We start from the raw sequence: 115,343 nt of genomic DNA on the forward strand, positions 1-115,343 counted from the left end.
TATAGCGTGCGTTACCTGCGCCTGCCGCGGCTGTTCGAGATGCTGCGCATCGCCCACGGTGATGGCAGCTATCCACGGCTCATGAACCAGTTGCTCAAGACCGACCTGCTAATCCTGGATGACTGGGGCATCCAGAAGGTGAGTGCCGCCCAGCGCAACGACCTGATGGAGGTGATAGAAGACCGCCACGGGCGCCGATCCACGCTGATTGCCAGCCAGCTGCCGACGGAGTACTGGCACGAGTACATCGGCGAGGCGACGCTGGCGGACGCCATCCTGGATCGGCTACTGCACGGTGCTCACCGGCTGAATCTCACCGGCGAATCCCTGCGGAAAACCAGCAGCAAATTGACCGAGCGTGACCGGTCAGTGTAAAACTACGGTCGCCAGCGAGCACTGGTGTGCAAGTCGGTCACGATGCCCGGAACGGGCGGTCACGTTCGCCGGAATACGCAACCGTCACTAAATAGCTGCACATACACTGAGAACCACCAGCAAGTCGGCGTGAGGTGGCCGCTAGCCTGGCATACACACAGCAAAAGAAATTGCTGTTTTCATCGCACCAGATTTGCTTGTTCCGATCCAAACCTTCCCAGACTGGCTGGTCATCTACACGAAGGCGCTCAAGTGCAAGCTCGAAAGTCTGCCATCGCCCTTCCTCGCATCGATGACAGGTTCTGAAGCTCGGTAGCGGCTATTTTTCATGCAGACCTGACATTGCGATGAGCAACTTAGACAGCTGAGACGGCCACAACTTTACTCCCGTCGGCAGCCCTGTGCTCGTGCCGTGTTGAAGTGTCTCGCTCACCTCGCCTCTCGGATTGCGGAGCGCCCTACTCGCTCATGATTGGCATCGATCATTGCTTCCTGCTCCGGCCTGATGCTCCACCTCCTGAGAGTTGCCATAGCGCTAGAGTGCGAGTCTCGGGATACCATTGTGGCTAGCGTCTCGTAGCGACCCGTCTGTGAACATGTGCTTTACGCCGCGCCGGCACAATTAATGTCCCGAGCCTCTCCCCCGGCCTCGAAAGTGTGGCCCCACCGCACCATAGATGATGGCAGCTGTCGGCCAGACGCGGACTAGGAGCAGCGGTTCCAGACCCTATCTTTCGCACACCGACCAGGTAACAGTCTGTGCTCATCGTTCTACCAGACGATGTATACTTTAGTCCCGTATCAGCGATGTGATGGCTCGGCCAAAAACATGTTCAAACGAGTCGGTCTTCTATTAGCGGCAGTCGCTGCGTTCTTACCCCGGTTGGCGTTTTCGCAACATGATCCGGTCCAGATAATCGTGTCTGTGACAGAAGTGTCCATCATTCCACAGCCTGCTGGCATGCCTGGGATGGAGACAATCAATGCCGAAGGGGCAGTCGTAAACCTCCCGTTCACCGAAGAGCACAGTCTCCCGATTCGCGCGGAGTTCTCAGTAGTACCTGGTGTTCTTCACAAACTGCGCATTATCGCAGGTGGAGCTGACTTATATATTGAGTTGACCCTGGCACCGCCTGTGGACAATTCGACGAAGGCGATAGCAAAGTTCTTCTTCCACAAGCAAAAGGAAGCCGTCGAATCGCAGGACATGCCAGGTCTTCGACAGATTACCGATCCGTTTACGAATGAGACGGCGCTCGTGATCCCTCTCACCGGCAGTTCCGTCGAGCTTGGGAAGCGTATGGAGCGCTTTGGGGAGAAACCGAAACAAACAGTTGTATCGACACATGTGACTTTATCGGTGCTTCCGCCACAGACAGGCACGTAACTTTAAATTACGGGGAGACGGCTGTTTCGAGTCGAGAGCTGATGGTCGCCGTCCGTTTCGCAGATGGCCGTTTTCGGCCAGAAGCGGGCATCTAGGGATAAATTTCTCTGAGCCCCGAGTAGAAAAAGCCTCCCTGGTTAACGGGCTCATGCAATCAAGTGCTGACGGCTGTTGTCCTTCGCAGCTCCGCGGACAGCAGTTCTTCCAACGTTGAGAAGCTGGCTTGATGTTCTTGAAATAGCGCAAGTTGTTGCGCGAATACCGCTTCATGAATCTTTAAGGCAACGATCAGGTCCTCTCTCGAGCCGGCTCCGGAAAGAGCTTTTTCGAGTGCTTGATCAGAAAGAAGCATGGTCAGCCGGACCAGGGGCACCACGTACGGCCGCGACCACTCCCGGACCTGCTGATCCAATACGTGCATTCTTCGTGTTAACAACGCGTGCTCTACAAGCAAGCCACGTAAATCTTTCGACGAGATCAGGTTCATATCACCACTGCTTACTAACTGTTCATACGTGGCGGACTGCGCGGCCATGGGCGGCAGGTTGAAACCTGTTTCCTTAAATTCACGCTGCATTTCTGCATCAAGCTCTGGCGGCTCGGAAGTGACCGCGGAGGCAAACTCACTGAACTTCACCTTGGACACTTGAAGCAACGCGCTCTTCTCTGCAACCTCATTGCTCAAAGCTAGAAAGTCTCTATGCAGATCCTGAATAAGTTGTGCCTCACGGGCCGTAGCCGAGCGCCCCTCATTCCAGTTGGAGACCTGTATACCGATGAAGACGCCCACCACTACAATCGCAAAGTCGAGGACAACCGCTGTCCAGTTCTGATGTCGAACATGTTCGCTGATTCTGCGGAAAAGCATCGGGAGCTCCGAGCGACAAGATTCAGAAGAAAATACCATGGCAAGTGGACGCAAAATGCCGCTTCGGGTCGATAACGGTCATTCGCCAGGCAGCCAATGACTTCCCGCTTTCGGCGAGGAGCAGACAGATGCGATTCACCTTGCCAACCGCCGCCAGCCGACAGCTAGACCGTCCGTGGTTTCCATGCCGACACCAGTGGCTTGCCTTTCCCCATCCACAAACCAATCCACGTGGTAGATAGTACCCACCTGTTCAATATTCAGTTCGTACTCGTCTGAGAAAGTGCCGTCCTCATAGAAGTAGCGCACATGGTAGTCGCCTTCAAAGCCCTCGACCGGGCCCCCGGTCGCAATGCCCGAACCCCGGTATTGCGTCGAATACATCCAGCGAGCGTTCAGAGTGCCGGGCGCATGACTTTTCGTATAGAGAACGAATCCAATGTTTGTGATAGCGGATTCTGGCGCAGCTTCCGCAGCCATCGCGCAACGGCAGGTGATCAAAAGTACGCTGAGAAAAAGGATTCCACCGGATGCAGTCTTGTTCATTGATCGGTTCCCCAGATCGCGTTGTGGAGTGGTCCGTGAACAATTCTAATCGCTATGTATGATGATAGGGTAGCCGAATTAGATTAACGGACGGGCAAGTTAGGCGCTTTGCAAGTCAGCTTCCGGCCAAGTGAGGTCGGTCGGAGTTCGTGGAGTCCATCGGATCGTTTATCTTTACGATTCGGAGAACAACGATGGAAAGAATACCCAAGGCAACATACACGCCGGAGTTCCGGGCTGAGGCAGTGAAGCTGGTTGAGTTGACTGGCATGTCAGTGGCGAAAGCCGCAGAGCGCTTATCGATTCCCAAAAGTAGTCTCAGTAACTGGGTACGTGCTGCCCGTGCAGGAAAGCTGCAACAGGTTGGTGAGCAGCAGCGTGCGCCCACGGAGCTTGAGATGGAGCTGGCCCTTGCCCGCCGCGAGCTCGCCGAGGTCAAACAGGAGCGCAATCTGTTAAAAACAGTTTGCGGCGTACTTCGCGAAGGAATCCCGGTGAAGTACGCGCAGATTCACCGGCTCAGGCACGAGCACTCTGTCGCGGCCATATGCCGCCTGCTGGATGTCTCCGAGAGCGGTTACTACGCTTGGCGAAAGCGTCCACCGTCGCCACGGGCGAGGGTGGACGCGCGACTGGAGCTGGAGATCAAGGCGGCTCACGAGCGCACGCGTCGAACTACGGTCCCGAGCGACTACAGTCCGAGCTTGCAGACAACGGTATTCGTGTCGGGGTTCATCGCATCAAGCGAATTCGCCGTGAGCAGGGCTTGCGCTGCAAACCGAAGCGGCGTTTCCGCGTCACGACGGACTCGAAGCACGCTCTGCCTGTGGCGCCGAACAGGCTTGCCAGGCAGTTCTCGACGGATGCGCCTGACAAGGTGTGGGTGACACATCTCACGTACATCGACACGGCCGAGGGCTGGCTGTACCTGGCGGGCGTCAAGGACTCATTCAACGGTGAGTTTGTTGGATACGCGATGTCGGAGCGGATGACGGTTGATCTGACGGAGCGACGGCGCCCCTGGTGAGCGCATCGCACCACGCCCGGTCAATTCCTGCATCCACCCTGCGGACCTTCCCATAAACACCTCCAATATCAAAGGTGTTGCGACGACCAGTTAAATCCACCCAATACTGTGCCGGCGCCTACCAAAAGCTCCTGCGGCAGCACCAGATGCTGTCGTCCTTGAGCCGCAAAGGGAGCTGCTGGGACAACGCGCCGATGGAGAGCGCCTGGGGCGTCTTGAAATTAGAGCTCGTGCATCATGATCGGTTTAAGACGCGGGAGGAGGCACTAGCTGCTATTCAGGAGTACATTGAGATCTTTTGCAACCGAACCCGAAAGCAGGCTCGCCTTGGTTACCTGTCGCCTGTACAGTTCATCAAGCAATACCGCCACATGCAGGCGGCAAATTGAGCCGGCGGACTCTACGGAAACCGACTCACCTCAATGGCGGTAACTGCCGTAAAGGAAAACTTTGTCGCTCGTCGCGTAGCCGCGCCATACGCCGCGATGCCGACGGGTTCCCGAGTAGCGCGAGGAACATCAAAGGCTCCTGTAGCGCAGGCCCATGCACGTATACTGTGCGCCCGTTACCGCCAGGAAGCTTGAAGCCACATGTCCACATTTTCCGCAGGCAGGGCCGGCAATGCACTGAACCGGATTGAGCAGAGTCCCCTGTTCCAGGGCTCGGTCATCTTCATTATCGTGCTGTCGGCGATCACCATCGGCGCGAAGACCTATGAGCTCCCGCCGCTCGCCGACAGACTGCTTCCGTATCTGGACAATGCGATCACGGTTTTCTTTCTCACGGAAATCGTCCTGCGATTCCTGGCCTGTGACAACAGGCGACGCTTCTTCACCGATGGGTGGAATGTGTTTGACACGCTGGTTGTGGTGGGCAGCCTGATTCCGCTGGACAACGCGGACGCCGTGCTGATCGGCCGTCTGCTGAGGGTATTCCGGGTTCTGCGTCTGGTCTCTGTGGTGCCTGAGCTACGTTCGCTGATCAACGCCCTGCTTAAGTCGATTCCGCGCATGGGCCATATTGCACTGCTGATGTTCATCATCTTCTATATTTACGGTGCCGTGGGCTCTATGTTTTTCGCAGGCATCAACGAGGCCCTGTGGGGCGATGTTGCCATTTCCATGCTTACACTGTTCAGAATTGCAACCTTTGAGGACTGGACGGACGTCATGTACGAGACCATGGCGACGTTCCCGCTAAGCTGGATCTACTACCTCACGTTTATCTTCCTTACGGCGTTTGTCTTCCTGAACATGATGGTCGGCACGATTCTGGACGTCATGACTCGGGAGTTTCACCGGGACAGCGACGATCAGGCGCAACGGGAGCGCGATGAGATCGTGAACCGCCTCGAAGTGATGGAGCGGCAGATCGGCGAGATCAGGGAGCACCTCATCGGGAGTGATGGCGGCGGTCGGAATTGACCCCGGTAGCGCAATTTCGGTTATCCTCAACGCTGGCTAACCGCAAGCATACCGGGAAGAGCGCGATGACCATTGACCTCGAGATGACCCAGGAAATGTCACTGTTGCTGAAGTTCGATCCCGACAGCATGCAGCACGGATTGAAGATACACAGCGATGCCGACCCAGCCATCGTTGCCGCAGGAGAACGACTGCATGCCAAGGGGCTGATTGACCAGCCGGACGGTGGCTTCCTGACCTCGCTGGGGCATCAGGCCACGGAACATGTGCGCGCCCTGCACCAGATACTCGGAGCCGCACCCGACACCAGGATAGAAGGATAAGTCCATGCGAAACCCCTGCCTCAGCCTCTTTATCATCGGTCTACTGAGCGCCTGCGGTGGCGAAGCCCCCTCTCCCGGCACCAATTCTCTCGCTGACGGGGACGGCACGCGGCCCGGGGGCGCCAGTGAATCGACACGCAATGCAAACGCCGCCGTGGCCGACCTGCTTCCGCTTACCGACCCGCAGGACGTCGAGGACGCACAGCGCGGGTTCCTCGGCACAATTGATGGCGGGCGCATCACCGCGAGCGACGGGCAACTCGTCTGGTCATTCGAGGATTACGCGTGGCAGGAGGCGGCGGAGGAGACACCGGCAACCGTCAACCCCAGCCTGTGGCGTCAGGCTCGCCTCAACAACATCCACGGCCTGTTCGAAGTCCAGGAAGGCATTTATCAGGTCAGGGGATTCGATCTTGCCAACATGACAGTCATTGAGGGCGAGTCTGGCTGGATTGTGATCGATCCGCTCACCGTCGAGGAAACCAGCCGCGCTGCCCTCGCCCTGGTCAATGACACACTCGGTAAGCGACCGGTTAGCGCGGTGTTGTTCACTCACAGCCACATCGATCATTTCGGCGGCATCCGCGGCGTGCTGTCAGCCGAAGAGCAGGAGCAGCGCGATGTCCCCGTCATCGCGCCAGTGGATTTCCTGCGCGAATCCGTCTCGGAAAATGTTGTGGCGGGCAGCGTCATGATGCGCCGGGCGGTCTACATGTACGGCATGAACCTGCCTCGCGACGCCACTGGCCACGTTGATACCGGCCTTGGCAAGCAGCCTGCCGACGGCACCGCATCCATCACACGACCCACCGTGACAATTGATGACAATACGGGGGAGCTGGAGATTGATGGCGTGGCGTTTGAATTCATGCACACGCCAGGCGCCGAGGCCCCGGCAGAATTCATGTTCTATCTCCCACAGCATGAAGCCCTGTGCGGCGCAGAAATCCTGTCACGCAACTTCCACAATCTTTATACCCTGCGCGGCGCAAAAGTACGCGATGCCCTCAAATGGTCGGGCTACATCGACCAGGCGCTGGTTCGCTTCGGGGACCGGGCCGGCACGATTTTCAATTCCCACCACTGGCCGGTATTCGGTAACCCTGCGGTGGATGATTACCTGAAAAAACAGCGCGACATTTATAAATACACTCACGACCAGACCATGCGTCTGGCCTCACGCGGTCTGACACCGAACGAAATCGCCGACACCATAGCCCTGCCCGCAGCACTGAAAGACAATTTCGCAACGCGCGATTATTACGGCACGCTGAAACACAATGCCAAGGCGGTGTACCAGTTTTACTTCGGCTGGTACGACGGCAACCCGGTAAACCTCGATCCCCTGCCCCCGGAATCGCAAAGCCGTCGCTATGTTGAGGCCATGGGCGGCGTCGACGCCGTACTGGATAAAGCGCGAACCGCGTATCGCGAGGGGGCGTTCCAGTGGTCCGCCCGGCTCGCACATCACGTAGTCTTTTCCGATCCAGGCAATACGCAGGGACGAATCATGCTGGCCCGCGCCTATGACCAGCTCGGGTATCTTGCCGAGAGTGGCCCCTGGCGTGACGTCTACCTGAGTGGCGCACACGAATTACGTAACGGCATCACACCGATGTCGGGGCTCGTCGGAAATGGCGGCCTGATCAGCGCCATCCCGATCGATCTTTTCCTCACGGCCATGGCGACAAACCTGAATCCGGATGAGGCCGGGGACAAGGTCATTACGGTGAATCTCCGGGTGCCTGACAAGGATGCGGAATTCACCCTATTGCTGGAAAACGCGGTCATGAACTTTCGCGAGGGTCTTTCCGATAACGCGGATGTCACGCTGAACATCAGTCACGCCATGCTGCTCAAAGTGCTTGGCGGTGGCGCGAAAGTTACCGATCTGGTGGGTAACGAGGGTGTTTCCGTGGAGGGCAGCCGCATTCGACTGGGGCAGTTCTTTGCCAGCTTTGATCGCGTGGAGGATCCCGCTTTCCCGCTCACGACGCCCTGAAGGAGCAGAAAGGCACTCCGGGCAGCGGGTCAGCTGCAACCGTCAGTCTGCTGTATGTCCCGGCGCCGTCAATACGCCGGGCGACAGGCTTTCATGAGCTGGCTGCTGCAGGTCCGGCCGTGCTGCCGGCACGCTGCCCACGGCGCCCTGGCAATTCGCGCCCAGACTCAGGGTCACTACCAGGCCAACAGACACCAGCGCCCTGATCACTTCATCGGGATCCATGCACACCTCCGGACATCATATTGTGTGGCGTTTTCGAAACAGGCGGGGCCATACAGCGTCCGATAGGGTGACGCGACCCCGCAACTGACACTCATAGCGAAGCTGCCCATGTGTCTAAGACGTCCCAGCATGCACGATTATTCCGTCCGGCTGTGTGCGGTGGCACGCACAGTGTGGCACGCACAGTGTGGCACGCATGGTGTGGCACGCGCGCCGAGGCGCACATAGCGATCAGCGAAATTTCAATTCATCGACTTGTCTAGGTTTTGTGCATCGGGTAACCTGCGCACTTGCTTGACGGGTGAGCCTGCATCCTCGGGGATGTCAGGTTAAACGGGAAGACGGTGCGCTGCCGAGCAGCAATTCCGTCACTGCCCCCGCAACGGTAAATGAGGACGCCGATCAAAATGCCACTGCGCCAACAGCGTGGGAAGGCGATCGGCACGGCATGCACATGCCTCTCATGAGTCCGGATACCGGCCCGCCATTCATTCACTGTTCAGTTGCGGCGGGCGACTGGTGGGAGTTCCTGTGACCTCTTGCTGTATTCCACCGCTGAACCACTATGCAGAAGCGGGGGATTCTGCGGGAGATATTCATGAAGATCCGTATTTCGGCAGCGTTTGCCGCCTCTGTCCTTGCAACACCCTCCTTCGCCCAGACTTCGCTACCCGCTGACGGGGCCATCGAGCAGGTCCTTGTGACGGCGTCCCGTGTACCCGTCGATCTCAAGCATATCGGCAGTGCCACATCCGTGTTCACCCGCGCGGACATCGAGCGACGCCAGACACGCTATGTCACTGACCTGCTGCGCACGGTACCCGGCTTCGCCGTGTCGCGCAGCGGCGGGCCGGGATCGCAGACTCAGGTCCGCGTCCGCGGCGCCGAGGCCAATCATGTCCTGGTCCTGATCGACGGCGTACGTGCCAATGATCCGGCCACCAGCGACGAATTCCCCTGGGAGCACCTCGCAACCGGTGCGGTTGAACGTATCGAGATTGTGCGCGGTGCCCAGAGCGCGCTGTGGGGCAGTGAGGCCATTGCCGCCGTCGTCAACATCACAACCCGCGGCGGGAGCGGGGCCGCCAGCAACGCGAGCACATACCTCGAGGGTGGCAGTAACAGCACCCGCAATATCGGTGCCAATGGCGTGTTGTCCCACGGCGCATGGACCGTTGACGCCAGCGCTGAACGCCTTGACACCGATGGCGAGAACATCTCCCGCGTCGGCACAGGACGCGACGGCGCGGAGCTGACATCCGGGCATATTGGCCTGCGCTACGCGGATAACAGCGCCCTGGGCTTCCAGGCAAGCCTGAGAGGAACGGATTCAGCCTCCGCCTTTGATCCTGCGGATTTCACCACGGGGCTACCAGGGGACGCGGATCGCATCACCGAAAGCGGAAATATCATCGCGCAGCTGGTGGGTACGCTTGAAACCCACGACGGTAACGTCAACTGGCAGGCGCGCACGGCATTTTTTGACTCCGAGCACCGCAACTTTGCCGATGGGGCTGAGAACTCATCCACATCGTCATCACGGTACACCGCCACGCTGCAATCCGATATCACCCTCGCCGATGACCGGGCGCTGACGCTGGCGCTGGAGCGAGAGGAGACGGATTTCAGCCAGCGCGGTATCGCCACCTTCGGCGACCCCAACCAGGACCAGTCACTGACCATGCAGAGCGCCATGGCAGAATACCGGCACACCGCGAACAGCGGCCTGTCGTGGATGCTGAGCGGCCGTTACGATAACTACAGTGATTTCGGCAACGCACTCACCGGCCGGCTGTCGCTCGCTTACGCGCTGACCGACAGCACCCGTCTGCGCGGCAATATCGGCACCGGACAGAAGACACCGACCTTCATCGAGCGTTTCGGTTTCTTTGCCGATCAGTTTGTCGGCAATCCCGACCTCGATCCCGAGCAGTCGGTGTCTTTTGACATCGGCATTGACCAGACCCTTGCCGACGGCGCACTGCGGCTTGAGGCAACGCTGTACCTGCAGGAACTGGAAGACGAGATCAACGGCTTTGTGTTTCTCCCCGGCACGTCCCTGGCAACGGCGCAGAATCTCGACAATAGCAGCGAGCGAAAGGGCATTGAGCTGGCGGCCGACTGGCGAATCAGCCAGCAAATCAGCGCCGCCGCCTCATACACCTATACGGATGCCACCGAAGAGGACAGCAATGGACTCAGCGTGGTGGAGCTGCGCCGGCCAGAACACGTCGGAAGTCTGTCATTGAACATGGCATCGCGGAACGACCGACTCCGCGCCACGCTGGTTGCAGACTATGGCGGCACCCGATTCGACCGCTTTTTCCCGCCCTTTCCACTGCCGGCTGAGACCCTGAAGCTGGACAACTACTGGCTGGTAGAGCTGACCGCGCACTATCAGGTAACGCCGAGCGTGACGCTGTACGCACGCGGCACTAACCTGCTCGACGCCGACTACGAGAACGTGGTTGGCTACGGAACCTGGGGACGCGCCGGCTTTGTCGGCATCAAGACAGACTTTGGCTGGTGAGGAGCGCAGTATGAACCGATTCGTTATTCTTCTGGCCTGGATCATTCACTGGCTGCCACACCCCTTCGGCGTATCCAGTATCGGTGCGACTGCCCTGTACGCTGGTGCCTACGGTAAGCGCGGGAGCGCCTGGCTGGTGCCGCTGGCGCCCCTGGCACTGGTGGCGCTGTTTACTGCCACCTACCCCACTGCCGTCATGCTGTGTGTCTTTGCCGGATTCGCACTGGCGACGGCAATCGGTCGACGGTGCCTTGCGCGCCGCCGCTCGCCGGCGCGCTTCGCGGTTGCGTTGGTTGCGGCAGCAGTGGCCTTCTATCTCGTATCCAACCTGGGCGTCTGGCTGGCCGGGTATTATCCCGCTACGTCGGCAGGCCTTCTTGCCTGCTACATTGCCGGGCTTCCCTTCCTTGGACTGTCGCTGATCGCGGACACCGTGTACTCGGCAGTGCTGTTCGGCCTGCATGCGCTGGCAGCAAATCGGGGTACGAGGTCCGTCGCAGCATGAGAATCGTCTCACTGCTTCCCAGCGCAACGGAAATCGTCTGCGCGCTGGGACTGCAGCAACACCTGGTGGGGGTATCGCACGGCTGCAATCATCCACCCGGTGTCGACACGCTGCCGCGCATGACGAGTACCCGGGTGCCCTACAATGCCGACAGCGACGAGATTGATGCCTATGTGCGCAACCACCTGGGCGACAACAGCGCCCTTTATGACCTTGATATGGCAGCGCTGGAAGCCGCGCGACCCGACGTAGTCGTGTCCCAGGCGCTGTGCGATGTCTGCGCGGTGGCAACCGGCGACGTGCGTGACGCCATCCGCTCGCTGCCCGGCGCGCCACAGCTGATCGACCTCACGCCCAACTCGTTGGCAGATGTCTTTGACGACATTTTTCGGGTGGGCGATGCCACCGGCTCGCAGGCCCGCGCCCGAAGCCTTGTAGCTAGCCTGCGCGCCCGACGCGATCAGGTGGCAGAGCGTTCGGAACGCATCGTGAGAGCCGACCGCCCCAGAGTGATGTTCTTCGAGTGGCTGCTGCCGCCCTTCAGCGGCGGCCACTGGAACCCGGAGCTGGTTACTCTCGCCGGTGGTGAGGATCTGCTGGGAAGCCCCGGTGCGCCTTCACGAACGCTGGACTGGCAGACAGTGAGCGACGCTTCACCCGACCTCGCCTTCGTCGCGTGCTGTGGTTTCACGATCGACAGGGCGCTGGCCGATATCGCTGCGCTTGGCGACAACCCGGCGTGGCTGTCGCTGCCAGCGGTGCAGTCACAGCGGCTGTACGTCGCCGACGGCAATGCCTACTTTTCCAGCCCGGGGCCCCGGCTCCTCGACGGACTCGAGCTGATGGCACACGCCCTGCATCCCGCTGTTCACCCGCGCCCGGAGAAAGGCAGCGTCTGGCGGCCCGGCGATCAGTTAGGCCAGTAGACCCAGGTATCTCCTGCCAGAAACCGCTCGGCCAGGGTTTTATCAACGGCAGCAGGCCCCTGCAGCGTGCTGGGGTAGAGCGGCGGACGACGATCGGCGAGGTGCGCATCAAGCAGTGCATGCAGCTGTGCCTCAACCTCCGGGTAGGAGGCACTGACGTCACGCCTCTCCGTGGCATCATCAGCAAGATTGAACAGGCGCGAGAAGGCCGGCCTCTCGCTGCGCTGCAGCTTCCAGTCACCGGCTCTCACCGCCTGATAATAATCACTGTGCCAGAAAATGGCTTCATGCGGCGACGCATCGCTTTCACCGCGTGCCAGAGGGATCAGGTTGCGGCCATCAATCACCCGGTCGGCCGGCAGCTCGGCACCGGCGGCGGCGACCAGACTCGGCATGACATCGATATGTGCGGCCGGCTGTGCGACCTGCTGGCCCGGCGGGATGGTCCCCGGCCAGCGCATGAACAATGGCACCCGCAGCCCGCCCTCGTACAGGGTCAGCTTCCAGCCACGGTAGGGCGCGTTCAGGTCCGAAAGACCGATATAGCCCGGCGCGCCGTTATCACTGGTCAGAACCACCAGCGTCTTCTCATCCAGGCCCTGGGCCTCAAGACTGTCGAGAATGCGCCCGACGCTGCGGTCCAGCGCGCGCACCATGGCCGCATAGACGCGCAGGCGATGCGGCTGGATATCCCCCACCGCCTCGTAATCGGCGCGGGTTGCCTGCAGCGGCGAGTGCGTTCCCCAGTGCGCCAGGTACAGGAAAAAAGGCCGGTCGCGATTGCGCTCTATCAGGCGGACCGCCTCGTCGGTCCAGTAGTCCGTGAGATAGCCGGCGGGCGAGAACCATTCACTGCCGTTGAAACTGTTGGCGTGGCGCATCCGCGCCCACAGAAAACGATCAACGGGGTCAAAATCGAGCCTTGCGTTGACCGCATCCGGATGCGATTCGGGCAGGTAAAGTCCGCTGGCCATCAGCAGGCTGTCGTCAAAGCCCTGGTCATTCGGGTGCGATCCGGGCCCACGACCTAGATGCCATTTGCCGATGTGTGCGGTGTAATAGCCGGCGTCCTGCAGCATTTCTGCGACAGTAATCTCATCCTCTGGCAGTCCCATGTCCTCGAACGCGGGTAGGTCTTCCGCAGCCTCTGCGTTGTACAGGACCGGCGGCAGGCCATTGTTCCCCGTGCCGGTAATAACGCTCAACGCCCTTCCCATGCCAGGCGGCATCGGCGTGAATTCAAAACCCGTCCGGGTCGGATAACGCCCCGTCATGAGCATTGCGCGCGACGGCGCGCAGGTCGCACTGCCGGCATAGGCCTGGGAGAAAGATGCGCCCTCGTGGGCCAGACGGTCAATACTCGGGGTACCTACCCTGCCGTCAGCCACGCCACCGCCAAAAGCCGACAGGTCATTGATCCCGAAATCATCCAGCACGATGAATATAATGTTTGGCGGCGGAACGCCGCCCGGAACCTGCGCGGGTGCCGGGCCGTCCTGCCACTCGATCGCACGATTGGCGGCGACCTGTTCGCCGGCGCTGCGGTAAGCGAGCACGGCCAGAAGCGCTTCCGCCCGGAAAAGCCAGAGTAACGAGGCCGCAAGGAGGAGGAGAAGCGCACCGGCAACCAGCCACTTGTTCATTGCCTGTCACCTCTAAGGGTGGAATCGCTGCCCGGCGTCGGGACATCCGCCGCGGCCACAGGCTCTGCAGCGGCTTTCTCCCGCTCCAGCGCCTGGTCTTCACCGTCTTTTTCGAGTCCTTCCTGATCAACACCCCGCTGCGGCTGGAAGCACAGCTCCACCAGCAGGGGGAAGTGATCGGATCCGAATTCCGGCAGGCGGCGCAGTTCACTGACCGTGAAGTGCTCACTGTGGAAAAGGTGGTCCAGCGGCCAGCGCAGCAGCGTGTAGCCGGCGTGAAACGTATTGAACATGCCGCGCCCTACCCTCGGATCGAGCAGTCCGCTGATCTTGCGGAAAAGACGCGTTGTTGTCGACCAGGCGACATCATTCAGGTCCCCGGTCACCACGACGGGGCCGGTTTCCCCGGCCACCGACTGGGCGACAACCACAAGCTCTGCATCGCGCTGGGTGGACTCCTCGTTCTCGGTCGGGCTCGGCGGCGCGGGGTGCAGAACATGCAGCCGAAGCGTCAGTGAGTCCGGCAGGTGCACAAAGGTATGAATGGAAGGCACGTCATCCTCCACGAGCCAGGCGACCTCGGTGTCGCTCAGCGGCAATCGTGAGTAAAGATGCATGCCGTACAGATTGTCCAGCGGAACCTTGACGCTGTGTGGATAGTCGTCTTCCAGCGTGTCCAGATGCTGCTGCCACCACGCATCCGACTCCAGGGTAATGAGAATATCGGGGTTGTGCTCGCGCACCATGCTGACAAAACGGGGGGCCCCGCGATTCGTCGTCAGGACATTGGCTGTCATGAGACGCAGGCAGGGTTTTGCGCCGTTGGCGTCAAGGACTTCTACCGGCCAGAATCGCGTGTAGGGGATAATCCACCAGGCCTGGAAGGCGACACAGCCCAGACAGACCAGAAGACCGAGAAATATGACAGGTGTCATGCCCTGGAAACCGGCGATCAGAAGACCGGTCGCAAGCAGCGCAAGCGCCAGCCCGGACAACTGCAGGCGGGGAAAGTCCAGCCCGCGGACCCACCAGGCCGTGAGCCGCGAAAGCGGCAGTAGCGTCATCAGCAGAAGAACGACCGTGGCGCCAGACCAGATCCACTGAACCGTCAATGCAAGGACTCCTTCGCTGTGCCGGGGCCACACAGCATACACGATCAGGGTGATGGGGAACGAGCAATCCCATCGCTGGGCAACAGGCGAAAAACACAGGTTTCGGGTGTTGCCCGAGTGGCTACCGAACTACAGTAAGCCTGACAGTATTTGGCACCCCGGATATCGACTATGCCAGCGAGCACACATTATCAACGCGTTGCCTGGGCAATCCGCTACCTGCAGCAGCATCACCAGGAACAGCCCTCGCTCAGCGAACTCGCTGCGGCTGTACACTTGAGCCCCGCGCACTTCCAGCGCATTTTCACCGCCTGGGCAGGTGTCAGCCCGAAAAAGTTTCTGCAGTACCTGACGCTTGAGCACGCACGCTCACTGCTCGCCGAAAATGCAACCGTCGAGGAAGCCGCCAGCGCCTCGGGGCTGTCCGGTACGGGACGATTGCACGATCTGTTCATCACGCTTGACGGCATGACGCCGGGAGAGTTCCGCCGCGGCGGCGCGACACTGCAAATCAGAACGGCAATACATGAGACCCACTTTGGCCGCGTACGCATCGCCTCAACCGCACGCGGTATCTGTTCGCTGAGCTTTGTTGACTACGACAATGAATCAGCGTCGCTGGAGCGTCTCGAGCGCCGATTCCCGAACGCCGCGTTGACCCGCGGCACAGACGCGCATCAGCAGGCCGCACTGCGCTGTTTCGGCGGAACCGGACGAGGGCTTGGCCCGGTGCAGCTTCATCTGCAGGGCAGTCCCTTTCAGCTGAAGGTCTGGGAAAGTCTGCTGCGCATTCCATCCGGCCGTCTCGCCACCTACGCGCAGATTGCCGGGGAACTCGGCAGACCTGGCGCGGCCCGCGCTGTCGGCACCGCCATCGGCAGCAATCCGGTGGCCGTGCTGATCCCCTGCCACCGCGTGATTCGCAGCAGCGGCGCCCTTGGGGGCTACCGCTGGGGGCTGCCACGCAAGGCAGCGCTTATCGGCTGGGAGTCGGCGCAGCGGGCATCACCGGAAGCGTGATGTGGCTGGGATGCTCCTCACTGTAGTGCAGCGTGTTATGTGCCTCGACCCATTCGGTCTCGTCAACGTTGTTGCCCCCGGTATTCAGATTGCGCATGTACTGCGGGAACTTGCTGGACGCGACCTCCACGCGAATCCGGTGGCCGGCCTTGAAGACGTGGCTGGTGGACATGGCCGTGGGCTGCAGCCGGTACACTTCCCCGGACTGCATGAACACCTCGCGATCAAAGCCCTCGCGATAGCGCGCGCGCAGGATCGTGTCGTCCACGTTGTAGGCCGTGCCATCCGGGTGCACGTCGACCAGTTTGACCGTGAAGTCGGTATCCCGCGCATCAGAGGAGACGTACAGGGTCGCTCTGATACTGCCGGTCACCTCAGTGTCCTCCTCGAGAACGTAGCCGGTAAAGACCAGCACGTCGGCACGCGCCTCGATGCCGCGCTGATCGTACACACCACCCGGGGTCAGACCACCGTTGCAGCACACCCCGCCGCCGAGTGAGGGCACCGGGTTCATCGGGTCGTAGGTATAGGTGTCCGACGAGGCCACCGTCGGTGGCGTTCTGGAAAGGCCACCGTCACCGAACACGCTCGCGGCGTTACCGTTACTGCGCAGGTAATAGTCCACAGGCTCGGCGGCGGCAGGCGGCCAGCTATCCGCGCTGCCCCAGGCATTGGCGCCCATCGTGTAGTACTGCACACGGGGAGTGTTCTCGGCAAAGCCGTTATCGCTGCCCTTAAGGTAATGGTCGAAGAAACCATAGACCTGCTCCCAGAGCGGGAAGTGGGCGCGCCCCATGTTCATCTCGCCGACGATCAGGTCCTCGTGCTCGGGAATGCGATAGAAGCCGCAGTGCAGGGTTGGTGCCACGAGTGCGAACTGTCCGTCACGCACCGCGGGGTCGCTCGCGTTTTTGCGCACATGATTGAACAAGGCCAGGTTAGGTCCCTGGGAGACGTCAAACCAGCTGTTCATCCAGAATGCCGGCACGCCGAAATCCGCATCGTCATGGTACAGCCCACCCTCATACCACTCAGGATCATCCGGTTTGCGCATCAGCAGGTCACGCCAGGGTCCGGTGTTGGCACCCGCCTCCTCCAGCCAGTTGCTGGCGGGCAGTGTGGAAACCACCTTCTTCCAGTCAACCTCGGGCATGCTGGCCGCCAGGCTGTACATGCTGCGCAGGCGCTGCAGCTGTTCCTGATCCAGCCCCTCGGGGAAGCGCGGCCGCATGTCCTGCTGCACACTGCGCAGCCAGATCGTAAACAGGGTCTGGTGCACGCCGCCCTTGTACCAGTTGCCCTGCTCGTGGAATTCGCCAACGCGTCCGATGCCGGCACCGGATGCCATGGGTACCATCGCCTTGTGAGCGGGGTGGTCCTCTGCCGCCAGGGCGAGCTGCCACTCGGCGCTGGATGAACAGCCGAACGTCCCCACGCTGCCATCGGACCATTCCTGCCCGGCGATCCAGTCCAGTGAGTCCCAGCCGTCCGAGCGCGGATTTCCCAGCAGCGCCCACTCGCCTTCGGAGTAAAAGCGTCCACGCTCGTTCTGCACGACAAATGCATAGCCGCGATTGACGGCCTCCAGCGCCCAGCCAAGCTGGGTTCCCTCCAGCCTGTTGAAATCGTAGGGTGTCTTGATGAAGATAGTGGGGACCGGCCCCTCGCGATCCTTTGGCAGATAGACGTCCGTTGCCAGACGCACGCCATCGCGCATGGGCACCATGACCATGGTGTCGTCATCGGCAAGGTCCTTGAACTTCGCCTCATCCGCATCATCGGCTGCACGGGTTTGCAGTACAGCGGTTGAAGCCAGCAGAAGGAGCAGGCAGAGGGGTCGATACACAGCGTTGATCATGGGTGTCTGTCCAGAACGAGAGAACCGCAAGAATAGAGTCCCGACGCGCCCGGGTCAAAAACCGCATCGCAACGTGGGCGCTGGCGGGACACTCCGTCATACTCTGGCATTTGACAGACCGATTGCCGAACATGGATCTTTTCAGCGACAGTTACCGCCATCTGGGGAACCTGCTGCCATGCGATGGCACCGTGCATTACCACGGCGCCGTGATGGCGCCACAGACCGCAGACCGCTATTTTGATGCGCTGTTTCGCGACATCGCCTGGGAGCACGACCAGGCGGTGATGTTCGGTGAGCGCATTGTCACGGCACGCAAGGTGGCCTGGTACGCGGAAACACCACTGAGTTACACCTACTCCCGCATTACCCGCACGGCCCTGCCCTGGACTGCGCCACTGCGATCCCTCCTTGCAATCGTCGAGCGCCACACGGGAGAGTCCTTCAACGCCTGCCTGCTCAATCTGTACCACTCCGGCAGCGAGGGCATGGGCTGGCACAGCGACGACGAGCGCGACCTGGTGCGCGGCGGTGCTATCGCCTCGGTCAGCCTTGGTGCCAGGCGCAAGTTTGCCTTCAAGCACCGGCAGAGCAAGGAGACGGTCTCACTGGAGCTCGAGCACGGCAGCCTGCTGGTCATGCGCGGTGAGACACAACGCTATTGGCTGCACCGACTGCCGCCCACGAAAAAGGTTGCCACGCCGAGGGTCAATCTGACATTCCGGCAGATGGCGATGTAGTGTCTCAGAACTGCCGCTCACAAAGGTACGCGCGGTAGCGACCCTCCCCGTCTTCTGCCCGGTCCCGCACCAGGGTATCCGCACCCAGCCCCAGGGCCTGCTTCCTTGCCAGGTCGTCGAGCTCGGTCTGTACCTTCTCCGCGTTACGCGCGACACCCGCCACCTTCCACTTCACCTGGGTGGTGACATTTCCCAGCTGCCTGCAGCTCGCAACCCTGCTCTCCTCGACAATATCCACCGCCCTGGCCTCCTCCGGTATCTTTACCCAGGTACAACCCACCACAAGCGAGGTGATAAACAGTGCATTAACGGAAAGGACGAAACGACAAAACATAACGCATTCTCAACATCAGGAACCCAGCCTGCCAGCTTACTGGCAAACACCGAGGTACTGGAAGACAATGCGCTGTAGTGTTTGACACTGTTTTTGCACAGACGGCATGCATCCCCCGGCCCACCAGAGAAGCGACCCGCCATGACCACACCGCAGATCCTGATCGTCGCCATTCTGCTGACTACCGTGGGCATGTTCCTGTGGGGCAGGTGGCGTCACGATATGGTTGCCCTGGGATCGCTGCTGGCCTGCGTCATCACCGGATTGGTGGACCCCTCAGTGGCCTTCACCGGTTTCGGCCATCCCGCGGTGGTCACCGTCGCCTGCGTACTGGTCCTGAGTCGCGGCCTGCAGACCTCTGGCGCTGTAGACGCTCTCGCTCGCGTCGCGCTACCCGGCGATGCCGGACCACTTCCCAGCCTGGCTGCCATTGTGGCGCTTGGCGCAGTGCTGTCCGGATTCATGAATAATGTGGGTGCCATGGCACTGCTAATGCCCGTCGCGCTGCAGATCGCCAGGCAGCACGAACTGCCGCCGGGAAAGGTCCTGATGCCGCTGGCGTTTGGCACCATTCTAGGGGGCATGACCACCATGATCGGCACACCACCCAACCTGATTGTGTCCGGTTTTCGCGCCGAGTCCGGCGCCGGCAGTTTCGGCATGTTTGACTTCACGCCCGTGGGGCTCACCGTTGCCGTTATCGGTACGCTGTTCGTGGTATTGCTCGGACGCAAGCTGGTTCCCGCCAGAGAACAGCACGCCGCACAGGATTTCGCCACCGGCGCCTACCTGACCGAAGCCCGGGTCCAGGAGGATGGCAAGGCTTCCGGCATGACGCTGAGGGAGGTCGAATCTAAGCTGGATGAGGATGGTGCACAGATTGTCGGACTGGTGCGCAACGATGTACGGCTTGTGGCCCCGCATCCCGGCCGGGAACTGCTCGGCGGCGATATTCTCATTATGGAGGCCGATGTCGAGGCTCTCGCCGACCTGTTGTCGAAGCTCGGGCTGGAGCTCGAAGCCACCGCAACGCGTGACGGCGCAGATGACGACGCGAGTGGCGAAGCCGGGAATGACAGTCAGACGGAACATGCAGCAGCGGTAAATGACACTGCTGTCAGCGAGGACGCATCGGAAGACGCTGACGCCAGCGAGAAGAAACGCGGAAGAGAAGAACTCGTCCTCGGCGAAATTGCGGTGATGCCCCTGTCCCCGCTTGCCGGACGGTCGGCCGCCGACCTGCAGCTCGCGGCTCGCTACAACCTCAGTCTCCTGGCAGTATCTCGGGAAGGCGCCAGTTCGCGCAAGCGACTCCGCCATATGGCGCTGCGTCCGGGCGATCTGCTGTTGATGCAGGGATCGGCGGAATCCATTGCCGAATTCGCTGCCGACAACGGATGCCTGCCGCTGGCGGAGCGCGAGCTGCGCATTCCGGACAAGCGCAAGGCCTGGATCGCCGGTCTGGTCATGGCTGGCGCGGTTGTTGGCGCGGCATTCGGGCTGCTGCCCGCAGCGATTTCCTTTGCCATGGGCGTACTCGCCTCCATGGCGCTTAACACCGTGCCCCCACGCAATGTCTACAACGCGATCGACTGGCCGGTGATCGTACTGCTGGCCGCGCTGATTCCGGTCGCGGAGGCAATGGCGGCAACGGGCACGGCAGATCTTGTCGCAACCTTCCTGCTCACCACACTGGCGCAGGGCAATGCGATTGCCGTGCTTACGCTGATTCTGGTCGTGACGATGTTTCTGTCGGATGTGATGAACAATGCCGCCACTGCCGCCGTGATGTGCCCGATCGCTATCGGTACGGCTTCAGCGCTGGGTGTCAATCCGGATTCCTTCCTCATGGCCGTGGCGATTGGCGCGTCCTGTGCTTTCCTGACGCCAATAGGTCACCAGAACAACACCCTGATTCTCGGACCGGGCGGCTTCACCTTCAATGACTTCTGGCGATTGGGTCTGCCCCTCGAGGCGCTCGTCGTTGTCGTCAGCGTTCCAATGCTGCTGCTGGTATGGCCGCTCTGATTGCGACGCAGTACACCGCAACTTGCAGTCTCTGCACCATCCGCCAGCTATGCACCATCCGCCAGGTCGCCGCGTTCGTACTCCGCAATAACAGCTCTGGCGCTGTCCTCATCGCGGTCTTCGACGGACAGGGTGGCGGAATCGAGAGCCGCCAGCTCGCCGATTCCACCCTGAAGGTAGTGGCCGCCGACGAAGGCCTCAACGCCACGGGACTGCAGGAGGCCGGCGAGGATGTGTGCCTCGACGATATCCTGCGCCCGATAGATGACTTTCATCAATGAAAGCCCGGCTGCACGCTGTTCAGGAAGCCGGCGTCAGCTTGAGCAGTCGGCCCTGGCTGCTGCCGCGCTCATCTTCTAGCACCCAGATGGCTCCGTCGGGACCCTCGGTGACCTTGCGGATGCGCGCGCCCATGTCGTAGCGCTCTACTTCGCGGGCACTCTCGCCATCAAGCTCGATGCGCACGATGGCCTGCCCGGAAAGGCCCGCCGCAAAGGCATTCCCCTGCCAGTCGGCAAACATGTCGCCACCGTACACCATGAGGTCACCCGGTGAGATCACCGGCGTCCAGGTGATCGCGGGCGCGTAGAATTCCGGTCGCGTTTCGTGGTTTGGTATCTCCCGACCGTCGTAATGCTTGCCATTGGAGACAACCGGATAGCCGTAATTCTCACCGCGCTCGATCAAATTGAGCTCATCACCGCCGGCGGGACCCATCTCGATGCCCCAGAGCTGACCCTCGGTGTCAAAGGCGATGCCGAGCGGATTGCGATGACCGAGAGACCAGATCTGGTCATACACACCATTACCGTCGACAAACGCATTATCGTCGCGATAGTTGACGAACGGGTTGTCGTCGGGAACCGAGCCGTCATCCTGCAGACGCAATATCTTGCCCAGGTTGGACTGCATGTCCTGCGCCGGCGTAAATTTTTGCCGATCACCGGAAGAGATCCAGAGATAGCCCTCGTCGTCAAACAGCAGCCGGTGCGAGTAGTGACCGCGACCGAGCACCTTCGGATACTGGCGCCAGATGACCTCCATATTCTCGAACTGCGGACTGCGACCGCCTTCGACGAGCCTGCCGCGGGCGACGGCTGCGCCGCGGACGCCGCCATCACCGGATTCCGCGTAACTGATATAAATCATGCCGTTATCGGCAAAATCCGGATGCAGCGCCACATCACCCAGGCCACCCTGGCCGCCGTAGTCCACGTCGGGCAGGCCGACCACCGGAGGATGCTTGTCACCGTCCTGCGTGACGATGATCAGGTTGCCTTTCTTTTCCGTAACCAGCATGCGCCCGTCGGGCATGAAGGCCATCGACCAGGGCTCATCGAAACTCGTGATTTCCTCGATCGCGAACGGCAGGTCGCTCTGGGCCGACACTGTCGCGGCAAGGAACATTCCCAGCATGGGGGCGAAAGCCTGTCTGATCATGCAACACCTCTTGCGTGGTTGATGAATGGACGTCGAGTATATCAGGAACCGTTGCGTGAAACTTCCCGGGACACATATCGCAATCTGGCGCCGCCACCTGGACTGCGCCGATGGCAAAACGCCCGTCAGCGCTTCTCGCGATTCAACCAGGGGGCCGGGGCTACCCAGCTCTCAATCCACGGAATCACACGCGCTGCCGGCATGGGACGGGCGATGCCGTAGCCCTGAGCGGCATCGCAGCCAAGGTCAAGCAGACACTCACCGTGCGCGATAGTTTCAACCCCCTCGGCGATAACCTCCCGGTCGAATACCTGCGCCAGGCTGAGAATGCCGCGCAGGATCGCCATGTCATCTGCATCACTCAGCATATCGCGCACGAAGCTCTGATCAATCTTCAGTGTATTGGCCGGCAGCCTTTTCAGGTAAGTCAACGAGGAATAGCCCACTCCGAAATCATCCAGCGCAAAGCGCACACCCAGTTCGCGACACTGGCGGATCAGGCCGATCACAGAACCGATATCATCGAGCGCACTGCTCTCGAGAATTTCGATTTCCAGTAGCTCGCCTGCACCGGCCGGCCATTGCGCCAGCCGACTTTTCAATATATCGAAAAACTGGCCCTGCTGCAGCGTCATGGCGCTGAGATTGATGCTGACGCACAGCGCGTGTCCGCCATCCGCCTGCCAGCGATGGGTCTGCATGAGTGCCTCACCGAGGACCCAGGCATCCAGGGCGGTGGACAGCGGATGATTCTGGATGACCGTGAGAAACTCCGCGGGCCGCAGCAGGCCCCGCTCAGGATGCTGCCACCGTACCAGCGCCTCAAGACCCATGATCCTGCCCGTGCGCATGTTCACCTTCGGCTGGTAGTACAGCACGAACTCCTCGTTCTCCAGCGCTTTTTCAATGCGGGCAATGCGCTCATGGTGGCCGACAATGGCCTCATGGTGTTTGGTATCGAACAGCATGTAGCGGTTCTTGCCCGACAGCTTGGCCTGGTACATGGCCTGATCAGCCTGGCGCAACAGCTGATCGGCATCCTGAGGGTCATTCTGGGGATACAGCGTTACCCCCAGGCTTGCCGAGACATGCAGAGAGTGCGATTCGAGATCAACCGGCATTGCCGCCGAGTGCAGCATCCGCCGCAACGCCGTGTGCAGGGCCGTGTCCGTATCCACGCTCGAAAGAACGGCGACAAACTCGTCGCCTCCCAGCCGTGCCAATGTGTCTTCAGAGCGCAATGTCTCCTTCATGTTTCGGGCAACCTTCGCCAGAAGCCGATCACCAACATCGTGTCCATACTGATCGTTGATCGCCTTGAAGCCGTCCAGATCGAGATAGGCAATGGCGATCCGGGAATCACGCCTTCGGGATCTGGCCATGGCCTGCTTGAGCTCGCGGGCGAGCAGTATCCGGTTGGGCAACTGGGTCACGACGTCGTAATGCGCGATACGCTCCAACTGCTCCTGATGGTGCATCTGATCGGTGATATCCGTGGCTAGAGCCACGTAGTGCAGCACTTTCCCGCGCCGGTCGCGAACACGGCTGATGGTCAGGTTGGTGGCGAACAGTTCACCGTTCTTTTTGCGATGCCAGACCTCGCCGCTCCAGTGACCAACATCGAGAAGCCGCTGCCAGAGGTGACGGTAGAATCCCCTGGGATGACGACCGGACCTCAGCAACCGTGGGTTCGAACCAATCAGCTCCTCACGCGAATAGCCGCTCATCGCGCATAAGGCATCATTTACCTGAATAGTCGTCCCATCAGGGTCGGTAATGGAAATGCCTTCATTGGCGTGGGTGAAAACCGTGGCCAGCTGCTCCAGCTCCATATTCGCCCGAGTGAGTTCATCCGTGCGCTGTTTGAGGGCTCGCTCCGCAGACTTGCGGGCGCTGATATCGCGCACCGTGCCCTGTACCACCGTCTCGCCAGACCACTCGGCACGGTTGAGCAGCACGCTGCAATCAAGCAGATAACCGTCCCGATGGCGGTGCTGCCATTCAAAGAAATGGGTTCCGTTCTGCAGGGCAATTTTCAGATGCGCCGCCGCGGCTTCAACCGAGTTGCGTCCGTCAGGCTGGGTTGGCGGTGACAGCCTGCCGATACTGAATTCCTCAAGCAGGTCATGGTCGTCGTAGCCGAACAGCTGCCGCGTCGCCGCATTGCAGGTCACCAGCTTCCAGTGCGGCGGCTGAACAATAATCAGCGCGTCCCGGGAGTTGTCAAACAGCCGTCGGTAGCGCTGATCACTCTCACGCAGCGCCTCTTCAGCAAGCTTGCGCTCCGTGATATCCAGCGCAATCTCCATGCGGACGAAGCGGCCATCTTCCCAGGGGATGGCCTGGTCGGAAATGTGAAACCAGCGCTGCAGTGCCGGGTTGTAGTGCTCCCACGTCACTGGCTTGCCGGGTCTGCCATGCGCGTCAAGCAGCAGAGGGTTGGTACAGAAATCACAGGGGCCGTCGGTCTTGCCCTGAATGACACGCCAGCAGGTCTTGCCAACCACATCCCCCAGCAGCTCACGAAAGTAACGATTGACAAACAATACCTCGTGAGTATCGATATCAGCGACGTAGACAGCTGCCTGCGTGCCGTCGAGCATGTTCAGAAACCGCTGATTGACCAGCGTGAGGTAATCCCGCGTCTGGCCCAGCTCATCAACCGTCTGCTTGCGCTGCTCGATGCTGACCAGCAGATGGGTAAACAGCACCAGAAGATCGTACTCACCCGCGGTAAATTGCCGTTCATGTCTGACAGAGTCGAAGCCGACAAAGCCGAGACAATCCTCACCATTCATCAATGGCGCCGTGAGCAGACTTTTGATGCCCTGCGGCTCCAGGATATCGCGTAGCCGGCCTGGCGCCAGCTGCTCGACATCGGATACCAGCAGAGGCTTGCCAGCCCTGTGTGCATCCGACCAGTCCGAGAGATCCCCGATGGGAACCGTCAGCAGCTGGTCGATGACAGGCTCAATACCGTGCGCGCACCATTCATGGGTATTAGAGCCGGTATTCCGGTCGAAATCGTATTTGAAAACATAGGCCCTGTCGGCCTCGAAGAACGACGCCATTCTGCCCAGGGCCTGCTGTGTGGCGTGTTCGACGCGCTCGATCGGCAGATTGATGAACGACATGCACAGATTCAGCATAAGCTGGTGATATTGCGCTATCCGTGTCGCATTCTTTGCCGTCGCATCGTTCAGAAACTGGCGATCGTTCATCAAGGCACCCGGGAGGTCATGCACGGTAGCCGCGCGTTCACAAAGCTTAACAACGACACGCAAGCTCAACTGTCCAGCCACAGATAGTATTGTCTCGCGATTCACGCTGGCAAGTAATGATCGATCCCGTCCAAAACCCTGCCTCCCGCCCCTGCCGATGCGCCGGGCCATGGGCGGAATCGGCCTGTCATGCCGCCTGCTGCCCGCGATGAAAGCGGCTCGTCTTATGCTGCGGGGTATTATACGGTGGAATCAATGTCATCCCCGAAACGTCGCCAGACTGTGTGCGCCGGCAAGGTCACAAGGAGAAAACAATGTCCACATTCCGCCAACTCGCGGTTTTCGCCACCCTCGTCACCAGCCTGTCAGCCAAGGCTGCTGACGGCCTGATCGCCATGGAAAGCCCGCGCAACCCCGAACAGACAATGGACAGACTGGAAACCGTGGTCAGGGAGCGTGGCCTGAATGTGTTCGCGCGCATTGATCACGCCGCGGGCGCCGCCACAGTCGGCAAATCCCTGCGTCCTACCGAGGTGCTGATTTTCGGGAACCCGCAGGGCGGCACGCCCTTCATGGAATGCGCCCAGTCGGTGGGAATCGACCTGCCATTGAAGGCCCTGGTCTGGGAGGATGCCGAATCCCGGACCTGGATCGGCTATAACGACCCGGACTACCTTGCCGCGCGGCATGGGATTGAGGATTGTGGCGTCGTGCCGAATCTGCGGGATGCCCTCAAGAGCATACTGTCAAAGGCAGTGGCGGACTGAGCGCGAGACGTTTGCGCGGGGACGCGATGGCCTTGCTAAGAATTTGTCTGGAGCTTGTCTAGCAGCAGTTGCAGGGCTTCCACGCTTTCCTTGTCCTGCGTGGTTTCCAGAGCATCCTGCAATACCTCTTGAATATCCTCACTCTCGACGAGTTCCATATCCCAGGTTGGGAAAACGCGTTCGCGAATTTCTTCACTGGTGCTTAGCACCACCATAGAATCATGCCGATGGTCCGACTCAATCAACTTCATGAGACCCAGAACTTCTTCCTTGGGGCCCTCAATCCACTGAAAAAAAACTTCACTCCCAAACACCAGAATCCCGGTGATTCCGAGTGCTGGATTACGACGCCTTGCAGTCGCCACAATCGTGTCGACATCGGCGCTTTCGACTCCCGAACTCGCTCGACTGCAGTAGACGATATTAAAGAGCAGCCGCTCTTCAAAAGCGCCGCCGGGCTCATCGAACTGCATGTTTGGCGATACGTTACTCATAGCGAAACATTAACCTGTAACATGGCGGAACATTAACCTATAACGCCGGAAGCGTATAGGACAGTTTCAACAAATACGCAGAGAAACGCTGCAAATGTCCTGGGCGCCACCTCGGTGTATCGGTCCCTACCCGGCGTCGTCTTGCGGGGTGAGCGGCGAATCGACATGGGGCAGGCTCTGAGCTCGCGCCCGGGCGTTCAGCGGCGCGAGATATTCCTCGTCGATGCCCTGAAGCGCCTGGCGAAGTGTCTTCCATTGCAGCCCGAGATCCTCCAGTCGCTGCCTGGCACCCATGGTCACCGGCGCGCCGCCATCCTCCACGACATCCAGCAGATGGCGGAGCTGACCATCAAGCTGCATGACCCAGGCATCCTCGTCCTCGAAGGTTTCATGGCGCAGCTCTGTAATCTGCGGTTCCCAGCGACCAATGGCCGCAACAGCAGCTTCGCCGATTTCCGCCATCGTTGAATCATCGTGCGTGGCAAGCAGTGTCTGCACCTGCCCGCGCGCCGTGCGCGCACCCTGCAGCGCGTCGATGACCTCTTGCAGCGTAGCGGCGATACGCTCCTGCACCGCAATCCAGTCCGCCAGTTCGGCGCTGCTCGCGCTGGAACGGGGATCGGCCAGAATTTCTACCGCTGTGCTTGCCGATGCCTCCCCGGCTGTCACGCGAACCGTATAGCGCCCCGGCGCTACTGGTGGGCCGCCGTAGCCCTCGAACAGGTTGTGGTCATCGATGCAGCGAACATCGTCCCGGTGCAGGTCCCAGTCCCAGCGCTGCAGACCCGCTGCCGTCACCGGATAGTCGATGGTAAGGGGTTTGCGCGGGTCCATATTTTCCAGGCGGCAGCGATCCTGCTCGGACTCGCTACTTTCATAGCGGCGCAGCACGTCACCGGCACCGTCGAGCACCTCGATGGTCAATGACGACGCTTCCGGCAGTTCCTCAGCGAGGTAATAATAGATGGGCAGACCCGGCTTAGGGTTCGCACCCTCGAACTTCACACTGCGGCTGCTTGGCCTGCCCATGGGCAGCGCCGGTGGCGTGTAGACGTGCACGGGCGCCGCGGCGTCGGCCGCGGCCGCCTGGCGCACCACGAACAGGTCGTCAAGAACCCAGAAGGCCCGACCCTGCGTGGCGACGGCCAGCGCATCCTCGCGCACGCGCAGGTCCGTGATCGGCACGGCCGGCAGGTTCAGGTCAAGGGGATGCCATTCGGCGCCATCATTCCAGGACACAAACAGACCCTTCTCGGTGCCCGCATAAAGCAGCCCCGGCACCATTGGGTCTTCGCGGACGACGCGCGCGAAGGCGCCATCCGGTATGTTGCTCTCGAGGCGCTGCCAGCTTTTGCCGTGATTTGTCGTCCTGTAGATGTAGGGCGCGAAATCATTCAGCTTGTAGCCGGTGACCGCCACATAGGCCGTACCCTCGGCGTGGGGCGACAGTTCAATGGCGTTGATCATGGCCTCGCCGGCATGCGGTGGCGAGATGTCCTGCCAGTTCCGGCCGCCGTCGCGGGTCAGGTGCAGCAGGCCATCGTCGGCCCCAACCCAGATTGTGCCTTGCGCGTTCGCCGACTCAACGATGGTGAAAATCGTGTGGTAGAACTCCGCGCCGACGTTCTCCGGCGTCAGCGGCCCGCCGTTGCGACCCAGGTGCTCGGGGTTGTTGCGGGTCAGGTCCGGGCTGACCCGCTCCCAGCTCATGCCCCGGTCAGTGCTCTTCAGCAGATACTGGGTGCCATAGTAGATCACCGAATGATCGTGCGGTGAGGTGATGACCGGCGCGTTCCAGTTTGTGCGGTACTTGAGATCTTTCGCATCCTTGCCGTAGACGCGCTCCGGGTAGGGCACGATGTAGCGCTTCTCCCGGTTGGTCTCGTTGAACTCCGTGAGCGTGCCGTTGATCGTGGTGGCATAGATCAGCGTGGGGTCCTGGGGGTCGAAGGCGATGTGCGCACTTTCACCGCCGCCGACAGCGTGATAGTCGTCGCGACCAATGGCGCCATCCCAGGACCAGGCGGCAATCGAGACCGTCGAGTTGTCCTGCTGCCCGCCGTATAGTCGCCAGGGTGTCTGCTCGTCGGTAACGAGTCGATAGAATTGCGCGGTCGGCTGGTTCTCGATGCTGGACCAGGTCTCGCCGCCGTCGAAGGTGACTGTGGCGCCGCCGTCGTTGCCGTTGATCATGTTGCGGCTGTCGTCGGGATTGATCCAGTGGTCGTGGTGATCGCTGTGGGGCGTGTCCACCTTGCTGAAGGTCCTGCCACCGTCAATGGACTTCATGAGCGGCACGTTGAGCACCCAGACCGTATCCGGGTCGCTGGGGTCAGCGGTGAGGTGGATATAGTACCAGGCGCGCGTGTGCAGGACGCGGTGCGGGTTGATGTGCTGCCAGGTCTCGCCATAGTCGTCGCTGCGCCAGAGCCCCCCCTCGCCCGGCTCCGCCTCGATGACGGCATAAATGCGCGAAGGCTGGCTGGCCGAGACGTCGAGGCCGACCTTGCCGATCAGACCAGGCAGTCCGCCCTCCAGCTGTGCCCAGCTGTCGCCACCATCGGTGGATTTGTAGATGCCGCCGCCCTCGCCGCCGGACTTGATGTACCAGGGCTTGCGGCCGTGGTGCCAGAGACCGGCGTAGAGGATGCGCGGATTGGTCGGGTCGAGGGACAGGTCCGTGGCACCGGTGTCGCCATTTACCTTGAGCACGTGCTCCCAGCTCTCGCCACCGTCGCGCGTGCGGAAGACACCGCGCTCTTCATTCGGAGCCCATATCTGGCCCTGGACGGCCACCCAGGCCGTGTCCGGATCCGTCGGGTGTACTTCTATCTTCGCGATCTGCCCGGCTTTTGGCAGCCCCATGAAGGTGAAGGTACGGCCGGCATCCGTGGATTTCCACAGTCCCTCGCCCTGCGCGGTGGTGACGCCGCGGATCGGTGCCTCGCCGCTGCCGACATAAATGACATTGGGATCCGAAGGTGCCACCGCGATGGCGCCGATGGTGCCTACGGGGATCTGTTCATCAGAGATGTTGTCCCAGGAAACGCCCGCGTTATCTGTTTTCCAGACGCCCCCACCGGCCGCGCCCATGTAGTAGCGCTGCGGGTTGCCTGGCACGCCGGTGACCGCGGTTACCCGGCCACCGCGCCAGGGTCCGATCAACCGATACTCGAGCCCGTCGAGCAGCGCCGGCTCAACCGCTCTTGCGGGCAGGGTCGGAAGCGCCACCAGAACAGGGAGGACAGACAGCAAACAGGCATGAAGAAAACGACAGCGCATGAAGGAACTCCGGCAGACAGGCGCCCCGAGGAGTCGGGAAAGCGAGAAAACTACCGCCTGCCGGGGCCGGACGCAAGCGCTGGCGCCATGATTGTCAGCCCAGGATGCTCAATGCAGGGGTCACCGAGCCGGCTAATTCTGCATCGGAATCCCCTCCTCCCAGCGGAACCCGACGCCACCGCCCTGCCAGACACCCTCGCCGAGGGGGCTTGGCCCCTGTATGTCGAGTTGCAGCGGCAGACCAAAGCCCGGTGCCAGCGCCTGAACGCCGCGGACGGTGCTGCGATGCATGATCCGCAGACCCTGCTCCCCGGGCGGCAGATGGGCCTCGGGAGATGCGCGGTGCGCGACGGCAAGGTTGTCGATGAAGATGCAGTCGTTCTCCGCATACTCATAGTAAATGGCGTAGCCCTGCTCGAGGCCTGCATTGAGCAGGGCATTGTAGTCGCGGCAGAGCTGTCCGAGCTCGGATGCATCCAGCAGCCGGAAGCCATCGCCATCGCCACATTTTTCAATCACGGCGCCCGTCATGCCGAGGTGCAGCCACACACACAGGCGCCCGGAGACGGGATGCCTGTGCACCAGCGGATGCACCACCCCCGAGGCCGAGTTCACCGAGGAAAGGCGTTGCCAGTAGTCCCGCTTCGCCGGCGGTAAGGCCTCATACGCGGCAGCCTGATGCGCAAAAAAGGTGCCACCGCCATTTTCTGCGGGACGAATGATGTGGTAGCCCGCATGGGAAAACGTGTGTGTATTAAAGCTGCCGTCGTTATGCCACTGTGGCCCGACACCCGGTATGCCGTGCCGGGGATCGTTCGACAGCCGGAAAATGTGTCCGTTGCCTCCGGGTGTCGCCGGATGCACTCCATGCGTGCTGTGCAGCGCCCTGCCACCCCACCAGCAACTTGCGCGAAGGAAATCACTGACCTCCAGCGCTTTGGTACTTCTGAAGGCGATAAACCCGCGATTGGCCATTTCCGCTTCCAGCGCACTGACAAGGTCGCTCGACGGCTCTTCCGCGACGGAAAGGTCGATACCCTGTACCGAGGCTCCGACAGGGTCCAGCGGGCGGATATGCCCCCCATGCTGTTCGATGGTGGCGATGTGTGACGGGTGAAGGGGCGGGAGTCTGGATGATCGGTTCTGCATCGGTGATCTCCTCTCGCTTGTGCAAAATCTGTGGTTCGCCGGTCATGCAGGCTCTCCCGGACCGGACGTTGCCATGACGGGCCGGGCTCACCGCTCGACCACACCTACCCTGGCCTCCCGGGGATGAACTGGCAACCGCCATGCCAGCAGGGTAGGGAAACGCCGGCGGATTGTACAAACCCGGCGCACTCCCCTGGCTGAGCTGTGAGAGAATGTCGCTATAGCCCCGCACAGGCACAGCTGCCGTATGTCACCCTGGAGAATCGCCATGCAAGGACCACATATCACCCGAATGGCCGCGAGCGCCCTGCTCACTGTGGCGCTGGCCGCCTGTACCACCTACGACCCCTACACCCGCGATGCACAGACCAGCAAGGCGACCACCGGCGCGGTTATCGGGGGTATTGCCGGCGCCGTTGTCGGTATTGCCGCCAGTGACGGCTCCAAGGAGCGCCGCAAGCGAGCCTTGATCGGTGCCGGCGTGGGTGCACTTGCTGGCGGCTCGGTCGGCTACTACATGGATCAGCAGGAAGCGAGGCTGCGCCGCCAGCTGGAGGGCACTGGCGTGAGTGTCACGCGCCACGGCGACAACATCACGTTGAACATGCCGAACAACATTACCTTTGCCAGCGATCAGTCCACTCTGAAGCCAGAATTCCCCCCAGTGCTAGATTCCGTGGGTATGGTGCTGCAGGAGTTCGAAAAGACCCTGATTGAAGTTGCCGGACATACGGACAGCACCGGGAACGAGAACTACAATCAGCGACTCTCGGAGCAGCGTGCCACTGCGGTCTCTCAATACCTGCGCGGTCAGGGCATCATGGAGCAGCGCATCATCAGCCGCGGCTACGGAGAGGGATACCCCGTCGCCAGCAACGGCACTGCGGAAGGCCGGGCACTGAACCGACGGGTCGAGCTGACGTTGGTGCCGCTGACGGAGAGCGGGGCTTGATTGCCCGCGATCACTGCCGGGAGTTGAAGTATGCTGACAGCGTTTGTCATTGAGGAAGGAAACCTCGCTCGTCTGGACGATCTCGGCGACGTAGCACGGGAAGCCCGGATCCTCTGGCTCGATCTGTGTGAATCATCAACCGAGGAAAGACGGCAGGCTGAGGGTCTTGGCCCACAGCGGCTGCCGCAGGCGGAGGAGTTTGAGGAAATCGAGGCCAGCTCACGATCCTATGTCGATACCCATGGTCTCCACCTTTCCTCCCTGTTCTTGCGACGCAGCGAAGGACGCCTTGAGACCGTCAATGCTGCCCTCGTGCTCAGTGCCGATCGCCTGGTGACGGTGCATGAGCGCGAGGTGCCGGCGATCAGATTGCTGCGGATGCGCGCTCGCCTCATGCACGGGATTGCGGATCCGCTGGATCTGGTCCACCAGTTGTTCGAAATCAAGCTGGATGACCTTGCAGATACGCTGGAAGAGACGCACCAGGCGCTTGACGCGATCGGCATGGAATCGCTGCACAAAACCGAAAGTGATGAGCTGGGTCAACTCGTTGCGCGGCTGACCCGCTTCGAACACTTTAACAGCAAGGTACGCCTCTGCCTGCTCGATTCGCAGCGTGATCTCGCCTTTCTCAGTCGTCATGGCAGACTCACCGATGAGCAGCAGAAGCAGCACGACATGCTGCAGCTGGACACGGAATCACTACTGCCACACTGTGATTTTCTGTTCGAGAAAGTCGGCTTCCTGCTGCAGGCCGCCCATGGAGCCATAAACATCCAGCAAAATCAGACCATCAAGTTCCTGTCGGTGGTCGCCGTGGTGTTCATGCCACCCACACTTATTGCCAGCGTCTATGGAATGAACTTCGAGGACATGCCCGAACTCAGCCAGCCGTTCGGCTACCCGCTGGTCCTGGCCTTCATGGTCGTCTCCGCCATCGCCCCTTACGCCTGGTTCCGGCGTCAGGGCTGGCTGTAGCCAGTCCCCAGGTAGCCAGTGTGTCGCGATACCCGGCACACCCACAGAGCCGCAATGGCATACCCCAGAACCAGCAACCAGAGTCCCAGCCAGCTCCCGCGGATCTCCGCCAGTCCCGCGCCCATCTGGTACACGCGGACAAACACATCAATGCTGCCGGTCGATGGCAGCAACCTGCCAAGCCAGACCAGCCAGCCCGGCATCGCTTCCGCTGGCCAGGCAAACCCGGCCAGAAACAGCGCGGGGACGCTGACCAGCATCATCACCTGCAGCGCGGTTTCACGACTGGCAAACAGGCAGCCCAGCAACAGCCCGAGCAGGGTCACTGCGATGAAACCCGGCAGCACCGCGACCAGAGCGAGGCCTGCGGAGCCAAGATGCGGGAAACCGAAGAGCTCATACACGATGAGCAGATAAAATCCGAACAGCAGGCACTGCAGCGCCAGATAAACGCACACCTGTGCCGCCATGACCAGCGGAGCAAAATACACGACCCCCTGCTCTCGCCGCCCCACCTGCACCATGCAGATACCGATCAGGAAGGTCTGCTGCAGGATCAGAATGAGCACCGCCGGCACCACGTAATTGGCATACCCTCCGTCGGGGTTGTAGAGCTCCTGCAGGTCGACCGTGACCGGCATGGCCAGTGCCGCTGATGCCTGCGGCGAACGTTGATCGCGCGCCAGGAGACGTTGCTCGACGATATCGCGACTGAAAGCCAGACTTGCGCTGGCCGCGGCGTTTGCCACCTGCGAGTAGAGGACAATGTAGGCTGCGTTGGCGAACACGCCGATATGTGCCGGTTCACCGCGCAGCACACGTCGACCGAAATCATGGGGGATTTCGATGTAACCGGCCAGCGCCTTGCGCCGGACTGCATCCTGTACCTGCAAAATATCCGGGCTGTTTCGCGTGACCTCAACCTGTTCCGTCGCGTTGATCCAGCGCACGAGCTCCCGTGAGATGGCACTGCCATCGTGATCGACCACCGCCACGGGCAGACCCGTGGCAACCTGAGCCTGGTAGGGCAAGGGATAGAACAGCGCATAAAAAATACTGCCACCGATCATTACCAGCACCACCGCGCGATCAGTGAATATCGCCCGCAACTCGCCCCGCGCTGCCTGCAGGAAGCGGCTCACACCTGCCCCCAACTCGCTGGATCCGTGAACCAGCGTCGCCAGCGGCGCAGCGTCAACAGCGGCAGCAGCGCGCACAGGAATAAGGCGCCGAGAGAAGCCCACGCCGCTGCGCTTGGCGCCGCCATGAGTACCTGTGCTGCCTGTAGGTGAAGAAAGTGCCCCAGCGGCAGTGCCTGCGCCCAGAGCGCTGCGAAACCGTCCATGGCCGATGTCGGAAAGGTCATGCCGGAATACGCAAACGCCGGGCTGACCAGAACGCTGGCAACGCTGGTCGCCAGGCGCAGATTGCCGAAAAGGCCGAGCAGAAAAGCCCCGAGCCCGAAACTGGCGAGGACCAGACCGAGCCAGCCCAGCAGCCAGACACCCTGGCTGCCCTGGAACTCAATACCGAGCAGTCGCAGCATCGCCGCCAACACCAGCAGGCCGAATGCGAAGAACCAGATCATGTAGGGCAACAGCTTGCCCAGTAGCGCTGCCGCAAAGCCACCGCCCGCAGCAGCAAACCAGGCGCCGGCAGAGCCATTGCGGAGCTCCCGACCGGTAACGTCAATCGCCAGAACCACCATCAACACGTGAAGGACCGCAACCGCCAGTGGCAGGGCAAGAAAGCGACCGAACTCCAGCCCCGGATTGAACAGCGCATGGCTCTCGACCAGCACCCCTGGCGACACGCCCCGGGCAACGCCGAGTCCGATTGCCACCGTGGTGACCGCGGTGCGCACCTCACGCAGCACCAGATTACCCGCAGTGAGCGTCTGCCGGTTGTAATACAGCTGCAGCTGGGGCTGCTCGCCGCGTATCGCGGCGCGCATGAACTCCCGCGGCACGACGATGACTGCATAGACACTGCCCTCGCGAATCCGGGTCGCCGCAGCGGCCAGATCGGGCAGATCAACAACAAGACTCATGCCGGGGGTGCTGTCGAGGGCCCGCAGCAGGCGGCGTGACGCGGCACTCTGATCGAAGTCAACAGCGGCGACGGGCAGCCGGTCGGGCACCTGCTCGCGGAAGATCAACAGCAGCAGACCAGGCAGGATCACCGGCAGCAACAGGGTGAACCACCACAGTCGGGGCGTTGCCGCGAAGCGCGCCCATTCGCGCGCCAGCAGGCGACTCACCCCTCGGCCTTGAGATTGCGCTCGTCCACCAGCACGCTCATCCCGGGACGCAGGTCCGGTACCTCCTCCACGGGCCGCGCGCGCACTTCAAAGGTGCGCAGGTCAAAGCCTCCCAGGTCGCGTGAAGAACGCCAGGTCGCGAAGTCAGCCATGGGAGCAATGTAATGCACCTCGAACTCGACGCTACGCATTCCCAGCGCCGGCAGTTGACCGCTGAAGCGGCGACCGGGACGAATTCCGGGCATCAGGTCTTCCCGGAGACTCAGCGTTACCCAGGGCCGGTCGGTGCGGGTAATGATCAGCAGGGGAAAACCGGGACCTACCACCTCCCCCGGCTCGACCACCCGGGTTGTAATTTCTCCGGCGACGGGCGCGAACTGCTGCGCCTCGGCCAGAGCACTCTGCACTTCATTCAGGCCGCTCCGGGCCTGCTGCAGCTGGGCCTCGGCGGCGCGCAGTTCCTGGGGACGCACGGCCGACCGGGCGATTTCATAGGCCTCGCGCGCGGCATCTGCCTGCGATTGCGCCGACTTCGCCTGAGCCACCGCCTCGTCCCGCCGCTGGGTCGGCACCACGCCATCGGCGTGCAGGCTTTCGATACGGATGCGCGTTTCCACCGCCAGGTCGGCCTGACTTACCGCCGCCTGCCACTGCGCACGCGCGGCGCGAATCTGCTCATCACGGGCGCCGATGCGCGCCATGTCGACCCTTGCCCCGGCCGCATCGACCTGAGCCTCTACCTGCCCCGCGCGCGCTTCGGCTTCGGGCATGAGCAGCCGCGCGAGAAGATCACCCTCGCTCACCCGATCGCCCTCATCAACCTCGATGGAGGCCACCCGGCCGCCGATCTTCGCTGACACCCGGACACTGTCGGCTTCGATCTGGCCCTGCAGAAACGTGGGGCCGGGACGCGTCAGCCAGAGGAGAAGCCCGCCCAGACAGGCGAGGACAATCAAGAACACCAGCACCCAACCGATGATTCGAAGCCAGCGTCGGGACGTTCGGGATTCAGTCATCAGCCAGTTGCTCGATCAGGTCTACCAGTTGTTCTCCGCGCCCGGCCGCCGTATACAGCGCAGCGGCGGCTACCCAGGCGTCGCGGCGCGCCGCCAGCTCACCCAGCGCCACCCGCGAGCGCGCCAGTTCGGCCTCGATCACATCCATGGATGTCGCAAACCCCTCCTCGAACGCGCGCTGCTGGGCGCGCAGGCTTTCATCCGTCAGTTCGGCGGTTGCCGACAGCGTCCGGTGGCGGGCCAGTGCCCCGTTCAGCCGATCAATCTGTTGGTCTACCAGAAGCGCCACGTCGCGGCGGCCGGCCTGCAGTCGCCGGTCGACCTCACTCACCCGCGCTTCCGCCCTCGTGGTTCGTGCCCGGCGCTGGCCGCCATCGAACAGGGTCCAGCTGGCCTGTACGCCGACCACCCACTCGGGATCCACCAGCGTCAGGTCTTCGGTATAGAGCTCCCGCGAACCAAACAGCGACACTACCGGGAGGGATTCACCGCGCGCGGCGCGGACGCCCGCCCGAGCCTGCTCCAGGCGCTGCGCTGCCTCGCGCAGCGCCGGATTGGCATCCTCCGCCGCCGCCTTCCAGACATCGCGCTCTACCGATGGCGGTGGGGCCGGGATGGGCGTCGCCGTGGTTACCGGCCGATCGCTGGCCAGCAGCGCCGCCAGTGCCGCCCGGGACAGCGCCAGCTGTTCCTGCGCCACGAGGAGTTCATTTTCCGCCTCGGCCAGAGCGACACTGGCCCGCAGGCGCTCGACCCTTGCAATCTGCCCCTCGGCCTCAAGACGGCGTGCATTGAACTCGTGGCGACGCAGACTCTCCGCGCTGCGTTTGCGCACCTCCAGTGACTCACTGGCCAGCGCCTGTCCGAAGAACCGATCCACCAGCGATACCTCAAGCTCCGCGCTCTGGCGGTCCACCGCCGCCTCGCTCGCCGCCAGACCATGGCGCGCCGCGTCCCTGCCCGCCTCGATGCGTCCACCCAGGTACACAGGCTGCAGGGCCCGAAGCGACAGATTGACAAAATTGCGATCCTGTATCCGGTATTCGCGCGGCAGTATGCCCCCCGGCACATCGACGCCCAGCTGCTGAAACCCGACGGAAATGGCGTCGACCACTCCACCCACATCTGCCTCGAGCGGCGCGTTCAAGTGGCTGTAGCGACTCTTGAGCTCAATCGTCGGCAAGCCCCGGGCATCGGCCTCGGCGCGCTCTGCACGGCTCTGATCCACCGCCGCACGAGAGGCCTGCAGCGTCTCGTTGACGCTGACGAGGCGCTGCAGCGCAGCACGAAAATCCAGCGACCGGGTGCCGGGCTCGCTTCCCTGGGCGACCCCGGCACAAACCAGCGCCAACCCGACGAACGCACTTCGCAACACGGCGTCAGACGACCGGCCGAAAGGCCCGGCGGCCGACTCTGCTTGACAGACCCGAAGCGCTCGCAATCTGGCACAGAGCACGGCTCAGGAATCCTGGTGACATGATTAACTCCTGCGGGATCCGGAACATCGGCGAAGACATCACAATAACGGCCTTGGCACGGCAAGGCTACAACAGTGCGAACCACTTGCCTATCACCCTATTGCGCCCACGAGCCAGACCAGAAAGACAGTGCAGACAACGCGCTTCCGCGAGCTCGGGCGCTTGCAGTATGATGCCCCGCCAAACGCGCTCCCGGCAGCAAAACCTGACAGCGACTCTGCCGGGCCTGGGTAAACCCCGATCACCAGGCCGACCTTCACCAGCCACCAGGATTCACCATGTCATCCGCGGATACCCTGCGCCTTCTGCTTCTTTCCTCGCTCTGGGGGTTCTCCTTCATCTTCATGCGTGTCGCTGTCCCGGAGTTCGGCCCGGTAAGCCTGATTCTCCTGCGCATGTCGGTCGGCGCGCTATTGCTGATGCCGCTGCTGGCGAACCGCACCCATTGTCGCCTGATGCGTGAAAACCTGGGACCGCTGGTCATTCTGGGGATCACCACCACCGCGCTTCCCTACACCCTTCTGGCGCTGGCGACGGTTCGTCTGGATGCTGGCTTCACGTCCCTGATCAATGCTGCCACGCCCATTGCCACCGCGTTGATCGGTGCAGCTTTTTTCGCCACACCGATTCTGCGCCAGCAGGTAATCGGGCTGACCCTGGCACTGGCCGGTGTGGCAGTTCTGTCGGCGGGACGGCTGGATTTCAGCGCAGGCGGTGACGGCTGGTTCATTGTTGCGGCGCTGGCGGCCACTGTTAGTTACGGCATTGGCGGAAATTACTCGCGAACACGCCTATCCCATCTGCCAAGCCCGGTGCTCGCGGCCGGTGCCTGTGCGGTGGCCGCCGTGGTGCTGGTGGTGCCCGGCGTACTGCTCTGGCCGCAAACACCAATCAGCCATCTTGCCTGGGCTTCCGCTCTGGGTCTGGCGGCACTGAGTACCGCCGCGGCACTGCTGCTGTACTTCCGGCTGATCGCCAGCGCCGGGGCCACTGCGACATCCACCGTGACCATGCTGGTCCCTGTCAGCGCGCTTGCCTGGGGTGTGCTGCTACTGGAGGAGACCATTACCCTGCAGGTCATGACCGGTATGGTGGTCACCCTGGTCGGCACGGCGATCGCCACTGGTGTTTTGCAGCTTAGACGCCGACGCACCCTCACCAAGTGAAAGCTGGCCAGTGACTGTCAGGCGTCAGCGATATTTCAGCTGCGCCGTGTCCTACCAGTGACCCGTTCCGGGTGCCCCCTTGAACGGACCCGCGACACGATCGGTAATCCAGCCCCCGTAAAACGACCCCGGCTGTGGGCGCACGCGCTCGCCGTCGACAAAGCAATCAACTCTAGCGGGGTAGAACGACACGTGTTCATGCAATGCGGCAAAGCGTTCACTCGGATCCGCATACTGCCAGGCCACCGGTCCGGCGCCCGGCTGGCTTGCCAGCGCAAAGTAACTTGCACGGCCCTTCCACTCGCAGAAACTGCTGTGCTCCGTGGCGACCAGCAGTCGCCAGTCGACATCAGCCGCCGGAATGTAGTACGTCGGGGGACTTGCTGTTTCCAGCACGCGTAACGCCGAGCGGCTGCTGGCGATAGGGATATAGTTGACGCTCGCGTCCACCAGCTCATCGCTGGTGACCAGGGCCGGTGGACGCGGATAATCCCAGACGGATTCCTGTCCTGGTCCCGGGGTGTCGGCGAAGTCGGGGCGTTCCTGTCCGGTATGTTTCCACATGTCGTAACATTAGCGCCAAAGTCGGCGCGGGCCAAGCCTGCAGAAAAAAGCGTCGCAGGCCCGCCTCCCGGTCACCGGTCGCTCATGGGCGTTCCCGGCGTTATTCTGTCACGTCGACGCACCGGGCATCCCTCCGGACTTGCCGTTTTCGAGAACTGAAGGAAACCGCCCATGCAAACGCCGCTGATTGATGCTCTGCGCCGGCCTGACCGCTACCCGCACGGGGTCGACCGTGTTGAGCTGGTGGAAACCCATATTTCCTGGGTGCTGCTTGCCGGCGACCGGGTTTACAAGCTGAAGAAGCCGCTCGATCTGGGTTTCCTCGATTTCTCCACCCTCGAAAAGCGCCGGTTTTTCTGCGAGGAGGAAGTTCGCCTTAACCGGCGCACCGCACCTGACCTGTATCTGGACGTGGTCGCGATTCGCGGCACGGCAGACAATCCGGCTTTCGAGGGACCCGGCGATATCATCGAGTATGCCGTGAAAATGCGTCGCTTCGACGCCGATGCAGGCTTTGATCGTCTGCTTTTTCAGCAGCGGCTGCAGCGTGAGCACATTATCGGCCTCGGCAACAGACTGGCCGACCTGCATCGCATTGCCGACATCGCAGAACCGGACAGTGACTTCGGCACCGTCCGCGCCACTGTCGAGCCCATCCGCGACAATTTCAGCGACCTGGCTGACACACTCAAGGACGCGCCGGTGGCTGCCGGGCTGGCCGCGCTACAGGCGTGGACGGAGGCTGAAGTCGCGAGACTCACATCCTTCATGATGGAGCGACACCGCAGCGGATTCATTCGCGAGTGTCACGGGGATGCGCACCTTGGCAATGTCGCGTTGATCAACGGGGAGGTGACGCTGTTTGACTGCGTGGAATTCAGCAGCGAATTGCGCTGGATCGATCCCATGTCAGACGTCGCCTTCACCGTGATGGACCTGCACCGGCGAGGTGAAGCCGGTTTCGCCTGGCTGCTGCTCGATCAATACCTGGCCGCAACCGGCGACTACCGGGGCCTGCTGCTGCTGCCGCTGTACATGGTTCACCGCGCACTGGTGCGCGCCAAGGTCACCGCACTGCGCCTGGAGGACCCCGACGCGGATCCTGATGCCCTGCTCGATGACGTGGGCCATTATCTCGAGCTCGCCAGCAACATCAGCCGGCAGAAGCGACCCGCGATCATTATCACCATGGGCCTGTCCGGAAGCGGTAAATCGTGGCTCGCCGGGCAGCTCGTGGAGCGTGTCGGCCTGGTGCGACTGCGCTCGGATGTAGAACGGAAACGCCTGCACGGGGTGAGCCAGAACGACCGCAGTGACTCCGCTATCGACAGCGATCTGTACGCGAGTGAGGCCACCGCGCGCACCTACCGTTACCTCGCCGACCTGGCGCTATCCCTGATTGATGCGGGAATGCCGTGTCTGATTGATGCGGCCTGTCTCAGGCGCTGGCAACGCGGGGTCTTCAGAGAGCTGGCCACAGAGGCCGGTGTTCCCTTCGGGATTCTGCACTGCCATGCCGACAGCGCGGAACTGGAGCAACGACTCCTGGCCCGCGAGGCCGAGGGAAAGGATCCGTCGGAGGCCGGGCTCGCCGTCCTTGAGCATCAGCAGCAGACTGCCGAGCCACTCAGTGCACAGGAGCTGTCTGAGGCATTGCTGATCAGCACCGGCAACGATACCGGCGGCGACAGCGTGACGCGCGCCGCCGGGTGGATCCGGCAATTAACGCTCGATGGTGTAAGTCACATCGCCGCCACTTGAGATCGTGGAAGATTCTGTGGACACCTTCCAGTGCTCACTCAGGGTGTATTCGAGTCTGACCGTGGATACCGAATCGAACAGACCGATACCGTAGCTGACAAACAGGTCCGGCGACAGGTATTTGCCAATCACGAACGCCGCCTGGTTCACGTCGCTCGCAGCGCCCGCCTCGCCAGAGCCGGTCTCAATGCCAACGCTGTCCACGCCGAGTGCGCCGCCGAAGCGATCGGCGAGGAAATTTCCGCCCCTCAGCCCCAGTGCCAGGGCGGCCTGGGTGATCATGTCGCTCTCGCCCTCCGAGGCCCCTGCGAGCGGACGCCCGAGGACCAGCCAGGACAGCTGCTCTGACTGGGTCATGCCAGGTTCAGAGAACACACTGAAATCGGGATTCTGCAGCGGACCGCGCGCACTCACGCCCACGACAATCCCCTCTGCGGGGCGACGCAGTGCACGGACATTGATGCCGGGCTCGGCAATCGGTCCGCCGGCAAACAGGATCTTGCCGGTATCGATCACCAGACCCTGACCGTACGCGCGATATTCGCCATCCAGAATGTTCACTTCGCCGCTACCCAGCGTCGGCTGGCCCGGCGCCTGGGTCACCGTGACGCCGCCGGCAAGGCGAGCCTTCAGGCCGAAGCCGTCGATGGAGACCGCGTCACCCAGAACGATGCGAATACGCGCTTCGAGCTCCCTCGGAGCGGCTGCGGCGGCGCCCTCCTCGCGGTCATCTGTCACAACCACCTCATCGCTCGAGGCAGTGACGACGGACGCGGGCAACTCCTTCGGCGTGATTTCCGCACGTGGCACGACGACATCGCCATTAATAACGATGCCGCTCTCGCGCACGGAGACCCGAAGGTCAGGCGACACGAAAACGCGGGCATCCACGGTGTTCACGACTTCGAAGCGCTCTCCACTGATATCGATATCAGCCCGGGTCCGGGCCCCGTCCAGCTGCGCGGAACCGCCCAGCTGCAGCGTTCCCTCGCCGGAGGTGGCGCGGCCATCGAAGTCGAGTTCCGAACCTCCACTGCTGCTTACCCGAACGCCGATATCACTGATGTTCAGGCCCGGGCCAGCCAGCTCAAGCTGTCCATCCGCCAGCCGTAATTCACCGGCGGGCGAAGGTGTTGCCAGCGTGCCGCCAAGGTCAAAGTCTCCGCTGAGAGCACCCGCTGCCTGCTCAATTTCCGAAGACAGCACGCGAAGAAAGCCGATGTCATTCAGCGCCAGTGACAGTTTTCCGATCAGCGGCCTCTCTGCCAGGGGATCACTGCCCTCACCCACCTGTGCACTGGCATCGATACCGCCGCCGCCCGTGAACGGCAGGGAGACCTCAGCCAGCAAACCGCTATCAGCATAGTTCATGCTCACGGTTGCGGGCTCAAGACCCAGCAGCAGTTCTCCGGGCTGCTCTGCCGCTTCCCCGGTGCGCAACTCCACGCCGTTTGCCGTAAGCGTCATCCCGATTTCCGGGCTTGCGCCCGCGCCCTGACCGAAGCTTGCCTGCGCATCGAGCACGCCGGCCAGGGAGAAGGCGTCAGGAATCATGCTGCTCAGGTAGTCAAGGGTGAAAGTCTCCAGACTCAACGCCGCGTCGATATCTCCCGCAACGCGCTGTCCCTGCAGACACAGAATCGCATCACCGCTGCGCCAGCAACCCCGCTCCAGGGACTGACTCTCCGCGCTCAGGCGGATGGGCTGCGGGCTATCGAGGTTCCATGCTGCGAGTTCAGGATACTGCAGCTCTCCCGCCCTCAGCTCACCGACCCAGGCTTCATCCCGCAGGTCGCCGGCGAGAGTAAGCTGCGCAGCCCCGGCAGAGCTGTCGAGCGACAGTTCCAGTTGATGATCCGCACGGTTTCCCGTGCCGCTGACGCTTGCCCGGCGGATGTCGACGTCACCCAGACGGGCCTCGTCTAGCGTCAACTGCAGCTGCGAAGGCGCCTCGCGCTGCAGGTCGATATCCAGCTCGAGCGACAGGCGCGACAGCTGATAAGCCGCATAGGTGATGGAATCGCCCTGCAGGCTGCCGCTCACGACCGGAAGCGGGAGGCTACCGGCCAGACGTCCCGCGCCAGAGAGTGAGCCAGAGGCACCGGGCAGGAGATCGCCAAGATCGGGGCTGTCGATATCCCAGTCCAGATCCATACTATCGCCCACATGGCCCGCTGCATTGACCCGGGTATCCCCGGATCGGGCGGTGAGCGTATCGAGGCGTAGCCGGGCATCCCGGAACTCACCCTTTACCTGAACATCCAGAGGCTGCTCGCGAAAGGTGCCACTGAGCGCCAGCGTGTCAATCTGCGCCTGTGCCGCACCATCCGTGACGCCGCCGGCAGCGCGCAGGGAAATCTGTAGGTTTCCGGGGAAATCCGGCGCCAGCACCGCAGGGTTGAGACCCTCGCCGTCGAGGGTGAGGGCGCCACGAATCTCGGGGCTCCAGCGGACATTGCCGCGGCCTGAGAGCGATCCATCCAGCAGCGCCAGCTGCAGGCTGGCAAGCTCGAAGGCTTCGTCATCGCCGCTTCCCGACAGCGTCAGCTGACCGTCCGTCTGACCGGGCACGGACAGCGCTGTGTTCAGATCCACGCGATAATTTTCCAAGCTGCCATCGACAGTGAAGCGGCCCCTGCCGCTGCTGATCTGCGGCTCACCGATCAGCGGCCAGGCCAGATCGCGCCAGTCACCGGCAAGCTCGAACGTGGGGGTGGCCCCCGCAAGGTTTGCCTGACCCGCGATTTCCAGCCTCGCGGCACCGGGCTCCCGGGTGAGCAGAAACTGATCGATCGCCACCACCTGGTCGCTGAGGCCGCCACGGGCGGCCAGCGCCAGGTCACCGAACTCCTGTGAGTCCACCGTCAGATCTGCCTGATAATCCAGATCGGCAACGCTGCCGTCAGCGCGCAGTGTGCCCGCGAGGGTCATCAGCGGGAGTGTGTCACCGATATCCTGCAAGCGGATGTCGTTGAGATCCACCCGGGCATCAAGGCGCCTGTCATCCCCCAGCAGGTCGCTGATGTGGATCTGTTGTGTCGAGTTGTAGGGCCCATCCAGCGTCTGCTGTATACGCATTGCCGACAGATCGCCATCAACAGACAGGCTGCCACCCAGCGGCGCGAGCCCGGGCAGCGACGCATGCCAGTCCACAGCAGCGGTTGACGCATAATCACCCCGGGTGCGCACGCTGGCGACAGCGTCGACGCGAAACAGGGGGCCCTGCGCCGACAGCTGGTCGATGGCAAGGTCGTTGCCGCGGAAACTGGCGGCCAGCGTCGCCTCATCCACCCGCACTGGCTCGGCCTCAGGCGCGGAGCGGTATTCGAACGATCGCAGCACAATATTGCGCAACTCGACGGCGACCGGCAGGGAAATCTGCTCCGGTAGCGAAAAGGGTTCACTGTCGTCGGCTTGTGCAGGCGGCGCCGGCTTCAGCTGCGTGTAGGCGATGTCTTCAACATGCAGTTTTCCCAGACGCACTTCCCGGCGCAGCAGTGCAGAGGGCGACCAGTCAAGCTGCAGTGAACCGATCGTGATGAGCATCGTGTCGGTCTCAAAGCGCAGCCCGCCAAGGGACAGCGGTCCCCCAAGGCTGCCGCTCACCGACTCGGCCGCAAGTCCATCAACCGCCCCCGAGCCCCCCCCCCAGAGCATCCGCGAACCGCTCTGTGTTCCGAGCAGCCACACCAGCAGAAGCGTGATCGCAAGAAGCAGGACGGCAAGGCCGATGCCGATGGCGGCGAACAGACGTTTCGTCATTGCAGGTCGGGCCCGAAGCTGATGTGAAAGGCGAACGACGAATCGGGATCATCAAAGGGATGCGCAAAATCCAGCCGGAACATGCCCACCGGCGACTTGTAGCGCAGACCAATGCCGGCAGCGGACTTCCAGTTGATATCCGCACTGTTGGAGGCATTACCTGCATCAACGAAAAGCGCCAGTCCGATGTTGCCATAAACCAGATAGTCCACCTCGACACTCGCGGTTCCGAGATAGCGCCCTCCAATGAGATTGCGCTGGTCATCTCTCGGGCTCAGCTCCTCGAACCCGTAGCCCCGCACGTTCTGTGCGCCGCCGTTGAAGAAACGCTGCGAGGCTGGCAGACGGTTGAATTCGTCTGTCATCGTCGCCCCGTACTCTCCCCGCACAAGCAACCTGCCATTGGGTCCCAGCGGTCGTATGTATCGCCCGCTGACTTTCGCCTGCAGAAACGATGTGTCAGACAGTACCTCTTCCATGGCGCCACTGACGGAAAACTTGGTGCTGTATCCTTGTCGGGTGAACAGCAGATCGTCGGCGACAATGCGCGAATATTCCAGCCCCGGAGTCAGCAGCGTCGCGTCCTCGTTAGGGTTGTTGCCAAAGGCCCAGACTTCATGCCTGAGAGCGAGCGATAGCCGTCGCCGACCTCCCCAGCGGTTCTGGTTCAGGCTGCTGCCGACGGCATAACTGGTGGCATCGACATCGTTGAGACTGCGCTGCGCGGCATCCGCCGTGAAATCGAGGTACTCCGCGCCGACGTCACCGATAGGAATCTTGTATTGGGAAGCCAGGGTTGACTGAATCGCCGACAGTCGGAAATCCGTCCGGAACTGGTGACCGTGCTGATTGATGCGTCGCCAGAGGACACCCGCCCCGCCGCGCGGACCGGTGTCGGTGCCGTAGCCAACGCTGGTTTCGTAGCGCTGTGATTTTGAGGCCGTTGTCGCCACCCGGACAGGCACGCGGTTATCCTGTGCCTGATCGCGCTGAATGGTGACCTCGACCTGACTGAAGTAGGGACTGTCCGTGAGCGCGAGCTGGAGATTCGTCAACCGGCGTGGCTCAAACGGCTCCCCGGCACGGATCGACACGAACTTGTCGATGAACGCCGACGACAGGATATCCTGCTCTACCGTGATTTCCCCAAAGTAGAAGCGCGGACCGGTATCCAGCACCAGCGCCAGATCCGCGACCTGCTGATCGGGATAGACCCTGATGGAACTTCGACGGAAGCCGCTGTCGAGGTAGCCAAGGGCGTAGGCGTCGTTGCGCAGCGAGTTTTTCAGGGTTTCATAGGCCGGGTGATTCAGTCTTGCACCCGACGCCAGAGAGGTCTTGGCGACCCTCGCACGGAGCGTGGGCTGGCTCTGGCCTTCACCTTCAATGGCGATGACAACCTCGCGCAGGCGCGTTTCCGCACCCGGATCGATGCTGTAGCTTGCCCGCCAACCCTTCCCGTCTTCCACCAGGGACCCACTGATCTCCGGCGAGTAGAACCCATAGGGCTTGAGCGCTGCCTCGATTTCCTCGCCAGCTGCCTTGTGCAGGCGACGAATGGCCTTTTCCGTGAGCGCAGCCGGGCCGCCGGAACGGCGGTCGCTTGCCGCGAGTATCCCAAGGTGAGCCTCGACGTTGCTGCGAAGCTCACCGCTGACGCCGGAGACCCTGACAGTCAATGGCACATCGGCGGCCGTGACAGGGCAGACAATGCCTGCCAGAAGAAGCAGCACGGCGAGAGCCAGACGCGGCATGACGGGAAATTCAACAGACGTTTTTCCACGCGGGGATATCCCGCGCGGTAGCGCACAGCGACAATTCACACTCGCCGCACCATGTCATCCGATGTTGCCGGAGACAGATAACGCATATCTTGTCACCTTTGGGAGTTTGGTGTGGTTTGACACCAGACTACGGAGAAAGTGGCACTTCGACGCACCGTTTCCTCTGATCTGACGGCATCCTGATATCCGGTAGTCTAACTGTCTCGCTGAACGAACGCACCCGCCACCGTGGCCGGCGCCATTTGATGATTGAATTCCATGGGCCCGAGCCCTAGTCTCACGGATCCTCCATCCGATGCCGCCGGGGCCCGCGTTGCTGACATGAACTCCCACCTCCTCACTGTGATGGTCGGCGCCTTCGGGCTGGCGTGTCTGCTGACTGCAGAGACCGCAGAAGCCAACGACCCGAGCGACATTATGGCAAGTGTGGGCGAGCTAACATTTCGCGAGTGCCATATCAGCAACGCGGAGCGCAGCCGCGCCGTGCAGTGCGCCCGGATGGCCGTTCCGGAGGATTACGCCAACCCCGATGGCACGCGCCTGTCGCTTCGCGTCGTGCGCCTCGCCGCTCGCAACAGCACCGGTGCCGGCACACCGCTGCTGGCAATCGCAGGGGGGCCTGGCCAGGCGGCGAGCGAGGCCTTTCTCCACCTCGACCACCTGTTCCCGGATGTCGCCAGGGACCGGGACTTCTACCTGGTCGACCAGCGCGGGACCGGTGGCTCGAACCCTCAGCACTGCGACCTGGATGATGAGGCGCTACTGCAGGTCGAGTCCGACATGGGCCAGATTCGCCGTGCCACCCGGGAATGCCTGGCACAGTTTGACGGCGATCCCACGCTGTATACCACCAGTATTGCCATCCGCGATCTCGAGCGCGTGCGCGAAGCGCTCGGTGTTCCGCGGTGGCACCTGTTCGGCGTGTCCTATGGCACTCGCGTGGCCCAGCATTATCTTCGCCGGCATCCCCGGGTCATTCGTACCGCGGTACTGGATTCCGTGGTGCCTGCAACCGAGGCCCTGGGGCCTGATATCGCGCTGCGAAGCCAGCAGGCACTGGATGCCTTCCTTGATCGCTGCGAAACGGACACTGCCTGCAGCGATGCCTTTCCGAATCTTGCACAGGGTCTGGAATCGCTGCTGGCGGACCTTGAGGATGCACCCCGGCACCTGCGTTACGAGAACCCTCGCACGGGCGGGCTCGACGACATGCACTTTTCCCGTGCGCACCTGGTAGGTGTCCTCAGGCTGTCACTCTACCAGTCCGAGCAGCTGTCGATACTGCCACCTATGCTGTATCAAGCGTATGCGCTGGACAATTTCACGGCACTGGCACGAACGGCGGACGCCATTGTGAAACAAATGACAGGCACCCTCGCGGTTGGCATGCACAACTCGGTGGTCTGCACCGAAGACGCTCCTTTCTTCGCACTCGACGGGCCAAAGCTTGAGGCACTCAGCAAAACCTACATGGGCGACCTCGTGGTCCGCGCGCTGGAGGTTACCTGCGAGGAGTGGCCGGCCGGAGTCACGGACGCGGGTTTTCGTACCCCGGTAACCGCAGACGTACCCGTGCTGTTGCTCAGCGGCGAAGCCGACCCCATTACGCCGCCGGCCTACGCGGAGGCCGTCCTCGCCCACCTGCCGCGTGGCCGACACCTCGTGGCACCCGGCCAGGGGCATTTTGTCAGCCCCCGGGGCTGCCTGCCCCGCCTCGTCGCGCAATTCATCAGCAGTGATGGCAGTGCAGAACCCGCGGTGGACTGCCTTGATCGTCTGCAGCCTGCCCCGCTGTTCATCAACGCCAACGGACCCACACCCTGATGCCCCGCCATGATTGAAGCGACCCAACTCTCCAAGGCTTTCCGCAAACAGGGCACGCGCCGGGAATGGATCAGCGCCATCACGGATGTCAGTTTCCATGCCCGTGACGGTGAGATCACCGGCCTGCTCGGTCCCAACGGCGCCGGCAAATCCACCACACTGCGTATTCTTGCCAGCCTGCTGCAGCCCGACAGCGGGAGCGCCGTCGTCGACGGCTACGATGTTGCGGCTGACCCGGTGTCCGTCAGGCGGCAGATCGGTTATCTGCCGCACAATGCCGGCGTCTATCCACGTCTGACCTCCCGGGAAAACCTGGTCTACTACGCCGAACTCTGCGGCATGACCCGGCGCGACAGCGAAACGCGTGCCGAGGAACTGATCGAGCTAATGGGCATGCAGGCCTTTGGCGACCGGCGCACGGAGGGATTTTCCCAGGGTCAGCGTACCCGCGTTGCGCTGGCGCGGGCGCTCATCCACAACCCGCGCACCCTGATACTTGATGAGCCGACCAACGGCCTTGACGTCATGGCCACTCGCGGCCTGCGCGCGCTCCTGCGGCAATTGCGCGAGCGCGGTCACTGTGTGCTGATCTCCAGCCACATCATGCAGGAGATCGAGCGCCTGAGTGATCGCGTTGCCGTTATCAGCGACGGCCGCATCGTGGCCTCGGGGAGTATCCCCGACATTCTCGATGCCACCGCCTGCAATGATCTCGAGGATGCCTATGTCGTTGCCATTGGCGAGACTCCGGATGCCCGGGCATGAGCGCGGTCTGGACCCTCATCCGGAAGGAAGTCCGCGACAATCTGCGTGACCGGCGCTCGCTGTTCTTTGCGCTGCTCTATGGTCCCTTCCTCCTGCCCCTGATGATGGTCGGGCCGATGCTTTACAACATTGATCGACACACGATCGATTTCGAAGCACCGACACAGATTGCCGTTGAAGGCGGAGACCATGCACCGAATCTGCTGCAGTTCCTGCATCGGCACAACCTGGACGCCGTCGAGGCCCCGGCAGACTACCGCGAGCAACTGGTGAGCGGAGAACTGCCCGTGGTACTGTCGATTGCCCCGACGTATGCCGACAACTTTGCCAATGGCGAACCGGCATCTCTGGTGATCTATCACGCCAGCAGCGAAGACGAGTCCGGCAATCGGCGCCGCCAGCTACGCGCGGTGCTGGAGCAGTACGCCAGCCAGATCAGGAGCCTGCGTTTCGGTAGCCGGGGCATCGACAGTCGTATCTTCGACCCGCTAGCAATCAGCGAACGCGACCAGTCCGACAAACCACGCGGCCTGCTGTTCATTGCCTACCTGGTGCCGTTTCTGCTGATGTTCTCCATGCTCATGGGGGGTTACTATCTGGCGGTGGACATCACTGCCGGCGAGCGTGAGCGCCAGTCGCTGGAGCCACTGCTCAGTCTGCCGCTCTCGCGCTACCAGATTGTGCTGGGCAAGTACTGCGCCATCCTGGGCTTTGTGGGACTGGCGATGCTGCTGCCACTGGTTTCCACCTTTGTCCTGCTCAGCCTGCTGCCGGTCGACCTGCTGGACCGGAATCTCGACTTTGGCCTGCAAACCTTTGGCATCGCCCTGGTCTCCAACATTCCCACCGCGATGCTGATCAGTGCCTTCATGATGGCGATCGCCGCATTTACCCGCAACACCAAGGAGGCTCAGACGCACCTCAGTTTTGCCATGCTGCTGCCCGTCGTTCCGTTCTTTGCGCTGCAGTTCCTGTCCGTGCCTCTCGGCACTTTCAGTATGCTCGTCCCACTGCTAAGCCAGTTCCAGATCATGGAATTGACGGTCTTCGGCAAGGGCGTGCCCCTGCACTACATCGCCGCATCAGCCGCGGGGTCCATCGCGTTTGCGGCCATGCTCCTCGGCCTGGCGGTTCACCTCTATCAACGGGAGCGAATACTGGCGTGACCGGCTGCCACGCGTGTCGGTAGCCTGCACCTGGCCCCTTTGCATGCGCCGCAAAATCTTCTACCTTATTGGCATCACAGCGACCGGCGGAGACGCACATGACCACCGACACCAGCAAGCGCGCGACATTCCACCACATGAAAGATGGCACCGCCGGAGACTGGTCGATTATCGCCGGTGAATTCGCGCAGTTTGCCAGCACCCTGCCCGACCGGATCATGGATCACCTCCGGCTACTTGAGGGTGACTGCGGTGGCTTTCCCGTTGACCGTCTGACGCACTGCCTGCAAACCGCCACCCTGGCCCACAAGGATGGACGCGATGAGGAGTACGTCGTCTGTGCACTGCTGCACGACATCGGCGATACGCTGGGCACCTACAATCATGCCGACGTTGCTGCAGTACTGCTTGAGCCCTTCGTTTCCGACGAGAATCACTGGATGGTGAAGCATCACGCGATCTTTCAGGGTTACTACTTTTTTCACCACCTGGGCATGGACCGCGACATGCACAGACAGTTCGAGGGGCATCCCCATTACGCACGCACCCGCGAGTTTATCGAGCGCTATGACGCACCGGCGTTTGACCCCGACGCAGAGACCTACTCCCTTGCCTTCTTTGAACCGGCACTGAGGCGGGTTCTCGCAACGCCACGCAAATCGCTGTACCGCTCGGTCACCGAAGAGCCAGCGGCCTAGCGCGGCAGTGCTGGGCCATTAGCGCAATGTTCACCGGTCGGGCGGCCGTTCCCGGAGCGCACCCGTCGGCGGAAGCCGCACCGGGCATTGGCAGTGTCCTCCGACACTGGCGCGCACAGATGGATATTGAGCTCGCGGCTACCCGGGCGAGGACCGTGGTCGCGCGCTGCCAGCACAGTGGCCCCCTGCGCGTGCAGCGAGCCTTCTACCCGGAAAGCGATGGCACGGCGCATGTTTATCTTCTGCACCCGCCCGGCGGTATGGTGTTAGGGGACGCCCTGACGATCAACGTCGATGCAGCACCCAGCGCCCGAGGGCTTATCACGACGCCGTCAGCAGGCAAGTTCTACAGCGTGGGCAGAAGTCGTCAGTCCCAGCTTCAGACCGTGTCACTGCGGATCGCCCCTGATGCCGTACTGGAATGGCTGCCCCAGGAGTCGCTGGTCTTTACCGGTGCCAACGCCGCCATCACGACCCGGGTTGAGGTGGCAGAGAACGCGCGTTTCTGTCTCTGGGATATCGTCGCCCTCGGTCGGGCGGTGGGCGATCAACCCTTTCTTGCCGGGCGCTGCGAGCAGCGGCTGGAAATCACCCGCAACGGCCGACCCTGGTTCGTGGAGCGCAACCGGCTGCACGCCGGCGCACGCCTGCTGCAGGCGCCCTGGGGCATGGCTGGCGCTGACACCCTTGGCACACTGATCGCCAACGTCAGTCTGCCGCGGGATGCGCGCGAAGCGCTGCTCGCCGAGGTGCAGGCCTGCCACGGCCTGCCCCACCGCTTCAGCCTGACCCAGAAGGATGACCTCCTGATTGGCCGCTACCTGGGGCCATCCGCCAACCGGGCACGCCTGGGGCTGGCGGCGATGTGGGCAGGACTGCGCCCCACCCTGCTCGACAAGTCAGCCGTGCAGCCGCGCATATGGGAGACCTGAACCACCTGCGCGCGCAGGGCTGGCACAGTTACTGCAAGGCCGCGGGAACGGCCGCAAAACGGATAATGAACACCGACAACGGATACCGGTATGGAACTGACACCGCGAGACAAGGACAAGCTGCTGCTGTTTACCGCGGCTTTGTTGGCAGAGCGGCGCAGGGCGCGCGGCCTGAAGCTGAATTATCCGGAGGCACAGGCGCTGATCAGTGCAGCTATCATGGAAGGGGCACGGGACGGCCAGTCCGTCGCGGAGCTGATGAGTGCAGGACGCACCATTCTGGGGCGGGACGATGTCATGGAGGGCGTGCCGGAAATGATCCGCGAAGTGCAGGTAGAAGCCACGTTTCCCGATGGCACCAAGCTGGTGACCGTGCACGATCCGATTGTCTGACGCCCATGGGGGGCCGCCGCCGATGATTCCTGGAGAGATGGACATACTGCCTGGCGAGATCGAACTGAACGCCGGCCGCAGGACCCTGACGCTGGCCGTCGGCAACACCGGCGACCGTCCGGTGCAGGTGGGCTCGCACTATCACTTCGCCGAAGCGAACCCGGCACTGACCTTCGATCGTGAAGCGGCACTGGGTTTTCGCCTCGACGTGCCCGCCGGCAGCGCGATCCGCTTTGAGCCGGGGCAGACACGGGATGTCACGCTCGTCGCCTACGCCGGTGACCGTAAGGTCTATGGCTTTCGCGGGGCCGTCATGGGAGCGCTGTCATGAGTCGCATTGATCGCCGCGCCTATGCCGGCATGTACGGCCCGACCACCGGAGACCGGCTGCGTCTGGGCGATACAGACCTGTGGATCCGCGTGGAACACGACCACACTGTCTACGGCGACGAGGTGAAGTTCGGCGGCGGCAAGGTGATCCGCGACGGCATGGGGCAAGGCCAGCTGCCCTGCGCCGAGGTCCCGGACACAGTGATTACCAATGCGCTGATCCTCGATCACTGGGGCATCGTCAAGGCCGACGTTGCCATCAAGGAAGGCCGTATCAGCGGTATCGGCAAGGCCGGCAACCCGGACGTGCAGCCGGGCGTCACCCTGGCTATCGGGGCTGGAACCGAGATCATCGCCGGTGAAGGCAGGATTCTCACCGCCGGCGGCATCGACGCTCATATTCACTTCATTTGCCCGCAGCAGATCGAGGAAGCCCTGATGAGCGGCATTACCACCATGCTCGGCGGCGGCACCGGGCCGGCCACCGGCACCAACGCCACCACCTGCACGCCCGGTCCCTGGCACATCGGCAAGATGCTGCAGGCCTCCGAAGCCTTCCCGATGAATCTCGGCTATCTGGGCAAGGGCAATGCGAGCCTGCCACTGCCGCTGCAGGAGCAGATCATTGCCGGTGCACTCGGCCTGAAACTGCACGAGGACTGGGGCACGACGCCGGCGGCCATAGACAATGCATTGAACGTTGCCGAACAGTTCGATGTCCAGGTGGCGATTCACACCGACACGCTGAACGAGTCGGGCTTTGTCGAGGACACACTCGCGGCGATTGCCGGTCGCACCATTCACACCTATCACACCGAAGGTGCCGGCGGCGGCCACGCACCGGATATCATCAAGGCCTGTGGCGCCGACAACGTGCTGCCATCTTCCACCAATCCCACCCGGCCCTATACGGTGAACACGGTTGACGAGCACCTGGACATGCTCATGGTCTGCCACCACCTGGACCCGGACATTCCCGAGGACGTCGCCTTTGCCGACTCGCGCATCCGCAAGGAAACCATTGCCGCGGAGGATATCCTCCACGATCTCGGAGCCTTCTCCATCATCGCCTCGGATTCCCAGGCCATGGGGCGCGTCGGCGAAGTGATCTGCCGCACCTGGCAGACGGCCCACAAGATGAAGGTGCAGCGCGGGCGGCTTGCCGAAGACATCGATGCCGACAATTTCCGCGCCCGGCGCTACATCGCCAAGTACACCATCAATCCGGCGCTGGCCCACGGCATCGCCCACGAGGTCGGTTCGGTGGAAGTGGGCAAGCTGGCGGATCTCTGCCTGTGGTCGCCGGCCTTCTTCGGCGTCAAGCCGGCACTCATCATCAAGGGTGGCGCCATTGCGGCTGCGCCCATGGGTGACCCCAACGCGTCCATTCCCACGCCACAGCCGGTACACTACCGCTACATGTTCGGTGCTTTCGGCCGCGCGTGCACGGAAACCGCAGTCAGCTTCGTCAGCGGCGCCGCCCTTGACGCGGGCATTGCCGACAGGCTCGGCCTGCAGCGACGCCTGGTTGCCGTGAAGGGATGCCGCAGCGTTCGCAAGGCGGATATGCGGCTGAACAACTACCAGCCGCACATGGAGGTTGACCCGCAGACCTACGAGGTGCGCGCCGACGGCGTGTTGCTGACCTGTGAACCCGCCAGCGTCCTGCCGCTGGCACAGCGCTACCACCTCTTTTGATGCTCGAAGCGACCGAGCTGCTGCGGAGCCCGACACGGCCGGGTGCGCCCGCGCCGGGACCGCTGGCGACGCTGACCCTGAGCTTCGACCAGCGCCGCAAGAGTCGCTATCGCACCCGCACGGATTGCGGCCTCGACCTCGGCTGGTTTCTGCCAAGGGGGATCGTCCTGGCTGAGGGTGACCGCCTGCTCTGCAGCGATGGCATGCACATCCAAATCAAGGCGGCCGATGAAGAGATCAGCGAGATCCACTGCGACAACGCGCTGCTGGTCAGCCGTGCGGCCTATCACCTGGGTAACCGCCATGTTCCCCTCGATATCGCCGAGGGACGCCTGCGCTACCAGCGTGACAGCGTGCTGGACGACATGCTGGCCGGGCTCGGCCTCGAGGTTCGGCACACGCAGGCGCCCTTCAATCCGGAAAATGGCGCCTATCACGGGCACGGGGGCCACGGTCATGTCGCTTCAGACGACAGCCGCCACGAGCATAGCCACGCGGGCGCAGCGCATGACCACAGCCATGGCCAGCACTGACTCCCGGCTTCATCTGTGGCATCTGATCAGCCCCGCACTGCCGGTGGGAGCATATGCCTATTCACAGGGTCTGGAGTTCGCGATTGAGGCCGGCTGGCTGTCTGCCCCGGAGGCTCTGGATGACTGGCTGGCCGGCCTGTTGAGTGAGGGCCTGGCGCGAAGCGATCTACCGGTATTGCTGCGCTGCCTTGACGCCTGGCAGCTGGGTGATGTCGCCGCGCTGGATCACTGGAACGACTGGCTGCGCGCCAGCCGTGAGACCCGTGAGCTGCTGCTGGAAGATGAACAGATGGGGGTCGCCCTGTTCCGCCTGCTGAATGACCTGGGCGTGCCGGATATGCCGCTGCGTTCCCGCCCCGGCTACGTCAGCCAGTTTGCCCGCGCCTGTGCCCACTGGCAGATCAGCGCTGCCGACACGCTGCATGGCTACGCCTGGAGCTGGCTGGAAAACCAGGTCACCGCGGCGACCAAGCTGATCCCTCTGGGGCAGACGATGGCACAGAAGCACCTGCTTGCGCTGATGCCCGGGATCGCATTCGCCTGCATGCGTGCAACCGCGCTGGCCGACGACGAGCTGGGCGGCAGCCTGCCGGGACTGGCCATGGCCTCCGCGGCCCACGAACAACAACACGCGCGTCTGTTCCGTTCCTGACGCGGCGTTAACGAGAGGCAGATGAACCCATGCAGAAACCGGCATTACGTATTGGCATTGGCGGACCCGTAGGCTCGGGCAAGACCGCACTGGTGCGCCTGCTGTGCGAGCAGCTCAAGAATCGCTATAACCTCGCGGTGATCACCAACGATATCTACACGCGGGAAGATGCCGAGTTTCTGCTGCGCCACAATGCACTGGACGCGCACCGCATTGTCGGGGTGGAAACCGGCGGCTGTCCGCACACCGCCATCCGCGAGGATGCCTCCATGAACCTGTCCGCCGTGGCCCAGCTTCAGGGCGAGATACCGGGGCTGGAACTCCTGCTGATCGAGAGCGGCGGTGACAACCTGGCGGCGACCTTCAGCCCGGAGCTCTCGGATCTCACCCTTTACGTCATTGATGTCTCGGCGGGGGACAAAATCCCGCGCAAGGGCGGTCCCGGCATCACCAAGTCCGACCTGCTCATCATCAACAAGATCGATCTGGCGCCATTGGTCGGGGCTGACCTCTCGGTCATGGACCGCGATGCTCGCAGAACGCGCGGTGAGCAGCCCTTCGTGTTCACCAACCTGAAGGACGGCACGGGACTGGCCGACGTCATCCGCTTCATCGAGCACAACGGCATGCTGGCACCGACAGCGACCTGAGCGATGATCACTTTTATCGACAACGCCACCGTCATCACCCTTGCGGACGTCGACCCCAATCGCAGCGTGCTCGATTACCTGCGCGAGGACGCCGGCAAGACCGGAACCAAGGAGGGCTGTGCCTCCGGCGACTGTGGCGCCTGCACGGCCGTGACGGCGACTGTCGATGAGGGGGCACTTGCGTACCAGGCCATCAACACCTGCATCACCCCCGTGGGCCACCTGCACGGCAGACAGCTGATCAGCGTGGAGGACCTGGCAGAGAACGGTGTCCTGCACCCGGTGCAGCAAGCCATGGTAAAAGCGCACGCGTCACAGTGCGGTTTCTGCACCCCCGGTTTTGTCATGTCATTGTTTGCCCTGTGGAAAGGCGACGAAGCCCCTTCACGGCATACGGTCATCGACGCCCTGGGGGGCAACCTGTGCCGGTGCACCGGTTATCGACCCATCATTGACGCCGCCGTCGCCGCCTGTCGCGCGCGCGGCGAGGACAGCTTCTCAAGAGGCGAAGCCCGGACCGTCGCTGTGCTGGAACAGATCGCGAGCGATCCCCGGGATGTCCATCTGGCCGGCGAGGGCAGGCAATACCTTGCGCCCCGCAATCTGGACGAGCTGCTGTCCATTCTCCAGGCACAGCCCGAGGCCCGCCTGGTAGCCGGCGCCACAGACCTGCAGCTGGAGATCACCCAGCAGCTGCGCCAGCTTGATCTGCTGGTGTATACCGGCCACGTAGCGGAATTGAAAATCATGGAAGAGGCCGACGGCTGCCTGCATATCGGCGCAGCGGTCACCTATGCCGAAGCACAGCCAGTGCTGTGCCATCACTTCCCAGATCTTGAGGAATTGCTGGCGCGCCTGGGCTCGCGCCAGATCCGCAACCAGGGCACCCTGGGCGGCAACGTCGGCACGGCCTCGCCCATTGGCGACATTCCCCCGTTTCTGCTCGCCACCGGGGCTCACCTGCAGCTTCGCTCCTCCAGCGGCAGCCGTGAACTGCCCATCGCTGAGTTCTTTCTGGACTACCGCCGGACCGCCCTGCGGCCCGGCGAGTGCATCGAGAGAATCCTCGTTCCTCTCCCGGAACAGGAGGAGCTGCTGCGCGCCTACAAGATCAGCAAGCGTCTTGACGACGATATCTCCGCGCTGTGCGGCGTGTTCAATCTGTGCATCCGCGATGGCACTGTCACCCGGGCGCGGGTTGCCTTCGGCGGCATGGCGGCCATTCCTGCGCGCGCACCAGCCTGCGAACGCAGCCTGAGGGGCCAGCCCTGGACCCTGGAAACGGCGATCGCGGCCGGCGGCGCCCTCGCGCAGGATTTCCAGCCCATCGACGACCTTCGGGCAAGCGCGGCCTACCGGCTGGAAGCCGCCGCCGGGCTGCTGCAGCGGCTGTTCTACGACACAGTGGACAGTGATATCGGTCCCGTGCGGGTAACCCGGTATGCGTAGGCTGCCGCGGCACGAAGGCCCCGGCGAGGCCCCGATCACTGGGGACGCCCTCGGCACTTCCCGAGCGCACGAGAGTGCAGAGAAGCACGTCAGTGGCACCGCCACTTACGTCGACGATCAGGTCGCTCCCGCCAGCACCCTGCATGCCTACGTCGGTTTGAGCAATGTCGCCCACGGACGACTCCTGTCCCTGGATCTCGATGCGGTGCGCGCGGCACCCGGCGTCGTCCGGGTGGTCACCCGCGAGGATATTCCCGGGCACGCGGATATCGGCCCGGTGTTCCCTGGCGATCCCCTGCTGGTCGGCATTGGCGAGGAGGTCTCGTTCCATGGCCAGGTGCTGTTCGCTGTCGCCGCCACCAGCTACGCGGCAGCGCGCCGTGCCGCGCGCCTGGCCCGCGCAGACATTGAAGCGCTGCCGGCCATTCTCGATATCGCGGAAGGCCTGGCAGCACAGGTCTTTGTCCGCCCCAGCCACACGCAGCAGCGCGGCGACGCGGCACAGGCCATCGCGGCAGCACCGCATACCCTTCGCGGCGAGTTCCGTATCGGGGGTCAGGAGCAGATGTATCTCGAGGGCCAGGTATCCCTGGCAGTGCCGCAGGAGGATGGCGGCATGCTCGTGTACAGCTCGACGCAGCACCCGACGGAGGGTCAGAAGCTCGTGGCAGACGTTCTCGGCGTACCCATGAACCGTATCACCTTCGATACGCGGCGCATGGGCGGCGCCTTCGGTGGCAAGGAAACCCACGCCAATCAGTGGGCCTGCCTCGCCGCGCTGCTCGCCCATCACACCCGCCGCGCTGTGAAACTGCGCCTGGCGCGCGCCGAGGATTTCATCGCCACCGGCAAGCGGCATCACTTTCTCAGCCAATACCGCGTGGGCTTTGGCGACAGCGGCGAGCTGCAGGGGCTGGACATCAGCCTCGCCGGCGGCTGCGGCATGTCTCCCGATCTGTCCGACGCGATTGTCGACCGCGCCATGTTTCACGTCGACAACGCCTACTGCCTGCCACAGGCGCATGTGGTCGGCCACCGCGTGAAAACGCATACGGTGAGCAACACGGCCTTCCGCGGCTTTGGCGGCCCCCAGGGCATGCTGGCGATCGAGCACATTCTTGACAATATCGCCCGCCATCTCGGCGCCGACCCACTGGATGTGCGCAAGCGCAACCTCTACCGGGACCAGCTGGGGTTCGATACGACCCACTACGGCCAGCGCATCGAGCAACACATACTGCCAGGACTGATAGACCGGCTGGAAAAAAATGCCGACTACCGCTCGCGTCGCGAGGCGATTTCCGTATACAACCGCAGCAGCCCGGTAATGCGAAAAGGGCTGGCACTGACGCCGGTAAAGTTCGGCATCTCCTTTACCGTCCAGACACTGAATCAGGCCGGCGCGCTGGTGCATGTCTATACCGACGGCAGCGTGCAGCTGAACCACGGCGGTACGGAGATGGGACAGGGCCTCTACACCAAGGTGGCGCAGATCGTTGCCAGCGAACTGCAGATCGACCTGGCGCGTATTCAATGCACGGCAACACGCACGGACAAGGTCCCGAACACCTCGCCCACGGCCGCCTCGGCGGGGTCGGACCTGAACGGCATGGCGGCACGCAATGCCGCACGCACGATCAGGAAACGCCTCACCACCCTGGCGGCACAGCATTACGCGGTGGCGGAGGACGACGTGCAGTTCAGCAACAACACGGTGAGCATCGGCGATCACCGCCTCAGCTTTACCGAACTGGTGCAGCTGGCCTACCGGCAGCGCGTTTCACTGTCGGCAACGGGCTTCTACCGGACGCCAAAAATTCACTACGATCGTGACCGCGCCCGGGGCCGGCCCTTCTTTTACTACGCGAATGGGGCCGCCGTCAGCGAGGTGCTTGTGGACACCCTCACCGGTGAGTATCGCGTGACGCGTGTGGACATCTGCCACGACGTCGGCCAGTCACTCAACCCGGCGCTGGACCTCGGACAGATCGAGGGCGGCTTCATTCAGGGCATGGGCTGGCTTACCACTGAGGAGCTGGTGTGGGACGATGCGGGAAAGCTCATGACGATCGGCCCCGCCAGCTACAAGATTCCTGCCATTGGCGACACACCCGCTGTATTCAATGTCGAACTGCTGCCGGACAGCCCCAATACGGAGGCCACTATCTTTCATTCCAAGGCCGTGGGCGAACCACCGCTGATGCTGGCAATTTCGGTGTACTGTGCCCTTCGGGATGCCGCAGCCAGCCTGGCGGATTACCGCATGAGTCCGCCCCTCAACGCCCCGGCCACCCCGGAGCGCGTGCTTGGCGCCTGTCGCAGTGCCCGGGAGTTTATTGCATGAGCACCGGCAGCCGCGCACATACCGACACCCATTGGACGGAAGCCTGCGCTGCGCTGCAACAGGCCGGCACCCCCCATGTGCTGCTGACGCTGCTCGATACCCGTGGCTCCACCCCGCGCGCAGCGGGCACCAAGATGGTCGTCGCCGCCAATACCAGTTGGGGCAGCATTGGCGGCGGCAACCTGGAATTCCGTGCCATGGCCATCGCCGGCGAGATGCTGGCAGCCGGCAGCGATGCACAGCGCATCGAGGATTTCCCGCTGGGGGCAAAACTCGGCCAGTGCTGCGGCGGTCACACCCAGGTGCTGTTCGAGTGCTTTGCCGGAACCCAGCTCCAGGTGGCACTGTTCGGCGCGGGACACGTCGGCCGGGCGCTGGCCACCATCCTGGGCGGCCTGCCCTGTCGCGTGCACTGGTTTGACAGCCGGCAAGCGGAATTTCCCGGACAGGTCGCCGCCAATATCCGTGTCTGCGTCAGCGACAGCCCGTTGCAGGACCTCGAGGGACTCCCGGCAGGCACGTTTTACCTCATCATGACCCACGAACATCCCCTCGACTATGCGCTTGCCGAAAGGGCACTGGCCCGCTCTGATGCGGGCTATATCGGCCTGATCGGCTCCCGGACCAAGTGGCGTCGCTTTCAGCTGCGCCTGGCCCATCGCGGCTATACTGAGAGCCAGACTGCGCAGATCCACTGCCCGGTCGGGCTGCGCGAGGTACCCGGCAAATATCCGATGGAGGTGGCCGTATCGATCGCCGGCCAAGTGATTGCGGCGTATCATGCCGGGGCCAGGTCCGACGACGCAGCCGTGCCATCGGTCCTGACCCCGCAAGGTGAGGCACCATGACAACTTCAGCACCAGACAACACTGACGCCGCCTACGCCGGCGACCCCAGAGCCAGGGCCATTGCCGAATCCCACCTCAATCTCCTCGACGAGCGCCTCGGTGCACGCGCCCTGGCCTGCAGCGACGAATGGTTTGCAGAGGCCGGCAATCTGGTCAAGCCCGGTCGCGGCATTTTCCGTGAGGGACATTTTGTCGCCACCGGGCAGTGGATGGATGGATGGGAATCCCGCCGGTCTTTCGGTCGACGCCCGCCGGGCGCTGCCAACTACGACTGGTGCATTCTACGCCTTGGCGCACCGGGCAGCCTGAACGCTGTGGACATCGACACCCACCACTTTCGCGGCAATGCGCCGGAGGCCGCCGCCCTTGATGCCCTGTTTACCGAGGATGAGCCAGACAACGACGCCGACTGGCTGGAGCTGCTGCCGAAAAGCCAGTTGCAGGCTCACAGCCGCAACCTGTTTGCCATCGAGACGGCAACCGACCGACCGCAGCCGTTCACGCATGTGCGCCTGCGCATTTTCCCCGATGGTGGCGTCGCCCGCCTGCGGGCCTGGGGTAGACCCTTGCTGCGGCGCGACCACTTCATCGACGGCGAACTGATTGACCTGTCCGCCGCACAGCACGGGGGACGCGGCGTTGCCGTCAGCAACCGGTTCTACAGTTCTCCGGACAATCTGCTCATGCCAGGGCGCGGCGTCAACATGGGTGATGGCTGGGAAACCCGGAGACGGCGCGACGATGGCCACGACTGGGCCATTGTGCAGCTTGGCGTCGCGGGGACCATCCACAAAGTCGTCGTCGACACCGCCCACTTCAAGGGCAACTTCCCCCATCACATGACGCTCGAGGCGATAAACACGGATCGGAAGGATATCGAGGCGGCCAATCTTGAGTGGCAGACCCTGCTGCCGGCCCGGCGTCTGTTTGCTGACCGGGAGCACCTGTTTCTGCGCGAGCTGGTGCACGACCGCAGCGAGCGCTTCACGCATGTGCGACTGAATATTTTCCCGGATGGCGGCGTCAGCCGTCTGCGGATTCTCGGTTTCCCGGACTGGATTTCGCTCGCGTGACCCTCGCTGACTTCAATGCGGCGGACACGGAGACCGCATCGCAGGCACTTGCCCGCTGCTGCAGCTGCCGTCGCTGGGTGGAAGCGCTGGTGCAGGGGCGCCCCTACGCCGACCTGGAGGCGCTGCGCGACGCCGCGGACCGCGTCTGGACAACCCTGGGTGACGACGATTACCTGGAAGCCTTCGCCGGACATCCGCAGATCGGGGACATGGACAGCCTGCACGGGAAATCCGCGGAAACGCGCTCGCTCGCCGCACAGGAGCAGGCTGGCGTCCTCGGGGCAGACGATGCGATCCTGCGCGAGCTGGCGCACTGCAATGCCGAGTACTTCCGGCGTTTCGGTTTCATTTTCATCGTCTGCGCCAGCGGCAGGAGCGTCGAGGAAATGCTGCATCTGATGCAGTCACGCATGGCACATTCGCGACACGAGGAAATTGCCATCGCCGCCGAGGAGCAGCGCAGAATATTCCACAGACGAATCGGACAGTTGCTATGAGCCAGATCAGCACGCATGTTCTCGACACCGCCCTTGGACAGCCCGCTAAAGGGGTGCCGCTGTCACTCTGTCGGGAAGAGAGCGACGGCAGCTGGACACCAGTCGCAGACGCCATCACGAATCGCGACGGACGCGTGGACGGCGGACTGTGTGAGGCCGGCCTTGAGCTGCCCGCTGGCAGCTACCGCATGCGCTTCAACACCGCAGACTACCTCGCGTCGCAGAACCTGGAGGTTTTCTATCCCCGGATTGATGTGGTGTTCCATCTGCCCGCCGGCGGCGAGCATTATCACATTCCTCTGCTGCTCTCGCCCTACGGCTACAGTACCTATCGAGGCAGCTGATGAGCGGCCATCGGACTCCGGAACCACTGATCCTGCAAGCCCTCTCCGCCGCCGCATTCGCGCCCTTCGGCGCGGTCATCGAACCCGCTGCTGCCGCGCACGAATACCCGATCAACGATGGACTGACCTACCGCTACGACGATATTGCCCGCGCGCACAGCTTTCCCGCCGGACAAAGTAACGGCGAGATGAATTCCGCTGATACGGGCCTCGGCTTCAGTATTTTCCGCGCCCGGCCCGTGGCACTGCCCTTTGCCCTTCAACGCATGGAGCGGCATCCGCTGGGCACACAGGCGTTCATCAACACCGGCAACGTGGCCTTCGCCATCGTGGTCGCACCCCCGGGCGCTTTCGACGCGGCAGCAATGCGTGCCTTCCTGGCTGCACCGGGACAAAGCATCAACTATCACGTTGGCACCTGGCATCACCACCTGCTGGCCCTCGGTCGCGGCGATTTTATCGTGGTCGACCGGATCGGCGATGGCAACTGCGACGAGATGGCGCTCCCTGAGCCGATCATGCTCGTGGCCAGCAGCGCAGACGGCCACCGCTGATGCTGCAGGCACACAGAGGGGCTGTGCTGCACTTCCTGCAGGATCCAGATGTGGCACCGGCAGAAGACGCCTGGGCGCATTACCCGGATGGCCTGCTCGTGACAGAGGGCGATCGCGTGCACAGCGTTGGCCCGGCATCCTCACTGCTGGCATCGCTTCCCGCTGATTGCCCGGTGCGCCGGCATGACAATGCCCTGCTGCTTCCCGGTTTTATCGATACGCATATTCATCTGCCGCAGATGGAGATGGTCGGCGCCCATGGCGAGCAGCTGCTGGAATGGCTGGAGAAATACGTCTTTCCCGCAGAGGCGAAGTTTGCCGATGCCGCCTACGCGGGCGCGGTATCAGAGCGCTTCCTCGACGAACTGCTGCGCAACGGCACGACCACGGCAATGGTGTTCGGCAGCGTCCACGCCGTCTCCGTGGAGGTGTTTTTCCAGGCCTGCGAGCGGCGCGGGCTGCGCATGATCGCCGGCAAGGCAATGATGGACAGGCACTGCCCCGACACCGTGCGCGACAGCGCGGGGAGTGCCTACCGGGACAGCAAGCGACTGATTCAGGACTGGCATGGACGCGGACGCCTGCGCTACGCCGTCACGCCGCGCTTTGCCCCCACCTCATCGCCCGAGCAGCTGGCGCTGGCGGGACAGCTGCTGCGCGAGCATCCGGGGGTGTATCTGCAGACGCACATGTCCGAAAACCTGGATGAAGTGGCCTGGGTCGGTCGTCTGTTCCCGGAGGCGCCGCACTATCTCGGCGCTTACGACGCGGCGGGCCTGCTCGGGCGCCGCAGCGTCTTTGCGCACTGCATACACCTGACGGACGGGGAGTGGACGCGACTGGCTGACAGCGCCAGCAACATTGCATTCTGCCCGACTTCGAACCTGTTTCTCGGCAGCGGACTTTTTTCCCTGCGCTGTGCGCGAAAGCACGGAATCCACGTTGGCCTGGGCACCGATATCGGCGGCGGGACCAGCTTTTCCCTGCTGCAGACGCTCAACGAGGCCTACAAGGTACTGCAGCTTCGCGGTGAGCGCCTGTCGCCACTCAAAGCGTTCTACCTGGCGACGCTGGGCGGCGCGAGAACGCTGGATCTCGAGGACACACTGGGTAACTTCATGCCCGGCAAGGAAGCCGATTTCATTGTCGTCGACACGGCCTGTACGCCGCTTCTGGCGTTTCGTTTGCAGCACTGTCGCGACCTTGCCGAAACCCTGTTCGTGCTCAGCACGCTCGGCGACGACCGGGCGATCCGCGAGACCTGGTCGGGGGGACGCCGCGTGCATCACCGGGACGCGCCAGCGACCCGGCCCGACTCGATGGAGAGTGCATAAAGCCGATGGAAAATTATGTCCTGGACTGGCTGGGTCTGCTGTTCCGCTGGCTGCACCTAATAACGGGAGTGGCGTGGATCGGCGCATCCTTCTACTTCATGTGGCTGGACAACAGCCTCGAAGAGCCACCCCCCTGGAAGCGGAACAAGGGCATCAAGGGCGACCTCTGGGCAATCCATGGCGGCGGCATCTACGAGGTTGCGAAATACCGGCTGGCGCCCGAAGCCATGCCTGCAACCCTGCACTGGTTCAAGTGGGAAGCCTACAGCACCTGGCTCACCGGCATGGTCCTGCTCACCCTTATTTATTACCTGGGTGCCGAGTCCTACCTCATCGACCCCAGGGTCGCCGAGCTGTCGCCGGCTCTCGCCGTTGGTCTCGGGCTGACCTTTATTGTCGGCAGCTATGTCGCTTACGAGCTGCTGTGCGCCAGCCCGCTGGCGCGTCATCCCCTGTGGATTGCTGCTGTCCTGGCGATGGCGGCGGCTTTCCTTGCCTGGTGGCTGAGCCGCGTGTTCAGCGGCCGCGGCGCCTACATCCATTTCGGTGCGATCATCGGCACCCTGATGGTCGGAAACGTGTTCCGGGTCATCATGCCGGCGCAGCGGTCCCTGGTGTCGGCGATAGCGCGGGGCGAGGCGCCGGATCCCGCGCCCGCCGTCAAGGCCAAGCTGCACTCCACGCACAACACCTACCTGACTCTACCCCTGCTGTTCATCATGATCAGCAGTCACTACCCGATGACCTACGCGCATCCTCGCAACTGGCTGGTGCTGCTGGCCCTGGTGGTCATTACGGCCGTAGCACGCCACTATTTCGTCCTGCGTCACAGGCAGGTAAACAGGCCTTGGATAGTGGCGGGCTGCGGCCTCGCCACCCTGCTTCTGGCCATCGCCATTGCGCCGGCGCACCTGCGCTCTGCCGGGACTGCAGATACCGCCACACCAGAGGACGCGCTGGCCGACGAGGGCTGGCATATTGTCCGGACCCACTGCACCGGGTGCCATGCCCGCGCACCCACCGATGAAAGCTTTACCCGCGCGCCGGCGGGCGTCATGCTGGATACACCAGCCGATGTACGCCAGTGGTCTGATCGCATCAGGTCGCAAGCCATCGATACGCACAACATGCCATTCATGAACAGCACAGGCATGACTGCGACCGAGCGGGAGCGGCTGGCGCAATGGCTGGCTGCGGGGGCCCCGGCACCCGGTTGACGGCTTTCCGCGGCAGTGGATGCGCCATGCGCGTGGAACCGACGCCGCGATTACCGGTCAATGACTGTGAGATTCAACATCAGGATTCACCACAAGGATGTCAGACACATGCAGAGCTCCACAATCCTTCAAGGCCGTGGGCGACGGAAGCGGGCCGCTTTCCATAGCGTTCTCGCAACGCTTATCACGCTGACCCTGGGGCCGGCAGTGCTGGCCGCCGAGGCCGGAGGTGACGCAGGCAATCCGCCGCCGGCAATATCGGTGACCGGCGAGGGCAAAGTCACGGCACAGCCAGATCGCGCCGCGCTGCAGCTGGGCGTGCAGGTCCGTCATGAGGATCTCGCCGAGGCCCGTAGCGAGGTCACGCGTCGCAGCAACGCCATTCTGCAGCACCTCGCCTCCCTGGGGATTGAGGAGCGACACGTCAATGCGACTGACATCAATACACTGCCGGAATATCGCTGGGACAAGGAGCAGGAAACCCAGGTCCTCACCGGCTACAGCGTGCAGCGGAGCATCGACCTGGCGCTGATGGACCTGTCGCTGTTGTCGACGGTCATTGAGGGATCGGCGGACGCCGGCGCCAACCGTATTACCCCACCGCGGCTATCGCACAGCAGGGAGGCAGAGCTGCGACGCGATGCATTGCGACTGGCGACTGAAGATGCACGCGCCAACGCCAGGGCCATTGCCGAGACGCTGGGCGGCACACTGGGCGCGGTGCGAGATATCAGCACTGGCGGAAGTCCGCGACCTGTTCCGATGGCCAGGGACATGATGATGCGTGCCTCCGCGGAGACCGCCGATGCCGACGCCACCTATGTCGCCGGCGACCAGACTTTCGAGGCGCGCGTCAGCGCCACCTTCAACCTTGCAACGACGGGCAGCGCAGACGGTGTTTGACCGCTCTGCACAGGACGCTACACTTCCAGCTGATCTGACTCCTTTTCTGGCAACCGGGTATCTGACATTGATGATGCGACGCACGCTTACAGCACTGACCCTCAACTGCCTCTTCTGGCTCTCCGCGGCAACAGTTCACGCGGTCACCCAGATCGAGCCCAGCGAAGCACAGGCAGATACAGCGCGGGAGCTGGTCGAGCAGCTGGAAAAACGTCATTACGCAAAGCTGCACTACGACGAAAATCTGTCGACCGCGCATCTTGAGAATTACATCGACAGCCTCGATGGCGGAAAGATGTTTTTCACCCAGGCGGATGTCGCGGAATTCAGGAAATATGCCGCCACCACGGAGAATGATTTTTCCAGTGGCAATCTCGGCGTCGGTTTCATGATCTTCAACCGCTTTGCCGAGCGGCTGGAGGCGCGCCTGACCCGCGTTGTGGAGACCTTGCCCGAGCGCTATGCCGCCATGGATTTCACCGTTGACGAGGATTTTGTGATCAATGGAGAGAAGCGCACATGGGCAATGGACAGTGACGAGCTCGAAGAACGCTGGCGCAAGCATCTGAAAAACCAGGCTCTGAGTCTGCGACTGGCAGACAAGGACGAAGAGGATATCGCCAGCGTGCTGAGCAAGCGTTACCAGCGACAGCTAAAGCGCGTCGCCCAGTACAACGCCCAGGACGTCTTTCAGGTATATGCCAATGCGCTGACCGAGCTTTACGACCCTCATAGCAACTATCTCTCACCCCGACGCTCCGAGAATTTCAACATCAACATGAGCCTGTCCCTCGAAGGGATTGGCGCTGTACTGCAGTCTGATGACGACTACACCAAGGTGGCACGCATTGTGGCGGCCGGCCCAGCGGACAAGCAGGGTGATCTGAAGCCGTCGGATCGCATCGTCGCCGTCGGCCAGGGGGAAGAAGGACCGATGGAGGATGTTATCGGCTGGCGTCTCGACGAGGTGGTCGACCTGATTCGCGGACCGAAGGACAGCACGGTACGACTCAGTGTGATGCCGGGTACGCCCGGTGCGGCAACCGAGGAACGCAAGACCATCAAGATTGTCCGCAACACCGTGAAGCTGGAGGAGCAGTCCGCGCAGAAGCGGGTGCTGGAACTGCCGGCCGGAGACGACACCATCAAGGTCGGCGTGATCGATATTCCCGCGTTCTACATTGATTTCGATGCCATGCGTCGCGGCGATGACGATTACAAAAGTACAACACGCGATGTCGGCCGGCTGCTGGAGGAACTGCAGACCGAAGGCGTGGATGGCGTGATCATCGACCTGCGCAACAACGGCGGCGGGTCCCTGCAGGAAGCCAACGAGCTCACTGGCCTGTTCATTGAATATGGGCCCACCGTGCAGATCCGGCACTCATCCCGGCGGGTCTGGCGCGATGGCAAGCGCCTGCGCAGCGCCTACTATGAAGGCCCTCTTGTGGTGATGATCAACCGTCTCAGCGCCTCTGCCTCCGAGATTTTCGCAGGAGCGATCCAGGATTACGAGCGCGGAATCATTGTAGGTGACCGGTCCTTCGGCAAGGGCACGGTGCAGACCATGGTGCCCCTTAAGGAGGGGCAGCTCAAGGTGACCGAGAGCAAGTTCTATCGCATTTCGGGCGATAGTACCCAGCACCGCGGCGTCGTGCCCGACATCACCTTTCCCTCCATGTTCAACGCCGAGGAAATCGGTGAGAGCTCGCTCGACCACGCACTTGCCTGGGACCAGATCAACCCGGTGAGACATCGCCGCTATGGTGATCTGGATGCGGTTATCCCGGAGCTCGCCGCCCTGTTCGACGAGCGCAAGAAAGATAATGCCGAGCTGAATTACCTGGTAGAACAGGTGTCGCTGGCCAATGACGACAGCGATGTCGACAGCGTATCCCTGAACGAGGCGGTTCGACGTGCGCGACGCGAGACGCGGATGAGTAAAGCGCTGGCTATTGAGAATCGTCGGCGCAGCGCTCGCGGCGAGGAACCCCTCGCGTCACTCGATGACGACGATCGGGGGGAGGAAGACGAGAACAGCAGTGACGGTCTCGCGGCCGCCGATGCGGATCCGGATGAGAATAAAGATGAGGTCGATGACGTGCTGCTCACCGAGGCCGGCCATATTCTTGTCGATACACTGCTGATGCGTGAACCGTCCTATGCGGTCAACGCGAAAAAGAAAGACTAGTGGGCCACTAGGGTCAATCGCACCAGGCCAGGTCTGCGGCAAGCCGCACTACGTCGCCGATAATGATGAGCGTTGGCGGCTGTGGCTGTTCGCGCTCCACAACGGCAGTCATGGTCGACAGGGTTCCCCTGATCACCCGCTGCTCGGCCGTGCTTGCCTTCTCCACCAGAGCCACCGGCGTTCCAGGATCGCGCCCATGGGCCTGCAGCTGTTCGCAGATAATGGGCAGTCCGACGAGCCCCATGTAGAACACCAGGGTTTCCTGGGGCGACTGAAACTCTTCCCAGCGATGCGGCAGCTTGCCGTCACGGGTGTGCCCGGTGAGAAAGCGTACCGATTGTGCGTAATCGCGATGGGTCAGCGGAATGCCCGCATAGCAGGCGGCGGCGTTGGCGGCGGTGATACCCGGGACAATCTGGAAGGGGATACCGTGGCGTGCCAGCAGCGTAATCTCCTCGCCACCGCGGCCAAAGACGAAGGGATCCCCGCCCTTCAGCCGTACCACGCATTTGCCCTGTAGCGCATAGTCCACCAGGGCCTGGTTGATCTCCTCCTGCGGCAGGGCGTGCTCGGCACGCCGCTTGCCGACATAGATACGCTGCGCATCGCGGCGGCCGAGATCGATGATAGCCTGAGGCACCAGCCGGTCGTGCAGAATGACATCACCCCGCTGCAGAAGGCGCAGGGCCTTGAAGGTCATCAGGTCGGGATCACCGGGTCCCGCGCCGATAAGAAAGACCTCACCCACAGGTGTCGGGTCTTTCGCCAGCAACGCATCCACCGCGGCGCCGGCCTGATCGGTGCGCCCGGCCAATACCATCTCTGCCACCGGCCCCTCCACCAGATCTTCCCAGAAGCGCCGCCTTGTCGACTCATCGGGGATGGCAGCTTTTACCCTTGCCCTCAAGCTGCCGGCAAAACGCGCGACGTCACCGAGCCGGGCCGGCAGCATTGCCTCCAGCTGCCGACGCACCGCGCGACCGAGCACCGGACTTGCTCCGTTGCTGCCGATCGCGACCAGCAGCGGATCGCGATCGACAATCGAGGGAAAGGTGAACGTGCAAAGCTCGGGAGTGTCCACCACGTTGACCGGGATATTGCGCTCACGCGCTTCGGCGTGCACCCGTCGGTTCACGGCGTTATCCGGCGTTGCTGCAATTACCAGTATCTGCCCGCCCAGATCGCCCGGCACATATGCCCTCGCCTGCCAGGTTCCCCCGTGATCATCAAGCAATCCTTGCAGGCCACTGTCTATCTCAGGCGCAATCACCGTGAGATTCGCGCCGGCACGGCACAGAAACAGGGCTTTTCGCGAGGCCACCGTACCACCGCCGATCAGTGTCACCGGCTCGCCGCGCAGCTTGAGGAATACCGGCAGGGCCTCCACGGTGCGGCCTCAGCCGGCCTCGAGCAGCGCCAGGCCGCCGGCGTAAGGCTGCAGTGCCTCCGGAACCGCTACCGACCCATCCGCACGCTGGTAGTTTTCCAGAATGGCGACCAGCGTCCGCCCCACCGCGAGGCCGGACCCGTTCAGCGTATGCAGCAACTCCGGCTTGCCGGTCGCGGGGTTGCGCCAGCGCGCCTGCAGGCGCCGCGCCTGGAAGGTGCCGAAGTGGCTGCAGGAGGAGATTTCCCGGTAGGCGTTCTGTCCCGGCAGCCACACTTCCAGGTCATAGGTCTTGCACGCCGAGAAACCGAGGTCACCGGTGCACAGAATGACCTTGCGGTAGGGCAGCCCCAGGCGCTGCAGAACCGCCTCCGCGTGCCCCGTGAGCGCTTCCAGGGCCTGCTCACCAGCCTCGGGTCGCACCAGGCTGACCAGCTCGACTTTCTCGAACTGGTGCTGGCGGATCATGCCACGGGTATCGCGGCCATAGCTGCCCGCCTCGCTGCGAAAACAGGGCGTATGACAGGTCATGCGCAAGCCGGATTCCCCCAGCTCGCTGTCCTCGAAAATGCGTCCCCGGGCGATATTGGTCACCGGCACTTCGGCGGTGGGAATCAGGTAGTAGTCCTGATCTCCTTCCAGCCTGAACAGGTCCTCGGCGAATTTCGGCAGCTGCCCGGTACCATACAGGGACCCGGCGTTGACGATATAGGGAACGTAGACTTCCTGGTAACCGTGCTCTGTGGTGTGCAGGTCAAGCATGAACTGGATCAGAGCGCGGTGCAGCCGCGCCAGGCCCCCGTGCATCACACTGAAGCGCGAGCCGGTGATCTTCCCCGCCAGCTCGCTGTCAAGCAAACCCAGCCGCTCGCCGATATCCACATGATCCAGCGCCGCGAAGTCAAACGCCGGCGGCGTGCCCCAGCGCAGTACCTCCACGTTGTCCGACTCGGTATCGCCGCTGGGAACGTCCGGATGTGGCAGGTTGGGCAAGCCCCCCAGCAATGCGTCCATCTCGCCCTGAACGACGCGCGCCTCTTCAGTAGCGCTGTCTATCTGCGCGGCGATGGCATCGAGCGTGGCATTCACCTCGGCCTTGGCGTCGTCAACGCTCATACCCTGCCCCACCAGCTGGCCGATTTTCCGGCTCGCCGCCTTGCGCTCGGCCAGCAGATCCTGGCTGGCGACATCTGCCACCTTGCGCCGCGCATCCAGCGTCTCGAATGCCGCAATGTCGAAAGTAACACCGCGCGCCGCCAGCGCCTCGGCGACCGCCGCAGGATCGCGCCTGACTTCCCTGATATCCAGCATGATCTGTTTCCTTTCCGTAAACCGATGGTGCGCGCGAACGCTGCCGCAATCAGACGAGCGCGCGGGTAACGTAGATTCCTGTTGCTGCCGCCAGCACGCACCCCACGGTGGTCACCACCATATAGCCGATGGCCACGCCACCCTCTCCAGCCTGCCACAGCTCGACGGCCTCAAGTGAGAACGTTGAGTAGGTGGTGAATGCCCCCAGAAAACCGACCATCAGCACGTTGCGCCAGTCGGGGTGCAGGGCAGAGCGCTCAACAAGAACGAAGACGACGCCCATCAGGGCGCAACCGCTCAGGTTGACCAGCAAGGTGCCCAGCGGCCAGCTTCCCTGCCACAGGCCGTGTACCCAGCGCGCAAGACTGTAGCGTCCAACAGCACCGGCTGCACCACCCAGGGCAACGAAAACGAGGTATTTCATGCGTCTGCCTTTCCTTTACCCGCGCCGCCCGGGGGCCGCCCGCCGGGCCGCCGATTGTACGCGCTTTGCATGCGGTCGGACAGGCAGCGGGGTCAGTCAGGGTCACGCTTTACGACGCTCCGCGCATCTCGCTCACGCAGCGCGGCAAGCTTTTCCCGAATGCGCTGCTCGAGCCCTCGGGGTACCGGCTGGTAGTAACCGGGCTCGCCGAGTTGCGACGGCAGATAGCGCTCCCCCGCGGCATAGGCGTCCTCCTCATCATGGGCGTAGCGATAGCCGGCACCGTGGTCCATCTGCCTGGCCAGCGCGGTCGGAGCATTGCGCAGGTGCAGCGGCACCTCGGCTGTGCCTCCCGCGGCCACATCCGCCGACGCCGCCTTGAAAGCCCGGTAAACGGCATTGCTCTTTGGCGCGCAGGCCAGGTAAAGCACGGCCTGTGCGAGCGCCAGCTCCCCTTCAGGACTGCCCAGTCGCTCCACTACCTGCCAGGCATCGAGGCACAGGGTCAGCGCGCGGGGATCGGCGTTGCCGATATCCTCACTGGCAATGCGGACTATGCGCCGCGCCAGGTAGAGGGGATCACAGCCGCCATCCAGCATGCGACACAGCCAGTACAGCGAGGCGTCCGGCGCACTGCCCCTGACCGATTTGTGCAGCGCACTGATGAGGTCATAGAACTGATCACCGCCTTTGTCGAAGCGGCGCAGGGATTGCTGGCTGACCTCCTCCACCGCGGCGCGGACCAGCTCGCGGACACCCTGACCATCCGCTTCCACCAGATCAGCGGCCAGCTCCAGCAGGTTGAGCGCGCGCCTGGCGTCGCCATCAGCCAGTTCGGCGATCATGGACAGCACGGCAGGCTCGGCGCGCAGACCGTCACCGAGATGAGCGACCGCGTGCGACAGCAGGTCGACCATCTCGTCCACCTGCAGCGCCCGCAGCTTGTACACCCGGGCGCGGGAAAGCAGCGCACTGTTGACCTCAAACGCCGGGTTCTCCGTGGTGGCACCGATAAAGATCAGCGTTCCATCCTCCACGTAGGGCAGGAACGCGTCCTGCTGGGACTTGTTGAAGCGGTGGACCTCGTCCACGAACAGGACGGTGTTGCGTCCCCGGTGGCGGTTCTGCTGCGCCGTCTCTACCGCCGCGCGAATGTCACGCACGCCGGCAAGCACCGCTGACAGCTGCAGGAATACGGCATCCGCCGCGTCTGCGGCAATTCGCGCAAGCGTGGTTTTACCGACACCCGGAGGCCCCCAGAGCAGCATGGAGTGCAGCTGTCCACGCGCAATTGCCTGCGCCAGCGGCTTACCCGCTGCAAGCAGGTGCGCCTGACCGAAAAAGCCATCAAGGCTGGCGGGTCTCAGCAGGGCGGCCAGGGGCTGGTAGACATCGCCTGCCGCTTCGCTGTGAAACAGATCACCGGCTTCAGGCATCGTGGATAAAAACGTCGACGCCGTCCGGTGGAGAAAAGTTGAAGATATCGCTGTCAAACGCCTCTGTGGACAAGGCCTCAAGCCGGATCTCGATACGCTGCGACAGGTTGTCAACAATGGCCAGCGCCGCTGGCAGTCCCTCTTCAAAGTCCAGTTCGAGCGACTGGAAACCGGCATCGGGGGCCGTGGGCAGCAGCGTATAGGCATGCTCGCCGCGTCGGGAAACCGTGAAATCCCGCGACAGGCTGTCGCGGTCTCCCGCCAGCACCTGCAGTGGCGCACTGGCGGTTGCGCTCACCGGTCGACGGGTCGCGGTCTCCAGATCCTCATCGTAATGCCACAGGTAGGTCCCCTCGGTGACCACAAGCTGATTATCGGGTGCCTCGATACGCCACAGGAAACGACCGGGGGCCTGCAGTCGGAACTCGCCGGAGGCGGTCGTCGCGCGACCGCCTTCCTGCGGGTACGTGGTCTGGCGAAAACGGCCTGACAGGTAGTCGATGGCTGCCAGAGCATCGCCGAGCGACTGCACGGCGCTCGTCTGTTGAGGCGACTCTCCCGACGCAGACGCCACCGACGTGACCAGAGGCAGCGCAATTACCAGCAACAGCGGGCACAGCCACCGCCGGCCCATCCGCCGAGCCGCATTGATCGTATTCATGGTCAGTCTCCCACCGGGGGCGGCGCCAGGACTTCGCGCTGGCCATTGGTACCCATTGTTGACACCACGCCCGCCGCCTCCATCGTTTCAATCAGGCGCGCCGCGCGGTTGTAGCCAATACGCAGCTTGCGCTGCACGCTGGATATGGACGCCCGACGGCTCTGGGTCACGTGATGGACGGCCTCATCGTAAAGCGCGTCATTCTCGTCGTCGCCGTCTGCCTGCATTTCACCGGGCGTTACCGGCGTGCTGCTGCCCTCGTCAAGCAGCCCCTCGATATACTCGGGCTCGCCGCGACGCTTCCAGTCAGACACCACGCGATGCACTTCGTCGTCAGAGCAGAATGCGCCGTGCACACGGGTGGGCATGCTGGTGCCCGGGGGCAGATACAGCATGTCGCCATAGCCCAGCAGCTGCTCGGCACCCCCCTGGTCGAGAATGGTCCGGGAGTCCACCTTGGAACTGACCTGAAAGGCGATGCGGGTGGGAACGTTTGCCTTGATGAGGCCGGTGATGACATCGACAGAGGGTCGCTGCGTGGCCAGAATGAGGTGGATACCCGCCGCGCGCGCCTTCTGTGCGATGCGCGCGATCAGCTCTTCCACTTTCTTACCGACGATCATCATCATGTCGGCAAACTCGTCAATCACCACCACAACGAAGGGCAGCCGCTCCAGCGGCGGCGCGCTCTGCTCCTCGTCTGTCATCTGCAGGATGGGGTCGGGTGTCCAGAACGGATCCACCAGCGGAGTCCCCGCTTTCGCCGCCTCCTCCACCTTGCGGTTATAGCCGGCCAGGTTGCGCACGCCCATCGTGGCCATGAGCTTGTAGCGTCGCTCCATCTCCGCAACGCACCAGCGCAGGCCGTTGGCAGCATCCTTCATATCGGTGATGACCGGTGTCAGCAGATGCGGAATGCCATCATAGACCGACAGCTCAAGCATCTTCGGGTCTACCAGAATCAGCCGCACATCCGCCGGTGTGGCCTTGTAAAGTAGGCTGAGCAGCATCGCGTTGACGCCAACCGATTTGCCCGAGCCGGTGGTGCCTGCCACCAGCAGGTGCGGCATCTTGGCCAGATCTGCCACCACAGGATGTCCTGAAATATCGTTGCCCAGGGCAAGCGTCAGCGGCGATTTGCTCTGGTCAAAGGTACGCGACGACAGCACCTGCCGGAAATTGACCACCTCGCGGTCTTCGTTGGGTATCTCGATGCCGACCACACTCTTGCCGGGTATCACCTCGACCACACGCACGGAAATGACCGCCAGCGATCGCGCCAGATCTTTCGCGAGGTTGGATATGCGGGACACCTTGACGCCCGGCGCGGGCTGCAGTTCGAAGCGTGTGATAACCGGCCCTGGCATTACCGCTGTCACCTCGGCGGCAATGCCGAAATCCGCAAGCTTCAGCTCCAGAAGCTTGGACAGCTTCTCCAGGGCCTCGGCAGAATAGCCCTTCGATGGGTCCTTGACTTCCGCATCCAGCAGCTCGAACTGCGGTAGTTCCCCGGTCACCGGGTTGTCGAACAGCGGTTTCTGTTTTTCGCGCTCCACGCGTTCGCTGGTCTGGACCGGCGCCTCCAGGGCCTTGATCTTTGGCGGTGCGCGTTTCTTCTCCTTCTCGACATGCTGCGTGATTACGGCCTTTCGCGCCTCCAGCTGTCGCTCCCGACTGCGGCGATCCCGCGTGGCATCAATGAAGACCACCACGCGGTCGCGCAGCGCGATGGAGCCGTCAATAGCCCAGGCGCCCAGTCGCTCCATCAGCCGCATCCAGCTTAGATCGGTAAAGATTGTCATGCCAAAAAGGAAAACCGCAACCAGAATGACGCGGCTTCCAATGTCGTTGAAGGCGTTATTGAACGCGTCGCCAATCGCCTGGCCGAGAATCCCACCGGCCCCCTGGGGCAGACCGGAGCCCCCGGTGTCGTTGAGAGCAGCGATCGCGGTCACCGACACCATGACCATTAACAGGCCGAGAAACCGGACGCCAACGTGGGTCCAGTCAATACCGCTGGCGCTGTGGCGCTCGGCAAAGATCACCGCGGCGCGGTAAGCGAGCATGAGTGGAAACAGATAGGCAGCGTAACCCACGAGGGAAAAGCTCACATCCGCCAGCCAGGCGCCCGCGGGACCGCCGAGATTGCGGATGCCACCCCCCGCACCAGTCGCCGACCAGCCCGGGTCCCGGGAACTGTAGCTAAGCAATGCCAGCAACAGATAGGCACAGGCCGCAGTCACGCCAATAAACGCACCTTCGCGCAGTCGCGGTCGCGCTGCACTGCCCGCTGCGGCGGATTTACTTTCGGCTCTGGCCAACGCCCTGCCCTATTTAAAATACCGTGATAGTTTTCATTACTTCTTCATTCTTTTCAATAATTTATGCAGGAATTGCAGATTTGATCTAACAACTTTGCCGACAACGCGTCTTTACTTTACCATTAGCGCAGCTTCAGCCGCCCGATACCCACGCCATGATAGGGTCGCGCCGCGCGCTGGCGCCACCACAAAGCCCTCGCAACGCGACTCCGACCACGAGCACAACAGGAAACTCCCCACATGAGTGACGCGCATCATCCACTGATCATTCTCGGCTCCGGCCCGGCAGGATACACGGCCGCGGTTTACGCCGCTCGCGCCAACCTGGCCCCGGTGGTCATTACCGGCATGCAGCAGGGCGGCCAACTGACCACAACCACCGAGGTCGAGAACTGGCCAGGCGGCCCCGCGGACCTCCAGGGACCCCAGCTGATGCAGGAGATGCAGGCTCACGCGGAGCGCTTCGACACACAGATCATCTTTGATCACATCGAACGTGTCGACCTCTCTGCCCGCCCGATGCGCCTGGAAGGCACCGGCACATTCACCTGCGACGCGCTCATCATTGCCACTGGCGCCTCCGCGCAGTACCTGGGCCTGCCCAGCGAAGAGGCCTTCATGGGCAAGGGCGTCAGCGCCTGCGCCACCTGCGACGGCTTCTTTTACCGCAACCAGAAGGTCGCGGTGATTGGCGGTGGCAACACCGCCGTGGAAGAGGCGCTGTATCTCGCCAACATCGCTTCCGAGGTCGTGCTGGTGCACCGGCGCAACAGTCTGCGTGCGGAGAAGGTCCTGCAGGATCGACTGTTTGCCCGCGCCAGGGAGGGCAAGGTGACCCTTCTCTGGGATCACGTGCTCGATGAGGTTCTGGGTGACGACAGCGGTGTCACGGGGATGCGCGTGCGCTCTACGCATGACGACAGCGCGCAGGAAATTGCGCTTTCCGGCGTGTTTATCGCCATCGGCCACAAACCCAATACCGATATGTTTGCCGGACAACTGGACATGAAAAACGGCTACATCGTGATTCACAGCGGCACCGAGGGCAACGCCACGGCAACCAGCGCGCCCGGCGTATTTGCCGCGGGCGACGTCGGTGACCATATCTACCGTCAGGCCATCACCTCGGCAGGATTTGGCTGCATGGCGGCACTGGACGCCGAGAAATATCTCGATGCACTGGGCGAGCACTGAGGAACAGGGCCGGAGCGGGTGACTCTGCTGCAGTATCTGGGGCCGGATGAACCCTTCCCGCCGACGGCCACCGCTCTCGAGTACCCCAATGGCCTGCTGGCGGTAACGGATGATCTGGCGATCGATCGGCTGATTGAGGCCTACCGTCGCGGCATTTTCCCCTGGTTCGAGGATCCGCAGCCGGTGCTCTGGTGGAGTCCGGACCCACGCTCCGTCCTGCCCGTCGATGGACTGCACGTGTCCCGGTCCCTGCGCAGGACACTGCGGCAGGACCGGTTCCGGCTTTCCGTCGATACCGCCTTTGCGGAAGTCATGCACGCCTGCGCCGGGGAGCGTAACGGCCAGCGCGGCACCTGGATCAATCAACGTATGCTGGACGCTTATTGCGCGCTGCATCGCCGCGGCTGTGCCCACAGCATTGAGGTGCGTGACAACGACGGTGAGCTTGTGGGGGGACTCTACGGCGTCGCACTCGGCGGTACGTTTTTCGGGGAAAGCATGTTCAGCAGGCGCAGCGACGCATCCAAGGTGGCTCTGGTTGCGCTGTTACGACTGCTTGAGCGTGGCGGCGCCAGGCTTGTGGATTGCCAGGTGGAGAGCGATCACCTGAACAGCATGGGTGCTCGCAACATTTGCCGCACAGACTTCGAGCAATGGCTTGCGCGCAATCAGGTCATCGACATACCATCTTCTGCCTGGCATTTGCCGGATCGTTGCGGAGAACTCCTGTGACGTCGTCACTGCGCGATTTAAAGGTCTACACCACCTACCCTCATCGCTGTAGCTATCTTGAGGAGGAGGAAGCGACAACCCTGTTCATAGACCCGCGACAGCCCATTGATCAGGCCCTGTACACACGTCTGTCCCTGCTGGGTTTCCGGCGCAGCGGTGCCCACGTCTACCGGCCGCACTGTCGGCAGTGCAGCGCCTGTGTGCCGGCGCGCATCCCCGTCAACACGTTCCAGCCAAACCGCACCCAGCGCCGCACCTGGCGTCGAAACACGGATCTTACGGTTGCCCGCACGGACAGCATCGCCGATGATGACGCCTACCGTCTCTACCACCGCTACATTGTCCAGCGCCATGCCGACGGCGACATGTACCCGCCGGACCGGGATCAGTATCAATCTTTCCTGAGCAATGCCTGGGACTGCACGCGCTATTATCGCTTTCACAGCGACGGGCGCCTGGTCGCCATCGCCGTCGTGGACGTCATGCTGGATGGGCTTTCCGCCATCTACACGTTTTTTGATCCCGACGAACAGGCACGCAGTCTTGGCCGTTACGCCATTCTCTGGCAGATCGAGACAGCGCGCTCGGTGGGTCTGCCCTACCTTTACCTCGGATACTGGATACGCAATTGCGGGAAGATGGCCTACAAGTCGGACTACCGACCGCTGGAACTCCTGCTGGAGAATCGCTGGCAGCGGGCCGACGATGACGTCCTTGCCAGCGATGCTTGATCGCACAAGCCCCCGGAAACAGTGGAAGTCAGGCCACGTTTACGGCAAAATGCGCGCTTCGCATGACAGACGCTGAGGCCACATGGCAAAAGAAGACCAGATTGAAATGGAAGGTGAGGTGGTCGATACCTTGCCCAATACGACATTTCGCGTGCAGCTCGAAAACGGGCATATTGTGACAGCCCACATTTCGGGCAAGATGCGCAAAAACTACATCCGCATTCTTACCGGTGACAAGGTGCGTGTAGAGCTGACACCTTATGACCTGACCAAGGGGCGAATTACCTACCGCGAGCGCTGAAGCACGCCCGCCATCACTGCGTGATGACAGGCGAGACGTTTCAGCTTCCTTCCAGCACGGCCTCTTCTTCCTCGACGCGCACTTCCAGGGCATCCCCAGCGGCGTTGAGACGCACCAGGGCGGTTCCGCCAGAACCAGACAGCGCACCGAACAGGACAAGCTCCGCCAGGGGTTTCTTGATATGCTCCTGTATTACACGCTCCATGGGGCGCGCGCCCATACGCTCGTCGTAGCCCTTTTCAACCAGCCACAGCCGTGCATCTTCGTCGACATCGAGGGTCACCCGCTTCTCATCGAGCTGCCCCTGCAGTTCGGCGATGAACTTGTCCACCACCGTGAGAATGACGTCCTCACCCAGGGGCTCGAACTGGACGATGCTGTCGAGGCGATTACGGAATTCCGGCGTGAACATCCGTGTAATCGCCTCCATACCGTCACTGCGATGGTCCTGGGTGGTGAAGCCAATGCTCCGCCGGCTCATGCTCTCGGCACCCGCGTTGGTTGTCATGATAAGAATGACATTGCGGAAATCGGCCTTGCGACCGTTGTTGTCGGTCAAGGTCCCGTGGTCCATGACCTGTAGCAGCAGGTTATAGACCTCCGGGTGGGCCTTTTCTATCTCGTCAAGCAGCACGACGGCATGCGGGTGCTTGGTCACCTGCTCGGTGAGCAGTCCGCCCTGGTCGAAACCGACATAGCCGGGCGGCGCACCGATGAGCCGCGACACGGTGTGCCGCTCCATGTACTCGGACATGTCAAAACGAATCAGCTCAAGACCGAGAATTCTGGCGAGCTGACGGGTGACCTCCGTCTTGCCGACACCCGTCGGCCCCGCCAGCAGGAAGGACCCTATCGGCTTGTCGCCACCGCGCAGACCGGCGCGGGACATCTTGATGGACGTCGCGAGACTGGAAACGGCATTGTCCTGACCGAAAACCACCATGCGCAGGTTGCTCTCCAGCTTCTGCAGAATTTCCTTGTCATTGCTGCTGACGGTTTTCGGCGGTATGCGGGCAATCTTGGCAACCACCGCCTCGATGTCACCCTTGCCGATGACCTTTTTGCGCTTCGACGGTGCCTGTAGCTGCTGATAGGCGCCCGCCTCGTCGATCACGTCTATCGCCTTGTCCGGCAGGAAACGGTCAGTGATGTAGCGGGCCGACAGATCGGTTGCCGTGCGCAGCGCATTGTCCGTGTAACGAAGACCGTGGTGCTCCTCGAACCGCGACTTGAGGCCCTTGAGAATCTTGTAGGCATCGTCGGGGCTCGGCTCCATCACGTCGATCTTCTGAAAGCGACGACTCAGGGCCTTGTCCTTGTCAAAAATGCCGCGGTATTCCTGGAAGGTGGTGGAACCGATGCACTTGAGTTTTCCGGAGGTCAGCAGCGGCTTGAGCAGGTTGCTCGCATCCATGACGCCGCCGGATGCCGCGCCGGCGCCGATAATCGTGTGTATCTCATCGATAAACAGTATGGCGCCATCACGCCGCTTGAGCTCGGCAAGCAGACCCTTGAAGCGCTTCTCGAAATCGCCCCGATATTTGGTGCCCGCCAGCAGCGCGCCAAGATCCAGGGAATAGACGCAGGAATCCCGCAGCATCTCCGGGACCTGGCCATCGACAATCATCTTGGCAAGACCCTCGGCGATGGCGGTCTTGCCAACCCCGGACTCGCCCACCAGCAGGGGGTTGTTCTTGCGCCGGCGCGCGAGAATCTGGACGACGCGCTCCACTTCGCTGATACGACCGATCAGGGGGTCGATTCTGCCCGCCTCGGCCTCGGCGTTGAGATTGGTGGAATACGAATCCAGCGGATTCGCCTCGCCTTCCTCGCCTCCCTGTTCCGCGGCGGCGGCGCTGCCGCGCTCCTCGTCCATATCTTCATCACCCACCTTGGAGATGCCGTGAGTAATGTAATTGACAACGTCGAGCCGCGTCACGCTCTGGGTCTTGAGGAAATAGACCGCCTGGCTTTCCTGCTCGCTGAACAGCGCGACCAGCACGTTGGCACCGGTGACTTCGCTCTTGCCAGAGGACTGCACATGAAACACCGCCCGCTGCAGAACGCGCTGGAAGCCCAGGGTCGGCTGTGTCTCACGCTCCTCGTCCTCGGCGGGGATTAGGGGCGTCGTGGAATCGATGAACTCGACGAGATCGCCGCGCAGGGCACTGATCTCGGCGCCACAGGCCTTGAGGACGCGGATCGCATCATTGTTGTCCAGCAGAGCCAGCAGCAGATGCTCTACCGTCATGAACTCGTGCCGGCGGGCGCGGGCGGCACGAAAGGCGTCGTTAAGGGTTTGCTCTAGATCCTTGCTCAGCATGGCGTTGCTCCCGGGGTGTTACCCCTCCGATGCCTCGATTTCGCACAGCAGCGGATGCTGATGCTCCCGTGCGTATTGGTTGACCTGTGCCGCCTTGGTCTCCGCGATATCGCGGGTGTAAATGCCGCACACGCCTTTGCCGCGTGTATGTACCGTCAACATGACCTGGGTGGCCTGCTCTCGGTTCATGGAAAAAAAGGTTTCCAGCACTTCGACGACGAACTCCATCGGTGTGTAATCATCGTTCAGAAGGACCACCTTGAACAAGGGTGGTTTTTTCAGTGCAGGCCTGGCGTCCTGGGTAACGGTGCCGCTATCCGAGTCAGAGTCGGGGCTCGATGCCATCGCCCGCACGACTGACGTCCACTGCTGTGTAATAGCCACGGTGTAGATCTCACGCTCCTGTAGCGACATGCGGTCCTCACTATAAGGCTTTTCTGGCTGAAACGCAGTTGACGCGCGGGCGCGCCAGGCTTTCGCCAGGTTGATCATTCCGGCGCGCAACGCCGGACAGGTCCCGCCAGCGGGGGCCCTGCCCGCGTCGCCGCTGCGCTACATCTGCTCGATCATTTTATCGCCAAAGCCGGAGCAGCTGACAAGCTCGGCATCCTCCATGAGCCGCTCGAAATCATAGGTCACGGTACGGTTCTGGATGGCTCCGTTCATGCCCTTGATAATCAGGTCTGCCGCCTCGTTCCAGCCCATATGGCGCAGCATCATCTCTGCCGAGAGAATCAATGACCCTGGGTTTACCTTGTCCTGACCGGCGTACTTGGGCGCCGTGCCATGGGTCGCCTCGAACAGCGCGACGGTGTCCGACAGGTTGGCACCCGGCGCGATGCCGATACCACCGACCTGCGCTGCCAGTGCATCTGACAGGTAATCACCGTTGAGGTTCAGCGTGGCCACAACACTGTAATCGCCCGGCCGGGTGAGAATCTGCTGCAGCATGGCATCGGCGATCACGTCCTTGATCACGATGTCCTTGCCGGAGTGCGGGTTCTTCAGGGTCATCCAGGGTCCGCCATCCAGCAGCTCGGCACCGAACTCCTTCTCCGCAAGCTGATAGCCCCAGTCGCGGAACGCCCCCTCGGTGAACTTCATGATGTTGCCTTTATGGACCAGTGTTACCGACGGCAGATCCTGGTCGATCGCGTACTGTATGGCCTTTCGAACGAGGCGCTGCGTGCCTTCTTGCGACACCGGCTTGACGCCGATACCCACCTGTGTCGGGAAGCGTATCTTGGTCACGCCCATCTCGTTGATCAGGAAATCGACGACTTTCTGCGCTTCCTCGGAACCGGCCTTGTATTCGATACCGGCATAAATGTCCTCGGAGTTCTCGCGGAAAATCACTATATTGCAGTCGCCGGGCTTCTTTACGGGAGACGGCACACCCTCGAACCAGCGCACGGGTCGCAGACAGGTATACAGGTCAAGCTCCTGGCGAAGCGCCACGTTGAGTGAGCGGAAGCCACCGCCCACCGGGGTGGTCAGCGGACCCTTGATGGCAACGGAGTACGCCTTGATAGCCTCCAGCGTCTCTTCCGGGAACCAGTCGCCCTCATAGAGCTCTGCCGCTTTCTCGCCCGTATAGATTTCCATCCAGGAGATCTTCTTCCGGCCAGCATAGGCCTTTTCGACCGCAGCATCGACGACCTTGATCATGACGGGGCTGATGTCCACCCCGATACCGTCGCCTTCAATGTAGGGAATCACCGGATTGTCGGGAACGTTGAGACTGTAGTCATCATTGACCGTGATACGTTCACCCGCGGCGGGCACCTGAATGTGCTTGTAGCCCATTGATCTACTCCAATACTGTATGGTTCGATTATTGGCGAGAAGACTTGCCTGCGCCGCTGCAGCGACAGGAAAACTCTCGTCGGAAACGGCCGGTAGTGTACCAGATTTGTCCCTGGCGCTCCCGCCACCGCACACACCCGGATCGGGGAGAAGCGTGGCCAACATCCTGCTGTTCAACAAACCGTTTCGCGTGCTCAGCCAGTTCTCCGACGACGCTGGCAGGGCAACGCTGGCCCACTATCTGCGCGCACCCGGCTTCCGGCCCGCGGGCCGTCTCGACTTCGATTCCGAGGGCCTGCTGGTGCTCTGTGACGATGGCAGACTGCAGCAGCGCATCGCCAATCCGCGGCATCGGCACTGGAAGTCCTACTGGGTGCAGGTGGAGGGCCGCATCCCCGAGGCCGCGCTGGCTCGCCTGCGCGGTGGCGTGGCGCTGAAGGATGGCCCGACCCTGCCGGCAAGGGCCCGCGCCATCCTGGAACCCCCCGGTCTCTGGCCGCGCGAACCGCCCGTGCGCGAGCGGCAGCACATCGCCGACAGTTGGCTGGAGCTGTCGCTGCAGGAAGGGCGCAACCGGCAGGTGCGCCGGATGACGGCTGCCGTCGGTTACCCCACACTGCGGCTGGTCAGGCACCGGGTGGGAGACTGGTCGCTGGCGGGACTGGCGCCGGGCGAGTCTCGCCAGCTCGCCGTGCACCTGCCCGACGGGACCGGGGCGCGCACCCGCCCGTCAGCGGGCGCGCCGCAAAGACGCATCCGCAAGCCGGGGGCGGGAAAACCGTGAGCGTCTGGTGCCCGCGCGCCACGGTGGCGACCGTTGTCGTGGATGCGCAGCAGCGCTACCTGATGGTTGAGGAGTACGACAGGCAAAGCGGACAGCGCGTCTTCAACCAGCCGGCAGGCCACCTCGAGCCGGGCGAGACGCTGCAGGCGGCGGCTCTGCGGGAAACCCTCGAAGAGACCGGATGGACAGTCACGCTGACTGGAGTCATCGGCATTTCCCTGTGGACGCCCGCTGAGGGCATGCCCACCTTCCTCAGGACCACGTTCCTGGCGCGGCCGGACGCGCGCGATCCCAAGGCCAGCATTGATCCCGACATACTCGCGGTGCACTGGTTCGGACACGCCGATCTGAGGTCGCTTTCTGCTAGAATGCGCAGTCCGCTGGTGTTCGCCTCCATCGAGCGCGCTCGCAGCGGCACCGTTTATCCCCTGGACAGTATCTTCACTCAATGACAACTGCATCAACCAAAGTCATCGTCGGCATGTCCGGCGGCGTCGATTCCTCCGTCAGCGCACTGCTGCTCAAGCGCGCCGGCTATGACGTGGAGGGCCTGTTCATGAAGAACTGGGACGAGGACGACGGCACCGAATACTGCACGGCAAAAGCCGACTATGCCGATGCACAGGCGGTTGCGGATCGCATCGGCATACCGCTACACGGCGCGAACTTTGCGGCGGAGTACTGGGATAACGTATTCGAGCATTTCCTGGCAGAGTACCGCGCGGGGCGCACGCCCAACCCCGACATTCTGTGCAACCGCGAAATCAAGTTCCGCGCCTTTCTCGACTATGCCCTGATGCTTGGCGCCGACCTGATTGCGACGGGCCACTACGCGCGTCGCGGAGAGCGCGAGGGCAAGACCACGCTGCTCAAGGGCGAGGATGACAACAAGGACCAGAGCTACTTCCTTCACGCCGTGGATCACGACGCCCTCGCCCGCACCCTGTTCCCGATTGGCGAGCTGCCCAAGCCCGACGTGCGCGAGATTGCCGCCGCGGAGGGACTGATCACGCATGACAAGAAGGACTCCACCGGTATCTGCTTCATCGGTGAGCGCCGCTTTCGGGATTTTCTGCAGCAGTACCTGCCCGCTCAGCCAGGCCGCATTGTGGGTCCCGAAGGAGAGCATCTCGGCGAGCACCAGGGACTGATGTACCACACCATCGGACAGCGGCAGGGACTGGGTATCGGTGGGCGCGCCGATGCCGGTGACGCCCCCTGGTACGTGGCGGACAAGTGCCTGCAGCGCAACGAGCTGGTGGTGGTACAGGGCAACGATCACCCCGCCCTGTTCAAGCGCGCCCTGACAACGAGCCCGCCGCTGTGGATCGCCGGCGAGACGCCGACCCTGCCCCTGCACTGCCATGCCAAGATCCGCTACCGACAGCAGGACCAGCCGTGCAGCGTGGCCGCCAATGACACGGGCCTGTACGTGTCCTTTGACACGCCGCAGCGCGCTGTGACCCCGGGCCAGTCCATCGTTTTCTATCGCGGCGACGAATGCCTCGGCGGCGCCGTTATCGAGACTGCCCATGCGTGAGCTGGAGCAGCAGACTCTCGCCCTCGCGGGGGTTGCGCAGGCGGCGCGCATGGTCGATCAACTGTCGCGCACCGGAAGTTATCCCGCGCAGTTCCTGCAGGCATCCATTCACAGTCTGTTCCGCTTCGAGGCCGAGGACGCCGCGGCGGTCTTTGGCGGCGTGGCCGGCGTCAAGCTGGGACTCGACACCCTGTCCAGCCTGTTGGCCAACCAGCAGGGCCCGGAGCAGCGCGATGTCAATCGCTACCTCTTTGCACTGCTGCACCTGGAGCGCCGCTTTGCCGCGGACCCGGAAATGATGCGCGTGGTGCACTCCAGGCTGCAGCACGCCAGCTTCAAAGCAGAGCATTTCAGCGACAACGTCGGCGAGGTGTGCCACAGCATTGCTGGTATCTATGGCGACACCCTCAGCCAGCTGCGCTTCCGCATCAAGGTCACGGGCAGCGCGCAACACCTGCAGGATCGCCAGACTGCGGACAAGGTACGCGCCGTACTGCTGGCAGGAATCCGCTCGGCATTCCTCTGGCGGCAGCTCGGTGGACGTCGCTGGAAACTGGTACTGCAGCGGCGCCGGCAGCTGGCCGTCTGCCAGACGCTGTCCCGTGGACTGGGCGTGGTGTAAAATCGGCCGCTTTTCGGAGGCGCAGATGAATTCATCCACTCTCACGGCAGTGAGTCCGATCGACGGGCGCTACGCCGGCAAGACCGAGGCGCTTCGCCACATATTCAGCGAATATGGGTTGATGCGCCGCCGCATCGAGGTCGAGGTGCGATGGCTGCAGCGGCTCGCCGCCAACCCGGGCATCCCCGAGGTGCCGCCCCTGTCAGCGGATGCCAATGCCGGACTCGATGCGATCATCAGCGGCTTTGACGAGGACCAGGCTGCCCACGTCAAGACCATTGAGAAAATCACCAACCACGACGTCAAGGCGATCGAATACTTCATCAAGGAGCGTATCGCCTCCCACCCGGAACTCGCCGCCATCGGCGAGTTCGTGCACTTTGCCTGCACCTCCGAAGATATCAATAACCTGGCTCACGCGCTGATGCTTCGGGACGCCATGCAGTCCGTCATCTATCCGTCGCTGACAGCGGTGCGCGGCACGCTGCGCGGAATGGTCACGGCGTTTTCGGCGCAGCCGATGCTGTCGCGCACCCACGGGCAGACCGCCAGTCCGACCACGGTGGGCAAGGAGATCGCCAATGTGGTCGCGCGACTGGATCGCCAGCTCGCAGCGCTGGACAAGCAGGGCTACCTTGGCAAGATCAACGGAGCGGTCGGCAATTACAATGCGCACATTGCGGCCTACCCCGAGGTTGACTGGCCCGCCAACGCACGTGTCTTCATTGAATCCCTGGGCCTTGACGTCAACCCCTGGACAACACAGATCGAGCCGCACGATTACATGGCGGAACTGTTTCATGGCATGTCGCGACTGAACACGATTCTGCTGGATCTCAGTCGCGATATCTGGGGCTATATCTCACTGGGGTACTTCAAGCAGAAGACAGTGGAGGGTGAGGTGGGCTCATCCACCATGCCGCACAAGGTCAACCCGATCGACTTCGAGAATGCCGAGGGCAATCTGGGCCTGGCCAACGCGATCTTCATCCACCTGGCGGAGAAGCTGCCGGTCAGCCGCTGGCAGCGTGACCTCACCGACTCCACGGTGCTACGCAACATGGGCGTTGGTTTCGGCTACAGCCTGATTGCCTACGCCTCGCTGCAGAAGGGCCTGGGCAAGCTGGAGCTCAATGCGCAACGCCTCGACCGGGACCTTGAAGACAGCTGGGAAGTCCTGGCGGAAGCGGTGCAGACCGTCATGCGACGGCATGGCATCGAGAAGCCCTATGAAAAGCTCAAGGCGCTGACCCGAGGCCAGGCGATAACCCGTGACAGCCTGCATACCTTCATCGAGAGCCTGGATACGCTCCCCGAGTCAGCACGACACGAACTGCTCGCGCTCACGCCAGCCACCTATACCGGCAACGCGCGGGCACAGGCCGAAGACCTCGGGTAAGGCCACCGTGTCAGCAGAACCTCTAAGCCTGCGCCAGGCCGACTGGGATCGGGACCAGGGCATCCTGCGGACACTGCGGGAAACGGTGTTCGTGCAGGAGCAGGGCGTGCCCGCGGACATCGAGTGGGATGGGAAGGACGCAGCGGCAGCACATGCCATTGCTGAACTCGGCGACCGGCCCGTGGCCTGTGGACGGCTGATGCCAGACGGAAAAATCGGCCGTATGGCGGTGCTGCCCGAGGCACGCAACAGGGGCATCGGTGCCCGCATCATGACAGCCCTCATTGATCAGGCAATGCGTCGGGGCCTGCGCACTGTCTACCTGCACGCACAGTCGCATGCCGCGGGCTTCTATAGCCGGCAGGCCTTCGTTCAGGAGGGAGATACCTTTGTCGAGGCAGGCATAGAGCATGTCGCCATGCGACGGGAGCTGGACTACACCGCGTGCCGGATCGATGTCGTACCCGTCAGCTATCCTCAGCCCTTCGCGGCACTCGCCATTGCCCTGGCCAGCACCGCGCGACGGCATCTGGACATTCTGAGTCCGGCGCTGGACGCCCAGGTATTCGACAACGATGCACTCGTCAGCGCGATGACGGCGCTGGTGCGCCAGACGCGGGATTCGCGCGTGCGTATTCTGGTGGGTGATGCAGAGGCGGTGACATCGCGCGGCCATCGCCTGCTGACGCTGGCTCGCCGTCTACCGAGCAGCTTACACCTTCGCCATCTGCCGGAGCATCCCGACTGGCGCGGTCACAGCGCCGTGATTCGCGACCGCGACGGCGTGCTGATCGCGCCCGCGGAAGACCGCGACAACGGTTTTTTCCGGATTGATGATCGCGCGGGCGGCGCCCGTCACAGCGATGCGTTCAGCGAACTCTGGCGCCACGCCAGCGCGCATCCCGGATTCCGCAGCCTGACCCTCTAGTGGCCCACGCGGTGAGTTCGGTAATTCTCAGCCGGAGGCCGTCCCGGTTGCGGGACGGCGCCTCACCCTCCCCTTACTCTGCCAGGTTGAACAGCTGCGCGTTGCCGCCCTTAGCGGTGACGTTGTCGGTGCGGGTTTTCTCTGTCACGAAACGCAGCAGGTAGTGCGGCCCTCCCGCCTTGGGACCCGTTCCGGAGAGCCCCTGACCACCGAAGGGATTAACCCCGACAATCGCGCCAACCATGTTGCGATTGATGTAGGTATTGCCAACGCGGGTCGCCTTGAAGACGTCCCGCGCAAAGCCATCAATGCGACTGTGTACACCCAGCGTTAATCCATAGCCTGAGCGGTTGATGGATTCGAGCACCGCGGAAAGCTCGCTCGCGCGGTAGCGGATGACGTGCAGAATCGGCCCGAAAACCTCAGACTCGAGCTGGTCCAGGCGCTCGATGCCGTAGACCCGCGGCGCAAAAAACGTCCCGGCCAGTGCCTCGGACCCCAGTTCACAGCTGGCGATCGGGGTTGCCTCGCGTTCCATGCGCTCGACGTGACGCTCCAGCATCGCCTGAGCCTCTGTGTCAATGACTGGACCGATATCGGTTTCCAGCCTTGCGGGATCGCCGATCCGCAGCTCCTTCATCGCCCCGCCCAGCATGCCCAGCACCTTGTCGGCGATATCATCCTGCAGGTACATGACGCGCAGCGCACTGCAGCGCTGGCCGGCGCTCTGGAAGGCGGAAATCACGACGTCGTCGACCACCTGCTCGGGCAGCGCGGTGGCATCCACCAGCATGCAGTTGAGGCCGCCAGTCTCGGCGATGAGCACCGGCAATGCGCCATCACGATCCGCCAGTGTGCGGTTGATCAGCTTCGCGGTCTGCGTACTGCCGGTAAAAGCCACACCCGCGACGCGATTGTCAGCAACCAGGGCCGCACCCACCCGCGCACCGTCACCCGGCAACAGCTGGAGGACGTCATCGGGTACACCCGCCTCGCGCATCAGTGACACGGCTCGCGCCGCGATCAGCGGGGTCTGTTCTGCCGGCTTCGCGATGACGCTGTTGCCCGCGACCAGCGCGGCCACCACCTGGCCGGTAAAAATTGCCAGCGGAAAATTCCACGGGCTGATACACACGAACACCCCCCGACCGTGCAGCGTCAGTTCGTTCACTTCGCCGGTGGGGCCGGGCAACACCTGTGGTGCCAGTCGCAGACGAGCCTGTTGCGCGTAGTAGCGACAGAAATCAATCGCTTCACGCACCTCGGACAGGCCGTCATCCAGCGTGCGCCCGGCCTCGCGGGAAAGCAGCGCCATCAGTTCATGACAATGCGTCTCCATAAGCTCTGCCAGACGCTCCAGGCACCCGGCGCGCTGCTCTATCCCGGCTGCATCCCAAGCCGCCTGAGCACTGGCGGCCGCAGACAGCGCGCTGTCAATCGCGGCATCGCTGGCCGCAACAACGGTACCGACGATCTCGTCCCGCTGCGCCGGGTTGCGCACAGGCTGCGCCTCGCCCTCAAGCCATTGTCCGGCAACGAGGGGCGCGGCCTGCCACTGGGCATTGGCAAACTGCTGCAGATCGCGGCGTAGCCGATCGGCATGCACCGGATCGGAGAGGTCCATGCCCGCGGCATTGCGCCACGGCGGCGTCGCATCGCGATACAGCGAGGGGGGCGGCGGTATTTGTGGGTGGCGCCGGGCCTCGCTCTCTGCTGACTGTTCGACGGGGTCTCGCAGGAGGACCTCCGGCGGTGTGTCGCTGTCCAGAAAGCGATTGACGAACGAGCTATTGGCGCCATTCTCAAGCAGCCGCCTGACCAGGTAAGGCAGCAGATCGCGATGGTTTCCCACCGGCGCGTACACGCGAACGGGCGTCTCGGGTGCCTCGCGCAGCACCTCTTCATAAAGCAGCTCACCCATGCCATGCAGGCGCTGAAACTCGTAGTCCCGTCGCTCACCCGCGACGGCCTGAATGAAGGCGATGGTATGTGCATTATGCGTGGCAAACTGGGGATAAATGGCATCCCCGGCCTCCAGCAGTGCTTCGGCACACACCTGGTAGGAGAGATCCGTGTGGCATTTGCGCGTGAATACCGGATAGTCGTTCAGGCCCAGCTCCTGCGCGTGCTTTATTTCGCTGTCCCAGTAGGCACCCTTGACCAGACGCACCATCAGGCGGCGGTCGGAATCCCGCGCCAGGTCCGCCAGCCACTGCACCACCGGAAGCGCACGCTTGTGGTAGGCCTGCAGCACAAAGCCGAGACCGTTCCAGCCAGCCAGCGCGGTATCCCGCGCCAGAGCTTCAAACACATCCAGTGAAATATCGAGGCGATCGCACTCCTCGGCGTCAATGCTCAGACCGATACGGGCCTGCTTCGCCATCAGCGCCAGCTCACGCACGCGCGGCAGCAGCTCGCCGATCACGCGATCGTGCTGGCGATACTGGTAGCGTGGATGCAGCGCCGACAGTTTTACGGAAATACCGTTGGCGGCGTATACGTCCCGCGCCTTCACCGTCACACCGATGCTGCGGATGGCGTCAGCATAGGAATCGAAGTAATTGCTGGCGTCGCTTGCCGTGCGCGCACCTTCGCCCAGCATATCGAAGGAAAACCGGGTGCCCCTCGGTGCTTCGGTGGTGCCGCGGGTCAACGCCTCGCTGATCGTGCGACCCAGGACATACTGTCCCCCCATGATACGCATGGCCTGCAGGGTAGCGCGGCGAACCACGGGCTCGCCCAGGGTTGTCGACAGCCGCCGCACCCAGGACCCCGTATCATGCACGATCGGATCATCGAGACGGACGATACGGCCGGTCAGCATGAGTCCCCACACCGAGGCATTCACAAAGCGTGACTGCGAACGTCCCTGATGAGAGCCCCAGTCTCCCGAGCGTATTTTTTCGGCAATCAGCCGGTCAGCGGTCTCCTCGTCGGGAACCCGCAGCAGGGCCTCGGCGAGACACATGAGCGCGATGCCTTCCTTGTTGGACAGACCGAATTCCTGAAGGAAGGCATCCAGCGTGCCGGATCTGTCGCTTTTACCGCGGCAGCGCTGTACCAGATCAATTGCCCGGGTCAGTACCCGGGCGCGCATCTCAGCATCCATAGCGTGCCGCTGCAGCAGACCGGCGACAACGCCAGGTTCATCGGCGGTCGTCGCGGCGCGAATGGCACCACGAAAATCGGGATTCTGACTGCTCATGCCAACTCTCACTCCTCTGACTTTCCCCTATTCTCGCGGTTTTGCGCCACAAAGACGAGAGGCGCCGCTACAGGGGGTCAGAACTGCTCGAGAATCTTCCGCGCCGCGAGGTAGGGAGTGGTGCGCGCCGCTTCGACCTCTGCCTCGAGGTCCCTGAGCATGCTGCGGATGCCGGGCTGGGATTCCAGGCGCTGCATCAGCAGTTCGCGAACCAGCTGGTGCATCCAGTCGCGATTCTGGTGCGCGCGCCTGCGCTCAAAGTCGCCGCGCTCCCTGGCTTCCGTGCAGTAGGCCACCACCATGTCCCAGACATCGTCTATGTGGCGTCCCTGCAGCGCTGAGCAGGTCATTACCCGCGGCGTCCAGAAGCCGCTGTGACGCAGCAGGCTCATGGCGCTGCTGTAATGCTGTCGCGCCACTGCCGCCATCTCCTCACTGGGACCGTCTGCCTTGTTGATCACCAGCGCGTCGGCGAGCTCGAGAATGCCTCGCTTGATGCCCTGAAGTTCGTCGCCACCCCCGGGGAGCATCAGGACCATGAAGAAATCCACCATGGCGGCCACCTGGTACTCGGACTGCCCGACGCCCACGGTTTCCACCAGAATGACGTCATAACCCGCAGCCTCGCAAAGCAGCAGGGTTTCCCGCGTTTTCTGGGCCACGCCCCCGAGGGCACCCTCGGCCGGCGAGGGGCGGATAAAGGCCTCGTCGCGACGGGAGAGCTGCTCCATGCGCGTCTTGTCGCCCAGAATCGAACCACCCGCCAGCGGGGAACTCGGATCTACCGCCAGAACAGCCACGCGCTTGCCCTGCGCTATCAGGTGCAGACCGAATGCCTCGATAAACGTGGACTTGCCCACCCCGGGCACCCCGGTCACGCCAATGCGCACGCTGTTGCCGGTGTCAGGTAGCAAAGCCTCGAGAACAGACTGGGCTTCATCGCGATGGCGCGGCAGTCGGCTTTCCACCAGCGTGATGGCCTTTGCCAGGGCGCGCCGCTCACCCCGACGCAGCGCCTCCAGATCAACCGCCGTCATTCCGCGGACGCGGTTGACTCGAGCACGGCCGCCAGCACCTTGCGCGCGGCCTGAGGAATCGGCGTGCCCGGCCCGAAGATGCATTTCACGCCGGCGTCATAGAGAAACGGGTAATCATTTTCCGGGATCACCCCGCCGGCGATCACGATAATATCCGACGCACCCTGTTTTTCGAGCTCATGGATCAGTGCCGGCACCAGCGTCTTGTGTCCGGCAGCCAGCGACGAGGCGCCAATCACGTGAACGTCATTCTCGATGGCCTGGCGAGCCACCTCCTCCGGTGTCGAAAACATCGGCGACAGATCAATATCAAAGCCGACATCAGCGAAGGCGGTGGCGACGACCTTGGCACCGCGATCGTGGCCATCCTGCCCCATCTTGCATACGAGCATGCGCGGACGCCGGCCCTGCATCTCGACAAAGGCATCGATATCACCGCACATGGACTGCCAGTCCTCGTCGCTGTCGAAGGCGGCACCGTAGACGCCGGACACCGTCTGCGCCTGCGCCTTGAAGCGGCCGAACTCACGCTCCATCGCCGAGGAAATCTCGCCCACTGTCGCGCGACGTCGCGTCGCTTCGATACACAGCGCCAGCAGATTGCCCTCACCGCTGTGTGCACAGGCGAAAATGTCTTCCAGCGACTCGTTTACGGCCGTATCGTCGCGGGTGGCGCGGAGCGACTCGAGGCGGGCAATCTGGGATTCACGCACCTTGTCGTTGTCAATCTCGAGGATATCGACTGCGCGATCCGCCTCGCTCTGATATTTGTTGACGCCGACAATCACATCCTCACCGCGATCAATACGCGCCTGCTTGCGTGCCGCAGCTTCCTCGATACGCAGCTTCGGCATCCCGGTCTCTATGGCTTTCGCCATCCCTCCGGCCTCCTCCACCTCGGCCATCAGTTCACGCGCCTTGGCGGCGATATCGCGCGTCAGGCTTTCCATCATGTAGGAGCCGCCCCAGGGATCGACCACATGGGTGATGCCGGCCTCTTCCTGCAGAATGAGCTGGGTATTGCGGGCGATGCGGGCGGCGAAATCGGACGGCAGTGCAATTGCCTCGTCCAGCGCGTTGGTGTGCAGCGACTGGGTACCACCGAAGACCGCCGCCATCGCCTCTATGGTGGTACGCACAACGTTGTTGTAGGGGTCCTGCGCCGTCAGGGACCAGCCGGATGTCTGGCTGTGGGTGCGCAGCATGGAGCTTTTCGGGTTTTGTGGTTCAAACTCTGCAACGATTTCCGCCCACAGCAGACGCGCCGCACGCATCTTGGCGATCTCCATATAGAAGTTCATGCCGATGCCCCAGAAAAACGACAGACGCGGCGCAAACTCGTCGATATGCAAACCCGACGCCAGCGCAGTACGGATGTACTCCTTGCCGTCGGCGAGAGTGTAGGCAAGCTCCAGCGCCGCATTGGCCCCGGCCTCCTGAATGTGATACCCGGATATGGAAATGGTGTTGAAGCGGGGCATGTGAGCTGAACAATAGGCAATGATATCGCCGATGATCTTCATGCTCGGCGCCGGTGGGTAGATATAGGTGTTGCGCACCATGAACTCTTTCAGGATGTCGTTCTGAATGGTGCCCGCCAGCTGGGCCTGATCGACGCCCTGCTCCTCTGCGGCAACGATATAGCCGGCGAGCACCGGCAGCACCGCACCATTCATGGTCATGGAAACGGATACCTGGTCCAGGGGAATGCCATCGAACAGGACCTTCATGTCCTCGACAGAGTCGATGGCCACGCCGGCCTTGCCGACATCCCCGGTCACCCGCGGATGATCCGAGTCATAGCCGCGATGGGTAGCGAGATCGAAGGCCACGGATATGCCCTGACCGCCGGCGGCAAGCGCCTTGCGATAGAACGCGTTGGATTCTTCTGCCGTGCTGAAGCCTGCGTATTGCCGGATGGTCCAGGGACGCCCTGCGTACATGGTTGCCTGGGGCCCGCGAATGTAGGGCGACAGACCGGGCATGGTGTCCGTGTAGGGATTGTCTGCGGTATCTGCCGCTGTATAGAGCGGCTTTACACCGATATGCTCTGGCGTGTGCCAGGTCAGCTCATCGGGAGATCGGCCCTTCATCTGTCGGGTTGCCAGCTCCCGCCACGCTTCGAGGTCCGCGCTGTTGCGGTCGTATATCTTGCGGTCGGTCATTGCCTGTCTCCAGCGTCAGTGCTCGTCGCCGGGCTGGTTGATCTCGATGAGAACGCCATCACAGCTTTTCGGGTGAATGAAAATTACCTGTGAACCGTGGGCACCGGGCGATGGGGCATCACTGAGAAACCGGTACCCTTTCGCCTTGAGACGCTCCACATCCTCAAAAATATTGTCGGAGCGAAAGCACAGGTGGTGCAGACCGCCGCCGCGCTTTTCCAGATAGCCCGCAATGGGCCCCTCTCCGTTGAGGGGATGCACCAGCTCGATCTGCGTCGGCGGCAGTGGGAAAAACGCGGTAGACGTCTTGGCATCCGGGACATCCTCGGTACCATCGAAGGGGAGCCCGAAATCTTCCATGAAGCGCTTTATCGCCTGGTCGAAATCCGGCACGGCAATCGCTATGTGATCGAGCGCTGTGATCATGTGACCTCCTCAGAGTACCCGGGCCAGGAATTCATCGGTGACGCGACGTGAACGCGCAGCAATATCGTCAGCAGACTCCATCACGACACGCTCGTCGGGGGTAATGCGGAACAGAGGCTGACCCTTGCTGATGATAACGCCGTCATTCTCGACCAGCACATCGTCAATGGTACCGGCAAACGGCGCGTAAACCTTGTTGAACATTTTCATCACCTCGATGATATATAGTGGATCCCCCGCAGCGAAGTGGTCTCCCGGGCGCACATAGGGCTCGCTCTCCGGCGTTTCCCGGGCATAGAACATCCCGCCGCTTTGCGCCAGAATCTCGTCCGCACTCGCCGCCGGCGGCGGCACCAGCACCTTGGCCATCTGTGCCTGATGCGTGGGGTCAAGGAGCGCATCCGGAATGGCGATGCTCAGATCGGGATTCACACTGAGCGCGCGAAAATGCGTATCTTCGGCGATTGCCGGCAGCAGGGCGAGAATCTCCGAGCCGGCCTGGTAACCGCGATGTGCGGCGCGCACCGACTGCCACTCGGCCGCATCGAACGAGGCCGGGGCAGCCTCGTCCTCGAGCAGTGTCTGCAGGGCCAGCCAGTCATCCACGCCGCTGCGCTCGTGCAGGGTGTCGTAAAAGCTGCCGGCCGCACGGAGAATCTGGTCATCGTGATCCCAGATCACCCGAGCCGCGGGCGCATTCACGCCCGCGTCCATATTGAGGTAATGATAGAGCTCCGCAAGCAGTGCTATCGGGTTGGTATTCCAGCTGACACGCCCCTCGATCAGCGTATAGCTGTCGCGGTTGATGCTGAGCCAGCCGCTGAAAACATGTGGCTGGGAAAACATGACTTCCAGTGGCCGCAGCAGCAGTGTCTGCTTTCTTTCCATGACCGTACGCAGTTCCTCGGCGAGGTCGGCGTCGAGGCCCTTGGTGCTGTGCTCGACAGTGCGCCGCCAGGCGTGGCTCAGGTCGATATTGCCCGCCCGAGCGCGCAATTCGCCCACCGCCGTGAGGTAGGGAACGATGAAGCGTGTCGTCGGACGCGCGTTGATATTCTGTCCGATAAACCAGTTTACCAGCCCGTAATGAAACTCGAGATTGGTGGCGAGGTCCTTGCCACGCATACGGGTGCGGCGAAGACTTTCCGCCATGCGCTGATAGACATCGAGGCGCGTGTCACCCACCGTCAGCAGCAGGGCAATGTTGGAATCATAGGCTCCAGCCAGCGTGTATTTCATGAACACGTCGGTGTCCGGATTGTGCAGGCTGATGCCCTGATCGTCGCGAATCTCTCCGGGGAGGGCATCGGACCAGAATTCAATGACGCCACCGGCACTGGGCTGCAGCGCCTGGTTGGTCGCATTCAGTCGCGCCTCGACGCTATCGTTGTGCCTGAGTACGCGCTCAGGTCTGGGTAGCCGCTCGCCGTGCGCCGCGAGCAACACCATCGCCTCCACCAGGGAATTCACCGTGAATCCATCGTCGGGATCTTCCGGGTTGATGAAGCGCAGTGCGTAGCACAGCTCAGTAACCCGATGCTCCACCTGGATCCGCGTATTCATTTCCATGAAGAAATGCTGGTCGCGGTCTACAATGCACTCGAACGTGGAGACAGAGTCGAGGCCAACCGCAGCGCCAAAGCGCGCGGCCTCATCCTCCATTTCTGTCAGGATGCGCACATCCCGTTCGAGCGCCCGGGCTTCTTCCGTCCGACCCTCTTCCTGCGCCCGCGCGTGGGCAGCGCGCAGGCTCTCATCGGTGACCGACACCTCGAGCAGCTTCTGCTCATGCATCTGCAGCGAGCAGTCACGGCCACCCATGCTGATGCACCAGTCACCGTTGCCTATTACCTGTATTTCCTGATGCCGCGTCGTCTCGATATTCAGCTCGACCAGCACATTCTTGTTGTCGCCGACGCCGGTGGTCTTGACCTCGTTGAGGATTTCCCGGACCAGCTCTGCGGTGCGTGCGGTTTCGCCGATACCGAGAATACGCTGTCCCTTGCCGCCGCCGCCGCTGATCGCCTTGAGGCGTATACGGTTATCCGGGTACTTCTCGGCCATTCCGGCCACGACATCGGTAACGGTGTCGCACAGCTCTTCCACCGTATACAGATCAACACCGCGGGCATAGGATGCCGCCAGAACCCGATCGGCGATATCGTCCAGCGCCATGTCCGAGGCAAACACCTCCTGCGGAATTTCAAGCGCGTGCTCCTTCGCCAGGGCCGCGAGAGACGCCACATCGGGGTAGCGTTTCAGCAGCGTCAGGGCCGTCGCATTGTCGACCCCGGGTGTGACGGAAACGCCCACACGCAGCGCGGTGCGCTTGGCCTCGTCCTTGAGACCGGCGTCGTGCACCGTGCGTGAACACGGCCCGATGAAATTCAGGCCCGCCGCCTCCATGGCTGCCACCATGGCTTCATCCTCGGCCATGAAGCCGTAGCCGGCAAACACCGCGTTATAGCCATTGTCGTGGGCAATCTGGATGATCTGACGGATGCGCTGTTCGCGTTCTTCCTTGTTGCTGCCGGTGTAGTCCGGCACCCGATGGATACGATTCGGGTCCGACATGCTGCGCAGCTCGGGCGCCAGCGCATTGCGGTAGACAATGGAATCTTTCTCGGAAAGCAGGATGCCGTAATGGCTGATCCCCATTTCCGAGAAAACATCCATGGCTTCCTTGCGGATAGGCCCGCGGCAGATGATCAGTGGCGAGATGCCACTGCAGTCAAATTGCTGCACCCAGCGTGAACGGGCGCGTCCCAGTCGACGGTCGGCGTGAATCAGGGGATTGTGCAGGTAATGCTCGTTTGACACGGGTTCATCCTTGGCGTGTGGGAATGACGGCACAGCGTGCTCAGTGGAATTCGCGCTGCACCGACTGCATCGGCTCGGCGGTATAGTGGCGTAGACAGAAATCCATCTGCTCCGCGAGGACCTGGCGGAGATCCCAGGGCATGACAATCTGCGAAATGGAGCCGAGGCTGAGAGCTTCGTTCGGGTTCATGAGCTCGCGCTCGTAGCGGCGGGCGAGCTCCTGTTCCTCACGCTTCACCCAGTCTCGCACCAGCGCCTGCGCCGCCTGCATGGCTTCCTCTCCCGGCAGCCCCGCCTTTTCCTGGGCCTCGGTTTCGGCCGCGATGCGCTGTGCCACGGAACCGCGGACCTTGCGCAATTCGTCCTTGTACACGTACTCCACCCCGGCAGGCCCCATGACAGCGACCCGGGTAGTCGGCAGAGCGACCACGAAATCCGCCCCGGTGGGATAGTTGTTGTAGGACGCGTAGGCACCGCCGAAGGCATTGCGCACAAGCACGAGAAAGCGCGGTGTGCGCAGATCGACAATGGCATCCAGCATGGCGCGTCCCGCCTGCACGATGCCGCGACCCTCCTGCTCGCGCCCCGGCAGAAAACCCGTGGTATCTTCAAGGAAAATCACCGGAATGTTGTACAGGTTGCAGAAGCGGATGAAGCGCGCATTCTTGTAGGCCGCATCGATGTCGATCTGCCCGGAGGCCACCGCCGAGTTGTTGGCAACAAAGCCGACGACGTGACCTCCCATGCGACCGAGCGCAGTCACCGTGTTTCGCGCTCTTTCGCCCTGCACCTCGAGAAAATCGCCGTGATCGCAGAGCTGCTGGATGAATACCGTGATGTCGAAGGGTGTGTTGAACCCCGTCGGCGAATTGAAGGCTTTTTTCAGAAGGATATCCAGATCCCAGGTCTTGCGGCTCACCGGATCCGAAGAAGGCTGGTACGGCGCCATCACGGCGTTGTTGTCGGGGAGATAGTTCAGCAGCTCGCGTACCTGTCGCAGCGCGGCAACCTCGTCGGGAACCACGAAATCCGTAACGCCACTCTGGCTGTGCACACCGGGTCCACCGAGTTCATCCGGGGTCACATCCTCGCCCAGAACAGATTTTACGACGCCTGGCCCAGTGAGCCCGAAGAACGTGTCATTCGGCTGTATGAGGAAGCTGCCCTGACGCGGCAGATAAGAGCCGCCGCCGGCATTGAACCCGAACATGCACATGATGCTGGGGACAACGCCGCTGATCTTGCGCAGGGCCGTGAAGGCGTCCGCGTAGCCATCGAGACCGCCGACCCCCGCGGGAATGTAGGCGCCGGCCGAGTCATTCAGTCCGACCAGCGGTATACGGCGCTTGGCGGCGAGCTCGAAGAGACGCGCCAGCTTCTTGCCATTGGTGGCATCCATCGAACCGGCCCGGACCGTGAAGTCGTGCCCATAAATGGCAACGTCTCGGCCGTTCACCTGAATCAGCGCGGTGACCAGCGAAGCGCCATCCAGGTTGGGGCCCCAGTTCTGGTAGTACACGGTTGGCTCGGCATCAGCCAGATAGCGGATGCGTTCCCATACGGTCATGCGATGTTTCAGATGCTGGCGCTGCGTGTTCCTGATGCCGGCTGCCTCGAAAGGCCGGCGCTGCAGCGCCGCCCCGGCATGCAGGGTTTCCTCATAGCGCCCCGGGGCAGTGGCAACCTGACCGGGGGCACCGAGAACGGCTGAAGACGGTTGTGCAAAGGGGTTGTCCAGGCTTGCAAAAGTAGAATGCTTGTTATCTGCCATAAATTGATTCACCGTTGCGACGCGAACGCCGGGAGATGTGAGAGCCGCGACGCCGGTGTAGCATGTCGACCGATCATGCTTTGCAGTCAAGGCAGAAACGAACCCGGAGCGGCACTTTATTTGAGGATGGACGATAGCTTCCACCCTCCGCAAAGTCAATCTAAACAAGGTCTTATGAAAACTACCGAGGTCCAATGACAGCTATCGGCCAGCGCGTTGCCGCGCCCCGGAACAGATGCGGCATGCAACATGCCATCGACTGACAGGCAGCGACACCTGCCGCTACCCTATCGCGCAGACGCCAGCATCACCTTTGCCGCGATTCGCCATCTGCCCGCCGCGATCCTGCTGGATAGCGGCAGTGGAACGGCGGATGCAGGGCGTTTCGATATCATGGCTGCCGCGCCGGACCCCGATCGCAGCGCAAGCCTGGGCCCCTGCCCGGACGCCCGCCAGGTTGCGCAATTTTTTGATCGCCTGAATGCCATACACAGGGATGTCGCCTGCACGCAGGCGCACGACACCTTTGACCTGCCATTCCGCGGCGGCCTGATGGGATATCTGGGGTATGACGCAGGCCTGCCGCTTCACGGTCTGCGCGCCCCTCGGGAAGATGCCAGCCAGACTGCCCTGCCCGCCGGCCAGGTGGGATACTACCGCTGGGCAATCGTGCAGGATCACAGGCATCAAACCAGCGCTCTGGTTGCCGATGACTCGGTCCCGGACGCCGAACTCAGGGACATCCTGCATCGGGTAAACCGGGCACAGCAGCCCTGCGCGCCATTTGAACTTCTGAGTACCTTCTCCAGCAACCTGCAAGCTGCAGATTATGCTGAAGCCTTCCGGGCTGTGAACGGCTATCTCCATGCCGGCGACTGCTATCAGGTGAATCTGGCACAGCGCTTCCGCGCCGCCTACCGAGGCGACCCGTTCAGTGCCTATCGCGCGCTGCGCCCTCTCGCCGCCGCGGCATTCGCAGGCTATCTGGATATCGACAGCAATCGTGCCCTGCTGTGTCTGTCACCGGAGCGCTTCATCTCGCTGTCCGGTCGCGATGTGTCCACGCAACCGATAAAGGGAACCCGACCGCGCAGCACGGACCCGTTGCGCGATCGCGAGATAGCCCGAGAACTGCAGGGCAGCAGCAAGGATCTTGCTGAGAATCTGATGATTGTTGACCTTCTGCGCAACGACCTCGGACGCAACTGTGACACCGGCAGTATCAGGGTCGAATCACTGTTCGCCCTCCACAGCTACCCGACAGTCCACCACCTTGTCAGCACCATCTCCGGTCGACTGCAGCAAGGACGCACGGCAATAGACCTTCTGCGCGACAGCTTTCCCGGCGGTTCCATCACGGGCGCGCCAAAACGCCGGTCGATGCAGATCATTGCGGAACTCGAGCCTGACGCGAGAGAGGCGTATTGCGGAAGCCTGTTTTATCTGTGCAACAGCGGACGCATGGACAGCAACATCACGATCCGCACGCTGGTCGCCCGGAATGACACCTTGCTCTGCTGGGCCGGCGGCGGGCTGGTTGCCGACTCGCGCTGCAGCGACGAATACCAGGAGACTTTCGACAAGGTGGGGCCTTTCCTCCGATCGCTGGAGGCCGGCAGTCAATCGAAAGTCCCTCATTAGATCTTCAGTAAACCGGTAGCTCGACGCTGTCGAACAAGGTGTCGAGCTCGGCCCGGCTCTTCGTGGCAAACGCCTGCTGCACCACGTCGCGGGTGAGGTGAGGTGCAAAATCCTCGATAAACCGGTACATGAAACCGCGCAGAAAGGTCCCTCGGCGGCAGCCGATGTGTGTGACACTGGGTGCGAAGAGGTGCGTCGCATCAAGGGCGACGAGATCGGGCTCTGCGTCTTCATCGTGCGCCATGCGCGCAACGATACCGATACCCAGACCGAGCCTGACATAGGTTTTGATGACGTCGGCATCCGCTGCAGTGAACACGACTTTCGGTGTCAGGGCCGCAGCACTGAAAGCCTCGTCCAGTCTCGAGCGGCCGGTAAAGCCGAACACATAGGTCACGATGGGATGTGCGGCGACATCTTCGAGTGACAGGCGGGAGACCTGCGTCAGCGGGTGGTCCTTCGGCACGAGAATACACCGGTTCCAGCGATAGCAAGGCAGCATGATCAGGTTGGAAAAAAGCTCCATCGCCTCGGTGGCAATGGCGAAGTCGACTGCGCCCTCGGATGCCATTTCGGCGATCTGCATTGGCGTGCCCTGATTCATGTGCAGGGAGACATCGGGATAACGCTGGATAAACGCGGCGATGACCGGCGGCAGGGCGTAGCGTGCCTGGGTGTGCGTGGTTGCAATAGAGAGTGAACCCTTGCTGTCGTCGGCAAACTCCTGCGCAACATGCTTGATGCCTTCCACCTTGCGCAGAACCTCGCCGGCGGCTTCAAGGATCGCCGCTCCGGCTGGCGTAACGTGGGTCAGGTGCTTGCCACTGCGAGAGAATATCTCGACGCCAAGTTCATCCTCGAGCAATCGTATCTGCTTGCTGATTCCGGGCTGGGAGGTGAACAGGCTCTGGGCAGTCGCCGACACGTTGAGGTCGTGATGCGCCACTTCCCAGATATATCGCAGCTGCTGTAGCTTCATACACGCCCCTCAATCGCAGGTGCGCCATAGCCCCTGTCGGTGAAGAATAGCCATGAAGTCCATTTCATGACAAGTCGCAGGCCTGGCGACATGACCGGGGCCAGACGGCAAGGTGGATGATCAGGTCGGCGGGTTGGACACGCCGTGGGGAACATGGCCTGTGGCGACATGTGAACCCGCCGACTGGCAGTGCGATTCCTGATCGTCAAAAAACACATCTGCCTGGTAGGCCCGCAGAAACTCGCCCTTGTCGAGCCCGCCGAGGAAGATGGATTCATCAATGCGGATATCCCAGGCACGCAGCGTGCGTATGACTCGCTCGTGAGCCGGCGCAGAGCGAGCAGTGACCAGCGCCGTTCGAATCGGTGATTCGGCGGCGGGGAAGGCTTTCTGCAGCTGGTGCAGCGCCGACAGGAAACCCTTGAAGGGCCCGCCGCTCAGGGGGGTGCGCGCCGAAGCGACTTCGCTGGCGGCAAACGCCTCAAGTCCCTCCTCCTTGAACACGCGCTCGGCTTCGTCGGAGAACACCACGGCATCGCCGTCAAAGGCAAAGCGCAGCTGGTCCGCCGCTCCACCGCCGCTCTTGCTGGAGACCAGCGTCGCTGCCGCGACGCCACAGTCCAGTGCATAGCGTACATCCTCTGCCTCATTGGACAGAAACAGCTGACAGCCAAAGGCATTGATGTAGCGCCAGGGGCTGGCGCCGCCGCAGAAGGCGGCACGACTGATGGAAAGACCATAGTGCTGGACGGAATTGAATACGCGCAGGCCTGTGTCGGCACTATTGCGAGAGAGCAGGACCACCTCCACTCGGGCCTCACCATCGAGCCGCTCATTGATTCGCAGCAGCTTCTGAACCAGCGGGAAGGCCTCTCCCGGCGCCAGAGGCTCCTCCTCCCGGGCCACCTGGTACTCCGAGTAGGCCGCAAGCCCCTGATCCGTGAAAACCTGGTGACTCTCGCTGAGATCAAACAGTGCTCGCGAGGAGATCGCTATAACGAGCTTGTTCTGCAGGGTGACGGGCATGGGCGCCAGCATAGCGCGCTGCCCGTGGCGAGGGAAGCCGCGCGCAGACGCGACTTCCGGCCTCCGGCCTCAGGCTTTTTCGGGCGCGGCCTCGGTGGACGCAAAATACTCGCGGGAAATCCGGAATACGAGCGGGCCCAGCAGCAACAGGGCAATCAGGTTGGGGATGGCCATGAACGCATTCAGGGTGTCCGCAACCAGCCAGACCATTTCCAGCTGTATGACCGTGCCAACGGGAATCGCCAGCACCCAGAGCAGACGAAAGGGAAGAATGGCACGGGTCCCGAACAGAAACACCAGGCAACGCTCGCCGTAAAAGGACCAGCCGATCATCGTGGTAAAACCGAACAGACACAGTCCGAGGGTCACGATAATCTCTCCACCGGGAAACGCGCCGGCGAAAGCCATCGACGTGAGGCTGGCACCGCTGACGCCGCTCGGCAGCACATCCATGATGACGATGACCAGTCCCGTCATCGTGCACACGACCAGGGTATCGATGAAGGTCCCGAGCATGGCAATCATGCCCTGCTGTACCGGCTGGTTGGTTCTCGCCGCAGCGTGGGCGATCGGTGCACTGCCAAGCCCGGCCTCGTTGGAAAAAATGCCGCGGGCGACACCGAAGCGGATGGCGGCCCACACCGTTGCGCCGGCAAAGCCGCCGGCTGCAGCGGACCCGGTGAAGGCGGAGCTGACAATCTCGGCGACCGCTGCAGGCACCTCTGACACATTCAGAAGAATAACGATGAAACTCATCAGAATATAGCTGCTGGCCATGATGGGCACCAGGTAGCTCGCTACCGTGGCAATGCGGCGGATGCCCCCCAGCACTACGGCGCCGACAAGCACCATCAGCACAAGGCCGGTGAGCAGCGGCGGCACGCTGTAGGAGTCATTGAGAACCTGGGAGATGGAGTTGGACTGTACGGTATTGGCGATACCGAAGCCCGCGAGACCCCCGAAGATCGCGAACGCGTAGGCAAGCCAGTGCCAGCGGCGATGCAGCCCGTTGCGTATGTAGTACATCGGTCCGCCGCTGTAATTCCCCTGGGCGTCCTGTTCGCGAAAGCGCACGGCACAGACCGCCTCGGCATACTTGGTCGCCATGCCGAACAGGGCCGTCAACCACATCCAGAACAGGGCGCCGCTGCCGCCAAGCGCCAGCGCCGTGGCAACGCCGGCGATGTTGCCGGTACCGATCGTTGCAGACAGGGAAGTCATAAGCGCGCTGAACGGCGAAATATCGCCGCCGCCGGCACCAACCCGCCCCCGCAGCAGCAGGCCGAAGGCCCGTGGAATACGTCTTATGGTAAGAAGTCGCAGCCCGAGCGTCAGGTAGATACCCGTCCCGAGGAGAAGCAGGAGCATCAATGGACCCCAGGCCCAGGCATTGACGGTGACGATCAGATCGCTCATGGCAGAAGTCCCGCGGGGTGGTTGGATTACGAGCCGATGGACTTCAGCGTGCCCTTGGGCAACACCGCGTGGACATGAATGCGCTGAAACTTGAGATCGACGTTGTCCGCTACCGTCAGCACCATGTAATTGTCATCCAGGGTCTTGATGCGACCGAGAATGCCCGAACTGGTAACGACTTCATCACCCTTGGACAAGGCACCCACCATCTCCGCATGTTCTTTCTGACGCTTCCGCTGCGGCCGGATTGCGATAAAGTAAAAAAGAACAAACAGGCCGACCAGGAAAGCGATCTGGAAAAGTTCGCCGCCCCCGGCCGCAGGCTGTCCGGCCTGCGCGTGTGCTTGTGAGATGAAAAGGCTCATGAATGACTCTCCGCGGTTGTCGAGGTTTTTTGAGAAGGCGCGCAATGTAACCGGTTTGGCGAACCGGGGCAATTTGCCGCACCGGCTTCAGGTAGACGCCCTTCACTGTCCATTGCACTGGGCGCTGCCCGCCGATGTCGCTGTCAGCCCGCGCTGTCGAGACCGTGTTCGCGGATGACCGCGATAACGTCATCGTGGTGGGTCTTGGTCTTCACCTTGTCCATCACGTGCTTCAGCCGGCCATCCTTGCCGATCACGAAGGTGGTCCTGAGAATACCCATGAACTCGCGACCCATGAATTTCTTCAGGCCCCAGGCACCATATTTTTCGGCGACCGCGTGATCCTCGTCAGACAACAGCGTGAAGTTGAGGTCCTGCTTTTCTATGAACTTGCCCAGCCGTGCAACCGGATCGGGACTGACCCCGAGGACCACGGTATCGAGCTTCTTCAGCTCAGCCTGACTGTCGCGCAGGCCGCAGGCCTGCACGGTGCAGCCGGGCGTCATCGCCTTTGGATAGAAATACAGCACAACATTGTAGCTGTCTCTGAAATCCTTCAGGCTGACCTTGTGGCCATCCTGATCGGTAAGGGTGAACGCGGGGGCAAGATTGCCGACTTTGGGAAATGCCATGGAAGGCTCCTGTGACTGTCATTGATGTACGCGGTTGATAAAGCCCGCATGAAAACATGCCGGAGGACGCCGCAAGACCGCACCCTACCCGCCGGCGTCGCGTCGGCGCAAAATGGTTTCAACCTGTACGGGAAAGGCATCGCCCTCCTCGCGATCATGCAGATACGAGGCAAGGGCGCGGTACACCGACGGGAAAGCGAGTTCATCCCAGGGTATCTCTTCCGGAGCGAACAGCCGGGTATCGAGACTTTCCGGCCCTGCCCCGTGCGTGCCGTCAACAAGCGTACAGCGGTAAAACATGTATACCTGATTGATATAGGGAACATCGTAAACGCGATAGAGCGCAAGATCTGCCACCCGGGCCCGCGCCTCCTCCCAGGTCTCGCGTGCGGCCCCCTGCTCCGTGGTCTCGCCGTTTTCCATGAAGCCCGCCGGTAGCGTCCAGAACCCCTTCCTTGGCTCGATGGATCGGAGGCACAGAAGAAGGTGCCCTTCATACTCCGGCAAGCAGCCCACGATAATTCGGGGATTCACGTAGTGGACGGTGTTACAAGCGTCGCACACAGCGCGCTCGCGATCGTCGCCGTGAGGAATCCGGTAGCTGATGCCCGCGCCACAGGCGCTACAGAAATGCATCATGGGGAAACTCCATCGTGCAGCTGGCGATAGCCACCGCCAAAGAACACGAGTGGCTCGCCGGGCGCCCCGCGCCAGAAGCGCGTGACCCTGCCCACCAGAATCACGTGATCACCGCCAGGATGGACCGCGTCGAGGCTGCATTCAAAGCCGGCCAGGGCATCGACAATCAGCGGTGCGCCATTATCGCCCGGCACGTAATGACTGGCGTCCAGCTCATGTCCATCTTTCATGGCGTAGCGGTTGGAGTGGTCCTGCTGCGCACTGCTGAGCACATTGATGGCATATTCCGGCGCATTCACGAATTCGGTGTAGGTGTCGGCATCACGCTGCAGGCTCCACAGCACCAGCGGCGGATCGAGGGACACCGAGGCGAAGGAGTTTATGGTCAATGCCAGAGGACGCCCATCCGTCCCCTGTATGGTGACGAGGCACACCCCCGTGGCAAACTTTCCGAGTGTATCCCGCAGGTCGCGGGTATTGATCGTCATAGATTTTCCTTTCGCCAGCGTGCCGCACGTACTCTGTCCTGCGCCTTGGCTTCTACCCACGGTTCCCCGGGCAGCCCCAGCTCGCGCTTCCACAGCGTCGCGGTTGTCTTCAGCGTGTCCATAATGAATTCGCAGGCGGCAAAGGCTGCAGCACGATGGGACGACGACACACCGACCCACACGATACGGTCACCCACGTCGAGTGGACCAAAGCGATGCACGACGCGGGCGCATTCCACCGGCCAGCGAGCCGACGCGTCCACCAGAGACGCCTCGATGGTTTTTTCTGTCATGCCCGGATAGTGCTCGATACTGAGGCCGGTGAGCTGCGGGCGATTCGGATCGCGGCGGACGTAGCCCGTGAAGCAGGCGGTCGCCCCGATATCTGTGCTGCCACCGCGCAGCGCGTCTTCGAGGGCACCAGGATCGAAGTCAGCCTGCTGCAGACTTACAGAGAACATTGAACTCAGCCCCCGGTGACCGGCGGGAAAAACGCCACTTCGTCATCACAGGCCAGTGGCGCCGCGTCAGACACCACGGTCTGATTCACTGCACAGACCAGATTGGGCTGACCCAGAACCTCTTGCCAGGTCTCGCCCCCGCGCGAAATCAGCGCCTCGCGAAGGCTCTCAGTGGTCATCTCACCGGGGTCGGCAGAAACTTCCATCTCTGCGCATCCCAGGCGCTCACGGACGCTGGCGAAGAAAAGGACTTTCAAGATGACGCCTCGCCCGCCAGCGGATGGTGCCAGTCCCCGGAACGGCCACCGCGCTTGCTCAGCAGAAATGTCTCAGTGATCACCAGGCTCTTGTCGACCGCCTTGCACATGTCATAGATGGTGAGCGCCGCCACGGTTACCGCCGTCAGTGCTTCCATCTCGACGCCGGTTTTCGCACTCAGGCGACACTCCGCCTCCACGACCACACCCGGCAGCGCGTCATTCAACGACAGCTCGACCTCCACGCTCTCGAGCATGAGAGGATGGCAGAGCGGGATGAGCTCAGAGCAGCGCTTTGCGCCCTGAATGCCGGCAATTCGCGCGACCGACAGCACATCCCCTTTGGCGATGCCGCTCTCGCGCAGCTTGGCCAGGGTGGCGGGCTGCATTCGGACACTGCAGCGGGCACGGGCGCTGCGCTGCGTCACCGTCTTCTCGCCCACGTTGACCATGTGCGCAGCACCGGCGTCATCAAGGTGAGTCAGTCCAGACATGCCTGTCCTCGAAAAAATCACGGTGATGCAGTCTAACCAAGGCCAACAGGCGATGCCAGAAATACCAATTTGAGAAACATTGTGTCAGAGTTCGACACGCCATCCAGTCGCTGACAAGTCACCGCCGAGGAAGCCGTGTGAACAATAACAGTCATCAACGACCGGCAGACCAGTACAGCGCGGGCTACAAACGCTTTGTTCTGGTCATGCTGACCCTCGTATACGCCTTCAACTTCATTGACCGGCAGATCCTGGTGATTCTGCAGGAGCCGATCAAGGCGGACATGGATCTGAGTGATGCCCAGCTCGGATTGCTGAGCGGATTTACCTTTGCCGTCATCTATGTGTCCGCCGGCATTCCCATCGCCTACCTCGCGGACCGCAGCAACCGGCGGAACATCATTGCGGTTGCGCTGACCGTATGGAGCGGAATGACCGCAGTCTCGGGACTTGTCCAGAACTACGGCCAGCTGCTGCTCGCCCGGGTCGGCGTCGGTCTGGGCGAGGCCGGCGGCAGCCCGCCGGCGCATTCGATGATCAGCGATTACTATCCACCCGAGCAGCGCGGTACGGCGCTCTCGTTCTATTCCTCCGGCATCTACATCGGCATTCTGCTGGGCTATGCCTTTGGCGGCCTGCTGGCCGAAGCCTTCGGCTGGCGCGCGGCCTTCATGGTGGTCGGTCTGCCCGGCATTCTGCTGGCGGTGGTGCTGCTGCTGACCGTCAGGGAGCCGCCGCGGGGCCGCTGGGACGCGGCCTCCCGGGAGGACCACAAGCCGAGCTTCCGCGAAACCCTGGCACTGCTCAGGCAGCGTCCCGCCTTCTGGTTTATCGCCATGGGGTGTGCGCTGACCTCGTACGTGAGCTACGGCAACGGCAATTTCCTGCCTTCGCTGCTCATACGCAACCACGGGATGAGTGTCGCCGACGTGGGCCTGGTGCTCTCGCTGGTGGCAGGCCTGTCCGGCGCGATCGGCACCTTCCTCGGTGGCTACCTCGGAGACAGGCTGGGCGTGAATGACAAGCGCTGGTATGTCTATGTGCCGATCATGGGCGGGATCGCCGCGTTCATTCCCTACTTCTATGTCATTCTCAGTGAGAATACGACGGGGGTGCTGGTTGTGCTGGCCGGTGTCAGCATCGTCAATTCGCTTTACCTGGGCCCCAGCATCGCCATTTCCCACGCCCTGGTGCCGCCGCGCATGCGCGCCGTGACCTCCGCCATTCTGTTTTTTGTTCTGAACATGATCGGTCTCGGACTGGGTCCCTTTCTGACCGGGCTGGCGAGTGACCTGCTGGCACCGGTGGCGGGCGACCAGAACCTGCGCTATGCCATGGTAATTACCGGCAGCGTCGGCTTCATCGCCATTCTCATGTTCCTGATCGCCTCCAGACACCTGCTGGCGGACCTCGAAAAAACCGCACAGCGCGAGCGGGATAACGCCTGAGCAGCCACGAGTACGTTTCACATCTGATAACATGGCGCACTGACAGCGTCACAGGGAGTTGAATATGGGTATTGAAACCGGTGGTTTTTTGGGTCTTATCTGGCTGGCAATTGCGATTTACGCCATCATCAAGACAGTCCAGAGCTCTGCGGGAACCGGCGCCAAGGTTATCTGGACACTGGTGATTCTTGTCTTGCCTGTATTCGGGCTGCTCGCCTGGTTCATCTTTGGCCCCAAGGGCTGAACGCGCCGCACTGACTCATGCCCACACCCGCCTTCAGGCAACCCAGCGCACAGCGTGACGGGAATGGTGATCTGCGAACCATCGGCTTCGAGATCGAGTTCACCGGCCTGTCCCTGGCGGGTGCCATTGCCGCGGTCGAGGGCGCGTATCCCGCCACGCGGAAGAACGCGACCGCCGCCGCCTGCGATCTCGAGATTCGCGATTTCGGCGTCATCAGCGTGGAACTGGACTGGGAATTCCTCAAGCAGCAGGCCGAGGAATCCGGCGGCGTTGCCGCGGACGACTGGGTAAGCCTGCTCAGTCAGGCAGCAGAACTGGTGGTTCCGGTAGAGGTCGTCTGTCCCCCGCTCGCCATCAATCGGCTTGACGAGTTGCTGCCGCTCACGGAAGCCCTCCGGAAAGCCGGCGCCCAGGGCACCGGCAACTCCTTCATTGCAGCTTACGGGGTGCATATCAACCCGAGCTGTCCGGGGCTGGATAACGCCACGATCTGGAACTATCTTCGTGCGTTCAGTCTGCTGCAGTGGTGGCTGGTGGAAGCGCACGCCGTCGATCTGACCCGCCGCGCGAGCAGCTATGTCGATCTTTACCCGGAAGCCTACCTTCGGCAGCTTTTTTCAACGACAACGGCGCCGCAGACCACGCAGCTCATTGCAGACTACCTGTCACACAATCCGACGCGAAACCGGGCGCTCGACATGCTGCCGCTGTTCAGCGAGATCGACGCGGCTGCCGTGCAGTCAGCCGTGCCCGATGACCGCATCAAGTCGCGCCCCACCTTTCACTACCGTCTTCCGAACTGCCAGATCGATCGCGGTGACTGGTCGCTGGCCGACAGCTGGAATGTCTGGTGGACCGTCGACGAGCTGGCACAACGGCAGGAGGACCTGGATACACTCTCGGCACGCTATCTGGAACAGCATCGCGCAATCCTCGGCGTCAAACGCAACACCTGGGTAGCATATATGGACCAATGGCTGCACGACCGCGGGTTGGCGTAACCGGCGCTGCGCGACGCTGGGCTCCGGCCTGGTGGTGCACGCGGCTGGCACTGTGGATTGCCGGTGCCAGCGCGGTGCGTATCAGCGTGCGTCATGGCGACGGCGAAAGTGACTTTGATGCCCTGGTAATTGGCGGCGGAAATGACATCGGCCCCGAGCACTACGAGGGCGATATTCGCGAGCCGGTAAAAACGGACAAGGCCCGCGACGAACTGGAGATCCGCTGGATCCGCTATGCGCTGGACAATGACAAGCCGCTGCTGGGTATCTGTCGAGGAGCGCAGCTGATCAACGTGGTACTCGGCGGCAATCTGCACCAGGACATCCGTAAGATGCGGCGCAAGACCCATAACCGGCCCGGACTGCTGCCAACGAAGACCGTCACCCTTCTACCGCACTCGCAGATGGCGATAACCTGTGAGAGCCAGCGCCTGCGTGTCAACAGCCTGCATCACCAGGCGATCAGGGAATCGGGGAAAGGGCTGAAGGTTGTTGGCCGCGATCTCGACAATCTTGTGCAGGCCGTCGAGTCGACCACCGCAAAAAAGATCATCGGCGTGCAATGGCATCCAGAATACCTCTTCTACCTGAAAGCCCAGCGTGCCCTGTTCCGATGGCTGGTTGCGCAACCGGACACGCAATAATCCCATCAGCTACCGAATAAATCGCCACTTTCAAACCACGAGGCCTGACTCATGATGCAACGCCTGACTTGTGCAACAGGATTGACCGTTCTTCTCTGGCTCGTGCTTGGCAACGCCAGTGCACAACCACTACCCCAGGGGCAACCCGATTCGCTGGGGTTCTCCGAAGAGCGGCTGCAGCGGCTTACTGACCACCTGCAGCGGGCCGTGGATGACGGCATCATGGTCGGGGGTGAGGCACTGATCGCCAGACGCGGCGAGATCGCCTATCGCCAGACCTTCGGCATGCGTGATCGGGAAGCCGACATGCCCGCAACGACAGACACACTCTACCGCATCTACTCCATGACCAAGCCGGTGACGTCGGTTGCAATGATGATGCTGTATGAGGAGGGTCGGTTTCAGCTGAATGATCCGCTCGCACAATATCTGCCGGAGTTCGCCGGGCTCAAGGTTCTCGCTGCGCAAGCCGACAACGGCGACGCCACCCTGCGTGAGCCCGCGCGCGCCCCGACCATTCGGGATCTGCTGCGGCACACCGCGGGATTGACCTATGGTGTGTTCGGCAACACCCCGGTGGATAAAGCTTACCGTGAAACCGAACTTCTGCAGTCGCCCGATCTCGAGACCTTCACCCGTCGCCTGGCTTCACTCCCCCTGCTGTACGACCCCGGTGAAAGGTGGCATTACAGTGTCGCGGTCGACCTGCAGGGTCGGCTGGTAGAGGTCCTTTCCGGCAGCGCCTTTGATACCTTCCTTCGTGAGCGTATCTTTGAACCCCTGGGCATGCACGACACCGCATTTGTGCTGTCATCCACGCAGGCCTCGAGACTCGCCCAGCTGTACTCCCCCGAGGGCACGGAAATCAGCTGGAACGATCCCTGGAAACTCAGTCGCTCGCAGACATTGGAAGTCGCCGACCCACGCCTGAGTGAAGCGTTCATCGAGGGAGGGTATTTTGCCAGCGGCGGGGGTGGTCTGGTGTCGTCCACCAGCGACTATCTGCGTTTCAGCCAGATGCTGCTCAATGGCGGCGAACTTGATGGCACGCGGCTGCTGTCGCCGCGCACGGTGGAGCACATGCGTCGCAATCACGTTGCCGGCCTGGATACCGAGGGCCTGACCAGCGCCGGCGGATTCGGGCTGGGCGTGGCGGTAACACTGGACCCCGGCATCAGCGGGGAAATCGGCTCGCCGGGCAGCTATGGCTGGGGCGGTGCGGCTGGCACCCGCTTCTGGATTGATCCCGAGGAAGAAATCATCGCCATTTTCATGACGCAGAGCGTTCCCCACCAGACGCAGCTGGGAGACCAGTTCAGGACACTGGTCTACCAGGCGCTGATCGATTGAGCGGAGGAGCCGCGGCGCTGTCAGGCCACTAAGCCGCCAAAGGTCATCGCCAGCAGCAATGCCAGTGTGGCAGCGGCCGCTACGGCGAAAGGCCAGGATAACATCCGCTGCTCCAGTGCAGCGGCCATCGGTGCGACATGCCGCGCAAGCGCCTCCAGCGTCGCCAGGCCCCTGACACCCAAAGTCACGGACCGGGAAGCCAGCGTCGATACACGCTGGGCTGCGGCATCAAGGCGTGACTTTCCAAGGATACAGAGGGCAAACAGCAGGCAGAGAAAAATGGCTGCCGCTGGGATGGCCAGCAGACTGTAGCGTGCGCTCGCTGAGGACAGCAGCGGATCAACCAGCCGCACCACCGGCAGAACGCCAGACACCAGGGCCACACAGAGCAGCCCCGACGCCGCACCCGGACGCCACGCCGGCAGTCGGTCTGTGACGGGTACCAACAGTAAAAGCACCGCCACCTTGCTGCCGCCAGTGACCACCAGCAGGGCCGAGACAAAAGACACACCCTGCCCCTTGATCGCATAGGCTGTCCGCAGCTCGTCGAATTCGGCGGAAGATGCCTGTGAGTACAGTGAGACCAGCATCTCGAACAGGACCAGATCGCCCAACACCATAAGCGCCACCTGCACAGCGGCAGTCCGGGCATGAGCGGCGCCGTGGGCGATCAACAACAACGCGACGGTACCGTAGCCCGCCATGGCAACGCCGGAATAGAACAGCGCCGCATCCCGGGCGAGAGCCGCCACTGCCAGACCGAGACCCGCGACTGCATGAAGTACTAGCGTCCGGCCCCGGCGTACTGGCGCAGGGCCGCGCAACAGCCACAGGCCAAAGATGAGCCAGAGTATGGCAAGCGTCGCCAGCAGGACCCAATCCAGGGGCCCTGCCGCCAGGCCGCTACCAAGAAGCACGGTATCCAGGGGCCAATGGAATGTCGGCAGGGATACTGTCACGGGTCGAGAAACTCCCGCACCACCACCAGCTTTGCCCATTCCTGCGGGCTGAAAGGTACCGATGCCAGCAGACCCGCGGCGAGCGCCAGCGATGCTGTGATAACCGGGGGTATAAGCAACGCAAGCGAGGTCTCGGCACGGGGGTAGTGCCGCTCCTGCGGCCAGTCGCCCTCAGGCTCCAGGAACCAGGCCCGATACAGTATCGGCAGGAAGTACAGCGCATTGAGGGCACTGCTGCCTGCCAGGACCAGAAGAACCCAGTCAGCGCCGACTTCCATGGCGCCGAGGCCCAGGTACCATTTGCTGATGAACCCCGCGACTGGGGGCACGCCGATCATTCCCAGAGAGGCTACCGTGAACGCGGCCATCGTCCACGGCATGCGTCGCGCGACACCGTTCATCTCGCTGATCCTGTGAATACCGAGGGTTTCGGCGAGGTTTCCGGCGCAGAAGAACAGCGTGATTTTCATGAGCCCCTGGTGCACCAGGTGAACGAGTCCTCCAACACTGGCAATCGGACCGACCAGGGCGACCCCGAGCGCGATATACGACACCTGGCTTACCGTGGAATAGGCCAGGCGCCGTTTCAGGTCATCCTGGAACAGCGCGCGCACGGAACCATAGATGATGGTC

The 115,343-nt window shown here is 62.4% G+C and carries 101 protein-coding genes, 2 pseudogenes and 1 riboswitch (1 of these 104 running past the window's edge); of the genes and pseudogenes, 56 read left to right on the forward strand and 47 right to left on the reverse strand.

Translation table 11 applies throughout. From position 1 onward, the window contains the following. Both EV688_RS00005 and EV688_RS00010 read left to right on the forward strand, forming a co-directional pair. A partial coding sequence (locus tag EV688_RS00005) for an ATP-binding protein (RefSeq protein ID WP_165876878.1) occupies window positions 1–375 on the forward strand: 375 nt, incomplete at its 5' end. 829 nt (window positions 376–1,204) lie between these two features. Next, window positions 1,205–1,762, forward strand: coding sequence for a hypothetical protein (locus EV688_RS00010; RefSeq protein WP_117316148.1), 558 nt, complete (start codon window positions 1,205–1,207; stop codon window positions 1,760–1,762). A 154-nt stretch (window positions 1,763–1,916) separates the two neighbouring features. On the opposite strand, the gene EV688_RS00015 is transcribed toward EV688_RS00010, so the two are convergent. Together EV688_RS00015 and EV688_RS00020 are read right to left on the reverse strand one after the other, a co-directional pair. Beyond that, window positions 1,917–2,630 carry a hypothetical protein gene (locus EV688_RS00015; protein ID WP_117316149.1) on the reverse strand — a complete coding sequence of 238 codons (714 nt, stop codon included), beginning with the start codon at window positions 2,628–2,630 and terminating at the stop codon, window positions 1,917–1,919. Window positions 2,631–2,765: 135 nt separating this feature from the next. Further along, window positions 2,766–3,176, reverse strand: coding sequence for a hypothetical protein (locus tag EV688_RS00020; protein ID WP_117316151.1), 411 nt, complete (start codon window positions 3,174–3,176; stop codon window positions 2,766–2,768). 194 nt (window positions 3,177–3,370) lie between these two features. Between EV688_RS00020 and EV688_RS00025 the strand changes: the two are divergent. The 4 genes and pseudogenes from EV688_RS00025 to EV688_RS00040 all read left to right on the forward strand — a co-directional run bounded on the left by EV688_RS00025 (window position 3,371) and on the right by EV688_RS00040 (window position 7,952). Then, window positions 3,371–4,592, forward strand: a pseudogene (locus EV688_RS00025) (IS3 family transposase). Between the two features lie 201 nt (window positions 4,593–4,793). Next, window positions 4,794–5,627, forward strand: coding sequence for an ion transporter (locus EV688_RS00030; RefSeq protein ID WP_117316153.1), 834 nt, complete (start codon window positions 4,794–4,796; stop codon window positions 5,625–5,627). Between the two features lie 65 nt (window positions 5,628–5,692). Then, on the forward strand, window positions 5,693–5,950 hold the full coding sequence (locus EV688_RS00035) for a TIGR02647 family protein (protein WP_117316155.1): 258 nt from the start codon (window positions 5,693–5,695) through the stop codon (window positions 5,948–5,950). Window positions 5,951–5,954: 4 nt separating this feature from the next. Beyond that, window positions 5,955–7,952, forward strand: a complete 1,998-nt coding sequence (locus EV688_RS00040) for an alkyl/aryl-sulfatase (protein WP_117316157.1) — start codon at window positions 5,955–5,957, stop codon at window positions 7,950–7,952. A 42-nt stretch (window positions 7,953–7,994) separates the two neighbouring features. On the opposite strand, the gene EV688_RS00045 is transcribed toward EV688_RS00040, so the two are convergent. Further along, window positions 7,995–8,177 carry a hypothetical protein gene (locus EV688_RS00045; RefSeq protein WP_117316159.1) on the reverse strand — a complete coding sequence of 61 codons (183 nt, stop codon included), beginning with the start codon at window positions 8,175–8,177 and terminating at the stop codon, window positions 7,995–7,997. Between the two features lie 282 nt (window positions 8,178–8,459). Continuing rightward, window positions 8,460–8,676, forward strand: a riboswitch (cobalamin riboswitch). Between the two features lie 99 nt (window positions 8,677–8,775). Between EV688_RS00045 and EV688_RS17815 the strand changes: the two are divergent. From EV688_RS17815 to EV688_RS00060, 4 genes and pseudogenes are all read left to right on the forward strand, one after another. Next, window positions 8,776–9,168: pseudogene (locus EV688_RS17815) on the forward strand (TonB-dependent receptor); the annotation flags it as partial. 159 nt (window positions 9,169–9,327) lie between these two features. Then, the gene (locus tag EV688_RS00050; RefSeq protein WP_420867051.1) at window positions 9,328–10,707 is read left to right on the forward strand and encodes a TonB-dependent receptor plug domain-containing protein; all 1,380 of its coding nucleotides are present in this window, start codon (window positions 9,328–9,330) and stop codon (window positions 10,705–10,707) included. Between the two features lie 10 nt (window positions 10,708–10,717). Continuing rightward, a complete protein-coding gene (locus EV688_RS00055; protein ID WP_117316163.1) occupies window positions 10,718–11,212 on the forward strand; it encodes a DUF6580 family putative transport protein in 495 nt (164 codons plus the stop codon). Next, complete coding sequence (locus EV688_RS00060; protein WP_117316164.1) at window positions 11,209–12,138, forward strand: cobalamin-binding protein; 930 nt, start codon at window positions 11,209–11,211, stop codon at window positions 12,136–12,138. Before EV688_RS00055 ends, EV688_RS00060 begins: the two co-directional genes overlap by 4 nt. On the opposite strand, the gene EV688_RS00065 is transcribed toward EV688_RS00060, so the two are convergent. Both EV688_RS00065 and EV688_RS00070 read right to left on the reverse strand, forming a co-directional pair. Then, on the reverse strand, window positions 12,123–13,781 hold the full coding sequence (locus tag EV688_RS00065) for a sulfatase (protein ID WP_117316166.1): 1,659 nt from the start codon (window positions 13,779–13,781) through the stop codon (window positions 12,123–12,125). The two genes, EV688_RS00060 and EV688_RS00065, sit on opposite strands and share 16 nt — an antisense overlap. Continuing rightward, entirely contained in the window at window positions 13,778–14,893 is a 1,116-nt protein-coding gene (locus EV688_RS00070) for an endonuclease/exonuclease/phosphatase family protein (RefSeq protein ID WP_205686555.1), read from the reverse strand. Before EV688_RS00070 ends, EV688_RS00065 begins: the two co-directional genes overlap by 4 nt. 171 nt (window positions 14,894–15,064) lie before the next feature. On the opposite strand from EV688_RS00070, the gene EV688_RS00075 reads away from it, so the two are divergent. Continuing rightward, entirely contained in the window at window positions 15,065–15,913 is an 849-nt protein-coding gene (locus EV688_RS00075) for a bifunctional transcriptional activator/DNA repair enzyme AdaA (RefSeq protein WP_117316168.1), read from the forward strand. On the opposite strand, the gene EV688_RS00080 is transcribed toward EV688_RS00075, so the two are convergent. Beyond that, window positions 15,870–17,771: a CocE/NonD family hydrolase gene (locus EV688_RS00080; protein WP_117316170.1), complete on the reverse strand. Its 1,902-nt coding sequence runs from the start codon at window positions 17,769–17,771 to the stop codon at window positions 15,870–15,872. The genes EV688_RS00075 and EV688_RS00080 overlap by 44 nt on opposite strands. Window positions 17,772–17,902: 131 nt before the next feature. Here EV688_RS00080 and EV688_RS00085 point away from each other — a divergent pair, with 131 nt between their 5' ends. Then, window positions 17,903–18,511 (forward strand): alpha-ketoglutarate-dependent dioxygenase AlkB family protein, encoded by a 609-nt coding sequence (locus EV688_RS00085; RefSeq protein ID WP_117316881.1) that lies wholly within the window; start codon window positions 17,903–17,905, stop codon window positions 18,509–18,511. 4 nt (window positions 18,512–18,515) lie between these two features. Here the strand turns inward: EV688_RS00085 and EV688_RS00090 are convergent, their stop codons facing one another. Beyond that, window positions 18,516–18,845, reverse strand: coding sequence for a DUF4156 domain-containing protein (locus tag EV688_RS00090; protein WP_117316172.1), 330 nt, complete (start codon window positions 18,843–18,845; stop codon window positions 18,516–18,518). Between the two features lie 141 nt (window positions 18,846–18,986). Between EV688_RS00090 and EV688_RS00095 the strand changes: the two genes are divergently transcribed. Then, on the forward strand, window positions 18,987–20,873 hold the full coding sequence (locus EV688_RS00095) for an SLC13 family permease (RefSeq protein ID WP_117316173.1): 1,887 nt from the start codon (window positions 18,987–18,989) through the stop codon (window positions 20,871–20,873). Window positions 20,874–20,920: 47 nt separating this feature from the next. Here EV688_RS00095 and EV688_RS00100 read toward each other — a convergent pair whose 3' ends face one another. The 3 genes from EV688_RS00100 to EV688_RS00110 all read right to left on the reverse strand — a co-directional run bounded on the left by EV688_RS00100 (window position 20,921) and on the right by EV688_RS00110 (window position 25,534). Then, entirely contained in the window at window positions 20,921–21,148 is a 228-nt protein-coding gene (locus EV688_RS00100; RefSeq protein ID WP_117316175.1) for a putative signal transducing protein, read from the reverse strand. A gap of 25 nt (window positions 21,149–21,173) precedes the next feature. Beyond that, window positions 21,174–22,313, reverse strand: a complete 1,140-nt coding sequence (locus EV688_RS00105) for a PQQ-dependent sugar dehydrogenase (protein ID WP_117316177.1) — start codon at window positions 22,311–22,313, stop codon at window positions 21,174–21,176. A 125-nt stretch (window positions 22,314–22,438) separates the two neighbouring features. Next, window positions 22,439–25,534, reverse strand: coding sequence for a bifunctional diguanylate cyclase/phosphodiesterase (locus EV688_RS00110; RefSeq protein ID WP_162883840.1), 3,096 nt, complete (start codon window positions 25,532–25,534; stop codon window positions 22,439–22,441). A 314-nt stretch (window positions 25,535–25,848) separates the two neighbouring features. On the opposite strand from EV688_RS00110, the gene EV688_RS00115 reads away from it, so the two are divergent. Beyond that, a complete protein-coding gene (locus tag EV688_RS00115) occupies window positions 25,849–26,301 on the forward strand; it encodes a DUF302 domain-containing protein (RefSeq protein WP_117316181.1) in 453 nt (150 codons plus the stop codon). Window positions 26,302–26,336: 35 nt separating this feature from the next. Here the strand turns inward: EV688_RS00115 and EV688_RS00120 are convergent, their stop codons facing one another. The 3 genes from EV688_RS00120 to EV688_RS00130 all read right to left on the reverse strand — a co-directional run bounded on the left by EV688_RS00120 (window position 26,337) and on the right by EV688_RS00130 (window position 31,226). Beyond that, complete coding sequence (locus EV688_RS00120; RefSeq protein ID WP_240624280.1) at window positions 26,337–26,795, reverse strand: BLUF domain-containing protein; 459 nt, start codon at window positions 26,793–26,795, stop codon at window positions 26,337–26,339. A 126-nt stretch (window positions 26,796–26,921) separates the two neighbouring features. Continuing rightward, window positions 26,922–30,077 (reverse strand): hypothetical protein, encoded by a 3,156-nt coding sequence (locus tag EV688_RS00125; protein ID WP_205686556.1) that lies wholly within the window; start codon window positions 30,075–30,077, stop codon window positions 26,922–26,924. Between the two features lie 132 nt (window positions 30,078–30,209). Then, complete coding sequence (locus EV688_RS00130) at window positions 30,210–31,226, reverse strand: TauD/TfdA dioxygenase family protein (RefSeq protein ID WP_117316185.1); 1,017 nt, start codon at window positions 31,224–31,226, stop codon at window positions 30,210–30,212. Window positions 31,227–31,494: 268 nt separating this feature from the next. On the opposite strand from EV688_RS00130, the gene EV688_RS00135 reads away from it, so the two are divergent. Then, on the forward strand, window positions 31,495–32,178 hold the full coding sequence (locus EV688_RS00135) for a YiaD family glycine zipper/OmpA-like lipoprotein (RefSeq protein ID WP_117316187.1): 684 nt from the start codon (window positions 31,495–31,497) through the stop codon (window positions 32,176–32,178). A 30-nt stretch (window positions 32,179–32,208) separates the two neighbouring features. Then, window positions 32,209–33,156 (forward strand): magnesium/cobalt transporter CorA, encoded by a 948-nt coding sequence (corA, locus tag EV688_RS00140; protein ID WP_117316189.1) that lies wholly within the window; start codon window positions 32,209–32,211, stop codon window positions 33,154–33,156. Here corA and EV688_RS00145 read toward each other — a convergent pair. Genes EV688_RS00145 through EV688_RS00160 form a run of 4 tightly spaced genes read right to left on the reverse strand, consistent with a single transcriptional unit; the run spans window position 33,141 to window position 37,807 of the window. Continuing rightward, window positions 33,141–34,298: an ABC transporter permease gene (locus EV688_RS00145; RefSeq protein ID WP_117316191.1), complete on the reverse strand. Its 1,158-nt coding sequence runs from the start codon at window positions 34,296–34,298 to the stop codon at window positions 33,141–33,143. The genes corA and EV688_RS00145 overlap by 16 nt on opposite strands. Beyond that, window positions 34,295–35,416 carry an ABC transporter permease gene (locus EV688_RS00150; RefSeq protein WP_117316193.1) on the reverse strand — a complete coding sequence of 374 codons (1,122 nt, stop codon included), beginning with the start codon at window positions 35,414–35,416 and terminating at the stop codon, window positions 34,295–34,297. Before EV688_RS00150 ends, EV688_RS00145 begins: the two co-directional genes overlap by 4 nt. Beyond that, complete coding sequence (locus EV688_RS00155; protein ID WP_117316195.1) at window positions 35,413–36,432, reverse strand: HlyD family secretion protein; 1,020 nt, start codon at window positions 36,430–36,432, stop codon at window positions 35,413–35,415. The genes EV688_RS00150 and EV688_RS00155 overlap by 4 nt, the downstream gene beginning before the upstream one ends. Next, window positions 36,425–37,807: a TolC family protein gene (locus EV688_RS00160; RefSeq protein WP_162883841.1), complete on the reverse strand. Its 1,383-nt coding sequence runs from the start codon at window positions 37,805–37,807 to the stop codon at window positions 36,425–36,427. The genes EV688_RS00155 and EV688_RS00160 overlap by 8 nt, the downstream gene beginning before the upstream one ends. A gap of 381 nt (window positions 37,808–38,188) precedes the next feature. Here EV688_RS00160 and EV688_RS00165 point away from each other — a divergent pair, with 381 nt between their 5' ends. Then, a complete protein-coding gene (locus EV688_RS00165) occupies window positions 38,189–39,076 on the forward strand; it encodes a DMT family transporter (protein WP_117316199.1) in 888 nt (295 codons plus the stop codon). Between the two features lie 51 nt (window positions 39,077–39,127). Here the strand turns inward: EV688_RS00165 and EV688_RS00170 are convergent, their stop codons facing one another. Next, the gene (locus EV688_RS00170; protein ID WP_117316201.1) at window positions 39,128–39,640 is read right to left on the reverse strand and encodes a DUF427 domain-containing protein; all 513 of its coding nucleotides are present in this window, start codon (window positions 39,638–39,640) and stop codon (window positions 39,128–39,130) included. A 171-nt stretch (window positions 39,641–39,811) separates the two neighbouring features. Here EV688_RS00170 and EV688_RS00175 point away from each other — a divergent pair, with 171 nt between their 5' ends. Then, entirely contained in the window at window positions 39,812–41,401 is a 1,590-nt protein-coding gene (locus EV688_RS00175; protein ID WP_117316203.1) for a bifunctional aminoglycoside phosphotransferase/ATP-binding protein, read from the forward strand. Here EV688_RS00175 and EV688_RS00180 read toward each other — a convergent pair. Together EV688_RS00180 and EV688_RS00185 are read right to left on the reverse strand one after the other, a co-directional pair. After that, window positions 41,363–45,163, reverse strand: coding sequence for a translocation/assembly module TamB domain-containing protein (locus EV688_RS00180; RefSeq protein WP_117316205.1), 3,801 nt, complete (start codon window positions 45,161–45,163; stop codon window positions 41,363–41,365). The genes EV688_RS00175 and EV688_RS00180 overlap by 39 nt on opposite strands. Then, window positions 45,160–46,917 (reverse strand): autotransporter assembly complex protein TamA, encoded by a 1,758-nt coding sequence (locus EV688_RS00185; protein WP_117316207.1) that lies wholly within the window; start codon window positions 46,915–46,917, stop codon window positions 45,160–45,162. The genes EV688_RS00180 and EV688_RS00185 overlap by 4 nt, the downstream gene beginning before the upstream one ends. A 351-nt stretch (window positions 46,918–47,268) precedes the next feature. Between EV688_RS00185 and EV688_RS00190 the strand changes: the two genes are divergently transcribed. From EV688_RS00190 to EV688_RS00295, 22 genes are all read left to right on the forward strand, one after another. Next, entirely contained in the window at window positions 47,269–48,771 is a 1,503-nt protein-coding gene (locus EV688_RS00190) for an alpha/beta hydrolase (protein ID WP_162883842.1), read from the forward strand. 9 nt (window positions 48,772–48,780) lie between these two features. Next, window positions 48,781–49,536 (forward strand): heme ABC exporter ATP-binding protein CcmA, encoded by a 756-nt coding sequence (ccmA, locus tag EV688_RS00195; protein WP_117316211.1) that lies wholly within the window; start codon window positions 48,781–48,783, stop codon window positions 49,534–49,536. Beyond that, entirely contained in the window at window positions 49,533–50,702 is a 1,170-nt protein-coding gene (locus tag EV688_RS00200) for an ABC transporter permease (RefSeq protein ID WP_117316213.1), read from the forward strand. Before ccmA ends, EV688_RS00200 begins: the two co-directional genes overlap by 4 nt. A gap of 98 nt (window positions 50,703–50,800) precedes the next feature. Further along, window positions 50,801–51,400, forward strand: a complete 600-nt coding sequence (locus tag EV688_RS00205; protein WP_117316215.1) for an HD domain-containing protein — start codon at window positions 50,801–50,803, stop codon at window positions 51,398–51,400. A gap of 26 nt (window positions 51,401–51,426) precedes the next feature. Continuing rightward, window positions 51,427–52,332, forward strand: coding sequence for an urease accessory protein UreD (locus EV688_RS00210; protein ID WP_117316217.1), 906 nt, complete (start codon window positions 51,427–51,429; stop codon window positions 52,330–52,332). 90 nt (window positions 52,333–52,422) lie between these two features. Next, window positions 52,423–52,725: an urease subunit gamma gene (locus tag EV688_RS00215; RefSeq protein WP_117316219.1), complete on the forward strand. Its 303-nt coding sequence runs from the start codon at window positions 52,423–52,425 to the stop codon at window positions 52,723–52,725. 22 nt (window positions 52,726–52,747) lie between these two features. Next, a complete protein-coding gene (locus EV688_RS00220) occupies window positions 52,748–53,056 on the forward strand; it encodes an urease subunit beta (protein WP_117316220.1) in 309 nt (102 codons plus the stop codon). Then, window positions 53,053–54,753, forward strand: a complete 1,701-nt coding sequence (gene ureC, locus EV688_RS00225; protein WP_117316223.1) for an urease subunit alpha — start codon at window positions 53,053–53,055, stop codon at window positions 54,751–54,753. Before EV688_RS00220 ends, ureC begins: the two co-directional genes overlap by 4 nt. After that, the gene (gene ureE / locus EV688_RS00230) at window positions 54,753–55,286 is read left to right on the forward strand and encodes an urease accessory protein UreE (protein ID WP_117316225.1); all 534 of its coding nucleotides are present in this window, start codon (window positions 54,753–54,755) and stop codon (window positions 55,284–55,286) included. Before ureC ends, ureE begins: the two co-directional genes overlap by 1 nt. Continuing rightward, window positions 55,261–55,938, forward strand: coding sequence for an urease accessory protein UreF (locus EV688_RS00235; RefSeq protein ID WP_240624282.1), 678 nt, complete (start codon window positions 55,261–55,263; stop codon window positions 55,936–55,938). Before ureE ends, EV688_RS00235 begins: the two co-directional genes overlap by 26 nt. A gap of 29 nt (window positions 55,939–55,967) precedes the next feature. Beyond that, window positions 55,968–56,588, forward strand: coding sequence for an urease accessory protein UreG (ureG, locus tag EV688_RS00240; RefSeq protein WP_117316229.1), 621 nt, complete (start codon window positions 55,968–55,970; stop codon window positions 56,586–56,588). A gap of 3 nt (window positions 56,589–56,591) precedes the next feature. Continuing rightward, entirely contained in the window at window positions 56,592–58,037 is a 1,446-nt protein-coding gene (gene xdhA, locus EV688_RS00245; RefSeq protein WP_117316231.1) for a xanthine dehydrogenase small subunit, read from the forward strand. Further along, a complete protein-coding gene (xdhB, locus tag EV688_RS00250; protein WP_117316233.1) occupies window positions 58,030–60,381 on the forward strand; it encodes a xanthine dehydrogenase molybdopterin binding subunit in 2,352 nt (783 codons plus the stop codon). Before xdhA ends, xdhB begins: the two co-directional genes overlap by 8 nt. Continuing rightward, a complete protein-coding gene (gene xdhC, locus EV688_RS00255; protein ID WP_117316235.1) occupies window positions 60,378–61,229 on the forward strand; it encodes a xanthine dehydrogenase accessory protein XdhC in 852 nt (283 codons plus the stop codon). The genes xdhB and xdhC overlap by 4 nt, the downstream gene beginning before the upstream one ends. Continuing rightward, window positions 61,226–62,302 carry an allantoicase gene (gene alc / locus EV688_RS00260; protein WP_117316237.1) on the forward strand — a complete coding sequence of 359 codons (1,077 nt, stop codon included), beginning with the start codon at window positions 61,226–61,228 and terminating at the stop codon, window positions 62,300–62,302. Before xdhC ends, alc begins: the two co-directional genes overlap by 4 nt. Next, window positions 62,299–62,799, forward strand: coding sequence for a 2-oxo-4-hydroxy-4-carboxy-5-ureidoimidazoline decarboxylase (gene uraD, locus EV688_RS00265; RefSeq protein WP_117316239.1), 501 nt, complete (start codon window positions 62,299–62,301; stop codon window positions 62,797–62,799). Before alc ends, uraD begins: the two co-directional genes overlap by 4 nt. Continuing rightward, the gene (gene uraH, locus EV688_RS00270; RefSeq protein ID WP_117316241.1) at window positions 62,796–63,143 is read left to right on the forward strand and encodes a hydroxyisourate hydrolase; all 348 of its coding nucleotides are present in this window, start codon (window positions 62,796–62,798) and stop codon (window positions 63,141–63,143) included. Before uraD ends, uraH begins: the two co-directional genes overlap by 4 nt. Beyond that, window positions 63,143–63,697: an ureidoglycolate lyase gene (locus tag EV688_RS00275; RefSeq protein WP_117316243.1), complete on the forward strand. Its 555-nt coding sequence runs from the start codon at window positions 63,143–63,145 to the stop codon at window positions 63,695–63,697. The genes uraH and EV688_RS00275 overlap by 1 nt, the downstream gene beginning before the upstream one ends. Continuing rightward, entirely contained in the window at window positions 63,697–65,031 is a 1,335-nt protein-coding gene (gene guaD, locus EV688_RS00280; RefSeq protein WP_117316245.1) for a guanine deaminase, read from the forward strand. The genes EV688_RS00275 and guaD overlap by 1 nt, the downstream gene beginning before the upstream one ends. Before the next feature lie 5 nt (window positions 65,032–65,036). Next, window positions 65,037–66,248, forward strand: coding sequence for a urate hydroxylase PuuD (locus EV688_RS00285; RefSeq protein ID WP_117316246.1), 1,212 nt, complete (start codon window positions 65,037–65,039; stop codon window positions 66,246–66,248). 108 nt (window positions 66,249–66,356) lie between these two features. After that, a complete protein-coding gene (locus tag EV688_RS00290) occupies window positions 66,357–67,151 on the forward strand; it encodes an SIMPL domain-containing protein (protein ID WP_162883843.1) in 795 nt (264 codons plus the stop codon). A 70-nt stretch (window positions 67,152–67,221) separates the two neighbouring features. Then, window positions 67,222–69,342, forward strand: a complete 2,121-nt coding sequence (locus tag EV688_RS00295; protein ID WP_117316250.1) for a carboxy terminal-processing peptidase — start codon at window positions 67,222–67,224, stop codon at window positions 69,340–69,342. Window positions 69,343–69,355: 13 nt separating this feature from the next. Here EV688_RS00295 and cysG read toward each other — a convergent pair whose 3' ends face one another. The 6 genes from cysG to EV688_RS00325 all read right to left on the reverse strand — a co-directional run bounded on the left by cysG (window position 69,356) and on the right by EV688_RS00325 (window position 76,882). Continuing rightward, a complete protein-coding gene (cysG, locus tag EV688_RS00300; RefSeq protein ID WP_117316251.1) occupies window positions 69,356–70,729 on the reverse strand; it encodes a siroheme synthase CysG in 1,374 nt (457 codons plus the stop codon). A gap of 9 nt (window positions 70,730–70,738) precedes the next feature. Then, window positions 70,739–72,040 carry a serine--tRNA ligase gene (gene serS / locus EV688_RS00305; RefSeq protein ID WP_117316253.1) on the reverse strand — a complete coding sequence of 434 codons (1,302 nt, stop codon included), beginning with the start codon at window positions 72,038–72,040 and terminating at the stop codon, window positions 70,739–70,741. A gap of 49 nt (window positions 72,041–72,089) precedes the next feature. After that, the gene (gene crcB / locus EV688_RS00310; protein WP_117316254.1) at window positions 72,090–72,464 is read right to left on the reverse strand and encodes a fluoride efflux transporter CrcB; all 375 of its coding nucleotides are present in this window, start codon (window positions 72,462–72,464) and stop codon (window positions 72,090–72,092) included. 92 nt (window positions 72,465–72,556) lie between these two features. Next, window positions 72,557–73,900, reverse strand: coding sequence for a replication-associated recombination protein A (locus EV688_RS00315; protein ID WP_117316256.1), 1,344 nt, complete (start codon window positions 73,898–73,900; stop codon window positions 72,557–72,559). After that, complete coding sequence (gene lolA / locus EV688_RS00320) at window positions 73,893–74,561, reverse strand: outer membrane lipoprotein periplasmic chaperone LolA (RefSeq protein ID WP_117316257.1); 669 nt, start codon at window positions 74,559–74,561, stop codon at window positions 73,893–73,895. The genes EV688_RS00315 and lolA overlap by 8 nt, the downstream gene beginning before the upstream one ends. 2 nt (window positions 74,562–74,563) lie before the next feature. Continuing rightward, complete coding sequence (locus EV688_RS00325) at window positions 74,564–76,882, reverse strand: DNA translocase FtsK (RefSeq protein WP_117316259.1); 2,319 nt, start codon at window positions 76,880–76,882, stop codon at window positions 74,564–74,566. A 240-nt stretch (window positions 76,883–77,122) separates the two neighbouring features. Here EV688_RS00325 and trxB point away from each other — a divergent pair, with 240 nt between their 5' ends. From trxB to infA, 4 genes are all read left to right on the forward strand, one after another. Beyond that, on the forward strand, window positions 77,123–78,076 hold the full coding sequence (trxB, locus tag EV688_RS00330; RefSeq protein WP_117316260.1) for a thioredoxin-disulfide reductase: 954 nt from the start codon (window positions 77,123–77,125) through the stop codon (window positions 78,074–78,076). 18 nt (window positions 78,077–78,094) lie between these two features. Beyond that, window positions 78,095–78,808: a leucyl/phenylalanyl-tRNA--protein transferase gene (gene aat / locus EV688_RS00335; protein ID WP_117316262.1), complete on the forward strand. Its 714-nt coding sequence runs from the start codon at window positions 78,095–78,097 to the stop codon at window positions 78,806–78,808. Further along, the gene (locus EV688_RS00340; RefSeq protein ID WP_117316264.1) at window positions 78,805–79,539 is read left to right on the forward strand and encodes an arginyltransferase; all 735 of its coding nucleotides are present in this window, start codon (window positions 78,805–78,807) and stop codon (window positions 79,537–79,539) included. Before aat ends, EV688_RS00340 begins: the two co-directional genes overlap by 4 nt. A gap of 82 nt (window positions 79,540–79,621) precedes the next feature. Next, window positions 79,622–79,840 (forward strand): translation initiation factor IF-1, encoded by a 219-nt coding sequence (gene infA, locus EV688_RS00345; RefSeq protein ID WP_117316265.1) that lies wholly within the window; start codon window positions 79,622–79,624, stop codon window positions 79,838–79,840. Between the two features lie 40 nt (window positions 79,841–79,880). On the opposite strand, the gene clpA is transcribed toward infA, so the two are convergent. The 3 genes from clpA to icd form a co-directional block, all read right to left on the reverse strand. Next, window positions 79,881–82,163 carry an ATP-dependent Clp protease ATP-binding subunit ClpA gene (clpA, locus tag EV688_RS00350; protein ID WP_117316267.1) on the reverse strand — a complete coding sequence of 761 codons (2,283 nt, stop codon included), beginning with the start codon at window positions 82,161–82,163 and terminating at the stop codon, window positions 79,881–79,883. 18 nt (window positions 82,164–82,181) lie between these two features. Continuing rightward, window positions 82,182–82,508, reverse strand: coding sequence for an ATP-dependent Clp protease adapter ClpS (clpS, locus tag EV688_RS00355; protein WP_117316883.1), 327 nt, complete (start codon window positions 82,506–82,508; stop codon window positions 82,182–82,184). Between the two features lie 207 nt (window positions 82,509–82,715). Continuing rightward, the gene (gene icd / locus EV688_RS00360; protein ID WP_117316269.1) at window positions 82,716–83,969 is read right to left on the reverse strand and encodes an NADP-dependent isocitrate dehydrogenase; all 1,254 of its coding nucleotides are present in this window, start codon (window positions 83,967–83,969) and stop codon (window positions 82,716–82,718) included. 154 nt (window positions 83,970–84,123) lie between these two features. On the opposite strand from icd, the gene EV688_RS00365 reads away from it, so the two are divergent. From EV688_RS00365 to EV688_RS00390, 6 genes are read left to right on the forward strand one after another with little or no spacing between them, the layout of a single operon-like run. Continuing rightward, window positions 84,124–84,753 (forward strand): pseudouridine synthase, encoded by a 630-nt coding sequence (locus tag EV688_RS00365; protein ID WP_117316271.1) that lies wholly within the window; start codon window positions 84,124–84,126, stop codon window positions 84,751–84,753. Then, on the forward strand, window positions 84,750–85,205 hold the full coding sequence (locus tag EV688_RS00370; protein ID WP_117316273.1) for an NUDIX hydrolase: 456 nt from the start codon (window positions 84,750–84,752) through the stop codon (window positions 85,203–85,205). The genes EV688_RS00365 and EV688_RS00370 overlap by 4 nt, the downstream gene beginning before the upstream one ends. Next, window positions 85,202–86,293 (forward strand): tRNA 2-thiouridine(34) synthase MnmA, encoded by a 1,092-nt coding sequence (mnmA, locus tag EV688_RS00375; protein WP_117316275.1) that lies wholly within the window; start codon window positions 85,202–85,204, stop codon window positions 86,291–86,293. Before EV688_RS00370 ends, mnmA begins: the two co-directional genes overlap by 4 nt. Continuing rightward, a complete protein-coding gene (gene hflD, locus EV688_RS00380) occupies window positions 86,286–86,915 on the forward strand; it encodes a high frequency lysogenization protein HflD (protein ID WP_117316277.1) in 630 nt (209 codons plus the stop codon). The genes mnmA and hflD overlap by 8 nt, the downstream gene beginning before the upstream one ends. A gap of 25 nt (window positions 86,916–86,940) precedes the next feature. After that, window positions 86,941–88,314 carry an adenylosuccinate lyase gene (gene purB / locus EV688_RS00385; RefSeq protein WP_117316279.1) on the forward strand — a complete coding sequence of 458 codons (1,374 nt, stop codon included), beginning with the start codon at window positions 86,941–86,943 and terminating at the stop codon, window positions 88,312–88,314. Between the two features lie 7 nt (window positions 88,315–88,321). Beyond that, window positions 88,322–89,242, forward strand: a complete 921-nt coding sequence (locus tag EV688_RS00390; RefSeq protein ID WP_162883845.1) for a GNAT family N-acetyltransferase — start codon at window positions 88,322–88,324, stop codon at window positions 89,240–89,242. A gap of 73 nt (window positions 89,243–89,315) precedes the next feature. Here the strand turns inward: EV688_RS00390 and putA are convergent, their stop codons facing one another. The 6 genes from putA to EV688_RS00420 form a co-directional block, all read right to left on the reverse strand. After that, the gene (putA, locus tag EV688_RS00395) at window positions 89,316–92,447 is read right to left on the reverse strand and encodes a bifunctional proline dehydrogenase/L-glutamate gamma-semialdehyde dehydrogenase PutA (protein WP_117316283.1); all 3,132 of its coding nucleotides are present in this window, start codon (window positions 92,445–92,447) and stop codon (window positions 89,316–89,318) included. 77 nt (window positions 92,448–92,524) lie between these two features. Beyond that, a complete protein-coding gene (meaB, locus tag EV688_RS00400; RefSeq protein WP_117316284.1) occupies window positions 92,525–93,484 on the reverse strand; it encodes a methylmalonyl Co-A mutase-associated GTPase MeaB in 960 nt (319 codons plus the stop codon). Further along, on the reverse strand, window positions 93,481–95,649 hold the full coding sequence (gene scpA, locus EV688_RS00405; protein ID WP_117316286.1) for a methylmalonyl-CoA mutase: 2,169 nt from the start codon (window positions 95,647–95,649) through the stop codon (window positions 93,481–93,483). The genes meaB and scpA overlap by 4 nt, the downstream gene beginning before the upstream one ends. Before the next feature lie 15 nt (window positions 95,650–95,664). Further along, window positions 95,665–96,075 carry a methylmalonyl-CoA epimerase gene (mce, locus tag EV688_RS00410; protein ID WP_117316288.1) on the reverse strand — a complete coding sequence of 137 codons (411 nt, stop codon included), beginning with the start codon at window positions 96,073–96,075 and terminating at the stop codon, window positions 95,665–95,667. A gap of 9 nt (window positions 96,076–96,084) precedes the next feature. Beyond that, a complete protein-coding gene (locus EV688_RS00415) occupies window positions 96,085–98,895 on the reverse strand; it encodes an ATP-binding protein (RefSeq protein ID WP_117316290.1) in 2,811 nt (936 codons plus the stop codon). 40 nt (window positions 98,896–98,935) lie between these two features. Continuing rightward, entirely contained in the window at window positions 98,936–100,666 is a 1,731-nt protein-coding gene (locus tag EV688_RS00420) for an acyl-CoA carboxylase subunit beta (protein ID WP_117316292.1), read from the reverse strand. A 249-nt stretch (window positions 100,667–100,915) separates the two neighbouring features. Here EV688_RS00420 and pabB point away from each other — a divergent pair, with 249 nt between their 5' ends. Next, window positions 100,916–102,307 (forward strand): aminodeoxychorismate synthase component I, encoded by a 1,392-nt coding sequence (gene pabB, locus EV688_RS00425; protein ID WP_117316294.1) that lies wholly within the window; start codon window positions 100,916–100,918, stop codon window positions 102,305–102,307. Window positions 102,308–102,311: 4 nt separating this feature from the next. Here pabB and cysB read toward each other — a convergent pair whose 3' ends face one another. From cysB to moaC, 10 genes are all read right to left on the reverse strand, one after another. Beyond that, window positions 102,312–103,286 carry an HTH-type transcriptional regulator CysB gene (cysB, locus tag EV688_RS00430; protein WP_117316296.1) on the reverse strand — a complete coding sequence of 325 codons (975 nt, stop codon included), beginning with the start codon at window positions 103,284–103,286 and terminating at the stop codon, window positions 102,312–102,314. Between the two features lie 120 nt (window positions 103,287–103,406). Next, the gene (locus tag EV688_RS00435; RefSeq protein WP_240624283.1) at window positions 103,407–104,324 is read right to left on the reverse strand and encodes a 5'-nucleotidase; all 918 of its coding nucleotides are present in this window, start codon (window positions 104,322–104,324) and stop codon (window positions 103,407–103,409) included. Between the two features lie 57 nt (window positions 104,325–104,381). After that, complete coding sequence (locus EV688_RS00440) at window positions 104,382–105,728, reverse strand: alanine/glycine:cation symporter family protein (RefSeq protein WP_117316297.1); 1,347 nt, start codon at window positions 105,726–105,728, stop codon at window positions 104,382–104,384. 26 nt (window positions 105,729–105,754) lie between these two features. After that, complete coding sequence (yajC, locus tag EV688_RS00445; protein ID WP_117316299.1) at window positions 105,755–106,093, reverse strand: preprotein translocase subunit YajC; 339 nt, start codon at window positions 106,091–106,093, stop codon at window positions 105,755–105,757. 143 nt (window positions 106,094–106,236) lie between these two features. Next, complete coding sequence (gene bcp, locus EV688_RS00450; RefSeq protein WP_117316301.1) at window positions 106,237–106,725, reverse strand: thioredoxin-dependent thiol peroxidase; 489 nt, start codon at window positions 106,723–106,725, stop codon at window positions 106,237–106,239. Window positions 106,726–106,809: 84 nt separating this feature from the next. Then, on the reverse strand, window positions 106,810–107,364 hold the full coding sequence (locus EV688_RS00455) for an NUDIX hydrolase (protein ID WP_338065928.1): 555 nt from the start codon (window positions 107,362–107,364) through the stop codon (window positions 106,810–106,812). Further along, window positions 107,361–107,852 carry a flavin reductase family protein gene (locus EV688_RS00460; RefSeq protein ID WP_117316304.1) on the reverse strand — a complete coding sequence of 164 codons (492 nt, stop codon included), beginning with the start codon at window positions 107,850–107,852 and terminating at the stop codon, window positions 107,361–107,363. Before EV688_RS00460 ends, EV688_RS00455 begins: the two co-directional genes overlap by 4 nt. Then, window positions 107,849–108,313, reverse strand: coding sequence for a molybdenum cofactor biosynthesis protein MoaE (locus EV688_RS00465; protein ID WP_117316306.1), 465 nt, complete (start codon window positions 108,311–108,313; stop codon window positions 107,849–107,851). Before EV688_RS00465 ends, EV688_RS00460 begins: the two co-directional genes overlap by 4 nt. A 5-nt stretch (window positions 108,314–108,318) precedes the next feature. Next, window positions 108,319–108,570, reverse strand: a complete 252-nt coding sequence (gene moaD / locus EV688_RS00470) for a molybdopterin converting factor subunit 1 (protein WP_240624284.1) — start codon at window positions 108,568–108,570, stop codon at window positions 108,319–108,321. Further along, window positions 108,567–109,064 (reverse strand): cyclic pyranopterin monophosphate synthase MoaC, encoded by a 498-nt coding sequence (gene moaC, locus EV688_RS00475; RefSeq protein WP_117316309.1) that lies wholly within the window; start codon window positions 109,062–109,064, stop codon window positions 108,567–108,569. The genes moaD and moaC overlap by 4 nt, the downstream gene beginning before the upstream one ends. Window positions 109,065–109,201: 137 nt before the next feature. Between moaC and EV688_RS00480 the strand changes: the two genes are divergently transcribed. The 5 genes from EV688_RS00480 (at window position 109,202) to EV688_RS00500 (ending at window position 113,751) form a co-directional block, all read left to right on the forward strand. Next, the gene (locus tag EV688_RS00480) at window positions 109,202–110,512 is read left to right on the forward strand and encodes a spinster family MFS transporter (protein ID WP_240624285.1); all 1,311 of its coding nucleotides are present in this window, start codon (window positions 109,202–109,204) and stop codon (window positions 110,510–110,512) included. Window positions 110,513–110,576: 64 nt separating this feature from the next. Next, complete coding sequence (locus tag EV688_RS00485; protein WP_117316311.1) at window positions 110,577–110,756, forward strand: PLDc N-terminal domain-containing protein; 180 nt, start codon at window positions 110,577–110,579, stop codon at window positions 110,754–110,756. A 17-nt stretch (window positions 110,757–110,773) separates the two neighbouring features. Beyond that, entirely contained in the window at window positions 110,774–111,757 is a 984-nt protein-coding gene (locus EV688_RS00490) for an amidoligase family protein (RefSeq protein WP_117316313.1), read from the forward strand. Further along, window positions 111,730–112,401 (forward strand): gamma-glutamyl-gamma-aminobutyrate hydrolase family protein, encoded by a 672-nt coding sequence (locus tag EV688_RS00495; RefSeq protein WP_117316314.1) that lies wholly within the window; start codon window positions 111,730–111,732, stop codon window positions 112,399–112,401. Before EV688_RS00490 ends, EV688_RS00495 begins: the two co-directional genes overlap by 28 nt. A 51-nt stretch (window positions 112,402–112,452) precedes the next feature. Continuing rightward, window positions 112,453–113,751 (forward strand): serine hydrolase domain-containing protein, encoded by a 1,299-nt coding sequence (locus EV688_RS00500; RefSeq protein WP_205686558.1) that lies wholly within the window; start codon window positions 112,453–112,455, stop codon window positions 113,749–113,751. Window positions 113,752–113,771: 20 nt separating this feature from the next. Here the strand turns inward: EV688_RS00500 and EV688_RS00505 are convergent, their stop codons facing one another. Continuing rightward, window positions 113,772–114,710 carry a hypothetical protein gene (locus EV688_RS00505; RefSeq protein WP_117316316.1) on the reverse strand — a complete coding sequence of 313 codons (939 nt, stop codon included), beginning with the start codon at window positions 114,708–114,710 and terminating at the stop codon, window positions 113,772–113,774. Continuing rightward, window positions 114,707–115,343: the end of a proton-conducting transporter transmembrane domain-containing protein gene (locus EV688_RS00510; RefSeq protein WP_117316318.1), read on the reverse strand. Its footprint extends 875 nt past the window's final position; 637 of the gene's 1,512 nt are visible here — the last part of the coding sequence; its start codon lies beyond the right edge, outside the window; the stop codon is at window positions 114,707–114,709. The genes EV688_RS00505 and EV688_RS00510 overlap by 4 nt, the downstream gene beginning before the upstream one ends.

The organism is Chromatocurvus halotolerans (assembly GCF_004340525.1).
Taxonomy (GTDB): Bacteria; Pseudomonadota; Gammaproteobacteria; order Pseudomonadales; family Halieaceae; genus Chromatocurvus; species Chromatocurvus halotolerans.

Excerpts from the sequence above, each read along its gene's own strand:
- EV688_RS00485 (WP_117316311.1), top strand. The coding sequence starts at position 110,577 with ATGGGTATTGAAACCGGTGGTTTTTTGGGTCTTATCTGGCTGGCAATT.
- EV688_RS00185 (WP_117316207.1), bottom strand. The coding sequence starts at position 46,917 with ATGCCGCGTCTGGCTCTCGCCGTGCTGCTTCTTCTGGCAGGCATTGTC.
- EV688_RS00220 (WP_117316220.1), top strand. The coding sequence starts at position 52,748 with ATGATTCCTGGAGAGATGGACATACTGCCTGGCGAGATCGAACTGAAC.
- infA (WP_117316265.1), top strand. The coding sequence starts at position 79,622 with ATGGCAAAAGAAGACCAGATTGAAATGGAAGGTGAGGTGGTCGATACC.
- xdhC (WP_117316235.1), top strand. The coding sequence starts at position 60,378 with ATGAGCACCGGCAGCCGCGCACATACCGACACCCATTGGACGGAAGCC.
- purB (WP_117316279.1), top strand. The coding sequence starts at position 86,941 with ATGAATTCATCCACTCTCACGGCAGTGAGTCCGATCGACGGGCGCTAC.
- EV688_RS00130 (WP_117316185.1), bottom strand. The coding sequence starts at position 31,226 with ATGCAGAACCGATCATCCAGACTCCCGCCCCTTCACCCGTCACACATC.
- EV688_RS00060 (WP_117316164.1), top strand. The coding sequence starts at position 11,209 with ATGAGAATCGTCTCACTGCTTCCCAGCGCAACGGAAATCGTCTGCGCG.
- guaD (WP_117316245.1), top strand. The coding sequence starts at position 63,697 with ATGCTGCAGGCACACAGAGGGGCTGTGCTGCACTTCCTGCAGGATCCA.
- EV688_RS00090 (WP_117316172.1), bottom strand. The coding sequence starts at position 18,845 with ATGTTTTGTCGTTTCGTCCTTTCCGTTAATGCACTGTTTATCACCTCG.
- EV688_RS00200 (WP_117316213.1), top strand. The coding sequence starts at position 49,533 with ATGAGCGCGGTCTGGACCCTCATCCGGAAGGAAGTCCGCGACAATCTG.
- EV688_RS00045 (WP_117316159.1), bottom strand. The coding sequence starts at position 8,177 with ATGGATCCCGATGAAGTGATCAGGGCGCTGGTGTCTGTTGGCCTGGTA.
- EV688_RS00035 (WP_117316155.1), top strand. The coding sequence starts at position 5,693 with ATGACCATTGACCTCGAGATGACCCAGGAAATGTCACTGTTGCTGAAG.
- EV688_RS00180 (WP_117316205.1), bottom strand. The coding sequence starts at position 45,163 with ATGACGAAACGTCTGTTCGCCGCCATCGGCATCGGCCTTGCCGTCCTG.
- ureE (WP_117316225.1), top strand. The coding sequence starts at position 54,753 with ATGCTCGAAGCGACCGAGCTGCTGCGGAGCCCGACACGGCCGGGTGCG.
- EV688_RS00095 (WP_117316173.1), top strand. The coding sequence starts at position 18,987 with ATGACCACACCGCAGATCCTGATCGTCGCCATTCTGCTGACTACCGTG.
- ureC (WP_117316223.1), top strand. The coding sequence starts at position 53,053 with ATGAGTCGCATTGATCGCCGCGCCTATGCCGGCATGTACGGCCCGACC.
- EV688_RS00155 (WP_117316195.1), bottom strand. The coding sequence starts at position 36,432 with ATGACTGAATCCCGAACGTCCCGACGCTGGCTTCGAATCATCGGTTGG.
- pabB (WP_117316294.1), top strand. The coding sequence starts at position 100,916 with ATGCCATCGACTGACAGGCAGCGACACCTGCCGCTACCCTATCGCGCA.
- EV688_RS00040 (WP_117316157.1), top strand. The coding sequence starts at position 5,955 with ATGCGAAACCCCTGCCTCAGCCTCTTTATCATCGGTCTACTGAGCGCC.
- EV688_RS00030 (WP_117316153.1), top strand. The coding sequence starts at position 4,794 with ATGTCCACATTTTCCGCAGGCAGGGCCGGCAATGCACTGAACCGGATT.
- ccmA (WP_117316211.1), top strand. The coding sequence starts at position 48,781 with ATGATTGAAGCGACCCAACTCTCCAAGGCTTTCCGCAAACAGGGCACG.
- EV688_RS00495 (WP_117316314.1), top strand. The coding sequence starts at position 111,730 with ATGGCTGCACGACCGCGGGTTGGCGTAACCGGCGCTGCGCGACGCTGG.
- EV688_RS00275 (WP_117316243.1), top strand. The coding sequence starts at position 63,143 with ATGAGCGGCCATCGGACTCCGGAACCACTGATCCTGCAAGCCCTCTCC.
- EV688_RS00285 (WP_117316246.1), top strand. The coding sequence starts at position 65,037 with ATGGAAAATTATGTCCTGGACTGGCTGGGTCTGCTGTTCCGCTGGCTG.
- meaB (WP_117316284.1), bottom strand. The coding sequence starts at position 93,484 with ATGACGGCGGTTGATCTGGAGGCGCTGCGTCGGGGTGAGCGGCGCGCC.
- EV688_RS00120 (WP_240624280.1), bottom strand. The coding sequence starts at position 26,795 with ATGAGTAACGTATCGCCAAACATGCAGTTCGATGAGCCCGGCGGCGCT.
- EV688_RS00490 (WP_117316313.1), top strand. The coding sequence starts at position 110,774 with ATGCCCACACCCGCCTTCAGGCAACCCAGCGCACAGCGTGACGGGAAT.
- EV688_RS00105 (WP_117316177.1), bottom strand. The coding sequence starts at position 22,313 with ATGATCAGACAGGCTTTCGCCCCCATGCTGGGAATGTTCCTTGCCGCG.
- xdhA (WP_117316231.1), top strand. The coding sequence starts at position 56,592 with ATGATCACTTTTATCGACAACGCCACCGTCATCACCCTTGCGGACGTC.
- EV688_RS00215 (WP_117316219.1), top strand. The coding sequence starts at position 52,423 with ATGGAACTGACACCGCGAGACAAGGACAAGCTGCTGCTGTTTACCGCG.
- clpS (WP_117316883.1), bottom strand. The coding sequence starts at position 82,508 with ATGGCATCGAGCCCCGACTCTGACTCGGATAGCGGCACCGTTACCCAG.
- EV688_RS00110 (WP_162883840.1), bottom strand. The coding sequence starts at position 25,534 with ATGAACGATCGCCAGTTTCTGAACGATGCGACGGCAAAGAATGCGACA.
- yajC (WP_117316299.1), bottom strand. The coding sequence starts at position 106,093 with ATGAGCCTTTTCATCTCACAAGCACACGCGCAGGCCGGACAGCCTGCG.
- uraH (WP_117316241.1), top strand. The coding sequence starts at position 62,796 with ATGAGCCAGATCAGCACGCATGTTCTCGACACCGCCCTTGGACAGCCC.
- EV688_RS00085 (WP_117316881.1), top strand. The coding sequence starts at position 17,903 with ATGGATCTTTTCAGCGACAGTTACCGCCATCTGGGGAACCTGCTGCCA.
- EV688_RS00170 (WP_117316201.1), bottom strand. The coding sequence starts at position 39,640 with ATGTGGAAACATACCGGACAGGAACGCCCCGACTTCGCCGACACCCCG.
- EV688_RS00190 (WP_162883842.1), top strand. The coding sequence starts at position 47,269 with ATGAACTCCCACCTCCTCACTGTGATGGTCGGCGCCTTCGGGCTGGCG.
- EV688_RS00315 (WP_117316256.1), bottom strand. The coding sequence starts at position 73,900 with ATGCCTGAAGCCGGTGATCTGTTTCACAGCGAAGCGGCAGGCGATGTC.
- EV688_RS00295 (WP_117316250.1), top strand. The coding sequence starts at position 67,222 with ATGATGCGACGCACGCTTACAGCACTGACCCTCAACTGCCTCTTCTGG.
- EV688_RS00125 (WP_205686556.1), bottom strand. The coding sequence starts at position 30,077 with ATGCGCTGTCGTTTTCTTCATGCCTGTTTGCTGTCTGTCCTCCCTGTT.
- EV688_RS00435 (WP_240624283.1), bottom strand. The coding sequence starts at position 104,324 with ATGCTGGCGCCCATGCCCGTCACCCTGCAGAACAAGCTCGTTATAGCG.
- EV688_RS00235 (WP_240624282.1), top strand. The coding sequence starts at position 55,261 with ATGACCACAGCCATGGCCAGCACTGACTCCCGGCTTCATCTGTGGCAT.
- EV688_RS00080 (WP_117316170.1), bottom strand. The coding sequence starts at position 17,771 with ATGATCAACGCTGTGTATCGACCCCTCTGCCTGCTCCTTCTGCTGGCT.
- mnmA (WP_117316275.1), top strand. The coding sequence starts at position 85,202 with ATGACAACTGCATCAACCAAAGTCATCGTCGGCATGTCCGGCGGCGTC.
- EV688_RS00500 (WP_205686558.1), top strand. The coding sequence starts at position 112,453 with ATGATGCAACGCCTGACTTGTGCAACAGGATTGACCGTTCTTCTCTGG.
- ureG (WP_117316229.1), top strand. The coding sequence starts at position 55,968 with ATGCAGAAACCGGCATTACGTATTGGCATTGGCGGACCCGTAGGCTCG.
- corA (WP_117316189.1), top strand. The coding sequence starts at position 32,209 with ATGCTGACAGCGTTTGTCATTGAGGAAGGAAACCTCGCTCGTCTGGAC.
- EV688_RS00055 (WP_117316163.1), top strand. The coding sequence starts at position 10,718 with ATGAACCGATTCGTTATTCTTCTGGCCTGGATCATTCACTGGCTGCCA.
- scpA (WP_117316286.1), bottom strand. The coding sequence starts at position 95,649 with ATGACCGACCGCAAGATATACGACCGCAACAGCGCGGACCTCGAAGCG.
- lolA (WP_117316257.1), bottom strand. The coding sequence starts at position 74,561 with ATGAATACGATCAATGCGGCTCGGCGGATGGGCCGGCGGTGGCTGTGC.
- putA (WP_117316283.1), bottom strand. The coding sequence starts at position 92,447 with ATGAGCAGTCAGAATCCCGATTTTCGTGGTGCCATTCGCGCCGCGACG.
- cysB (WP_117316296.1), bottom strand. The coding sequence starts at position 103,286 with ATGAAGCTACAGCAGCTGCGATATATCTGGGAAGTGGCGCATCACGAC.
- icd (WP_117316269.1), bottom strand. The coding sequence starts at position 83,969 with ATGGGCTACAAGCACATTCAGGTGCCCGCCGCGGGTGAACGTATCACG.
- EV688_RS00135 (WP_117316187.1), top strand. The coding sequence starts at position 31,495 with ATGCAAGGACCACATATCACCCGAATGGCCGCGAGCGCCCTGCTCACT.
- EV688_RS00465 (WP_117316306.1), bottom strand. The coding sequence starts at position 108,313 with ATGTTCTCTGTAAGTCTGCAGCAGGCTGACTTCGATCCTGGTGCCCTC.
- mce (WP_117316288.1), bottom strand. The coding sequence starts at position 96,075 with ATGATCACAGCGCTCGATCACATAGCGATTGCCGTGCCGGATTTCGAC.
- hflD (WP_117316277.1), top strand. The coding sequence starts at position 86,286 with ATGCGTGAGCTGGAGCAGCAGACTCTCGCCCTCGCGGGGGTTGCGCAG.
- EV688_RS00020 (WP_117316151.1), bottom strand. The coding sequence starts at position 3,176 with ATGAACAAGACTGCATCCGGTGGAATCCTTTTTCTCAGCGTACTTTTG.
- trxB (WP_117316260.1), top strand. The coding sequence starts at position 77,123 with ATGAGTGACGCGCATCATCCACTGATCATTCTCGGCTCCGGCCCGGCA.
- EV688_RS00205 (WP_117316215.1), top strand. The coding sequence starts at position 50,801 with ATGACCACCGACACCAGCAAGCGCGCGACATTCCACCACATGAAAGAT.
- xdhB (WP_117316233.1), top strand. The coding sequence starts at position 58,030 with ATGCGTAGGCTGCCGCGGCACGAAGGCCCCGGCGAGGCCCCGATCACT.
- crcB (WP_117316254.1), bottom strand. The coding sequence starts at position 72,464 with ATGAAATACCTCGTTTTCGTTGCCCTGGGTGGTGCAGCCGGTGCTGTT.
- EV688_RS00015 (WP_117316149.1), bottom strand. The coding sequence starts at position 2,630 with ATGCTTTTCCGCAGAATCAGCGAACATGTTCGACATCAGAACTGGACA.
- EV688_RS00290 (WP_162883843.1), top strand. The coding sequence starts at position 66,357 with ATGCAGAGCTCCACAATCCTTCAAGGCCGTGGGCGACGGAAGCGGGCC.
- EV688_RS00455 (WP_338065928.1), bottom strand. The coding sequence starts at position 107,364 with ATGATGCATTTCTGTAGCGCCTGTGGCGCGGGCATCAGCTACCGGATT.
- EV688_RS00420 (WP_117316292.1), bottom strand. The coding sequence starts at position 100,666 with ATGGCAGATAACAAGCATTCTACTTTTGCAAGCCTGGACAACCCCTTT.
- EV688_RS00460 (WP_117316304.1), bottom strand. The coding sequence starts at position 107,852 with ATGACGATCAATACCCGCGACCTGCGGGATACACTCGGAAAGTTTGCC.
- EV688_RS00210 (WP_117316217.1), top strand. The coding sequence starts at position 51,427 with ATGTTCACCGGTCGGGCGGCCGTTCCCGGAGCGCACCCGTCGGCGGAA.
- bcp (WP_117316301.1), bottom strand. The coding sequence starts at position 106,725 with ATGGCATTTCCCAAAGTCGGCAATCTTGCCCCCGCGTTCACCCTTACC.
- EV688_RS00440 (WP_117316297.1), bottom strand. The coding sequence starts at position 105,728 with ATGAGCGATCTGATCGTCACCGTCAATGCCTGGGCCTGGGGTCCATTG.
- EV688_RS00075 (WP_117316168.1), top strand. The coding sequence starts at position 15,065 with ATGCCAGCGAGCACACATTATCAACGCGTTGCCTGGGCAATCCGCTAC.
- serS (WP_117316253.1), bottom strand. The coding sequence starts at position 72,040 with ATGCTGGATATCAGGGAAGTCAGGCGCGATCCTGCGGCGGTCGCCGAG.
- alc (WP_117316237.1), top strand. The coding sequence starts at position 61,226 with ATGACAACTTCAGCACCAGACAACACTGACGCCGCCTACGCCGGCGAC.
- EV688_RS00010 (WP_117316148.1), top strand. The coding sequence starts at position 1,205 with ATGTTCAAACGAGTCGGTCTTCTATTAGCGGCAGTCGCTGCGTTCTTA.
- EV688_RS00115 (WP_117316181.1), top strand. The coding sequence starts at position 25,849 with ATGTCCACATTCCGCCAACTCGCGGTTTTCGCCACCCTCGTCACCAGC.
- EV688_RS00165 (WP_117316199.1), top strand. The coding sequence starts at position 38,189 with ATGTCATCCGCGGATACCCTGCGCCTTCTGCTTCTTTCCTCGCTCTGG.
- moaC (WP_117316309.1), bottom strand. The coding sequence starts at position 109,064 with ATGTCTGGACTGACTCACCTTGATGACGCCGGTGCTGCGCACATGGTC.
- EV688_RS00175 (WP_117316203.1), top strand. The coding sequence starts at position 39,812 with ATGCAAACGCCGCTGATTGATGCTCTGCGCCGGCCTGACCGCTACCCG.
- clpA (WP_117316267.1), bottom strand. The coding sequence starts at position 82,163 with ATGCTGAGCAAGGATCTAGAGCAAACCCTTAACGACGCCTTTCGTGCC.
- EV688_RS00065 (WP_117316166.1), bottom strand. The coding sequence starts at position 13,781 with ATGAACAAGTGGCTGGTTGCCGGTGCGCTTCTCCTCCTCCTTGCGGCC.
- EV688_RS00100 (WP_117316175.1), bottom strand. The coding sequence starts at position 21,148 with ATGAAAGTCATCTATCGGGCGCAGGATATCGTCGAGGCACACATCCTC.